112 protein-coding genes and 1 tRNA gene (2 of these 113 only partly in view) are annotated in these 115343 nt (G+C 60.6%); 55 read left to right on the top strand and 58 right to left on the bottom strand.

The window, feature by feature from the left end; translation table 11 throughout:
• Nucleotides 1-1588: the 3' portion of an FUSC family membrane protein gene (locus RC54_RS10360; RefSeq protein ID WP_061788823.1), read on the top strand. The gene continues 644 nt to the left of window position 1, outside the view; the window shows 1588 of its 2232 coding nt (coding positions 645-2232); its start codon lies beyond the left edge, outside the window; the stop codon is at nt 1586-1588.
• Nucleotides 1589-1663: 75 nt separating this feature from the next.
• Here RC54_RS10360 and rraA read toward each other — a convergent pair whose 3' ends face one another.
• From rraA to RC54_RS10335, 5 genes are all read right to left on the bottom strand, one after another.
• Nucleotides 1664-2164 carry a ribonuclease E activity regulator RraA gene (gene rraA / locus RC54_RS10355; RefSeq protein ID WP_061788822.1) on the bottom strand — a complete coding sequence of 167 codons (501 nt, stop codon included), beginning with the start codon at nt 2162-2164 and terminating at the stop codon, nt 1664-1666.
• A gap of 40 nt (nt 2165-2204) precedes the next feature.
• Nucleotides 2205-3926, bottom strand: coding sequence for a diguanylate cyclase (locus RC54_RS10350; RefSeq protein ID WP_058895248.1), 1722 nt, complete (start codon nt 3924-3926; stop codon nt 2205-2207).
• Nucleotides 3927-4381: 455 nt separating this feature from the next.
• Nucleotides 4382-6967: an ATP-dependent chaperone ClpB gene (clpB, locus tag RC54_RS10345; protein WP_058895247.1), complete on the bottom strand. Its 2586-nt coding sequence runs from the start codon at nt 6965-6967 to the stop codon at nt 4382-4384.
• Nucleotides 6968-7071: 104 nt separating this feature from the next.
• Nucleotides 7072-7446: a fluoride efflux transporter CrcB gene (gene crcB / locus RC54_RS10340; RefSeq protein WP_058895246.1), complete on the bottom strand. Its 375-nt coding sequence runs from the start codon at nt 7444-7446 to the stop codon at nt 7072-7074.
• A 27-nt stretch (nt 7447-7473) separates the two neighbouring features.
• Nucleotides 7474-8454 (bottom strand): LysR family transcriptional regulator, encoded by a 981-nt coding sequence (locus tag RC54_RS10335; RefSeq protein ID WP_058895245.1) that lies wholly within the window; start codon nt 8452-8454, stop codon nt 7474-7476.
• A gap of 248 nt (nt 8455-8702) precedes the next feature.
• Here RC54_RS10335 and RC54_RS10330 point away from each other — a divergent pair, with 248 nt between their 5' ends.
• The 4 genes from RC54_RS10330 to RC54_RS10315 all read left to right on the top strand — a co-directional run bounded on the left by RC54_RS10330 (nt 8703) and on the right by RC54_RS10315 (nt 13638).
• Nucleotides 8703-10202: an efflux transporter outer membrane subunit gene (locus RC54_RS10330; RefSeq protein WP_061788821.1), complete on the top strand. Its 1500-nt coding sequence runs from the start codon at nt 8703-8705 to the stop codon at nt 10200-10202.
• Nucleotides 10199-12406 carry an FUSC family protein gene (locus tag RC54_RS10325; protein WP_061788820.1) on the top strand — a complete coding sequence of 736 codons (2208 nt, stop codon included), beginning with the start codon at nt 10199-10201 and terminating at the stop codon, nt 12404-12406. Before RC54_RS10330 ends, RC54_RS10325 begins: the two co-directional genes overlap by 4 nt.
• Nucleotides 12396-12596 carry a DUF1656 domain-containing protein gene (locus tag RC54_RS10320; RefSeq protein WP_017450990.1) on the top strand — a complete coding sequence of 67 codons (201 nt, stop codon included), beginning with the start codon at nt 12396-12398 and terminating at the stop codon, nt 12594-12596. Before RC54_RS10325 ends, RC54_RS10320 begins: the two co-directional genes overlap by 11 nt.
• A gap of 67 nt (nt 12597-12663) precedes the next feature.
• Nucleotides 12664-13638 carry an HlyD family secretion protein gene (locus RC54_RS10315; RefSeq protein WP_058895242.1) on the top strand — a complete coding sequence of 325 codons (975 nt, stop codon included), beginning with the start codon at nt 12664-12666 and terminating at the stop codon, nt 13636-13638.
• A gap of 55 nt (nt 13639-13693) precedes the next feature.
• Here the strand turns inward: RC54_RS10315 and RC54_RS10310 are convergent, their stop codons facing one another.
• The 9 genes from RC54_RS10310 to thrC form a co-directional block, all read right to left on the bottom strand.
• Nucleotides 13694-13981 (bottom strand): helix-turn-helix transcriptional regulator, encoded by a 288-nt coding sequence (locus RC54_RS10310; protein WP_017450988.1) that lies wholly within the window; start codon nt 13979-13981, stop codon nt 13694-13696.
• Entirely contained in the window at nt 13982-15271 is a 1290-nt protein-coding gene (locus RC54_RS10305) for a type II toxin-antitoxin system HipA family toxin (protein WP_061788819.1), read from the bottom strand.
• 75 nt (nt 15272-15346) lie between these two features.
• A complete protein-coding gene (locus tag RC54_RS10300; protein ID WP_058895240.1) occupies nt 15347-16693 on the bottom strand; it encodes an Nramp family divalent metal transporter in 1347 nt (448 codons plus the stop codon).
• A gap of 71 nt (nt 16694-16764) precedes the next feature.
• Nucleotides 16765-17220: a molybdopterin synthase catalytic subunit MoaE gene (gene moaE, locus RC54_RS10295; protein ID WP_058895239.1), complete on the bottom strand. Its 456-nt coding sequence runs from the start codon at nt 17218-17220 to the stop codon at nt 16765-16767.
• Between the two features lie 66 nt (nt 17221-17286).
• Nucleotides 17287-18657 (bottom strand): GntT/GntP/DsdX family permease, encoded by a 1371-nt coding sequence (locus tag RC54_RS10290; protein ID WP_034357856.1) that lies wholly within the window; start codon nt 18655-18657, stop codon nt 17287-17289.
• A 144-nt stretch (nt 18658-18801) separates the two neighbouring features.
• Nucleotides 18802-19446 carry a class I SAM-dependent methyltransferase gene (locus RC54_RS10285; protein WP_061788818.1) on the bottom strand — a complete coding sequence of 215 codons (645 nt, stop codon included), beginning with the start codon at nt 19444-19446 and terminating at the stop codon, nt 18802-18804.
• A gap of 1 nt (nt 19447) precedes the next feature.
• A complete protein-coding gene (gene moaD, locus RC54_RS10280) occupies nt 19448-19705 on the bottom strand; it encodes a molybdopterin converting factor subunit 1 (protein ID WP_017450982.1) in 258 nt (85 codons plus the stop codon).
• A gap of 181 nt (nt 19706-19886) precedes the next feature.
• Nucleotides 19887-21116 carry a molybdopterin molybdotransferase MoeA gene (locus tag RC54_RS10270; RefSeq protein WP_373281432.1) on the bottom strand — a complete coding sequence of 410 codons (1230 nt, stop codon included), beginning with the start codon at nt 21114-21116 and terminating at the stop codon, nt 19887-19889.
• Between the two features lie 221 nt (nt 21117-21337).
• Nucleotides 21338-22798: a threonine synthase gene (gene thrC, locus RC54_RS10265; protein WP_061788816.1), complete on the bottom strand. Its 1461-nt coding sequence runs from the start codon at nt 22796-22798 to the stop codon at nt 21338-21340.
• A gap of 303 nt (nt 22799-23101) precedes the next feature.
• On the opposite strand from thrC, the gene RC54_RS10260 reads away from it, so the two are divergent.
• Nucleotides 23102-23539, top strand: a complete 438-nt coding sequence (locus RC54_RS10260) for a surface-adhesin E family protein (RefSeq protein ID WP_058895235.1) — start codon at nt 23102-23104, stop codon at nt 23537-23539.
• A gap of 90 nt (nt 23540-23629) precedes the next feature.
• Here RC54_RS10260 and RC54_RS10255 read toward each other — a convergent pair whose 3' ends face one another.
• Both RC54_RS10255 and RC54_RS10250 read right to left on the bottom strand, forming a co-directional pair.
• Nucleotides 23630-24940: a homoserine dehydrogenase gene (locus RC54_RS10255; RefSeq protein WP_058897537.1), complete on the bottom strand. Its 1311-nt coding sequence runs from the start codon at nt 24938-24940 to the stop codon at nt 23630-23632.
• A gap of 71 nt (nt 24941-25011) precedes the next feature.
• Nucleotides 25012-26241: a pyridoxal phosphate-dependent aminotransferase gene (locus RC54_RS10250; protein ID WP_017450977.1), complete on the bottom strand. Its 1230-nt coding sequence runs from the start codon at nt 26239-26241 to the stop codon at nt 25012-25014.
• Nucleotides 26242-26653: 412 nt separating this feature from the next.
• On the opposite strand from RC54_RS10250, the gene RC54_RS10245 reads away from it, so the two are divergent.
• From RC54_RS10245 to RC54_RS10205, 9 genes are all read left to right on the top strand, one after another.
• Entirely contained in the window at nt 26654-27034 is a 381-nt protein-coding gene (locus RC54_RS10245; RefSeq protein WP_058895234.1) for an Mth938-like domain-containing protein, read from the top strand.
• 56 nt (nt 27035-27090) lie between these two features.
• Entirely contained in the window at nt 27091-28818 is a 1728-nt protein-coding gene (locus tag RC54_RS10240) for a glycosyltransferase family 39 protein (RefSeq protein ID WP_061788815.1), read from the top strand.
• Entirely contained in the window at nt 28815-29186 is a 372-nt protein-coding gene (locus tag RC54_RS10235) for an EamA family transporter (protein ID WP_058895232.1), read from the top strand. Before RC54_RS10240 ends, RC54_RS10235 begins: the two co-directional genes overlap by 4 nt.
• Before the next feature lie 101 nt (nt 29187-29287).
• A complete protein-coding gene (locus RC54_RS10230; protein WP_061788814.1) occupies nt 29288-30409 on the top strand; it encodes a DegT/DnrJ/EryC1/StrS family aminotransferase in 1122 nt (373 codons plus the stop codon).
• A gap of 184 nt (nt 30410-30593) precedes the next feature.
• Nucleotides 30594-31550: a glycosyltransferase gene (locus RC54_RS10225; protein ID WP_058895230.1), complete on the top strand. Its 957-nt coding sequence runs from the start codon at nt 30594-30596 to the stop codon at nt 31548-31550.
• The gene (locus RC54_RS10220; protein ID WP_058895229.1) at nt 31547-32464 is read left to right on the top strand and encodes a formyltransferase; all 918 of its coding nucleotides are present in this window, start codon (nt 31547-31549) and stop codon (nt 32462-32464) included. Before RC54_RS10225 ends, RC54_RS10220 begins: the two co-directional genes overlap by 4 nt.
• 29 nt (nt 32465-32493) lie before the next feature.
• Nucleotides 32494-33549 (top strand): bifunctional UDP-4-keto-pentose/UDP-xylose synthase, encoded by a 1056-nt coding sequence (locus RC54_RS10215; RefSeq protein ID WP_017450970.1) that lies wholly within the window; start codon nt 32494-32496, stop codon nt 33547-33549.
• Nucleotides 33550-33845: 296 nt separating this feature from the next.
• Nucleotides 33846-34787, top strand: coding sequence for a polysaccharide deacetylase family protein (locus RC54_RS10210; protein WP_061788813.1), 942 nt, complete (start codon nt 33846-33848; stop codon nt 34785-34787).
• A 50-nt stretch (nt 34788-34837) separates the two neighbouring features.
• Nucleotides 34838-35314: a peroxiredoxin gene (locus tag RC54_RS10205; protein ID WP_082803062.1), complete on the top strand. Its 477-nt coding sequence runs from the start codon at nt 34838-34840 to the stop codon at nt 35312-35314.
• Between the two features lie 170 nt (nt 35315-35484).
• Here RC54_RS10205 and RC54_RS25105 read toward each other — a convergent pair whose 3' ends face one another.
• The gene (locus RC54_RS25105; RefSeq protein ID WP_164471198.1) at nt 35485-35781 is read right to left on the bottom strand and encodes a hypothetical protein; all 297 of its coding nucleotides are present in this window, start codon (nt 35779-35781) and stop codon (nt 35485-35487) included.
• 53 nt (nt 35782-35834) lie between these two features.
• Between RC54_RS25105 and RC54_RS10200 the strand changes: the two genes are divergently transcribed.
• Nucleotides 35835-37502: a PhoH family protein gene (locus tag RC54_RS10200; RefSeq protein WP_058895227.1), complete on the top strand. Its 1668-nt coding sequence runs from the start codon at nt 35835-35837 to the stop codon at nt 37500-37502.
• 101 nt (nt 37503-37603) lie between these two features.
• Here the strand turns inward: RC54_RS10200 and RC54_RS10195 are convergent, their stop codons facing one another.
• The 7 genes from RC54_RS10195 to rpsF all read right to left on the bottom strand — a co-directional run bounded on the left by RC54_RS10195 (nt 37604) and on the right by rpsF (nt 42670).
• On the bottom strand, nt 37604-38611 hold the full coding sequence (locus RC54_RS10195) for an inorganic phosphate transporter (RefSeq protein WP_017450966.1): 1008 nt from the start codon (nt 38609-38611) through the stop codon (nt 37604-37606).
• Nucleotides 38612-38672: 61 nt separating this feature from the next.
• Nucleotides 38673-39299, bottom strand: coding sequence for a DUF47 domain-containing protein (locus tag RC54_RS10190; protein ID WP_017450965.1), 627 nt, complete (start codon nt 39297-39299; stop codon nt 38673-38675).
• 208 nt (nt 39300-39507) lie between these two features.
• Nucleotides 39508-40953, bottom strand: a complete 1446-nt coding sequence (locus RC54_RS10185) for a replicative DNA helicase (protein WP_008328230.1) — start codon at nt 40951-40953, stop codon at nt 39508-39510.
• Between the two features lie 212 nt (nt 40954-41165).
• Nucleotides 41166-41618: a 50S ribosomal protein L9 gene (gene rplI / locus RC54_RS10180; RefSeq protein WP_017450963.1), complete on the bottom strand. Its 453-nt coding sequence runs from the start codon at nt 41616-41618 to the stop codon at nt 41166-41168.
• A 26-nt stretch (nt 41619-41644) separates the two neighbouring features.
• Nucleotides 41645-41929 carry a 30S ribosomal protein S18 gene (rpsR, locus tag RC54_RS10175; RefSeq protein ID WP_006462643.1) on the bottom strand — a complete coding sequence of 95 codons (285 nt, stop codon included), beginning with the start codon at nt 41927-41929 and terminating at the stop codon, nt 41645-41647.
• A 54-nt stretch (nt 41930-41983) separates the two neighbouring features.
• The gene (gene priB, locus RC54_RS10170) at nt 41984-42283 is read right to left on the bottom strand and encodes a primosomal replication protein N (protein ID WP_044531201.1); all 300 of its coding nucleotides are present in this window, start codon (nt 42281-42283) and stop codon (nt 41984-41986) included.
• A gap of 21 nt (nt 42284-42304) precedes the next feature.
• A complete protein-coding gene (rpsF, locus tag RC54_RS10165; protein ID WP_006462645.1) occupies nt 42305-42670 on the bottom strand; it encodes a 30S ribosomal protein S6 in 366 nt (121 codons plus the stop codon).
• A 340-nt stretch (nt 42671-43010) separates the two neighbouring features.
• Here rpsF and lexA point away from each other — a divergent pair, with 340 nt between their 5' ends.
• From lexA to RC54_RS10115, 10 genes are all read left to right on the top strand, one after another.
• A complete protein-coding gene (gene lexA / locus RC54_RS10160; protein WP_058895226.1) occupies nt 43011-43670 on the top strand; it encodes a transcriptional repressor LexA in 660 nt (219 codons plus the stop codon).
• A gap of 189 nt (nt 43671-43859) precedes the next feature.
• A complete protein-coding gene (locus RC54_RS10155) occupies nt 43860-45848 on the top strand; it encodes a tetratricopeptide repeat protein (RefSeq protein WP_058895225.1) in 1989 nt (662 codons plus the stop codon).
• 319 nt (nt 45849-46167) lie between these two features.
• On the top strand, nt 46168-47256 hold the full coding sequence (locus RC54_RS10150; RefSeq protein WP_044531198.1) for a flagellin N-terminal helical domain-containing protein: 1089 nt from the start codon (nt 46168-46170) through the stop codon (nt 47254-47256).
• 78 nt (nt 47257-47334) lie between these two features.
• Complete coding sequence (locus tag RC54_RS10145) at nt 47335-47694, top strand: flagellar protein FlaG (protein ID WP_044531197.1); 360 nt, start codon at nt 47335-47337, stop codon at nt 47692-47694.
• 238 nt (nt 47695-47932) lie between these two features.
• Nucleotides 47933-50002: a flagellar filament capping protein FliD gene (fliD, locus tag RC54_RS10140; RefSeq protein ID WP_058895224.1), complete on the top strand. Its 2070-nt coding sequence runs from the start codon at nt 47933-47935 to the stop codon at nt 50000-50002.
• Between the two features lie 28 nt (nt 50003-50030).
• Nucleotides 50031-50489 carry a flagellar export chaperone FliS gene (gene fliS, locus RC54_RS10135; protein ID WP_017450956.1) on the top strand — a complete coding sequence of 153 codons (459 nt, stop codon included), beginning with the start codon at nt 50031-50033 and terminating at the stop codon, nt 50487-50489.
• 5 nt (nt 50490-50494) lie between these two features.
• Nucleotides 50495-50824 (top strand): flagellar protein FliT, encoded by a 330-nt coding sequence (locus tag RC54_RS10130; RefSeq protein WP_058895223.1) that lies wholly within the window; start codon nt 50495-50497, stop codon nt 50822-50824.
• A 2-nt stretch (nt 50825-50826) separates the two neighbouring features.
• Entirely contained in the window at nt 50827-52017 is a 1191-nt protein-coding gene (gene fliK / locus RC54_RS10125; RefSeq protein ID WP_061788812.1) for a flagellar hook-length control protein FliK, read from the top strand.
• The gene (locus RC54_RS10120) at nt 52004-52348 is read left to right on the top strand and encodes an EscU/YscU/HrcU family type III secretion system export apparatus switch protein (RefSeq protein ID WP_017450953.1); all 345 of its coding nucleotides are present in this window, start codon (nt 52004-52006) and stop codon (nt 52346-52348) included. Before fliK ends, RC54_RS10120 begins: the two co-directional genes overlap by 14 nt.
• A gap of 23 nt (nt 52349-52371) precedes the next feature.
• A complete protein-coding gene (locus tag RC54_RS10115) occupies nt 52372-53127 on the top strand; it encodes a flagellar brake protein (RefSeq protein ID WP_058895221.1) in 756 nt (251 codons plus the stop codon).
• Between the two features lie 139 nt (nt 53128-53266).
• Here RC54_RS10115 and fliE read toward each other — a convergent pair whose 3' ends face one another.
• Nucleotides 53267-53623, bottom strand: a complete 357-nt coding sequence (gene fliE, locus RC54_RS10110) for a flagellar hook-basal body complex protein FliE (protein WP_058895220.1) — start codon at nt 53621-53623, stop codon at nt 53267-53269.
• Nucleotides 53624-53872: 249 nt separating this feature from the next.
• On the opposite strand from fliE, the gene fliF reads away from it, so the two are divergent.
• From fliF to fliR, 13 genes are all read left to right on the top strand, one after another.
• Nucleotides 53873-55654 carry a flagellar basal-body MS-ring/collar protein FliF gene (gene fliF / locus RC54_RS10105; protein ID WP_061788811.1) on the top strand — a complete coding sequence of 594 codons (1782 nt, stop codon included), beginning with the start codon at nt 53873-53875 and terminating at the stop codon, nt 55652-55654.
• A complete protein-coding gene (fliG, locus tag RC54_RS10100; protein WP_006462657.1) occupies nt 55647-56642 on the top strand; it encodes a flagellar motor switch protein FliG in 996 nt (331 codons plus the stop codon). Before fliF ends, fliG begins: the two co-directional genes overlap by 8 nt.
• 61 nt (nt 56643-56703) lie before the next feature.
• Nucleotides 56704-57405 (top strand): flagellar assembly protein FliH, encoded by a 702-nt coding sequence (gene fliH / locus RC54_RS10095; RefSeq protein ID WP_044530489.1) that lies wholly within the window; start codon nt 56704-56706, stop codon nt 57403-57405.
• A gap of 38 nt (nt 57406-57443) precedes the next feature.
• A complete protein-coding gene (gene fliI, locus RC54_RS10090; protein WP_017450948.1) occupies nt 57444-58850 on the top strand; it encodes a flagellar protein export ATPase FliI in 1407 nt (468 codons plus the stop codon).
• 37 nt (nt 58851-58887) lie between these two features.
• Complete coding sequence (gene fliJ, locus RC54_RS10085; RefSeq protein ID WP_026051956.1) at nt 58888-59331, top strand: flagellar export protein FliJ; 444 nt, start codon at nt 58888-58890, stop codon at nt 59329-59331.
• 76 nt (nt 59332-59407) lie between these two features.
• Nucleotides 59408-60694: a flagellar hook-length control protein FliK gene (locus RC54_RS10080; protein ID WP_061788810.1), complete on the top strand. Its 1287-nt coding sequence runs from the start codon at nt 59408-59410 to the stop codon at nt 60692-60694.
• Between the two features lie 126 nt (nt 60695-60820).
• Entirely contained in the window at nt 60821-61336 is a 516-nt protein-coding gene (gene fliL, locus RC54_RS10075) for a flagellar basal body-associated protein FliL (RefSeq protein ID WP_058895217.1), read from the top strand.
• A 29-nt stretch (nt 61337-61365) separates the two neighbouring features.
• Entirely contained in the window at nt 61366-62370 is a 1005-nt protein-coding gene (gene fliM / locus RC54_RS10070) for a flagellar motor switch protein FliM (RefSeq protein ID WP_017450944.1), read from the top strand.
• Between the two features lie 2 nt (nt 62371-62372).
• Nucleotides 62373-62828 carry a flagellar motor switch protein FliN gene (gene fliN, locus RC54_RS10065; protein WP_017450943.1) on the top strand — a complete coding sequence of 152 codons (456 nt, stop codon included), beginning with the start codon at nt 62373-62375 and terminating at the stop codon, nt 62826-62828.
• A gap of 20 nt (nt 62829-62848) precedes the next feature.
• Complete coding sequence (fliO, locus tag RC54_RS10060) at nt 62849-63382, top strand: flagellar biosynthetic protein FliO (protein WP_373281431.1); 534 nt, start codon at nt 62849-62851, stop codon at nt 63380-63382.
• A complete protein-coding gene (gene fliP / locus RC54_RS10055) occupies nt 63366-64163 on the top strand; it encodes a flagellar type III secretion system pore protein FliP (protein ID WP_373281433.1) in 798 nt (265 codons plus the stop codon). Before fliO ends, fliP begins: the two co-directional genes overlap by 17 nt.
• Before the next feature lie 19 nt (nt 64164-64182).
• On the top strand, nt 64183-64452 hold the full coding sequence (gene fliQ, locus RC54_RS10050) for a flagellar biosynthesis protein FliQ (RefSeq protein WP_017450940.1): 270 nt from the start codon (nt 64183-64185) through the stop codon (nt 64450-64452).
• Between the two features lie 39 nt (nt 64453-64491).
• A complete protein-coding gene (gene fliR / locus RC54_RS10045) occupies nt 64492-65295 on the top strand; it encodes a flagellar biosynthetic protein FliR (protein WP_061788808.1) in 804 nt (267 codons plus the stop codon).
• 119 nt (nt 65296-65414) lie between these two features.
• On the opposite strand, the gene flgL is transcribed toward fliR, so the two are convergent.
• The 11 genes from flgL to flgB form a co-directional block, all read right to left on the bottom strand.
• Nucleotides 65415-66548 carry a flagellar hook-associated protein FlgL gene (flgL, locus tag RC54_RS10040; protein WP_017450938.1) on the bottom strand — a complete coding sequence of 378 codons (1134 nt, stop codon included), beginning with the start codon at nt 66546-66548 and terminating at the stop codon, nt 65415-65417.
• 20 nt (nt 66549-66568) lie between these two features.
• Nucleotides 66569-68902 (bottom strand): flagellar hook-associated protein FlgK, encoded by a 2334-nt coding sequence (gene flgK / locus RC54_RS10035; RefSeq protein ID WP_058895215.1) that lies wholly within the window; start codon nt 68900-68902, stop codon nt 66569-66571.
• Between the two features lie 171 nt (nt 68903-69073).
• Complete coding sequence (flgJ, locus tag RC54_RS10030; RefSeq protein WP_058895214.1) at nt 69074-70048, bottom strand: flagellar assembly peptidoglycan hydrolase FlgJ; 975 nt, start codon at nt 70046-70048, stop codon at nt 69074-69076.
• 87 nt (nt 70049-70135) lie between these two features.
• A complete protein-coding gene (locus tag RC54_RS10025) occupies nt 70136-71266 on the bottom strand; it encodes a flagellar basal body P-ring protein FlgI (RefSeq protein WP_058895213.1) in 1131 nt (376 codons plus the stop codon).
• Nucleotides 71267-71304: 38 nt separating this feature from the next.
• Entirely contained in the window at nt 71305-71964 is a 660-nt protein-coding gene (locus RC54_RS10020) for a flagellar basal body L-ring protein FlgH (RefSeq protein WP_017450934.1), read from the bottom strand.
• Nucleotides 71965-72062: 98 nt separating this feature from the next.
• Complete coding sequence (gene flgG / locus RC54_RS10015) at nt 72063-72845, bottom strand: flagellar basal-body rod protein FlgG (protein WP_058895212.1); 783 nt, start codon at nt 72843-72845, stop codon at nt 72063-72065.
• 76 nt (nt 72846-72921) lie between these two features.
• Entirely contained in the window at nt 72922-73659 is a 738-nt protein-coding gene (gene flgF, locus RC54_RS10010) for a flagellar basal-body rod protein FlgF (protein WP_044529245.1), read from the bottom strand.
• A gap of 90 nt (nt 73660-73749) precedes the next feature.
• Nucleotides 73750-75039, bottom strand: a complete 1290-nt coding sequence (gene flgE / locus RC54_RS10005; protein ID WP_058895211.1) for a flagellar hook protein FlgE — start codon at nt 75037-75039, stop codon at nt 73750-73752.
• Between the two features lie 39 nt (nt 75040-75078).
• Entirely contained in the window at nt 75079-75801 is a 723-nt protein-coding gene (locus RC54_RS10000) for a flagellar hook assembly protein FlgD (RefSeq protein WP_058895210.1), read from the bottom strand.
• A gap of 14 nt (nt 75802-75815) precedes the next feature.
• On the bottom strand, nt 75816-76220 hold the full coding sequence (flgC, locus tag RC54_RS09995) for a flagellar basal body rod protein FlgC (protein WP_017450929.1): 405 nt from the start codon (nt 76218-76220) through the stop codon (nt 75816-75818).
• A gap of 6 nt (nt 76221-76226) precedes the next feature.
• Nucleotides 76227-76655, bottom strand: a complete 429-nt coding sequence (gene flgB / locus RC54_RS09990) for a flagellar basal body rod protein FlgB (protein WP_058895209.1) — start codon at nt 76653-76655, stop codon at nt 76227-76229.
• A gap of 218 nt (nt 76656-76873) precedes the next feature.
• Between flgB and flgA the strand changes: the two genes are divergently transcribed.
• The 3 genes from flgA (at nt 76874) to RC54_RS09975 (ending at nt 78634) form a co-directional block, all read left to right on the top strand.
• A complete protein-coding gene (gene flgA, locus RC54_RS09985) occupies nt 76874-77611 on the top strand; it encodes a flagellar basal body P-ring formation chaperone FlgA (RefSeq protein ID WP_058895208.1) in 738 nt (245 codons plus the stop codon).
• A 212-nt stretch (nt 77612-77823) separates the two neighbouring features.
• On the top strand, nt 77824-78144 hold the full coding sequence (gene flgM / locus RC54_RS09980) for a flagellar biosynthesis anti-sigma factor FlgM (RefSeq protein WP_017450926.1): 321 nt from the start codon (nt 77824-77826) through the stop codon (nt 78142-78144).
• A 31-nt stretch (nt 78145-78175) separates the two neighbouring features.
• Nucleotides 78176-78634: a flagella synthesis protein FlgN gene (locus RC54_RS09975; protein WP_058895207.1), complete on the top strand. Its 459-nt coding sequence runs from the start codon at nt 78176-78178 to the stop codon at nt 78632-78634.
• A 94-nt stretch (nt 78635-78728) separates the two neighbouring features.
• On the opposite strand, the gene RC54_RS09970 is transcribed toward RC54_RS09975, so the two are convergent.
• The 11 genes from RC54_RS09970 to RC54_RS09920 all read right to left on the bottom strand — a co-directional run bounded on the left by RC54_RS09970 (nt 78729) and on the right by RC54_RS09920 (nt 91154).
• Nucleotides 78729-79466 (bottom strand): RNA polymerase sigma factor FliA, encoded by a 738-nt coding sequence (locus RC54_RS09970; protein WP_058895206.1) that lies wholly within the window; start codon nt 79464-79466, stop codon nt 78729-78731.
• Between the two features lie 5 nt (nt 79467-79471).
• Nucleotides 79472-80275, bottom strand: coding sequence for a MinD/ParA family ATP-binding protein (locus RC54_RS09965; RefSeq protein ID WP_061788807.1), 804 nt, complete (start codon nt 80273-80275; stop codon nt 79472-79474).
• A 34-nt stretch (nt 80276-80309) separates the two neighbouring features.
• Nucleotides 80310-81791 carry a flagellar biosynthesis GTPase FlhF gene (gene flhF / locus RC54_RS09960; protein ID WP_061788806.1) on the bottom strand — a complete coding sequence of 494 codons (1482 nt, stop codon included), beginning with the start codon at nt 81789-81791 and terminating at the stop codon, nt 80310-80312.
• Nucleotides 81788-83896, bottom strand: coding sequence for a flagellar biosynthesis protein FlhA (flhA, locus tag RC54_RS09955; protein WP_058895203.1), 2109 nt, complete (start codon nt 83894-83896; stop codon nt 81788-81790). The genes flhF and flhA overlap by 4 nt, the downstream gene beginning before the upstream one ends.
• Nucleotides 83897-83898: 2 nt before the next feature.
• Nucleotides 83899-85074 carry a flagellar biosynthesis protein FlhB gene (gene flhB / locus RC54_RS09950; RefSeq protein WP_058895202.1) on the bottom strand — a complete coding sequence of 392 codons (1176 nt, stop codon included), beginning with the start codon at nt 85072-85074 and terminating at the stop codon, nt 83899-83901.
• A gap of 350 nt (nt 85075-85424) precedes the next feature.
• Nucleotides 85425-86084 (bottom strand): protein phosphatase CheZ, encoded by a 660-nt coding sequence (gene cheZ / locus RC54_RS09945; protein ID WP_061788805.1) that lies wholly within the window; start codon nt 86082-86084, stop codon nt 85425-85427.
• On the bottom strand, nt 86077-86472 hold the full coding sequence (gene cheY, locus RC54_RS09940) for a chemotaxis response regulator CheY (protein ID WP_006712751.1): 396 nt from the start codon (nt 86470-86472) through the stop codon (nt 86077-86079). The genes cheZ and cheY overlap by 8 nt, the downstream gene beginning before the upstream one ends.
• A 178-nt stretch (nt 86473-86650) precedes the next feature.
• Nucleotides 86651-87727 (bottom strand): protein-glutamate methylesterase/protein-glutamine glutaminase, encoded by a 1077-nt coding sequence (locus RC54_RS09935; protein ID WP_058895200.1) that lies wholly within the window; start codon nt 87725-87727, stop codon nt 86651-86653.
• 59 nt (nt 87728-87786) lie between these two features.
• Nucleotides 87787-88392, bottom strand: coding sequence for a chemoreceptor glutamine deamidase CheD (cheD, locus tag RC54_RS09930; RefSeq protein ID WP_017450917.1), 606 nt, complete (start codon nt 88390-88392; stop codon nt 87787-87789).
• The gene (locus tag RC54_RS09925) at nt 88389-89261 is read right to left on the bottom strand and encodes a CheR family methyltransferase (RefSeq protein WP_017450916.1); all 873 of its coding nucleotides are present in this window, start codon (nt 89259-89261) and stop codon (nt 88389-88391) included. Before RC54_RS09925 ends, cheD begins: the two co-directional genes overlap by 4 nt.
• Nucleotides 89262-89456: 195 nt before the next feature.
• Entirely contained in the window at nt 89457-91154 is a 1698-nt protein-coding gene (locus RC54_RS09920) for a methyl-accepting chemotaxis protein (RefSeq protein WP_244216467.1), read from the bottom strand.
• A gap of 250 nt (nt 91155-91404) precedes the next feature.
• On the opposite strand from RC54_RS09920, the gene RC54_RS09915 reads away from it, so the two are divergent.
• Nucleotides 91405-91680, top strand: a complete 276-nt coding sequence (locus tag RC54_RS09915; protein WP_017450914.1) for a metal/formaldehyde-sensitive transcriptional repressor — start codon at nt 91405-91407, stop codon at nt 91678-91680.
• Nucleotides 91681-91697: 17 nt separating this feature from the next.
• Nucleotides 91698-92642: a CDF family Co(II)/Ni(II) efflux transporter DmeF gene (dmeF, locus tag RC54_RS09910; RefSeq protein WP_058895198.1), complete on the top strand. Its 945-nt coding sequence runs from the start codon at nt 91698-91700 to the stop codon at nt 92640-92642.
• 105 nt (nt 92643-92747) lie between these two features.
• Here dmeF and RC54_RS09905 read toward each other — a convergent pair whose 3' ends face one another.
• Nucleotides 92748-92990 (bottom strand): hypothetical protein, encoded by a 243-nt coding sequence (locus RC54_RS09905; protein WP_058895197.1) that lies wholly within the window; start codon nt 92988-92990, stop codon nt 92748-92750.
• A gap of 282 nt (nt 92991-93272) precedes the next feature.
• Here RC54_RS09905 and RC54_RS09900 point away from each other — a divergent pair, with 282 nt between their 5' ends.
• Entirely contained in the window at nt 93273-94355 is a 1083-nt protein-coding gene (locus RC54_RS09900; protein ID WP_082803061.1) for an acyltransferase family protein, read from the top strand.
• A gap of 18 nt (nt 94356-94373) precedes the next feature.
• On the opposite strand, the gene RC54_RS09895 is transcribed toward RC54_RS09900, so the two are convergent.
• The 5 genes from RC54_RS09895 to RC54_RS09880 all read right to left on the bottom strand — a co-directional run bounded on the left by RC54_RS09895 (nt 94374) and on the right by RC54_RS09880 (nt 97232).
• Nucleotides 94374-95339 (bottom strand): acyltransferase family protein, encoded by a 966-nt coding sequence (locus tag RC54_RS09895; RefSeq protein WP_244216466.1) that lies wholly within the window; start codon nt 95337-95339, stop codon nt 94374-94376.
• Between the two features lie 129 nt (nt 95340-95468).
• Nucleotides 95469-95711 (bottom strand): hypothetical protein, encoded by a 243-nt coding sequence (locus RC54_RS25100; RefSeq protein ID WP_156481263.1) that lies wholly within the window; start codon nt 95709-95711, stop codon nt 95469-95471.
• Between the two features lie 14 nt (nt 95712-95725).
• Nucleotides 95726-95802 (bottom strand) — tRNA-Pro (locus RC54_RS09890).
• A gap of 127 nt (nt 95803-95929) precedes the next feature.
• Nucleotides 95930-96709, bottom strand: a complete 780-nt coding sequence (locus tag RC54_RS09885; protein ID WP_058895195.1) for a hypothetical protein — start codon at nt 96707-96709, stop codon at nt 95930-95932.
• Nucleotides 96710-96974: 265 nt separating this feature from the next.
• Nucleotides 96975-97232: a hypothetical protein gene (locus tag RC54_RS09880; protein WP_039788621.1), complete on the bottom strand. Its 258-nt coding sequence runs from the start codon at nt 97230-97232 to the stop codon at nt 96975-96977.
• 316 nt (nt 97233-97548) lie between these two features.
• Here RC54_RS09880 and RC54_RS09875 point away from each other — a divergent pair, with 316 nt between their 5' ends.
• The 3 genes from RC54_RS09875 (at nt 97549) to RC54_RS09865 (ending at nt 101166) form a co-directional block, all read left to right on the top strand.
• The gene (locus RC54_RS09875) at nt 97549-98709 is read left to right on the top strand and encodes a glycerate kinase (RefSeq protein WP_061788802.1); all 1161 of its coding nucleotides are present in this window, start codon (nt 97549-97551) and stop codon (nt 98707-98709) included.
• Between the two features lie 756 nt (nt 98710-99465).
• Nucleotides 99466-100023: an FxDxF family PEP-CTERM protein gene (locus RC54_RS09870; protein ID WP_058895193.1), complete on the top strand. Its 558-nt coding sequence runs from the start codon at nt 99466-99468 to the stop codon at nt 100021-100023.
• A gap of 117 nt (nt 100024-100140) precedes the next feature.
• A complete protein-coding gene (locus RC54_RS09865) occupies nt 100141-101166 on the top strand; it encodes an IS110 family RNA-guided transposase (RefSeq protein WP_061788801.1) in 1026 nt (341 codons plus the stop codon).
• A 332-nt stretch (nt 101167-101498) separates the two neighbouring features.
• On the opposite strand, the gene RC54_RS09860 is transcribed toward RC54_RS09865, so the two are convergent.
• The gene (locus RC54_RS09860) at nt 101499-102026 is read right to left on the bottom strand and encodes a serine O-acetyltransferase (protein ID WP_058895192.1); all 528 of its coding nucleotides are present in this window, start codon (nt 102024-102026) and stop codon (nt 101499-101501) included.
• Nucleotides 102027-102669: 643 nt separating this feature from the next.
• Between RC54_RS09860 and kdsB the strand changes: the two genes are divergently transcribed.
• The 6 genes from kdsB to RC54_RS09830 all read left to right on the top strand — a co-directional run bounded on the left by kdsB (nt 102670) and on the right by RC54_RS09830 (nt 109557).
• Nucleotides 102670-103950, top strand: coding sequence for a 3-deoxy-manno-octulosonate cytidylyltransferase (gene kdsB / locus RC54_RS09855; RefSeq protein ID WP_082686015.1), 1281 nt, complete (start codon nt 102670-102672; stop codon nt 103948-103950).
• 38 nt (nt 103951-103988) lie between these two features.
• Entirely contained in the window at nt 103989-104936 is a 948-nt protein-coding gene (locus RC54_RS09850; protein WP_174526057.1) for a KpsF/GutQ family sugar-phosphate isomerase, read from the top strand.
• 102 nt (nt 104937-105038) lie between these two features.
• Nucleotides 105039-105878: a 3-deoxy-8-phosphooctulonate synthase gene (gene kdsA, locus RC54_RS09845; protein WP_061788800.1), complete on the top strand. Its 840-nt coding sequence runs from the start codon at nt 105039-105041 to the stop codon at nt 105876-105878.
• A 49-nt stretch (nt 105879-105927) separates the two neighbouring features.
• Nucleotides 105928-107361, top strand: a complete 1434-nt coding sequence (locus RC54_RS09840) for a lipopolysaccharide biosynthesis protein (protein WP_058895190.1) — start codon at nt 105928-105930, stop codon at nt 107359-107361.
• Nucleotides 107362-107383: 22 nt separating this feature from the next.
• Nucleotides 107384-108178, top strand: a complete 795-nt coding sequence (locus RC54_RS09835) for a glycosyltransferase family 2 protein (protein ID WP_061788799.1) — start codon at nt 107384-107386, stop codon at nt 108176-108178.
• Nucleotides 108179-108189: 11 nt separating this feature from the next.
• The gene (locus RC54_RS09830; protein WP_061788798.1) at nt 108190-109557 is read left to right on the top strand and encodes a capsular polysaccharide export protein, LipB/KpsS family; all 1368 of its coding nucleotides are present in this window, start codon (nt 108190-108192) and stop codon (nt 109555-109557) included.
• 66 nt (nt 109558-109623) lie between these two features.
• On the opposite strand, the gene RC54_RS09825 is transcribed toward RC54_RS09830, so the two are convergent.
• The 4 genes from RC54_RS09825 to RC54_RS09810 form a co-directional block, all read right to left on the bottom strand.
• Nucleotides 109624-111051, bottom strand: a complete 1428-nt coding sequence (locus RC54_RS09825; protein ID WP_058895187.1) for a mannose-1-phosphate guanylyltransferase/mannose-6-phosphate isomerase — start codon at nt 111049-111051, stop codon at nt 109624-109626.
• Nucleotides 111051-112187: a nucleotidyltransferase family protein gene (locus RC54_RS09820; RefSeq protein WP_017450896.1), complete on the bottom strand. Its 1137-nt coding sequence runs from the start codon at nt 112185-112187 to the stop codon at nt 111051-111053. Before RC54_RS09820 ends, RC54_RS09825 begins: the two co-directional genes overlap by 1 nt.
• A 68-nt stretch (nt 112188-112255) precedes the next feature.
• Nucleotides 112256-113404: a WecB/TagA/CpsF family glycosyltransferase gene (locus RC54_RS09815; RefSeq protein ID WP_058897535.1), complete on the bottom strand. Its 1149-nt coding sequence runs from the start codon at nt 113402-113404 to the stop codon at nt 112256-112258.
• Between the two features lie 34 nt (nt 113405-113438).
• A complete protein-coding gene (locus RC54_RS09810; protein ID WP_058895186.1) occupies nt 113439-114629 on the bottom strand; it encodes a glycosyltransferase family 2 protein in 1191 nt (396 codons plus the stop codon).
• Nucleotides 114630-115110: 481 nt separating this feature from the next.
• On the opposite strand from RC54_RS09810, the gene RC54_RS09805 reads away from it, so the two are divergent.
• Nucleotides 115111-115343 carry the beginning of a hypothetical protein gene (locus RC54_RS09805; RefSeq protein ID WP_061788797.1) on the top strand. The gene runs 1123 nt beyond the window's last position, so 233 of the gene's 1356 nt are visible here — the first part of the coding sequence; it begins with the start codon at nt 115111-115113; its stop codon lies off the right edge, out of view.

The following is a 115343-nucleotide window of genomic DNA, read 5'->3' as shown; positions in this document are numbered from 1 at the left end:
CTCGCGCGACTTGATCCTGCGCGACCTGCACACCAAGCAGGATGGTTTGCTGGTGCAGGTGCATCTGTCGATGCTTGAGCTCTATGAACAGGTGCTCTCCACCCATGCTGACTACGCCTTCCTGCGGCAGCACTTCGGCGGCACCGATGTCATGATCTTCCTGCGCGACTTGGCCACCAAGGCGGCCCAGGACATCGAATCGATCGCCTATGCCGTCACCCGCAACAAGGCCTCCGAGCCCAGCGTAAACTACAAGGCCGAGCTGCGCGCGGTGCAGTTCGAGATCCGCGAACTGGCCCAGCCAGGCCCGCGACAAGCCTCCGAAGAAGCGCTCACCCTGCTGCGCGTGACCTACAACAAGATCCGCGACATCATCGAACTGATCGGCCAGGTGCACCAGGCCACACAAAATCCTGTGGACCCGCTGCCCATCCTGCCGGGCTCGGACATGACACCGTTCCTGACCCAGCAGAAGTTCAAGTTCAACATGCTGCTGGTGAACCTGCGCTGGCAGTCGCCGATCTTCCGCTTTGCCATCCGGGTGGCGCTGGCGGTGACGACCGGCCTGTGGATCGCCGGACACCTGCCCTACATGTCGCACGGCTATTGGATCGTGCTGACCATCGTCATCATCCTCAAGCCCAATTTCAGCGCCACCAAGCAGCGCATGGCCGACCGCCTCATCGGCACCCTCATCGGCTGCCTGATTACCTTGCTGATCCTGCGCTTCGTGCACAATCCACTGGGCCAGTTGGCGGTGCTGTTTGCCGCCAGCGTGGCCGCACCGGCCTTCACCTACATCAAGTACCGCTATACCGCCATCGCCGCCTCGGTGCAGATCCTGATGCTGTTGAACCTGCTGATGCCGGCCGGTCACCAGACCGTGATCGGCGAGCGGCTGATCGATACCATCATTGGCGTATTGATCGCCACTGTCTTCAGCTATGTGCTGCCAGCCTGGGAATACCGCGACCTGCCCAAGCTGCTGCGCAACGTACTCAAGGCCAGCCAGCGCTACCTGACCGCCAGCCGCGACATGCTGGAAGGCAAGGTCAAGGATGACTTCTTCTACCGGGTCTGCCGCAAGGGTTTCATGGACAGCCTGGCCGCACTGATCTCGGCGCTGGTGCGCATGATGGATGAACCAGCCACCAAGCAGCGCGCCGTGCGCGAACTGAATCGCTTCATCGTCCAGAACTATCTGGTGGCGGCCCACATTGCCGCCCTGCGCCTGATGCTGCGGCGCCATCAGGACAACATGCCCGAGGCTGCGGTGGCCAGACTGATCGAGGAAACCTACCTGGAAGCCAGCCAGCACCTGGCCGAAGCCCAGCGCCTGCTGACACCCCAGCCGAAAAAGCGCAGCGGCGCCGTCACGGTGTCACCCACCGCACCAGAAGACAAAGCCATCTCGGGCAAGATCGAACTGATCGGCCCGGTCGCACCCGAGCCGATGGCGGCCGAAGCCAGCGCCTGGTCAGGCTGGGACAACCTGCGCCGCCGCACCAGCCTGCTGAACCAGGATCTGAAGGAAATTGTCATCCAGACCGCGGCCATCGACCAGGTGCTGCGCAAAGCGCCGGATTGAGCGGCCTGCAGCCGCCCAAACAAAAGCCCGCTCGCGGCGGGCTGGAAAGATGAGGCTGAAGGTGAAGCAAAACGCTCAAAGCGGCGTGCGCGAGACCAGCACTCCATCCACATCGGCATAGATCCAGTCACCTGGATGCACCGCCACCCCGGCAATACCGACCTTGATATCGGCATCGCCCGCGCCCTTGCGGAAGCTGCGCTGCGGATGGGTGGCCAGCGCCCGGATACCGACCTCGCAGGCATTCAATTCGGCCGCATCGCGCACACAACCATTGACCAGGATGCCGGCCCAGCCATTGTCCTGCGCCAGTTGCGCCAGATTGCCCCCCACCAGCGCGCAGCGCAGGCTGCCGCCGCCATCGACCACCAGCACCTGGCCATGGCCGGGCGTCTCCAGGGTGGCGCGCACCATCACGTTATCCTCGAATACCTTCAAGGTCTTGGCCGGGCCGGCGAAGGCCTGCTTGCGGCCGAAGCTGGCGAAGATGGGCGGCAGGACGTGCAGCGTGCCCGCGGCCAGCTTGTCTTCGTTGGTGTCGCACAGGTCACAAGTGGCAAAGGATGCAGGGGTCATGATGGCTCCGAATAGGCTTGAGGGGATGATCTGCAACGCCTCACACCGACAGGATGCGGTGCAGGCGCTTCTGGTCGAACATGCGTGAGTCGGCTACCCGCAGCAGGGTTTCCACATCCAGCCCGTCATCCGGGTAGAGCGACACACCTACCGAGGCATCGACCGTGTATTGCTGACCATCGCGGCCTGCGATGGGCTTGTTGACGGCGTGGCGGATCTTGTCGCCGATGCTGCGCGCCACCTCCACCTCGGTCACGCCATGCAGGTAGACCACGAATTCATCACCGCCGAAACGCGCCACGGAATCGTCGTGCCGCAGGCTGTGCTGCAAACGTTCGGCGATGGTGATCAAAACCTTGTCGCCTTCATCGTGACCGTATTCATCATTGACCGCCTTGAAGCGGTCGAGGTCGATGAAGAGCAAGGCAAAGTGCAGCGGCACGGCCTGCGAACTGTTGCGGCGGCGGAAATCGATCTGCGCGATCAAGGAATCGCGGTTGAGCACATTGGTCAGGCGATCAGTGCGCAGGTTGCGTTCCATCTCCACAAAGCTTTGTGCCAACTGGCCGATTTCATCGTTACGGTCAATGTTAAGCGTGGGGAAGGGACTGCCGTTGCCGATGCTCTTGGCCGCCAGCGTAAGCTTGCGGATGTCGCGCAGCACCCAGCGCAGCAGCAGCAAGCCGATCACGAAGCTCAGGCCCACGGCCAGCAAGCCCAGTATCAGGGTCTGGTAGACGCCACTGGTGACCGAGCCCAGGAAGTCAGAACGTGGTGCTGCGCTGATGGCCAGCCACTCCAGTCCGGCCGGATCGCGATGCAGGCGGAAGGCCACCTCGATCTTGCTGCCCTGGCTGCGCGCGCCCAGCAGCACGAGCCTGTCCGGCACGGCCTGGTGCGTGGCCAGGTAACTTTGTACTTCCTCGAAGGCTTGCTGCACCAAGGGCGAGGTGCTACGGCCAGCATTGAGGCGCATGGGTTCACTACCCTGCTCGCCGGCCTGGTAAATGGGCTCATTGAGGGAGGTGGCGATCATGTCGCCCTGTAGTTCGGTGACGAAGGCCACGCCATGCGTGCTCTGCGGCACCTGGCGCAACAGTGCGCCCAGTTGCTGCAAGCCGATGCTGCTATTGGCTACGCCCAGCAGCGTGCCATCGGCATCGAAAATGGGCTTGGAGAGATTGATGCCGACGATGTTCTTGACGCGGTAATCGATGTAGACCGGCGACCAGGTTTCGTGACCTTGCTTGACCGCCTGCTCGTACCAGGGACGCTTGCGCGGTTCGTAGTCCTGCACGGCGACCAGCTTCATCTCGGTGCCGGGGCCGCGCAGGTAATAGACGTAGTTCTTTTGCCCCGGCTCGCGCACGCTATACATGAAGACATTGGGCTGTTCCTGCTTGATGCCCAGGAAGCTGCCGTCGACGCCACCGAAATAGACATAGCTGGGTTCATCGAAGAGCGAGTTGGCCAGCCACAGGCGATCTTCGAGCTCCTTGCGGCTCTTGGGGAAAGGCAGCAGGGCGGGGGCCTGGCCGACCTCCACCGGCGGCACCGGCCGCGGCGCGATCACGTTGAGGGTTTCCCGCGCGCCTTGGGTCTGGCGGTCGATGGCCTGGCTCACGCGCCCCATCACCTCGGTCAAGGCATTGCGCGCCAAGACCTCGGTGGCATCGTCACCGGCGCGATAGAGGAACCAGCCGATGGTCAACACCAGGCAGACCATGAGGAAGATGAACGGCAGGATGAATAGCCGCTGCAAGGACGATTGCTTCAGAATCGCCCCCTTCTGCTCTTGCTGACACGTTGACCGCACATTGCGAATATGACCATGTATTCCTTGCTGCCAGGCAATCTTGCCCAGTTCCGGCAATTTGCCGCACAGGCCGTAGCCCTGGATCAATGGCGCACCGACGTTATTGGTTCTGGCGCGTCCCCCTTGGATGATGTAAATATCACATTCGCCCTGTCTTGGGGAGCGTTTTTTGCAACGCGGCGGAGGATAGACCGACAGAGCAGCAGTTCAAGAGCCGCGCCGAGCTTGGACTAGTGAAAATCCGATCATCACTTTGATTGTATTGCAACTTTTCTGAACCAAGGTTCAGGAGTGCTGACGAAAACTGGATCGTGTTGCCACAAAAGACATAAAAAAGCGGCGACGCATGAACACATGCGCCGCCGCCCTACCACGCCATTGACTGGCTGGTGTTGCTGGTATTACTTGCTGAAAGCCAACTGCCCGTTCTGCACATCCACCTGCACCACATCCTTGGGCCCGAACTTGCCGGCCAGGATTTGCTTGGACAGCGGATTCTCGATCTCCTGCTGGATGGCGCGCTTGAGCGGACGGGCCCCATAGACCGGATCGAACCCGGCCTCGGCGATCTTCTGCAGACCTGCTTCGCTGATCTGCAAGCCGATTTCCAGTTTGGCCAGGCGTTGCTCCAGGATGCGTAACTGGATCTTGGCGATGGCGCCGATGTTCTTGGCATCCAACGCGTGGAACACCACGATTTCATCGACCCGGTTGATGAATTCCGGGCGGAAGTGGGTGCGCACCTCGGCCATGACTGCCAGCTTCACCAGCGCCGGATCGCTGTCTTCCATGCTCTGGATCTTGTGCGAACCCAGGTTGGAGGTCATCACGATCACCGTATTCTTGAAGTCCACGGTGCGGCCCTGGCCATCGGTCATACGGCCATCGTCCAGCACTTGCAGCAGTACGTTGAAGACATCCGGGTGCGCCTTCTCGATTTCATCGAGCAGGATCACGCTGTAGGGCTTGCGCCGCACCGCTTCGGTCAGGTAACCACCCTCTTCATAACCGACATAACCCGGGGGCGCCCCGATCAGACGGGCCACCGAATGCTTTTCCATGAATTCGCTCATGTCGATGCGGATCATGGCTTCTTCGGTATCGAAGAGATAGGAGGCCAGCGCCTTGCACAGCTCGGTCTTGCCCACGCCGGTGGGGCCCAGGAACATGAAAGAGCCATACGGCTTGCTGGGGTCGCCCAGACCCGCGCGGGAGCGACGGATGGCGTCGGAAACCGCCACGATGGCTTCGTCCTGGCCGACCACACGTTCATGCAGCACATCTTCCATATGAAGCAGTTTTTCACGCTCGCCCTGCATCATGCGCGATACGGGAATGCCGGTGGCGCGCGCCACGATCTCGGCGATCTCCTCGGCGCCCACCTGGGTGCGCACCAGCTTGGGCTTTTCGCTGACCACGCCGGCCGCATCCTTCTTGTTCTGCACCTCCAGCGCAGCTTCCAGCTCGGCCAGCTTGCCGTACTTCAGTTCCGAGACCTTCTGCCAGTCGCTCTTGCGGGTGGCCTCTTCCATCTGCAGGCGCACCTTCTCGATTTCTTCCTTCAATTGCTGGCCGCCCTGGGCAGTCGATTTCTCGGCCTTCCAGATTTCTTCCAGGTCGGCATATTCGCGCTCCAGTTTTTCAATCTCTTCCTCGATCAATTGCAGGCGCTTCTGCGAGGCTTCGTCCTTCTCGCGCTTGACGGCTTCGCGCTCGATCTTCAGCTGGATCAGGCGACGGTCGAGCTTGTCCATCACTTCCGGCTTGGAGTCGATCTCGATCTTGATCTTCGAAGCAGCTTCGTCGATCAGGTCGATGGCCTTGTCCGGCAGGAAGCGGTCGGTAATGTAACGATGCGACAGCTCGGCGGCGGCCACGATGGCCGGGTCGGTGATGTCCACACCGTGGTGCACTTCATACTTTTCCTGCAGGCCGCGCAGGATGGCGATGGTCGCTTCCACGCTGGGCTCATCGACCAGAATCTTCTGGAAGCGGCGTTCCAGGGCAGCATCCTTTTCGATGTACTGACGGTATTCGTCCAGGGTGGTGGCGCCCACGCAATGCAGTTCGCCGCGTGCCAAGGCTGGCTTCAACATGTTGCCTGCATCCATGGCGCCTTCGGCCTTGCCGGCACCGACCATGGTGTGCAGCTCATCGATGAAGACGATGGTCTGGCCTTCGTCCTGGGCGATTTCCTTCAAGACCGCCTTGAGGCGTTCCTCGAATTCACCGCGATACTTGGCACCGGCCAAGAGCGCTGCCATGTCCAGCGACAGTACGCGCTTGGACTTGAGGCTGTCCGGCACTTCGCCATTGACGATGCGCTGGGCCAGGCCTTCGACGATGGCAGTCTTGCCCACGCCGGGTTCTCCGATCAAGACCGGATTGTTCTTGCTGCGCCGTTGCAGCACCTGGATGGCGCGGCGGATTTCATCGTCACGGCCGATCACCGGATCGAGCTTGCCGGCACGGGCGCGCTCGGTCAGGTCCAGGGTGTATTTCTTCAAGGCTTCACGCTGGCCTTCATCTTGCTGCGAAGAGACCGAGGCGCCACCGCGCACGGCGGTGATGGCCGCTTCCAGCGACTTGCGGGTCAGCCCATTCTCGCGGGCGGCACGGCCGGCGTCGGACTTGTCGTCCACCAGGCCCAGCAGCACCATTTCGCTGGCCACGAACTGGTCGCCATGCTTTTGCGCTTCCTTGTCGGCCAGGTTGAGCAAGGCCACCAGCTCCCGGCCGACCTGCACTTCGCCGCCATTGCCGGAGACTTGCGGCAGTCGCTTCAGCGCGGCCTGCAAGGCGCTGATGAGACCGTTCACATTCACGCCGGCGCGCTGCAACAGCGAGCGTGCGCCGCCATCGTCTTGGTTCAGCAGCGCCAGGATCAGGTGAACCGGTTCAATGTATTGATTGTCGTGGCCGACCGCCTGGGATTGCGCGTCGGCCAGCGCTTCCTGCAATTTGGTAGTGAGTTTGTCGAGACGCATGATGGACTCCAATTATTCAATGCTATGAAAATTGGGACTGCCCTTTGATTTTCAAGCAATGATCATGCCGTCTGTTTTGATCTGCATCAGGTCGCTGGCAATGGTCATGCGACCAAGGCGCGATAACAGGCAAAGCCGGTCACGCACAGCACGATGGAGCCCAGCAGGTGCAAGCCGGAGTGGCCGATGGCCCACAGGTAGTCCCCCCGTTGCAGCAGGATCATGGCCTCGGCCGAGAAGGTCGAGAAGGTGGTCAGCCCGCCCAGGAAACCGGTGACAGCAAAGAGTCGCCATTCCGGCGGCAAGCCGGGATGTTCCTCGAAATAGGCCACCAGGAACCCGATCACGAAAGCACCGATCCAGTTGGCCGCCAGCGTGCCCAGCGGCACAAAGTGCCCGGCCACGTTCCACACCACCGAGATACGCCAGCGCAACCAGGCACCCAGCGTTGCTCCCATCCCTACGGCCAGCCATCCCATTGCGGTCTCCTTGATTGCCTTGATTGATTAGACCAGCGTCGCGCCGCGTGCAGCCAGTCCCTGCATTTCCTCGCGCAGGCTGCCCAGGCGTTCCAGCGCCTGATGGTCTTCCTGCAAGGTCTTGTCCACTGTTTCGTGCATCCAGTCTACCCAGGTGCTGATCTTGGCGTCCAGATACTGACGTGAAGGATACAGCGCATACACGCCCATGTTCTGCAAGCGATGCTGCGGCAACACCCGCACGATGGTCCCCGCGCGCAAAGCATCCACGGCCGAATAGATCGGCAGCACGCCGATCCCCATGCCTTCGCGCACGGCGGTGAGCATGGCTTCGGCCACGTTGACCTGGAAATAGCTCTTCACGGCGATTACCGACGCCCCCTCCGGCCCCTCCAGCGCCCATTCGTCCAACGGGGAAATAGGGCTCACCAACTGCAGGCAGGAATGATGGAGCAGATCGGCCGGCTGCTGCGGTACCCCGTATTTATCCAGGTAGGCCGGGGCCGCACACAACATGCTGAAGGTGGTACCGAGCTGGCGGTAGATCAGGCCGGAATCGGGCAATTCACGCGCCAGCACCAGCGAGACGTCGTAGCCCTCTTCCAGCATGTCGGGAATGCGCTGGGCCAACGTCAACTCCACCGCCACATCCGGGTAACGTTTGTGATAGCCCGAAATGGAGGGAATCACGTAGCGCTGGCCGAAGCTGGTCATGGCATGGATGCGCAGGCGCCCGGACGGCTTGACGTAGGCCGCACTGGCCTCGGCCTCGGCCTCATCAACATAGGACATGATCTGCTGGCAACGCAGCAAATAACGTTCGCCCGCCTCGGTCAGGGCAATGCGGCGCGTGGTACGGTTCATCAGGCGGGTCCGCAGGTGGCGCTCCAGATCAGCCACCGCGCGCGAGACATGGGCCGTAGTCAAGCCCATCTGCTGGGCCGCCTGGGTAAAACTGCCAGCCTCGACCACACGCGTGAAGACGCGCATGTTTTGCAGGGTATCCATTGGTTTCCTATGACTAATACAACCAAGAATTACAACTAAAAAGTACAACTCAATGCGAAGGCCTGGATCAGACATTGAGCTATTGCAAGCGTCCAGGCGCAATGCCCGATGAGAGCATTGTTACCCAGATTGGTGCAATCATTATTGCTTATATAGAGATAAATAATTGCGAAATACCGGATTTTTTCGAAAATAATTACAAAATAGAATACATCCCTTCTGATATTTGCATATTTGGGGGTAATTCCATGAAACGTATTGCCTTCTCCACGTTACCGGCGCTGACCGTCATTGCGCTTTCGCTGACAATGGCTGGCTGCGCCGACCAGGGTGGTATAAAGCCGCAAGCCCAGGTGCGCGACGTTGCCGTGCTCGACGCCGGCCAGGCCATCCGCCAGACTGCCAGCGAAGCCGGCTGGCCGCAACGCACCTGGTGGCAGGTGTATGGCGATACGCAACTGGATCAACTGGTCAAGCGCGCCGTGGCCGGCAACCCCAGCATGGCAGTGGCCGCAGCCCGTGTGCGCCAGGCCCAGTCCATGGCGGTGGTGGCCCATGCCGGCGAATTGCCCAATGCCCAGCTGGATGTGGCGGTAGGCCGCAAGGACTGGTCCGACAACGTCTATTACGGCGCCGCCTTCCGCGACAAACTGACCTGGAACAACACCGCCACGCTGGGCCTGTCCTATAACGTCGACCTGTGGGACCGCAACAAGAACACCACCCTGCGCGCCCAGGATGAAATGCACGCGGTCGCCGCCGACGCCCGTGCCGCGCAGCTCGACCTGGAAGGCAACGTGGTGCGCACCTATGTGCAGTTGGCCCTGCAATACGGCTTGCTGGACAACACCGAAGCCATGCTCAAGGAAGAGCAGAAGATTCTCGACCTGGCCCGCCGCCGCTTCAATGGTGGCCTCGGCACCCAATTGGACATTACCCAGGCCGAAGCCCCTTTGCCGGAAACCCGGCGCCAGATCGAAGCCCTGCAGGAAAACATCGCGTTGATCCGCAACCAGTTGGCGGCCCTGCTGGGTGAAGGCCCGGGCGCGGCCGACGGCGTCACGCGCCCCGGCATGGCCCTGCATACCGCCATCGGCCTGCCCAGCGCCCTGCCGGCCGACCTGGTGGGCCGCCGCCCCGATATCAGCGCCGCACGCTGGCGCGTGGAAGCCGCCGCCAAGGGCATTTCGGTGGCCAAGGCGGCCTTCTACCCCAACCTCAACTTGCTGGCCGGCATCGGCCCGGCCGCCGCTGGTGGTGGCTTGTTCTCCTTCCTCTCGGCGCCCAACCTGCAGACCACTTACGGCCCGGCCATCTCGCTGCCGATCTTCGAAGGTGGCCGCCTGCGTGGCCAACTGGGTGCGGCCAGCGCCGGCTACGACATCGAGGTGGAGCACTACAATGCCTTGCTGTCGCAAGCCTTGAAGGGCATCTCCGACCAGGTTGTCACGCTGCAATCGGTGGCGCGCCAGCAACAGCAGGCGCAAGAATCGGTGCGCGCCGCGCAAAAGAGCGTGGACATCGCCACCCGCGCCTACCAGCGAGGCCTAACCGACTACCTCAATGTCTTGCACGCGCAGACCCAATGGCTGCGCCAGCAACAGATCGTGCAGCAATTGCAGGCCCAGCGCCTGGCGGCCTATGCGGCCTTGCAAACGGCACTGGGGGGTGGCATGGACAATGGCCCTGAGACGCCCAGCGCTGCCGCAACCACGGCAGCCGAGCCGGCCAAGGTAGCGGCGCGATGACTACCCCTACCCTGCCCCTCAAGGCCCAGCTACGCGAAGCCGCCAGCGACTGGTGGCGCAGCGAAGCACCGACCTGGGTATATGTCTTCAAGATGGTCTTCGCCGGTCTGCTGGCGCTGGGCATCGGCTACGGACTGGACCTGGAGTCGCCGCGCTCGGCGCTCATCACGGTGTTCATCGTCATGCAGCCGCAAAGCGGCATGATCCTGGCCAAGAGCTTCTACCGGGTCATCGGCACCCTGGTCGGCTCGGCGGCCATCGTGCTCTTCGTCGACCTGTTTGCACAGACGCCCGAACTGTTCCTGCTGGCCTCGGCCTTGTGGATCGGCCTGTGTACGGTGGGCTCGGCGCACTACCGTAACTTCCGCTCGTATGGCTTCGTGCTGTCGGGCTACACGGTGGCACTGATCGGCCTGCCAGCCGCCCTGCATCCGGCCACCACCTTCGACTCGGTGATGACACGGGTCACCGAGATCATGGTCGGCATCGTCTGCGTGGGTCTGGTCAGTGCGCTGGTGTTCCCGCAGGCCAGCGCGCCCAGCCTGGTGCGCATCATCCGCGGCCGCTTCACGGCCTTCGTCGACCTGGTCAGCGCCACTCTGGGCGGCACTGCCGACCGCCAGCAACTGGAAGCCACCAATGCTCGCTTCGTGGGCGACATCATCGGTCTGGAAGCCCTGCGCAGCGCAGCCATCTTCGAAGACCCGGAAGTGCGCGTGCGCAGTGGTCGCCTGACCCGCATGAATAGCGAATTCATGGCCTTGTCCACGCGCGTGCACGCCTTGCACCAATTGATGAACCGCCTGCACGCCAACCCGGCCCCCAGTGCACAGGTAGTGATCGCAGCGATCTCGCCCTACTTCCGCCAAGTGCAGCCGCTGCTCACCCGCGCCAGCGGCGAGCCGGTCATGAGTGCAGTCGATGCCGCCGACGCCGCCTTGAAGCTGGACGCCTTCAAGCACGAACTGCCGCGCCGGGTGCGCGCCACCCGTGGCACGCTGGCCGACCAGTGCCAGAGCGACAGCGCCCTGCTGGACTTCGATACCGCCTCCGAGCTGCTCTACCGCGTCATCGAGGAACTGCACGCCTACACCCTGACCTATGCCTCGTTGAACCAGCGCCACCACGAGCGCGAGCAATGGGAACACTCCTACGCTCCCAAGACCAGCATGACCACCGCGCTCATCGCCGGTGCCCGTGCCGCCCTCGTCATGTTGGGCCTGTCGGCGTTCTGGATCGCCAGCGGCTGGCCCAGCGGCGACGTGGCCGTGCTCAACGCCGCGGCCTTCTGCGCCATCACCTCGGCCGCCCCCGACCCGGCCAAGGCCACGCGCACGGTCGTCATCGGCGTACTCTTTGCGGCGGTGGCGGGCTACATCTATACCTTCCACATCCTGCCGCGCCTGGATGGCTATTGGATGCTGGCCAGCGCCTTGACGCCGGTGCTGATGCTGGCGGTGTTGCTGACCACCAAACCCAAATGGGCCGGTCATGGCCTGGGGATATGCATTTTCTTCCCCTTCCTGGCGGTGCCGGACAACTTTGCCCATTTCAATGCTGCCGGCTACATCAATGAATCAGTAGCCCTGGTGGTGTCACTGCTGGTCACGGCCGTGGCCTTCATGGTGCTGTTGCCGCCCACCACCGACTGGACCGTGCGGGTGCTGGAGAAGCAGTTGCGCAAGCAGGTAGTGGATGCCTGCTTCGGCAAGCTAGGCCATCTGGCCCTGAAGTTCGAAAGCGGCACGCGCGACCTGATGCACCAGATCACGCTCTTTACCGGCAGCCGCCCGCTGCTGCGGCAGAAGGCGCTGGGCTGGATGTTTGCCACGCTGGAAGTGGGACACGCCATCATCGAACTGCGCACCGAACTGCATGGCATTCGTACTGAAACCCCGGATTTGTTGCCAGCCTCCGCCTATGCCGCCCTGAACCGTCTGCGCCAGACCATTCCGGCGCTCTTTGCCGAGCCCTCGGTGGCGACGCTGGAGGCAGCCCTGGCAGCCAACGACGCCACTATCGTCGAAGTCCAGACCACCATCGGCCCGCACTACCGCGAACGCAGCGAACGCCATCGCCTGCAACGCACCTTGAGTTACCTGCATTTCATCCGTACCGCCCTGCTCGATGAACAATCGCCGCTGCATACCATGCGCGCGGGCGGGGCCAAGACCAACACAACGGGAGCGCACCATGCCACGTGAGATTTCCTTCTTCGACGCCTACATCCCGACGGTGCTGCTGCTGGCCATCGGCGCGGCTGTCATCGCCATGCTGGCCGACCGCGTGCTGGTACGGCTGGGCTTCTACGAACTGACCTGGCACCCGGCACTGTTCAGGGTCAGCCTGTTCGTCTGCCTGGCGGCCTTGCTGGGGCTGGCGGTCTATCGCTGAAGCGGCGCCTGCCTGCCCCACCCAATCGCTTACGAAAAGATAAAGAAACATTCAGGAGTAGTTCATCATGCCGGTCAAATCGATTTTCCGTGTCCTCATCACCTTGGTGATTTTCCTTGTGGCCATCCTGCTGGCCTGGAGCCTGTGGCAGCACTACATGCATTCGCCCTGGACCCGTGACGGCCGCGTGCGTGCCGACGTGGTCAACATCGCGCCCGATGTCTCGGGCCAGGTGGTGGCCCTGCCGGTGCGCGACAACCAGTTGGTCAAGAAAGGCGATCTGCTGATGGAAATCGACCCGGCCCGCTATACGCTGGCGCTGCAGCAGGCTGAAGCCGCCGTGACCGCCCGCAAGGCCGATCTGGAGGTACGCAAGGCCGAAGTGGAAGCCCGTCGCGCCGACCTGAACATGCGCCGCGCCCAGGCACGCCGCCGTGCCGACGTCGATGCGCTGGTGGTCTCGCGCGAAGCGCGGGAAGACGCCGGCAGTCAGGTCACCGCCTCGCAAGCCCAGCTGGAAGCCGCCCAGGCCCAACTGCAAGGCGCCCAGGCGCAATATCAGGCCGCCCTGTCGCAACGCGATACGGCCAAGCTGAACCTGGAACGCACCAAGGTGTTTTCACCGGTGGATGGCTACATCACCAACCTGAACGTGCGCCGTGGCGACTATGCGACCGCAGGCGCGGCCAAGATCGCGGTGATCGACAGCCACTCCTTCTGGGTCTATGCCTATTTCGAGGAAACCAAGCTGCCGCTCTTGTCCATCGGCGACCATGCCAAGATCCAGTTGATCAACGGCGCCACCATGGAAGGACATGTCGACAGCATCGCTCGCGGCATCTACGACCGCGACAACCCGCAAAGCCGCGAACTGACCGCCGATGTGAATCCGACCTTCAACTGGGTGCGACTGGCCCAGCGCATCCCGGTGCGCATCCACCTGGACAAGGTGCCTGAGAACGTGCTGTTGGCTTCTGGTCTGACTTGTACGGTGGTGTTGGAGCCGGGCAGTGGCAAGCAGCAGGCTGTGGCCAAGAACTGATGGCCTGAAGAAACGAGATGGCAGAATGAGGCGACCTGGCAGCAGGTCGCCTTTTTCATGGGCGCTTGCGTGCAACTGCACCCACGCTCATGCCGACCGGCTTGAGCAGCTTCTCGGCGGTCGCCAGCGTGGGGCTGGATTCGCCCCGCTCGATGTCTTGCAGCGTGCGGGCGGAGACGCCGCACAGCTTGGCGTATTCGGCGATGGTCAGGCGCAAGGTGGTGCGAATCTTGCGGACCACGGCCGGGACCGGCAAGGTCGGATTGGCCGCCAGTTCATCGAAGAGTGCACGCCGCTCTTCCATTTGCTCAATGGCGCTCAGGGGCTTGAAACGTTTATCCATTCAGAGCGCCTCCAGCTGTGCCCGTACCTGCGCCACCGTAGTGGCAAGCGGGTCCAGGAAGGTCGGCTCGATCCCCAGGCTGCGACCGTAGTCCAACAGGTCAGTCAGTGGCCAAGCCATCTCACGCACGGCCGACTTCACCGGTCCCTGGTCGATCTGCGCAGCCTCGCACGCCTGCTCGATGGCGCTGGCCCATTGCGGGGAACCGCCGTCATCGCGCTCCCAGCGCATGCGGCGTGCAATGCCGTCAGGATGCAGCCACATCGGGGCAAAGTCGAACAGCGGCGTCAAGCCGATCTGTCCCTGCGCATCGCGCCGGATGGCGGTATTGCGGGCGTGATTGTCCTTGTTGCGCAGGACGATGTTGGCGATGTCGCGCTTCAGATATTCGATGATCTCGGTCACCGGATCGGTGGCAACCTCCCCTAGCCGGGCACAGGCGGCATTGTGCGTGGGCGTGGCCGCAAAGCCGGTGACGCCGCACAGGGAGGCGATGCTTTCCTGGGCATGGCGTAGCACCTGTGCACCCCGCACTTCGCGGTCGAACCGGGGAATGAACAAGGCCTTGCCGTGCAGTTCCAGCACAGCATGGACGTTCAGGCCCAGGTGAGCGGCCAGTTTCATATAGGGAGCCTCCAGCCGCAGAATATCGGCCAGGTCGGGATCGGGCCCACGCCCGAACTTGACGATGTAATGGCGTTCGGCCAGTTCATCGGGCAGGGCGTGATCCAGGTAGAACAAGCCATCACGGGCGCGGGTCAGCAGGATCTTGGGCCACTCGCCCTGTACCCCCGATGAGCCCGCCAGAAACAGGCCGTGCTGCGCCAGGTATTCGTTGAAGTCTTCCGAACGCGCAGCGATTTCTTCCACGGCGAAGCCACGCAACTGCGGCGCACTGCGCGCCTGCGCCCATTCCCAGGCTTCCAGCACGCGAATATTGCCGATGGGGTTGCCCGTGCCTGCACACAACAGTGGCCAATCCGCGCTGGCTTCGGTCCGTTCATCCAGACCCAGTTGCCGCAACAGCTCGCCACGGCCGTAACCTTGCGGCAGCAGGTCGATCAGGCAAGCCGGCCAGCGCGCTTCACTCAGGCTCTCAAAACTCACCGGCAGGTTCACCGACAAGGCGGCGGCATCGCGCCTGCCCATGTAATCGATGGAGTGCACGGCGTCATAGATGAAGTAAGTCGAGGCCGCCATGCCCAGCTCGACCGGCGCAGTCAACGACAACGCACCGGCCTGCCGCCAGGCCCCGTCGATATAAACTTGAAGTGTGCAAGAGGTCTTCATATACACATCATACTATCATTATTAGGCCGCAAATCCAGATCAATCATGATAGTTTAATGCGCAAGTAATTCCACACTAGTCCGCAAACACCTGCCACACCAACCACACGTTGGCCGCTGAAATGGCTACGAACAAACCCCAGGCCACGGCACTGACCCACCAGCGATTGACCAGATCGCCCATCAGATCGCGGCGGCTGGTAAGCCGAATCAGGGGATACATGGCAAAGGGCAATTGCAGCGACAGCACTACCTGGCTTGCCACCAGCAGCTTGCCCACGGAGTGCGGGCCCAGCGTCAAGACCCCGATCAACGCCGGCACCAGTGCCAGGGCGCGGGTGATGATGCGGCGCTGCCAGCAGGGAATCTTCAGCTTCAGGAAACCTTCCATGATGACCTGGCCGGCAATGGTGCCGGTGAAGGTCGAACTCTGGCCCGAGGCGAACAGCCCCACCCCAAACAGGATCGCCGCCAGCGCCGAGCCGGTGATCGGGTCCAGCAGGTGGTAGGCCTGGTCCAGCTCGGCCACCTGGGTATTGCCACTCTTGTGGAAGGCTGCCGCCGCCAGGATCAGGATGGTGGCGTTGATGACCATGGCGATGAGCAAGGAGACGGTGGTATCGACGCGGGTATAGCGCACCGCCTCCAGCAGCGAAGCCGGATCGCGCCGCACGCTGCGGGTCTGGACGATGGACGAATGCAGGTAGAGATTGTGCGGCATCACGGTGGCGCCGATGATGCCGATGGCCAGGTACAGCGGCTCGCGGCTGGAGATGGCCTGCAGCGAAGGCACGAAGCCCTGCATGACCTCCTGCCAGTCGGCCTTGACGAAGGCCAGTTGCGCCAGCAGGCAAGCGGCAATGGTGAGCACCAGCCCGAGGATGATGGCCTCTACCTGACGAAATCCCCTGCCCTTCAAACCCAGCACGATCAAGGTATCCAGCGCGGTCAGCAAGACCCCTACCGGCAAGGACACGCCCAGCAGCAGATTGAAGGCCAGTGCGCAGCCCAGCACCTCGGCCAGGTCGCAGGCGATGATGGACAGTTCAGCCAGCACCCACATGCCCTTGCCCACTGCCGGGGGATAGTGTTGGCGCGAATGCACCGCCAGATCCTTGCCAGTCGCAATACCCAGCCGGGCGCACAGGCATTGCAGCACGATGGCCGCCAGGCTGGAGAGCATCACCACGAACAGCAACTGGTAGCCGAACTGCGAACCGGCCTGGATGGACGTAGCCCAGTTGCCGGGGTCCATGTAGCCGATCGAGACCAGCAGCCCCGGGCCGACATAGATGCGCAACTTCTGCCAGACCGAGGCAGTGGGTGGGACCGGGACCGAGCCCGAGACTTCGGAGGGACAGAACGGCGCGGTGGCCGTGGTGGGCAAACCCGGAATGCGCGGGAAGCGGAAGGTGAATGGCAAGACGGTTTCCCCTGTATAGGCTAGGCCGGTAATGGCGCGCTACCGGAATGGGCGTGCCGGCCAGGCGCGCCTTATTGTTGTGTCCATTTGGCGAGCGCGGTGTCGTCGCTCTCGCGAGCATCGACCCAGCGCGCGCCTTGCGGCGTCTGTTCCTTTTTCCAGAACGGCGCCTGGGTCTTGAGGTAATCCATGATGAACTCGCAAGCGGCGAAGGCTTCGCCGCGATGGGGCGAGGTCACCGCCACCAGCACGATCTGTTCGCACGGCTGCAAGGGACCGACGCGGTGGATCACCAGCGCCTCGCAGATGGGCCAGCGCACCTTGGCCTGCTGCACGATCTGCTCCAGGGCGCGCTCGGTCATGACCGGGTAGTGTTCCAGCTCCATGGCCGAAACGGCGGCGCCCTCATTGAGGTCGCGCACCGTGCCCACGAAGCTGACCACGGCACCCACGCGAGGATTGGAAAGACGCAATTGCGCCACTTCGGTGGAGAGGTCGAAATCGGCAGTCTGGACACGAACGGGCATGGCGGCTAGAAAAATGAAAAGCAAGCTGCGATTCTACCAGCGCCCTGCCCGCCCGATCAGACGAGATCAGACCAAGAGCCCCCACAGCAGCAAGGTCATGCCCAGCCCGATCACCGACACCAGGGTCTGGATTACCGACCAGGTGGCCAAGGTCTGCTTCAGGTTCAGGCCGAAGTATTCCTTGACCATCCAGAAGCCGGCGTCATTGACGTGGCAGAAGAACACCGAGCCGGCGCCGATGGCCAGCGCCATCAAGGAATTGTGGGTCGCCGACAGACCCGCTACCAGCGGCGCAACGATGCCAGCGGTGGCGGTGGTGGCGACAGTGGCCGAGCCGGTGGCCTGGCGCAGCGCCACCGCGATGATCCAAGCCAGCAGGATCAGCGGCATGTGGGTGCCGGCGGCGATCTTGGTGATGGTGTCGCTGATGCCGGCCGACAACAGGGTCTGCTTCAAGCCGCCACCGGCACCGATGGTCAGCAACAGGCCGGCAATGGGCGGCAAGGCGCGGCGCAGCGTGGCACCGACTTCAAAGCGGCTGCTGCCCTGGCCCCAGCCCAGCACCACCACGGCAAAGAGCACAGTGACGGTGAGCGCGATGATGGGTTCGCCAAAGAAATTGAGCATCTCGAACAGCTCGGTCTTGGGTGTGACCCAGATGCGCGCCACCGTGCGCCCCAGCATCAGCGCCACCGGCAGCAGGATGGTCACCAGTGCGGCCACGAAGCCGGGTTGCGATTGGCCTTCACGGGCCGTGAAGAGCTTGCCGATCTGGTCCGGCTCGGACAGCTTCAGGCGTGGCGCCAGGAAGTTGCCATACAGGGGGCCGGCGATGATGACCGCCGGAATGGCCACGATGAAGCCCAGCAGCATGGTCGTGCCCAGGTCCGCGTGCAGCGCCGAGACGGCAATGAGCGGGCCCGGATGCGGCGGCAGCAGCGCGTGCAGCGTGGTCATGCCAGCCAGCGCAGGAATGGCCACGCGCATGATGGGCAAATCGGAGCGACGGGCCATGACGAAGATGATCGGCGCCATCATCACCAAGCCCACCTCGAAGAACAACGGCAGGCCCACCACCAGGGCCACCAGCGCCATCATCCAGGGGATGATGCTGCCGCGCGCATAGCGCAGCAGCGTGTTGACGATGCGGTCAGCCGCGCCGGACTCGGCCATGAGGGCACCCAGCATGGCACCCAAGGCGATAATGATGCCGGCTTCGCCCAACAGGCTGCCGGCGCCCTTGCTGAAGGCCTTGGCGATGTCTTCCAGCGGCAGGCCGGCACCGATGCCGGCCACGAAGGTGCCGATGAGGATGGACAGGAAGGGCGCGATGGACAGGAAGCTGATCAGCACCACGATGGTCACCAGCGCGGCTAGTGTGACCAGCAGCAACTGCGTGTCCTGGGCCGCCCAGGCGGCCAGTTGAGTCGAAATCAAGATGGGTTCCTTCTTCAGGTGTGGATGAATGCGCATCGCTTCATTGATGAGCGATGTCTTTGGCACCCCCTCCGCAGGCCCGTTTGGCGCAGGCCCGGTCTCCTCCCAAAGAATCCAGATGTGCGAATCTAAGATGAGCTTGGTTCAGTTCGCATCTTCTGTTTTCTGCCAGATGCTGGCCAACCACGGCTGCTGCTCGCGCGGCAAGCCGTCAGGGCGGTAATAATGCCGCAATTCAATGAATCCTGCTGGCTCCAGGTAGCCGCGCCAGCCCTCCAGGCTATGCCAGACGCCATAGCGCGGCCCGCTCCAGCCTTCCAGGTCGGCCCCGCGCGGATTGGAACTGAACAGGATGCCACCCGGCTTGAGGCTGGCACGCAACTGGCCCAATACGCGCGGCAACTCGGCCGAGGGCACATGGAATAGCGACGCATTGGCGAAGATGCCGTCAAAGCGCTGCAGTGGCAGGTCCAGTTGCAGGAAGTCTTGGTGCAGGACTTCGCAGCCCGAGGCCGCACGCGCCATCTCGACAAATTCGGCAGTGCCGTCCAGCCCCACGGCCACATGGCCGCGGCGGGTGAATTCAAGCAGATCGCGCCCCGGACCGCAGCCCAAATCGAGCACCGTGAACGGTCCCTGCCCGGCCTGGCCCGCCCTGGCGCTCAAGGACTCCAGCAGCGCCGCCATGTTCTGGCTGACGTCATGCTCCCAGGTGCCTTGGCGAAAGCTCTCGGCATGGCTGCCGTAATGCGCAATCGTGTCGGCGACGGGATCGCGGCGCACGCTCACCTCAGCCTCCGGTGACCGGCGGGAAGAAGGCGACTTCGCCGCCATCGGCAATGGCGGTATCGGCCTCGGTCATCTCATGGTCGTAGGCCATGCGCAGGTTTTTTTCCGGGCTCAGTACCTCGGCCCAGATGCCACCGCGGCCGATCAGGAAGGCGCGCACGTCGCCCACGGTCTTGACGCTGTCCGGTAGTTCGATCACTTCCTGCGAAGTCTGGAGGGCTTCGCGCACGCTGGCGAAGAAACGCAATTCGATTTTCATGAAATTTCCTTCAGGGGGTGAGCCAGCCTTCAAGGCGCCTTCAATAGGCGATATGAATCTTGCTTCGAATATGCTTGAGGTGGACCACGATGGTAAAGGTCATCATCACCAGCAGCGACCACGCGCTCCATACACAGATACTGATCGATGTCGGCCAGTCTCATGGCGGCTCCCCTGGCGCTCAGTACAACAGGTGATCGAAGGCCAGGAACTGCACCATGTCGCCAGCAGCGATGGTCTGTCCAGGCGGATTGTCGACCAAACCATCGGCCCAGGCGGTCGAGGTCAGCACCGCCGATCCCTGGCTGGGGAAAAGATCCAGGCCGCCTTGGGCATTGCGGCGCACGCGCAGGAATTCCTGGCGACGGTCGGCACGGGGCCAGTCGAAATCGGCGCGCATGGCCACCGGCTGCGGCAACACCGCCTCGCGCGGCAAGCCTTGCAGGCGCAGCAGGAAGGGCCGCACGAACAGCAGGAAAGTGACGAAGGAAGCCACCGGATTGCCCGGCAGCCCAAGGAAGAAAGCTTCACTTCCCCCCTCTTCCACTCCTTGTCCGCGTCGCACCTGGCCGAAGGCCAAGGGCTTGCCAGGCTTCATGGCGATCTGCCACAGCTTGATACGCCCTTCGGCTTGGACAGCAGGCTTCACATGGTCTTCTTCCCCCACCGAGACGCCGCCGCTGGTGATGATGAGATCATGCTCGCGCGCAGCCTCGCGCAGGGTCTGGCGGGTAGCCTCCAAACTGTCGGGGACGATGCCGTAATCGCTGACCTGGCAACCCAGTTGTTGCAGCAGACCGCGCAGCAAAAAACGGTTGGAATTGTAGATGCCCCCCGGTTTCAGGGGCTGGCCTGGCATGGTCAATTCATCGCCGGTGAAGAAGACCGCCACCCGTACCGGGCGCACCACCTGCAGCTGCGCCTGCCCGATGGAAGCCGCCAGGCCCAGCTCCTGCGCGCGCAAGCGAGTCCCGGCGGCGAGGATGATGCTGCCCTGGCGGATGTCTTCGCCGATGGTCCGTACCCATTCCCCTGCCTTGGGCACATGGCGGATCACCACGTGCTCGCCATCGGCCTCGCAGGCTTCCTGCATGACCACCGCATCCGCTCCCTCAGGCATCATGGCGCCGGTAAAGATGCGGGCTGCCGTGCCGGGCTCCAGCGCTTGGCCGACGTGGCCGGCCGGGATGCGCTGGGAAACCCGTAGCCGCGTGTCACCCGAGACGCAATCGGCAGCGCGCACGGCGTAACCATCCATCTGCGAATTGTCCATGCCCGGCACGTTGATGTGCGCCTGCACCGGCGCAGCCAGCACGCGCCCACAGGCGCCCAGAGTATCGATGGTCTCGCTCTGCTCGACCGGTACGGCGGCGGCCAGCAAGATATCGAGTGCCTGGCTGACGCTTTGCATAGGAGCACGAGCTGGTTGTTCCGGGGCGTTTGCGGGGGTGGAGTGGGAGGACATGGCAGGCAGGACGGGAGGAAATTCGGTGAATGCGTTGTTTTCTGGTCGATACAGCGACCCGCCATTCTAATGCAATCGGCGTCGACCGTCGGTGCATGAAAAACGCCGTCCGCGCACGTGGCGCGGACGGCGTTGCCTGACGCTTGAGTGCTTGGGCTCTTGGATGCTTACAGGCCGGTATGCTCGGCCACGTAGGCCTTCACCCGCGCGGCGTCAGCAGGCATCACCTCGAAGCGCTGCGGCAGCGCCTCGATGTTCTCGAAACCGGCGGGCCGGTCGGCATCGCGGCCCAGGGCTTCGCGGATGGTTTCGTTGAACTTGGCCGGCAAAGCGGTCTCCAGCACGATCATGGTCACGCCCGGTGCCAGGTGTTCGCGCGCCACCTTGATGCCATCGGCGGTATGGGTATCGACCGTGATGCCATAGGTCTTTTCGGCAAAGCGGATAGTCTCCAGGCGGTCAGCATGGGTGGACTTGCCGGAGGCAAAGCCATACTGGATCACACTGGCGAATTCATTGCCATCGCTGCCGGCCTGACCGCTCAGGTCGAATCCACCCTCGGTCTCGACCTTGTGGAACAGGGCTTTGACGCGGGTGCTGTCACGGCCCAGCAGGTCATAGACAAAACGCTCAAAGTTGGAGGCCTTGCTGATGTCCATGCTGGGGCTGCTGGTGTGGTAGGTCTCGGCTGACTTGCGCACGCGGTAGATGCCGGTACGGAAGAATTCGTCGAGCACATCGTTTTCGTTGGTGGCCACCACCAGCTTGTCGATGGGCAGGCCCATCATGCGCGCGATATGGCCGGCGCAGATGTTGCCGAAGTTGCCCGAGGGGACGGTGAAGGACACCTTCTGCTCATTGCTGGTGGTGGCGGCCAGATAGCCACGGAAGTAGTACACCACCTGCGCCACCACGCGCGCCCAGTTGATCGAGTTGACGGTGCCGATCTTCTTGGCGGCCTTGTATTCCAGGTCGTTGGAGATGGCCTTGACGATATCCTGGCAGTCGTCAAAGACGCCTTCTACGGCCAGGTTGAAGATGTTGGGGTCTTGCAGGCTGAACATCTGGGCAGTCTGGAAGGCGCTCATCTTCTTGTGCGGCGACAGCATGAAGACACGGATGCCCTGCTTGCCGCGCATGGCATATTCGGCGGCGCTGCCGGTGTCGCCGGAGGTGGCACCGACGATGTTCAATTCAGCGCCCTTCTTGGCCAGCGCATATTCGAACAGGTTGCCCAGCAATTGCATGGCCATGTCCTTGAAGGCCAGCGTAGGACCGTTGGACAGGCTTTGCAGCACCAGCTTCTTGCCATCCTGCTCCTGCAGGGTGCGCAGCGGCGTGATCTGAGCGGCGTCTTCGCCGGCGCGGGTGTTGCGATAGATGTCGGCGGTATAGGTCTTGTGCGCCAGCGCCTTCAGGTCGGCGTCAGGGATGTCGGTGGCGAATTTCTTCAACACCTCGAAGGCCAGGTCGGCATACGACAGCTTGCGCCATTGGTCCAGCTCGGCGCCACTGACCTGGGGGTACTGGGCCGGCAGGTACAGACCGCCGTCCGGGGCCAGGCCGCCCAGCAGGATGTCGGAAAAGGAAGGAGTGGCAGCGTGACCGCGGGTGGAAACGTAGTGCATGTCGATAGGATTCGCCGGCAGACGGCGGGAGCGTGGAGTCAGAGGAAAGTCCTCGATTATACGGCCAGCGGGCGCTGCACAAAAGCGCAGCATGGAAGTTTGCCCTGCGGTTCATGCGCGCCGGATATTACCCTGGATCATCAGGACGGCAAGCGAAGCTGAAATAAAACGTTACCACCCTTGAAAGCCGCGCATGACCGGGCTATGCTGCGCCACTTCGTGCAGCGCCGCCCGAGGGCGGGAATGTTTGCACGCTGGCCACATCAAAGACGCTATTTACACTCAATAAGGATGGAAAACGGCATGAACCACAAGATCAAGACCCTGCTGGCCACGGCCGGCCTGTTTGGCGCGACGCTGGCAAGCCTGCCGGCACACGCCGAGAACTGGCAATCCCTGGGCGGCTCGGATACCGCCGAATTGCTGGTCGATACCGATTCCATCGTCGAATCCGGTGGCATCCGCGAAGCCTGGTCGATGTGGAACTTCAAGCAAGCGCGCCCCAATGGCGGCGACAAGGATTTCCCGTCGCTGAAGTCCTACAAGGACCTGCACCAATACAACTGCAAGGCTGGCAGCATGAAGCTGGTACGCGAGATCATCTTTGCCGAGAACGATGGCAAGGGCGACAAGCGTGACCACAGCGATGCCTTGAAGGGACAAGAGTTCATCAAGCCCAAGCCGATGTCGGTGGGCGACGCCATGCTGCAGGCAGTCTGCAATTTCGAAGTGAAGAAATGATCATAGGCGGCTCAAACCGCCCCCTGATACGAAAAACGGAGCCCGCGGGCTCCGTTTTTTGTTTTCAGCATGACAACCTGAAACTGATCCTCAACCCAGTTCTTCCAGACGGATCTTGGTGACCTGACCGACGACCGTGGACAGCGCCTCGATCTTGGCGATGGCCGCCTCGATATTCTTTTCCTGGGTCTGGTGAGTCAGCATGATGATGTCGGTCTGCTGCTCGCCTTGGGCCGGTTCCTTCTGCAGCATGGCATCAATCGAGATGGTCGAATCGGCCAGGATGCGCGTCACATCAGCCAGCACGCCGGCCTGGTCGGCCACGCGGATGCGCAGGTAGTAGCTGGTCACCACCTCGCTCATGGGCAGCACCGGCGTATCGGCCATGGCGTTGAGCTGGAAGGCCAGCGATGGCACGTGGTGTTCCGGGTCGGCCGTGGCCAGGCGGGTGATATCGACCAGGTCGGCGATCACGGCCGAGGCGGTCGGCTCGGAGCCGGCACCCTTGCCGTAGTACAGCGCTTCGCCCACGGCGTCTCCGCGCACCACCACCGCGTTCATCGCGCCTTCGACATTGGCGATCAGGCGCGAGGCCGGGATCAGCGTCGGGTGTACGCGCAGTTCGATGCCCTTGGCCGTCTGGCGGGTGATGCCCAGCAGCTTGATGCGATAGCCCAGTTGCTCGGCATAGGTGATGTCGCTGGCCTGCAGCTTGGTGATGCCTTCCACGTAGGCCTTGTCGAACTGCACCGGAATGCCGAAGGCGATAGAAGCCATGATGGTCAGCTTGTGGGCTGCGTCCACGCCTTCGATGTCGAAGGTCGGATCGGCTTCGGCATAGCCCAGGCGTTGTGCTTCCTTCAGCACCACGTCAAAGTCCAGGCCCTTGTCGCGCATCTCGGAGAGGATGAAGTTGGTGGTGCCGTTGATGATGCCGGCCACCCACTGGATACGGTTGGCAGTCAAGCCTTCGCGCAGCGCCTTGATGATGGGGATGCCCCCGGCCACGGCCGCCTCGAAGGCCACGATGACGCCCTTTTCGCGCGCCGCCTTGAAGATTTCGTTGCCGTGCGTGGCGATCAGAGCCTTGTTGGCCGTGACCACGTGCTTGCCGTTGGCGATGGCCTTCATCACCAGGTCGCGGGCGGTGTCATAGCCGCCAATCAGTTCCACGACGATATCGATCTCGGGATCGTTCACCACCAGATTGCCGTCGTTGACGACCTTGACTTTTCCCTGGGTCAGTTCGGTCGCGCGGGCAGTATTGCGAGCGGCGACCATGGTAATTTCAATGCCCCGGCCTGCACGGCGCGCAATCTCTTCCTGGTTGCGCTGGAGAACATTGAAAGTACCGGAACCCACGGTGCCGATGCCGAGCAAACCTACTTTGATGGATTTCATATTGTCTTCGTGGTTGGTGAAAAAGACCGCCACGCCGCTACGAGCGCGCGTGACGGGGACTGCAAAACGGATCAGGCGGTGCCGTGACGGCGACGATAGCCTTCCAGGAAGTGGGCGATACGGCCCATGGATTCGCTCAGGTCGTCGGTATTGGGCAGGAACACCACGCGGAAGTGGTCGGGCGTCGGGCAATTGAAGCCGGTGCCCTGCACGATCAGCACCTTTTCCTCGGCCAGCAGTTCGTAGGCGAATTCCTGGTCGTCCTTGATCGGGTAGATCTCCGGGTCCAGGCGCGGGAACATGTACAGCGCCGACTTGGGCTTGACGCAGGTCACGCCGGGGATGTCAGTCAGAAGCTTGTGCGCCAGGTCGCGCTGCTTGGTCAGGCGGCCATTAGGAGCGACCAGGTCGTTGATGCTCTGGTAGCCACCCAGCGCGGTCTGGATCGCGAACTGGCCCGGCGCATTGGCGCACAGGCGCATGGAGGCCAGCATGTTCAAGCCTTCGATGTAGTCGCGGGCATGTTTCTTCTCGCCCGAGACCACCATCCAGCCGGCCCGGTAGCCGCAGGAACGATAGTTCTTGGACAAGCCATTGAAGGTGATGAACAGCACATCATCGGCCAGCGAAGCCAGCGAGGTATGGGTGTTGCCGTCGTAGAGCACCTTGTCGTAGATCTCGTCGGCCAGGATGATCAACTGGTGCTGACGTGCCAGTTCGATGATTTCCTTCAACACCTCCACCGAATACAGCGCGCCAGTGGGGTTGTTGGGGTTGATGACGACGATGGCCTTGGTATTGGGGGTGATCTTCTTCTTGATGTCGGCGATGTCGGGCTGCCAGCCTTGCTGCTCGTCGCAGACGTAGTGTACCGGGGTGCCGCCGGACAGGCTCACGGCGGCGGTCCACAGGGGATAGTCGGGCGACGGCACCAGCACTTCGTCGCCGGTATTGAGCAGTGCGTTCACACTCATGACGATCAGTTCGGAAGCGCCATTGCCCAGGTAGACGTCATCGATGGTGACGCCTTCGATCTTCTTTTGCTGGGTATAGTGCATGACCGACTTGCGCGGCGCGAACAAGCCCTTGGAATCGGTATAGCCGGAAGCATTGCCCATGTTGCGGATCATGTCCTGCACGATCTCATCGGGCGCATCGAAGCCGAAGGCGGCCAGGTTGCCGATGTTGAGCTTGATGATCTTGTGCCCCTCTTCTTCCATCTGACGCGCTTTTTCCAGCACGGGACCACGAATGTCGTAACACACATCTGCCAGCTTCTTGGATTTCTGAATCGGTCGCACAGCTCTTCCTCTATTCGTTTCGAAGTGGGCCGTCCGGGTCCGCATTGCGCCGGCCACCCCACTTTCGCTCATCGGTCGCGTGGACTGTGGCCTTGGAACCTTTGCCGCCCCGTCCCATCCCATCACCACGCTGGCCCTCATTTCCCTGCATCTCCATGCCTGCTGCAGTGCATTATCAAACCACTGTAAAGCACTTGCAAAGAGGCCGGCGACGCTGCCGCCAAGGCTTGCCGGGAACCGGCCATTTTGCCCAAAGCTAAGCATTTTATCAATCAAATAGGCGTGCGCCGGGGTCGGAAACGGCTACAATGGCGCACTTTACGACCGCGTTGCTGCAATGCATGTCGACTTGACATCATGGCCCGGTCGTCTGCCCCGCGGGGCTGCCTGCAACCCATCTGCCCATCCTGCGATGAAGCTCCATTCGACCGAAACCAAGCAATACCAGACCGTCACCGCCTATGATGAGGACGGTGTCGAGCTCAATGCCATCCGCTTCACCCATAGTCTGCTGGTGTTACCGGAAAGTGAACCGGTACGTTGGCCCGTGGACAGTTTCGAGGCACTCACCACCGAGCATTTCGCCCAGATCGACGCCACCTTGCCGGACGTGGTGATCCTGGGCACCGGCGAGCGCCAGCGCTTCGTCCACCCCAAGCTGACCATGGTACTGACCACGCGTCGCATCGGGGTGGAATGTATGGACAACCAGGCCGCTTGCCGGACCTACAACATCCTCATGGCCGAGGGGCGCAAGGTGGCACTGGCGCTGATCATCCCTCCCCAGGCCTGACGCCGGCACTTGCCGCGACAATAAACCCAAGAACACGCAACAAGGAACCGCTGTCAATGCGCGAACTGTATAAATCCAAGGCGTTCGTCTGGACGCTGCTCATTCTCTTCCTGCTGGTCTGGTTCTGGATGCTGGGCGCGCGCGTACTGGTGCCCACCGACGAAGGCCGCTACGCCGAAATGGCTCGCGAGATGGTGGCCACCCAGGACTGGATCACCACCCGCTTAAACGGCATCAAGTACTTCGAGAAGCCGCCCCTGCAAACCTGGATGAATGCCATCACCTTCGAGCTGTTCGGCCTGGGTGAATGGCAGGCGCGCCTGTGGACGGGCCTGTGCGGCCTGCTGGGCATCGGCCTGGCGGCCTATACCGGCAGCCGCGTCTTCAATGGCCGCGTCGGCTTTTATGCCGCGCTGGTGCTGGCCTCCAGCTTCTTCTGGGCCGGCATGGGCCACATCAATACGCTGGACATGGGCCTGTCGGGCATGATGACCATCGCCCTGTGCGCGCTCTTGATGGCGCAGCGCGATGGCGTCTCGCGTGAAGGCCAGCGCAACTGGATGCTGTTGTGCTGGGCCGGCATGGCGCTGGCGGTACTGTCCAAGGGCTTGATCGGCATCGTCCTGCCGGGCGCGGTACTGGTGCTCTATACACTCTTTGCGCGCGACTGGGCGATCTGGAAGCGACTGCACCTGGTCAAGGGCCTGCTGCTGTTCTTTGCCATCTGCACCCCGTGGTTCGTGGCGGTGTCGCTGCGCAACCCGGAATTCCCGCAATTCTTCTTCATCCACGAGCATTTCCAGCGCTTCACCACCAAGATCCATAGCCGCACCGGCCCGTGGTACTACTTCATTCCCATCCTGGTGCTGGGCATCATTCCCTGGCTGGGCGTGTTCTTCCAGAGCCTGTGGAAAGGCACTCGCGAACAGCGCGACACGGCCGGCTACAACAGCTTGAACGGTGGCCGCTTCCAGCCCAAGCGGCTGCTGCTGGTGTGGGCAGTGTTCATCTTCGTGTTCTTCAGCATCTCGGACTCCAAGCTGCCCTCCTATATCCTGCCGATCTTCCCGGCGCTGGCGTTGCTCATTGCCTGCTACCTGGAAGAAGCCGACTACAAGGCGCTGGCCTGGGCCGGTTCGCTGGTGGCGCTGCCCTCGGCGGTGGCGCTGGCCTTCATTCCGCGCGTGCCCGAGCTGGCCAAGGATGCCTATTCGCTGCCGCTGATCCAGGCCCACATCCCCTACCTGTATGCCGGGGCGCTGATCTTCTTCATCGGTGGCATCGCCGCCATCCGCCTGGCGCGCCAGCACAAGGACTGGGCCGTGACGGCACTGGCCACCACCGCCTTCGTGGCCGGCCAGTTGCTGATGCTGGGCCATGATCCGCAAGGCCGCTATTCCGCTGGCGTGGACTACGTGCCGGCTTTGCAGGCCGAATTGAAGCCGGAGACCCCGATCTACCTGGTCGGCCGCTACGAACAGGCGCTGCCCTTCTACCTGCGCCGCACCATGATCCTGGTCGAGCACGCCGATGAAATGGAATTCGGCCTCAAGCAAGAGCCACAGTTGTGGCTGCCGACCATCGATGCCTTCGTGGCACAGTGGGTGGCCGACCATGCGGCTGGCAAGAAGGATATCGCCATCATCGATCCCACCATCTATCAGCAACTGGTACAGCGCAAGCTGCCCATGCGCCTGATCGGCCAGGACCCGCGCCGCGTGATCGTGGCCAATGATCCGCTGCCGGCCACGCCGACCGCTGGCGAAAAGAAGGCGGCCCAATGAACCTGACCACCTTCGGTTTCATCTTCATCGGCATTTGCCTGAACGCTGTGGCCCAGTTGCTGCTCAAGGCCGGCACCAATGCGGTGGGCGCTATCCACCTCACGACCGAGAACTGGTTTTCCACCGGCATCAAGCTGGCCACCCAGCTGCCCATCATCGGCGGCCTGTCCTGCTACGTGATCTCGGTGGGAGTGTGGATCATCGGCCTGTCGCGGGTCGACGTCACCATCGCCTACCCGTTGCTATCGCTGGGCTACATCATCAACGCCATCGGCGCCTGGTACTTCCTGGGCGAGGCGATCTCCCTGCAGCGCCTGGTGGCCATTGGCGTGATCATCGTCGGCGTGGTCTTGCTGACCAGAAGCTGATTTACAATAACGAGTTGCCCGTGCGCCCGGCGCACTGGCGACGGCCGCGCTGCCTGCTGCGCCGCCCCTCCTCCTTCAATACCGTTTGACCGGATGCCACCATGAGCCTGCCTTTCCTGCCGTTTGCCAAACCCACCATCGATGAAGCCACCATCACCGCCGTCGGCGAGGTGCTGCGCTCAGGCTGGATCACCAGTGGGCCCAAGGTGCAGGCCTTCGAAAAGGCCTTGTCGGACTACCTCGGTGGGCGCATCGTGCGCACCTTCAATTCCGGCACCTGCACCATGGAAATCGCCTTGCGCATCGCCGGCATCGGCCCGGGCGATGAAGTCATCACCACCCCGATCTCGTGGGTGGCCACCGCCAACGTGATCCTGGAAACCGGCGCCACCCCGGTCTTTGCCGACATCGATCCGGTGACCCGCAACATCGACCTGGACCAGCTCGAAGCTGCCATTACCCCGCGTACCAAGGCCGTGATCCCGGTCTACCTGTCAGGCCTGCCGGTAGACATGGATCGCCTCTACGCCATCGCCGCCAAGCACCAACTGCGCGTGGTGGAAGACGCAGCCCAGGCGTTGGGTTCGACCTGGAACGGCAAGCGCATCGGCGCCTTCGGCGACTTCGTCTCCTTCAGCCTGCAGGCCAACAAGAACATCACCAGCTCCGAAGGCGGCTTCCTGGTGCTCAACAATGCTGAAGAAGCCCGTCTGGCCGAGAAATACCGCCTGCAAGGCGTCACCCGCAGCGGCTTCGATGGGCTGGAAGTGGACCTGCTGGGCGGCAAGTTCAACATGACCGACGTGGCCGCCGCCATCGGCCTGGGCCAGTTCGCCCATGTGGATGCGATCACGGCCCATCGCAAGGAGCTGGCGCGCCACTACTTCGCCTGCTTCGGCAGCGATTTCGAAGCCAACTACGGCGCCCAGCTGCCGGTGGCCGACTTCGAGAACTCCAACTGGCACATGTTCCAGCTGGTGCTGCCGGAGCGCATCACCCGCGCGGCCTTCATGGAAAAGATGATGGAAAAGCAGATCGGCATTGGCTATCACTACCCGGCTATTCACTTGCTGAAGCTCTATCGTGAACGAGGCTTCAAGGAAGGCATGTTCCCGGTAGCCGAGCGCGTGGGCCAGCGCATCGTTTCCTTACCCATGTTCAATGCCATGCGTAAAGAAGACGTCGAACGCTCGGTTGAAACGGTAAAATCGGTGCTCGGCTGATTTTTGTCGCTTAGACAAATAAATTCGGCATAATTCGTTTTATTTGCCGTTTTGCAATTTCGCCGTACTGTGTGCCTTGGCCTGAGCGCCGCGACAGACCTTGATCTGTGGCGCGTCGGGCCTTTGATTTATTGCACCAGAGGCTTGGACTCAGTAATTCCAGCATTTCCTATTTCGATATTTGATGAAACCAGAACTGTCCGTCGTCATCCCGGTCTACAACGAGGAATCCGGGCTCTCCAAACTGTTCGAGCGCCTCTACCCGGCGCTGGACGCCTTGGGCTACAGCTATGAAGTCATCTTCGTCAACGATGGCAGCCGTGACCGCTCCGCCGGCATCCTGGCCGAGCAATATCGCCTGCGCCCGGATGTGACGCGGGTGGTGCTGTTCAATGGCAACTACGGCCAGCACATGGCCATCATGGCCGGCTTCGAAGCCACCCGTGGCGACGTCGTGGTGACCCTGGACGCCGACCTGCAAAACCCGCCTGAAGAAATCGGCAACCTGGTGGCCAAGATGCGCGAAGGCTACGACTATGTCGGCTCGATTCGCCGCAAGCGCCAGGATTCGGCCTGGCGCACCTATGCCTCCAAGGCCATGAACCGCCTGCGCGAGAAGATCACCCGCATCAAGATGACCGACCAGGGCAACATGCTGCGCGCCTATGGTCGCAACGTCATCGATCTGGTCAACAAATGCCGCGAAGTGAACACTTTCGTACCGGCCCTGGCCTATACCTTCTCACGCAATCCCACCGAGATCGTGGTGGAGCACGAGGAGCGCTCGGCCGGGGAATCGAAATACTCCTTCTATAGCCTCATCCGCCTGAACTTCGATCTGGTGACCGGTTTCTCGCTGGTGCCGCTGCAATTCTTTTCGCTGCTGGGCATCGGCCTGTCCTTCGCCTCTGCCGCCCTGTTCATCCTGATCGTACTGCGCCGCCTGTTGATCGGCGCCGAAGTGGGCGGGGTCTTCACCCTCTTTGCGATCAGCTTCTTCCTGATGGGCGTGATCCTGTTCTCGATCGGCCTCCTGGGTGAATACATCGGCCGTATCTACATGCAGGTGCGTTCACGCCCGCGCTACGTGGTGCAGGCTATCCTTGAGCAATCCACTTCAGAAGACAAGCAAGCATTATGAACGCCGTCGTATTCGCCTACCATGACGTGGGTGTGCGCTGCCTGAAGGTCTTGCTCGCCCGCGGCGTGCAAGTCTCGCTGGTGGTCACCCACGAAGACAGCGCCACCGAAAACATCTGGTTCGGTTCGGTCGCTGGTGTGTGCCGTGAACATGGCATCCCCTGCATCACCCCAACCGACCCCAAGTCGCAGCAATTGCTGGCCCAGGTGCAGGCGATGCAGCCGGACTTCATCTTCAGCTTCTACTACCGTCATATGTTGCCGGTGGAGGTGCTGGCTGCCGCCAAGCGCGGTGCCTACAACATGCACGGCTCGCTCTTGCCCAAGTACCGCGGCCGCGTGCCCATCAACTGGGCGGTGCTGCGCGGCGAGACCGAAACCGGCGCCACCCTGCACGAAATGACCGCCAAGCCCGACGCCGGCGCCATCGTGGCGCAGACCGCCGTGCCCATCCTGCCCGACGACACCGCCCATGAAGTCTTCGGCAAGGTGGTGGTGGCTGCCGAAATGACGCTCTGGAAGGTATTGCCGGCCATGCTGGCAGGCAATACCCCCAAGTTGCCCAATGATCTGACCCAGGGCAGCTACTTCAGCGGCCGCAAGCCCGAAGATGGCCGCATCGACTGGCGCCGCACCGCCGGCGAGGTCCATAATCTGGTGCGCGCCGTCGCGCCCCCCTATCCCGGCGCCTTCGAGGAAATCGCGGGTGATAAAATTACGGTCACGAGAACCCGGCTGGTTCCGCCAGCAGCCCATCCTGCGTTGCAGCGGGCCCATGGTATGCAAGACAAGTTCTTCGAAGGCGGCAAGTTGTACGCCCGTTGTGGCGATGGCAACTTCCTCCAGATCCTGGGCATCCAGATCAATGATCAGGATGCTTCACTCAACAATTACCTGAAATACATGGCCTCCTGAAGTCCGGCCATTCACTAGCTCTCAACATTATGAAAAAAGTCCTCATTCTCGGCGTCAACGGCTTCATCGGCCACCACCTGTCCAAGCGCATCCTGGAAACCACGGACTGGCACGTCTATGGCATGGACATGATGACCGACCGCATCACCGACATCCTGGAAAACGAGGCCTACAAGTCGCGTATGCACTTCTTCGAGGGCGACATCACCATCAATCAGGAATGGGTGGAATACCACGTCAAGAAGTGCGACGTGATCCTGCCGCTGGTGGCCATCGCCACCCCGTCGACCTACGTGAACGCCCCGCTGCGCGTGTTCGAGCTGGACTTCGAAGCCAACCTGCCGATCGTGCGTTCGGCCGCCAAGTACAAGAAGCATCTGGTCTTCCCCTCGACCTCGGAAGTCTACGGTATGTGCCATGACGAAGAATTCGACCCGGAACAGTCCGAACTGATCTGCGGCCCCATCAACAAGCCGCGTTGGATCTACTCCTGTGCCAAGCAGTTGATGGACCGCGTGATCTGGGGTTATGGCATGGAAGCCGGCCTGAACTTCACCCTGTTCCGTCCCTTCAACTGGATCGGCGCTGGCCTGGATTCGATCCACACCCCCAAGGAAGGCTCTTCCCGCGTGGTGACCCAGTTCTTCGGCCACATCGTGCGTGGCGAGAACATCTCGCTGGTCGATGGCGGCCTGCAAAAGCGTGCCTTCACCTATATCGACGATGGTATCGACGCCCTGATGAAGATCATCGCCAACGAAGGTGGCGTGGCTTCCGGCAAGATCTACAACATCGGCAACCCGGTCAACAACTACTCCATCAAGGATCTGGCCGACATGATGTTGAAGCTGGCCGCCGAATACCCGGAGTACGCCGACACCGCCAAGCAAGTCAAACTGGTGGAAACCACCTCGGCCGCCTACTACGGCAAGGGTTACCAGGACGTGCAGAACCGCGTGCCCAAGATCACCAATACCTGCGAAGAACTGAACTGGTCGCCCAAGACCACCATGGCCGACACCCTGCGCAATATCTTCGATGCCTACCGCAGCCAGGTGGCCGAAGCCCGTGCATTGATGGATTGATGGATTGGTGAACTGATCTTCACCTTCATCGCATCACAGCAAACCGCGCTTGAAGCGCGGTTTTGCTTTTGTGGCCTAACCGCGTGTACGCCGGGACAGTTGCTCTTTCATCAAGTAATAGATGCGCAGTTGTCACTGTATTGCGGTCTCATGGTGCGCCGCTGCATATTGTTCTCTCCGGCGCACAATGCTAGTCTCGCAATTTGTCACCAGCGGCAGCACTCTCCGTCTTGACGTAGCACAAGCAGCCACGCCATGCGGATCGCCGCCGCTCACCCTCTTTCCGGTTCAGCGAATTGCCCAAACTCACTCTCAAGATCGACGCCGACACCTACCGCGGCACCCGCGTGGGCGTCCCCAACCTGATCCAGCAATTGCGCCGTCACCATGCCGGCGCTACCTTCCTGTTTTCGCTTGGTCCCGACCATACCGGCTGGGCCTTGAAACAGATATTGCGTCCCGGCTTTTTCAGCAAGGTCTCACGCACCTCGGTGGTGGAGCACTATGGCTTGAAAACCCTGATGTACGGCACCCTGCTGCCAGCCCCGGATATCGGCAAGACCTGCGCTGACTTCATGCGCCAGGCGCAGCAGGCCGGCTTTGAATGCGGCATCCACACCTGGGACCACCGGGTCTGGCAGGATGACGTACGCACGGCCGACGCCCGCTGGACGGTGGAAACCATGCACCAGTCCCACCGCCGCTACCGCGAGATCTTCGGCGAAGTACCGCGCACCCATGGCGCGGCAGGCTGGCAGATGAACGACCACGCCTTCGTCCAGCTGGACCAGTTCGGCATGGCTTACTCTTCCGATGGTCGCTCCCAACTGCGCGAAGACGGCCGCCTGGCTGACCCGGATGCCGGTCCGCACCGGCTGTCGGCCTTCGGCAAGCCTCTATCCTGCGTGCAACTGCCCACCACGCTGCCGACCCTGGATGAAATCCTGGGCCGAGAGATCGGCGGCAAGCTGATCGATGCCGATAATGCCGCTGAATTTTTGCTTCAGTTGACCAAAGAACCGCGTGACCATGTCTTCACCTTGCACGCGGAGCTTGAAGGCCAGAAACTCGGCCCCATTTTCGAACGATTGCTGGCCGGCTGGCGCACCCAAGGCTATGAACTAGTCTCCATGGGTGACTACTACGACAGCATCAAGAATGACGTCCTGCCCATCCTGCCGATCGCCTGGGGCGAATTGCCTGGCCGTTCGGGCGAGATGATCGTGCAGGCCATGTAAGACCGCCAGTATCACTTCCACCAACAAGACTTCACCTACGGGGCGCCACTTTGACAGACCGACCATCCCTCCTGAACAAGACCGTGCCGGAATTCTCGGCCGCCATGACCAGTGGCAAGACCTTCAAGCTGGCCGAATACCGCGGCAAGAACCTGGTGCTGTATTTCTATCCCAAGGACAACACCCCCGGCTGTACCACCGAGGGCATCCAGTTCCGCGACCTGCATCCGCAGTTCCAGGCGGCCAATACCGAGATCTTCGGTATCAGCCGCGACAGCCTGAAGTCGCATGAGAACTTCAAGGGCAAACTGGAGATGCCCTTCGAACTGATCTCCGACCCCGATGAAACGCTGTGCACCATGTTCGATGTCATGAAGATGAAAAACATGTATGGCAAGCAGGTGCGGGGCGTGGAGCGCAGCACGTTTGTGATTGACGCCGCAGGCAAAGTGGTGAAAGAATGGCGTGGAGTGAAGGTTCCTGCACACGTGGATGAGGTGCTTTCCTTCATCAAAACCTTGGCCTGAATGAAGTTCGGTACCTGAAATAGACTGTCCGGTTGCTGCAGCGCAAGAGCCTACCTGGGTTGCGCCCTGAGATCCTGGCAGCAGGTAGCGATTCAGGCCGCGGCGCAGGTGCCTGGCAAGCGCCCACGACGCGTTCCAAACATGCGGTCAAACGATACAAGCCATTGAATTCAAATAGAAAAACGTTTGCTGGGAGCCGTTTCAGGTTGAGGCCTAAGGCCTGCCGAAACGGCTTTTTTACTTTTTACTTTGCCACCCCCGCTGCTTGCGCTGCTGTTTCCCTGGCCGTCCAGGCCAATCAAGCCCTCGCCCATCCCCTGTTGGACCGCATCCCGGCACCGTCCGGTGCGCGGTACGGCAGGCGCAAGGATTTCATTGGCATGACCGGTCCGGCAGCCCTGCGGCTCCCTTTGCTGTCTGATGTACTGCTTCACCTGTTCGCTCTGACAAAGCGGTGTTTTCTCCATCCACTTCCGAGGTCCTGATGCCCCTGCCCAAAATGCCGAGCAAACCAGCTTCGATGCTGTCTCCCGAGGACTACCCCAAGGCTGATCGCAACAAACCTGTCAAACCGAACATCACTCTCGTTGAAACCTCCGCTCCCGTAGTTGCACCACAAGAAGTTGCAGTTGCCGTTGTCGACGTCTCCGATACCAAGGTCGCCGCGCCACGTGCGCGCATCACCGGCAAGACTGCCGCCGTGACCGAAAAGCCGAAAACCGCGCCCAAGAGCGTAGAAACACGTTCCAAGTCGACCACCAGCCGGGTGGCCGACAAGCTTGGCAAGTCCAAGCTGTTCGTGCTGGATACCAACGTGCTGATGCATGATCCGACCTCGCTGTTCCGCTTCGAGGAGCATGACATCTACCTACCCATGGTCACGCTGGAAGAGTTGGACAACCACAAGAAGGGTATGTCCGAAGTGGCCCGCAATGCGCGCCAGATCTCGCGCTCGCTGGATGCGCTGGTGTCGGACATCGCCGAAGATGCGATTGACCTGGGCATTCCGCTGTCCAAGCTGGGCAACAAGGATGCCAAGGGCCGCCTGTACTTCCAGACCAAGCTGCAGAACGCTGCCCTGCCCGAAGGCCTGCCCGAGGGCAAGGCCGACAACCAGATCCTGGGCGTGGTGCGGGCGCTGGACCAGCAGTATCCAGAGCGTCCGGTGGTGCTGGTGTCCAAGGACATCAACATGCGCCTCAAGGCGCGCGCCATCGGCCTGCCTGCTGAAGATTACTTCAACGACCATGTGCTGGAAGATACCGATCTGCTGTATTCGGGCATCCAGCAACTGCCGGACGACTTCTGGACCAAGCACGGCAAGGGCATGGAATCCTGGCAGGAAAGCCGCCATGGCAGCAGCTATACCTACTACCGTGTCACCGGCCCCTACGTGCCGTCGCTACTGGTCAACCAGTTTGTCTTCATCGAGCCCAAGAATGGCGAGCCGGCCTTCTACGGCCAGGTCAGCCAGATCAACGGCAAAACTGCCGTGCTGCAGACGCTGCGCGACTTCGGCCATGCCAAGAACAGCGTCTGGGGCATCACTGCGCGCAACCGCGAGCAGAACTTCGCGCTGAACCTGCTGATGAACCCGGAGTGTGATTTCGTCACTCTGCTGGGCCAGGCCGGTACCGGCAAGACCCTGCTCGCGCTGGCCTCGGGCCTGGCCCAGGTGCTGGAAACCAAGCTCTACAACGAAATCATCGTCACCCGCGTGACGGTGCCGGTCGGTGAAGACATCGGTTTCCTGCCCGGTACCGAAGAAGAGAAGATGGGCCCCTGGATGGGCGCCTTCGATGACAACCTAGAAGTGCTCAACAAGTCCGATGGCGACGCCGGCGAATGGGGCCGCGCGGCGACCCAGGACCTGATCCGCTCGCGCATCAAGATCAAGTCGCTCAACTTCATGCGTGGCCGTACTTTCGTGAACAAGTTCTTGATCATCGACGAGGCCCAGAACCTCACGCCCAAGCAGATGAAGACCTTGGTCACGCGCGCCGGTCCCGGTACCAAGATCGTCTGCCTGGGCAACATCGCCCAGATTGACACGCCCTACCTGACCGAAGGCTCCAGCGGCCTGACCTATGTGGTCGACCGCTTCAAGGGCTGGGCGCACAGCGGGCATGTCACCCTGGCGCGCGGCGAACGCTCGCGCCTGGCCGATCATGCCAGCGACGTGTTGTAAGTACTTTTAAGTACTTTTAATTACTTTTAAGCACTTTCTTCAGCATCAAAACAAAAAGCCACGTGAAAACGTGGCTTTTTGTTTTTGGGACAGCGCTTGGCTTACAGCACGTGCACCCCGACCCACCAGGCAATGGCCGCCACGAAGGCCGACGCCGGGATGGTGAAGATCCAGGCCCAGACGATGTTGCTGGCCACGCCCCAGCGCACCGCCGACATCTTCTGCGCCGCACCCACGCCGACGATGGCGCCGGTGATGGTGTGCGTGGTCGAGACCGGAATACCCAATGCAGTGGCGATGAACAAGGTGATCGCACCACCGGTTTCGGCACAGAAACCACCGACAGGCTTCAACTTGGTGATCTTTTGCCCCATGGTCTTGACGATGCGCCAGCCGCCAAAGAGCGTGCCCAGGCTGATGGCGCAGTAGCAGCAGATGATGACCCACATGGGCGGCGCTTCCGGCGAGGAATAGCCGGAAGCGATCAGCAGCATCCAGATGATGCCGATGGTCTTTTGCGCATCGTTGCCGCCGTGGCCCAGGCTATACATGGAAGCCGACAGCAATTGCAGGCGACGGAACCAGCCGTCGATCTTGCGGGGCGTGGAGCGATAGAAGATCCACGATACGGCGAGCATCATCAGCGAACCGAACACCAGGCCCAGCAAGGGAGAAAGCACGATGAAGAGAATCGTCTTCAACAGACCTGCCGAGATCAGCGCGCCGGTGCCAGCCTTGGCTACGGCCGAACCGACCAGGCCGCCGATGAGGGCGTGCGAGGAAGAAGACGGAATGCCGTAATACCAGGTCACCAGGTTCCAGAAGATAGCGCCGATCAAGGCCCCGAAGATCACGTACTGGTCGACGATGGCAGGGTCGATGGTGCCCTTGCCTACCGAGGCTGCGACGTGCAGCTGGTGGAATACGAACACCGCCGCCAGGTTGAAGAAGGCGGCCATGGCCACCGCGGTCTGCGGGCGCAGCACACCGGTGGAAACCACGGTGGCAATCGCGTTGGCGGCATCGTGGAAGCCATTCATGAAGTCGAACAGCAGTGCCAGGACGATCAACAACGCGAGGATATGTAAGCTGATTTGGATTGTTTGCATGGGGAAACCGTTGTGTGAAGCCAGCGGCGCCCCTTTTTGGAATCGCCGCTACGCCAGGGGATCAGGCGTTTTCGACGATGATGCCTTCGATGATATTGGCCACGTCTTCGCAGCGGTCGGTCACGGTTTCCAAGATTTCATAGATGGCCTTGAGCTTGATGAGCGTGCGCACATCCGGTTCATCGCGGAACAGCTTGGACATGGCCGCACGCATGACGTGGTCGGCATCGGATTCCAGGCGGTCGATTTCCTGGCAGATCGACAGGATCTGGCGCGAATTGTCCATGTTCGACAGCAGACCAACGGCAGCCTGCACCTTTTCCGCGCACGACAGGCACAGCTCGGCCAGACGCTTGGCTTCAGGAGTGATGGACTTGATGTCGTACAGGGAAATGGTCTGGGCAGCGTCTTCCAGCAGGTCCAGGATGTCGTCCATGCGGGTGATCAACTGGTGGATGTCGTCGCGGTCCAGCGGCGTGATGAAGGTCTTGTGCAGCAATTCGATGGCATTGTGCGTCACCTTGTCGGCTTCCTTCTCGACGGCTTCAATGGCGTGCACGCGAATTTCAAGGTCATCGAAATTGGTCATCAGCGCTACCATTTCCTTCGCGCACTTGACCGCCAATTCGGCGTGCTGATTGAAAAGGTCAAAGAATTTGCCTTCAGTGGGCATCAATCGTCCAAACATTTTTCTCTCTCATCAATGGTGAGCGCTCGTATGAAGCGCCGTTTCGAACCGGCCTGCGGCTGCCTCCCCCACGGGAGCCCTCATTCCGCCCTGCCGGTCCAGCACGAATGGCCTCGGGAGCCAATCGTCCTACATGACACGAGCGGCACTGCGCCGCCCGTGATCCTGGTGCAGCGGCGCGCTGTACTGCCGCGCCACCCGACACCCTTCAGTCGCCGCCGTAAGGCTGCGCCAGGTTACCGATATAGTTGTCGTACTTGGTATACATCCCCAGGAAGGACAGGCGAATGCTGCCGATGGGGCCATTACGCTGCTTGCCGATGATGATTTCCGCAGTTCCCTTGTCGGGCGAGTCGGGATTGTAAACTTCATCACGGTAAATGAACAAAATAACGTCAGCATCCTGCTCGATGGCGCCCGATTCGCGCAAGTCGGACATCACCGGGCGTTTGTTGGGGCGTTGTTCCAGCGAGCGGTTCAGCTGCGACAGTGCAATGACCGGGCAATTGAGTTCCTTGGCCAGCCCCTTCAGGCTACGCGAGATTTCCGAGATTTCGGAGGCGCGGTTTTCGGACGAGCTGCCACCATTGCCCGACATCAGTTGCAGGTAGTCGATGATGATCAGGCCCAGCTTGCCGCATTGGCGAGCCAGGCGGCGCGAACGGGCGCGCAATTCAATCGGGGACAGGGCCGGGGTTTCGTCGATGTAGAACTGGGCATCGTTCATCTTCTGGATGGCGTGCGTCAGGCGCGGCCAGTCCTCGTCCAGCAGGCGACCGGTACGCAGGCGGTGCTGGTCCAGGCGCCCCACCGAACCCAGCATACGCATGGCCAACTGGGCGCCGCCCATTTCCATGGAGAACACGGCCACCGGCAAGCCCGATTCGATAGCGACATGCTCGCCGATGTTGATCGAGAAAGCGGTTTTACCCATGGACGGACGACCGGCAACAATGATCAGGTCACCCGGCTGCAGGCCGGAGGTCATCTTGTCCAGGTCCATGAAGCCGGTGGGCACGCCGGTAATGTCGCTGGAGCTGTCGCGGTTGTACAGCTCATCGATGCGCTCGACCACCTGGGTCAACAGCGGCTGGATTTCCATGAAGCCCTGCGAGCCGCGCGAGCCTTCTTCAGCGATGGCGAAGATCTTCGATTCGGCCTCATCCAGCATGGACTTCACGTCCTTGCCCTGGGGATTGAAGGCATTGCCGGAGATTTCATCGGCCACCGTGATCAACTTGCGCAGGATGCCGCGATCACGCACGATCTCGGCATAACGGCGGATGTTGGCCGCAGAAGGCGTGTTTTGCGCCAACGCGTTCAGGTACACCAAGCCGCCCACCTCTTCGGCCTTGCCGCTGGTGGACATGGCCTCATAGACGGTGATCACGTCAGCCGGCTTGGTGCTATTGATGAGCTTGACGATGTGCTCGAAGATGATGCGGTGGTCGTAGCGGTAGAAATCGTCGGCGCTGACGAAATCGGCGATACGGTCCCAGGCTGCGTTATCCAGCAGCAGGCCGCCCAGTACCGATTGCTCGGCCTCGATGGAGTGTGGCGGCACACGGAGGGCATCGATCTGGGGATCGGAAGACTCCTTCTGGCCACGGAAAAATTCTGGATTGCCGCGTGACGATTCTTTCATGGCGCGCATTATAACCTGCTGATGTAAAGCCGTTGGGCTGCCCGGACGTTTTTGCACATCTGCTCTCAAGAGGCGAACAGATGCGACAGACCAGGCATTTCTCTCACCTCATATGGCGAGAAAGTGAAGCAGAAAACATAGACGGATAAACGATGGGCAACAAAAAAGCCAGGCGAACCCGGCTTTTTTTATTGCAACACAAATTGCAGCAAACAGGCGTATTACGCTTGCTCGCCCTTCACGGCGATGATCACGTCGACCACCACGTCGGTGTGCAGAGCAACCGACACCGGGTGTTCGCCAACGGTCTTCAGGGGGCCGTTGGGCAGGCGCACTTGCGCCTTTTCCACGGGGAAGCCCTTCTTGCCCAGCGCTTCAGCGATGTCGAAGTTGGTCACGGAACCGAACAGACGGCCGTCAACGCCGGCCTTCTGCGACACTTCCACGGTAGCGCCAGCCAGCTTTTCGCCTTGGGCTTGAGCAGCAGCCAGCTTCTCGGCAGCGGCCTTTTCCAGCTCGGCGCGCTTGGCTTCGAATTCAGCGATGGCAGCATCGGTAGCACGGCGGGCCTTGCGTTGCGGGATCAGGAAGTTGCGTGCGAAACCGTCCTTGACGCGCACGACATCACCCAGACCGCCGAGATTCACGATTTTTTCCAACAGAATGACTTGCATGTTTTTCTCCTATTTCTCGACGCTGATTACGCGTTGTGCAGATCGGTGTACGGCAGCAGGGCCAGGTAACGCGCGCGCTTGATGGCGGTGTCAACTTGACGCTGGTAGTGGGCCTTGGTACCGGTCAGGCGTGCCGGCATGATCTTGCCGTTTTCCTGGACGAAGTCCTTCAGGGTGTCCACGTCCTTGTAATCGACCTGTTCAACGCCAGCGGCGGTGAAACGGCAGAATTTCTTGCGCTTGAACAGCGGGTTTTGCTGTTGACGCTTGTTTTTCAGCTTGCTTTTATCGAACTTTTTACCGAATGCCATGGTTGGCTCCTGTATCTAAAAATTGGGTAAGGTCTGTTTGGCTACCTTGCGTCTTCAATCCGACGCGACCGGGCCAAAATCAACGATATGAAACACGACGCTCTTGCTGTTGCGATTCCTGCGGGCCAAAAAGCCGGTGAACCGGAAGACTTCACCCAGTGCCGCCCTGTTGAGCGCACCGGAGATTTCCCCTGCTGCCAACGCCGCGATCTCGAATTCGACCTGGCGCTTCATGCCAGCTTCCATCTGTTCCGATTGATGCTGCAACCTGGCAGTGACAATCGGGATACCGGCCGGCGTATAACGCAATACATCACGTTCTGCCAGGCTGGCGATAACTTGAAGCTGGTTCACTCTCCGCGATGTTCGCAGCGCTTAAGCTGCCGGAGCTTCGGTACGGCTCTTGGCCGCATCTTCCTTCTGCACTGCCTTCAGGATGGGGGAAGGACCGGTTTCGGCCTTCTTCATCTTGACGGTCAGGTGGCGCAGAACGGCGTCGTTGAACTTGAAGCCGGTTTCGATTTCAGCCAGCGTTTCGCTGTCGACTTCGATGTTCAGGCAGACGTAGTGAGCCTTGGCCAGCTTCTGGATCTGGTAAGCCAGTTGACGACGGCCCCAATCTTCGACACGGTGGACCTTGCCGCCGCGGGTGGTGACGATGCCCTTGTAACGCTCGATCATCGCCGGCACTTGCTCGCTTTGGTCCGGGTGGACGATAAATACGATTTCATAATGACGCATGAAGACTCCTTATGGACTTATTGAAGACGCCCACCCCGGCGTCAAGACGGGTGTGGGAAGAGGAAAACCAGCGATCATACTAGGTTTTTAGTACAACAGCAATCTTGGCAGCCGACAAACGAGGTCGAATGGAGACAATCGAGCGGGCACCGAGGACACAAAACCACCCTCGCCCTGCACATCCGACCAACGACTTCACTTCCATAACTATATATAAGTATCTAAAAGCTTGTCTTTTTCCCTGCCACAAGTGCATGTTGCCGTTGACACAAGGATTGTACCTGTATAAAAATACAGACTGTTCATACAAACAGCCTTCTCCCCGGGAAAGGCCCACCCCATGCTCAAACTGACCGCGCGCCAGGAACAGATCCTGAACCTGATCAAGAACGCCATCGAAAACACCGGCTTCCCTCCTACGCGCGCAGAAATCGCCGCCGAGCTCGGCTTCCGCTCCGCCAATGCCGCCGAGGAACACCTGCAGGCCTTGGCGCGCAAGGGCGCCATCGAGATTTCCCCCGGCACCTCGCGCGGCATCCGCCTGCGCGAATCGGCCACTCTCCCCACCAACGGCAGCGCTCGCCAGATGGCACTGCCCCATCCCGCCCTGATGCAGTTGAGCCTGCCACTGATCGGCCGAGTGGCAGCAGGTTCGCCCATCCTGGCCCAGGAGCACGTGGAAAAGACCTATCAGGTCGACCCGGCCATGTTCCCGGCCAAACCGGATTACCTGCTCAAGGTGCGCGGCATGTCCATGCGCGACGCCGGCATCCTCGATGGCGACCTGCTGGCCGTGCGCCGCGCCGACCAGGCTCGCAATGGCCAGATCGTGGTCGCGCGTCTGGCCGATGAAGTCACGGTCAAGCGTTACCAGAAGAACGGCAGCGTCATCACCCTCTTCCCGGAGAACCCCGAGTTCGAGCCCATCATCGTCAAGCCCGAGGAAGACCAGTTCGCCTTGGAAGGCTTGGCCGTTGGGCTGCTGCGTAGCTGGAACTGAGCCTGCTCCACGCTCAGCCCTCAGGATTCCAGGTCAAACCCAACCAGCCACACCATAGAAACCTTCGCTTAAAACGGAGGTTTTTTGCTTTCTATTCACCTCTTCGCGCAGAGGCAGTTGCGCATATCATCCTTGCTGGATAGCCATGTCCGGCGCACAGGATGCGCCCAACCAAGAGGACTTTTTTCGATGTCGACGCGCAAGAGCAGCAAGAAGCACGGCAAACCTACTCCAATCCCGGCTCCCGCAGCCGCCAAATCCAACCTGCAGGATCTGCTGGATGTCCGCAAATGCCTGGATCTGCTGGACAACCGCAAGACAGATGAAGCCAAGGCCTTGTGTACGGCAGTACTTGCCCGCGTCCCCAAGCTGGTCTTTGCCAATCATGCGCGCGGACTGATCGCCATGCAGGAAGGCAAGTTTGCCGAAGCCGAACAATATCTGCGCCTAGCCATCGAGGCCGACCCGAACAATGCCGAATACATCGGCAACCTGGCCAGCAGCATCCTCAGCCAGGACCGCATCGATGAAGCCATTGCCCTCTACGAACAGGCCATCTCGATTGACAAGGAAAATCGTGCTGCCCGCATCGGCTTGGCCAATGCCTTGCATGAAAAAAACGACCCGGATGCGTCGATCGCCTACTTCGAGGATGCGGTCAAGCGCGAACCGAACGCACCCGGCCCCCTGTCCCACCTGGGGCGCGCCCTGGTCGAGGCACGCCGCTTCGAGGAAGCCGTGGCGACCATCCTCAAGTCTCTTGAACTGCAAATCAATTTCGCGCCATCCCACACGGCATTGGGCGAAGCCTTCCACGCCATGGAAATGTACAAGGAAGCGGTGGAGTCACATAAGACCGCCGTCCTGCTCGATCCGCAGGATACCTATGCCCATAACAAGATCGCCGATAGCTACCTGAAACTCAACAAGATCGAGCAAGCCCACGAGCATATGCTGCGCGTGATCGAAATCGCTCCCAAGGACCCCAACAGCTACGTCAAGCTGGGGTCGAGCTATTTCAGCACCGGTGATCGCTTCGACGACGCCATGCGCATGTTCAACAAGGCATTGGAACTGGACCCCAAGTATGCCCTGACCTACAACAACATTGGCGCCATCCAGCATGACCACGGTGACACCGACGATGCCATCGCCAATTTCCGCAAGGCACTCGAACTGCGCCCCAACTACCCCACCGCCAAGCACAACCTGGCGTTGAGCCTGTTGCTGCAGGGCCAATTCAAGGAAGGCTGGGAATACCACGAAATGCGCTTGGTCACCAAGGAGCGCGCGCACGTCTATCGGCTGATCCACAAACTGTTCGACATCATCCCGAAATGGGATGGCAAGTCTTCGCTGGCCGGTAAGTACATCCTGCTGATGCATGAACAGGGCTTTGGCGACAGCATCCAGTTCCTGCGCTATGTCCGACTGGTGATCGAACAAGGAGCAAGAGTCGCCGTCCACGTGAAGAATCCCTTGTATCGCCTGTTCCAGTCCTTCACCCCGGAAGTGACTCTGGTCCGGGAAAGCGATCCGCTGCCCCCCTGTGATTGCGCCTACGTGCTCATGAGCCTACCCCACGCCATGCGCACTCATACGATTGATGACATCCCGCGCTATCCGAAAGGCTACCTGGCAGCCGACCCCATCCTGGCGTCGACCTGGCGAGAAAAGATTTCCAGACTGACAAAATCGAGCGAACACCTGCGCGTCGGCGTGGTGTGGGGCGGCAACCCGGAGCATGGAAACGACCGTCATCGCTCCATCCCCCTGGACAAATTCAAGCAGTTGTTCGACCTCCCCAAGGTAGAGTTCTATTCATTGCAAAAAGGCAAGCCACTGGAAGACCTCAAGGCATTGCCACCCGGCCTACCAGTCTTCAACCTGGGCGATGAATGCGAAGACTTTGCCGACACTGCCGCCGCCATCAGCAATCTCGATCTGGTCATCAGTGTGGACACCTCGGTAGTGCACCTGGCCGGCGCCATGAGCCACCCCACCTGGGTGCTGCTGCCACACATTCCAGACTGGCGCTGGCTTACCGAGCGCGAGGACTCGCCGTGGTATCCCTCGATGCACCTGTTCCGCCAACCAGCGCTGAACGATTGGAATTCGGTACTCAAGACAGTGGGCGAGAAATTGATTGTTTTGCAACAAAAAAAGGCCCAAGGCTAAGCTGTTCGTCACCTGTTCGCCACGAGTAGACCGCCCAACCGGGCGGTCTTTGCTTTTCAGAACATTTTTCTTGGTCGCAACAGCAAATTTGCTAAAGTTTTCCTGATTGCCGTCGAAAAAGGATTTGCTTGGAGTTTCAAAGCACGCAGTTTTAGTTCGGAAAGCCTTGAAAAAGATTTTTTGCAAAAGCCCTAAACTTTTTCCAAGACTGCCCGATAAAGCAATCAACAGAGGTTGAAACGCCTGGGACTCATGGGTAGAAGACCAACGTTAGGCACTGAAACTCGGATCATCGGTCTCAAATCTTAGGAGAATTAACATGGCAGCAGTCATTAATACCAATATCCCGTCGCTCAACACGCAACGGAACCTGAATGCGTCGCAGTCGTCGCTGAATACCTCGATCCAACGTCTGTCTTCCGGCCTGCGCGTCAACAGCGCCAAGGACGACGCCGCCGGCCTGGCCATCGCCGACCGCATGAACTCCCAGATCAAGGGTCTGGCAGTTGCACAACGTAACGCCAACGACGGTATCTCGATGGCACAAACCGCTGAAGGCGCTCTGTCGACCGTCGGCGACAACCTGCAACGTATGCGTGAACTGGCTGTGCAGGCCGCCAACGGCACCAACAGCGCACAAGACCGCAAGACCCTCAACGACGAATACACCCAGCTGTCCCAGGAAGTGTTCCGTGTTCTGAACGGCACCAGCTTCAACGGCCAGAACCTGTTCACCGGCACCGGCCAAGGCGCTTCGGCCGGCACCGGCTCCGATGCTGCCAACGTTTCGGCTTCCCTGACCCTGTCCTTCCAGGTCGGCGCCAACGTTCAAGACAACAAGTTGAACGACCAGATCACCATCACCCTGGACGACCTGTCGAACAACTCCACCATCGCTACCGTGATCGGTACCAGCGCCAAGGGCCTGATCGGTCTGGGCGACACCACCGGCGTGAGCTCGGCACAAGCGACCTACACCTCGGCCAAGGCTGCCCTGGACAACCTGTTCGCTACCGGTTCGTCCATGTCGTCTTCCGCCCTGGCTTCGTCGGCTGTGACCCTGCAAGCTGCCGTTGACAGCGCCAAGCTGTCGCTGGACAAGGCTGTCGCTGCCCCGTCAGCACAAAGCGACGCACAAAAGGCGATCCAGAACTTGGACAAGGCGATCAGCATGATCTCCTCCAAGCGTGCAGAGTTCGGTGCTGTGCAAAACCGCTTCAGCGCGGTCATCAGCAACCTGCAAGTGTCGAGCGAGAACATCACCGCGTCGCGCAGCCGTATCATGGACACCGACTACGCGCAGGAAACCGCGAACCTGACCCGTGCGCAGATCCTGCAACAAGCTGGTACCGCCATGCTGTCGCAAGCGAACTCGGCGCCGCAGCAAGTCCTGTCGCTGTTGAAATAAGCCTGATAGCTAGGTAGGATGACGTGCGGGGGATAGACCATATTCTCCGCACGTTCCTTTAAGGAAGGGAGTAGTACCATGTCGATTGCCCCACTTAATATCACTGCTGCTGGCGACTCCGGCACCTCCTATGCGCTGCCGAAGACTGCCGACAAGCCCGATCCCGTGGTATCGACCGTCGCGCCGGCCGCCAATCCGGAAGCACGCCGCGCAACCGAAAGCGAAGTCAATGACGCCGTCGGCAAGTTGAATGATTTTGCAGCCGCCAACGCTGCCGCACTGAACTTCTCCAAGGATCAGGATACCGGCAAGACCATCATCAAGGTCGTCGATACCGCGACCGACAAGGTGATCCGCCAGATCCCCAGCGAAGAAGCGATCGCCATCGCCAAGTCCATCGACAAGATGCAAGGCCTGTTGATCAAGGAAAAGGCTTGAGTATCATTACTTGAGTCTGGTATGAACTGCAGTGGCTCGAACAACCTCATGCGTCAATGTTGGATCATTGCGCATGAAGGATTCGGCTACCCCAGTTCATAACGGATTCTCACAGATTCACACAGATCACCCGCACAGCGTCCTTCCTGCACAGACGCCGTACTTGAGAGCCGTTCTCCTCTTGACCGCGCTTGCAGCAGCATAGCGCTGTGCCTCACGCAAAGATTGAGGAGTAACCATGGCGACTTCCACCGGCACCATCTCCACATCGGCGGGTCCGCTAGATGTCTCTACGCTGGTCAGCCAGTTGATCTCGGCCGAGAGCCAGACGCAGCTGACCCCGCTGACCACCCAGGCCAGCAGCTACAACACCCTCATTTCCGCCTATGGCAGCCTGAAAAGCACGCTGTCGACCTACCAAAGTGCCATCGCCGGCATGACGGCCGCCACCTTCAGTTCGCAGAAAAGTTCAGTCAGCAATGCCGGCACCGGCAGCAACCTGACCACCGACCCCTTCACCGCCGATGTCAACGCCGATGACTCGACCAAGATACTGGCGCAGAAGATCCAGTCAGCCGGCATCAGCAGTGGCACCACCTACAAGTCGGGCGACTCCATCGCCATCAAGGTCGGCACCAACTCGCCCACCTTCATCACCTTGCAGGCCGACGCCACCCTGGCCGGCGTGCGCGACGCGATCAACGCCGCCAAGACCGGCGTGACTGCCTCCATCACCACCGATGGCAACGGCGACCATCTGGTGCTGGAATCCAATACCGGCGGCACCGCCAATACCATCAAGGTCACGGCCAACAACAGCCTGTCCGGCTTTTTCTACGATCCGTCCAGCTCGACCTCGAGCACCATGACCCAGATCCAGGCCCCGCGCGATGCTACCAAGGCGGCTTCGGGCACCTACGCGGTGGCCGTGTCGCAACTGGCGCAGACCGAAAAACTGAGCTCGGCCAGCATCGCCCCCGGATCCACCTTCGACAACGGCATCCTGGCCATCAAGACCGGCACCGGCTCGACCGTCATGATCCAGCCGGCCACCGACAGCCTGGCCGGGGTGCGCGACGCCATCAACGCTGCCAGTGCCGGCGTGAACGCCACCATCGTCAGCGATGGCACCAATGACCACCTGGTCATCACCGCCCAGAACAGTGGCGCGGCCAACACCATCAAGATCACTGGCACCGGTAATTTCTCCGTCTTCAGTTCCGACCCCAGCGGCGCGATCACCTCGCAAAACGTCAGCACCAACCAGACCTACAGTTCCGGCACGCTGAACCTGAAGGTAGGCGACACCTCAGTGGCCATCAACCCGAGCGCCAACAGCGGCGGCAATATCGACCTCAAGCAGGTCATGAGCGCCATCAACAATGCCAACGCCGGAGTATCGGCCTCCATCAGCAACGATGGCAGCAACGACCACCTTGTGCTCACCCCCACCGGCAGCAGCGCCACGGCCGCCGTGACCCTGACCGGTACGGGTGACTATGCCGGCCTGACCATGAGCGGCATGGGCCAGTTGCTCAAGGCGCAGGATGCCAAGCTGTCCATCGATGGCGTCTCAGTCACCAGCCCCAGCAACAAGGTCCAGAACGCGATTTCGGGCGTGACCCTGAACCTGGCCAAGGTCACCACCTCGGCCGACAATTTCACGCTCAACATCAGCAACGACACCTCCGGCATCACCACCGCCGCCAACAGCTTTGTATCGGCCTACAACACCCTGGCCAAGGCGATCGCCGGGATGACCGCGCAGACGCCCTCCACCACCCTGGGACAAGCCAACACCTCCGCCCCGCTGGCCAGTGAATCATCGGTGCAGACCATCATGAGCCAACTGCGCAATACGCTGTTTGCCACGGTGGATGGCGGCAATGGCATCAGTAGCCTGGCCGATATCGGCATCGCCTTCCAGAAGGACGGCACCCTGGCACTGGACGCCACCAAGCTGTCGACGGCTACCACCAACAATTTCGCCGGCATTTCCAATCTGTTCACGGGCACCGATCCAGATCCGACCAACACCACTTCGTCCAAAAATGGTATCGTCACCAGATTGCAGACCCTGATGACGAATATCTTGAGTGATAGCGGCATCATTGCCACCAAGACCAACGGCCTGCAGGCCAGCCTGAAGATCAACCAGGATCGCCAGACGGCCGTGCAAACCCGGCTGTCCAATCTCAAGGATAACTACACCAACCAGTTCAACCAGCTCAACACGACCCTGGCCAGTATGCAATCCACGCAAAGCTATCTGACCCAGCAGTTGGCTGGTCTGGCCAAGAGCAGTTGAAGCGTTACCGCGAACATAGGAGAAAGTCATGTTCGGAAGCATGAAACGCGGGGCCAATGCCTACGCCAACATCGGGGTGGAAACCGGCGTGATCGCCGCCAGCCCGCACAAGCTCATCACCATGCTCTTCGATGGTGCCCTGGTGGCCATAGCCTTGGGCAAGAAGTCCATGGGCGAAGGCAACATCAAGGACAAGGGCGAGTCCATCACCAAGGCCATCCTGATCATCGACAATGGCCTGCGCGCCAGCCTGAACAAGGAAGTCGGCGGTGAACTGGCGTTGAATCTGGACTCTCTGTACGAATACATGAGCCGCCGCCTGTTCGAGGCCAACGCCACCAACAATCCGGCCATCCTGGATGAAATCCATGGCCTGCTGGAAGACATCCGCTCGGCCTGGGAACAGATCGGCCCCAACGCCGCCCAGGCCTCACCACAGATGTCCATGATGCAGGATCTGTCCCAACCCAGCTACGCAAAGGCTTGACTGACATGAACGGTGATGACGTCATCGCCCTCTACGAGTCGATTTCGCAATTGACCGACGAGATGCTATCGGCCGCCCGTGCCGGCGACTGGGACCGGCTTGCCACACTGGAAGCACAGTGCGGCAAGCACATCGCCAGCCTGCGCGACAGCGAAGAAAACGTTTCGCTGTCGGAGCCGCTGCGTCATCGCAAGGTCGACATCATCAGGAAGATCCTGGAAGACGACCGCGACATCCGCAACCTCACCGAACCCGGATTGCGCAAGCTCTCGGCGCTGATCCAAAGCAACCAGACCGAACAGAAGCTGCTCAATACCTACGGCATGGGTAGTTGAGCATGTTGCCGCGGGCCGATATCGCCAGCGCCGTCCAGCCTGTCAATCCAGTCGAAGCGGCGACCGCTGTCGTCTCGGTCGCCGATGCCAGGCAGGAAGCCTTCAGCCGGCTGGCCCAGATCGCCCTCGGCCAGCAGATGTCGGGCCGCATCCTCTCCAATTTCAATGACGGCACCTTCCTGGTGCGCATCGCCAATACGGCTGCGCGCATGGTGCTTCCCAACAGCGCCAAGGTCGGTGACACCCTGACCCTGACCCTGGTCTCCAAGGATCCCCGCCCCACTTTCTCGGTCAACGAAGGCAGCATCCGCAGCGATGAAGAAAGCGCCTCGGTAGCATTGAGCAGCGCGGGACGCGCCATGCAGAAGGACTTGAAGTCCCTGCAGTTCGTCACCCGCGATGAGAGCGGCGCCGGCCAGATCGCCCAGAACGAGGATGTCGCCGCCGATGCCCAGGCCAAGGGCGCACGCCAGGGCCAGGCTGGGGGACCTGCCAGCACCACCACCACGCTCAGCAATGCCGGTCGCCTGATCGACACACTGCTGCAAGCCTCGCAGCATGGTGACGTGAGCGACCATGTCAATGCCACCGCCCCCCTGTTGCCCAAGGCCAACCTGCCGCCCGAACAGGTGGCGTCGGCCTTGAAGGACGCCATCGCCTACAGTGGCGTGTTCTACGAATCGCACGTCTCGGCCTGGGCTGCCGGGCAGCGCTCGGCAGAAGACCTGATGAAAGAACCACAGGCCCAGGTAGCCTCCCGCAATGGCGGCGACATCAACCTGCTCAACGACAACAATCCGGCCCAGAACCAATTGGGCCAGCTCATCAACCTGCAACTCAACGCGCTGGAACAACAACGCGTGGTCTGGCATGGCGAAGTCTGGCCCGACCAGAAGATGGAATGGGAAATCAACCAGGAACATGACCAGGATCCCAGCCAGAACAGCCAGCACAATGGCGAAGAATCCGCCCCCACCTGGCACAGCGTGGTGCGTTTCAACTTCGCCCATCTCGGTAGCGTTTCCGCCTCAATCCGCCTGATCGGCCAGCAGATCCACGTGCAGGTCAAGGCCGACAATGAAGCAGCCACCGCCGCCCTGCGCGGCAATAGCGGCCTGTTTGCCAATGCCATGGCGGCAGCCGGCACCTCTCTCGACTCCCTGATCGTCAAGCAAGCAGATGGAGAAACCTAATATCCCTCTGCAAAACGCCGTGGCACTGGCCTACAACGCCAGCCAGGCAGCCCCCCAGGTAGTGGCCAAGGGCCGTGGCCTGGTGGCCGAAGCCATCATCGCCCGAGCGCGCGAAGCCGGCGTCTACGTGCATGAATCCAAGGAACTGGTCTCACTGTTGATGCAGGTCGAGCTGGACCAGCAGATCCCGCCTGCGCTGTACCGAACCGTCGCCGAATTGCTGGCCTGGCTATATCGTATTGAAAATATGCAATTAACCGAGACGGTGATGTATGATACGAGGTTAAACAATTCCAACAATTCCTCCGGGGAAAGCGATCCCACTCGCTGAATTCAGACGTACAAGACGCACAGATGGCTAATCACGACGAGATCGACGACGACAGCCCATACCGGGTTCATTCACGGCGGGAGATCATTGCCCTGCTGACCAGCATGATGGAGAAAAACCAACTCCTGAGCCTGCTGATCAAGGGCGGATCCGAATCCGTGATCACTTCCATTCTGGAAGTGGATACCGATGACGACTCGCTCATCATCGACGCTGCGCCCAGCGCCATGCTCAATGACAGCATCGTCTCCAGCAAACACATCCATTTCGAAGCCCTCTACAACAGCATCCGCATCACCTTTGCAGCAGATGGCGCGCGCCAGGTCGAATACCAGAACCGTCCGGCGCTGAAAGTAGAAATCCCGGCCAGCCTGGTCCGCCTGCAACGCCGTGAATTCTTCCGCATCCCGACGCCGATCGCCAAGCCGCTGCGCTGCACCTTCCGCATCACCCAGCCAGACGGCTCCTTCATCACCGTCGTCACCCTGCTCAACAACATCAGCGCCGGTGGCGTGGGCATCACCGACGAAAAGAAGCTCCTGGCCACCACCCCCGGCATAGTCTACGAGGATTGCCAACTGGAACTGGGCGACAACACCCTGGTATCGGTCAAGCTGCAGGTGCGGGATTGCAAGGAATTCAAGATGACCAATGGCAAGGTGGTCAACCGCTTCGGCTGCCAGTTTGTCGACATCCCGCGCACCGTACTGGCGGCAATCCAACGCTTCATCACCAAGCTGGAACGCGAGCAGAACGCCAAGGCCTCGGGAATGCTGTAGGACCGACATACCCGCACCAGGTAAGCCCACCAGGTAAGCCCATCAGCAAAACACCCCAGCAACCGGATATCCGGTTGCTGGGGTGTTTTGTTATCCGCTCCAGACCCGGCACAACGGCACCCGCCGGAGGAAAGAAAGTTCACACCTGCATGGTCATGATGTCACGATAAGCCGATACCAGCTTGTTGCGCACCTGAATGCTGGTCTGGAAGGAGATGCTGGCCTTCTGTGAAGCAATCATCACATCCGACAGATTCACGTTATCATCGCCCATGGCAAAGGCCTGCGACATCTTGGCCGCTTTCTGCTGGGAATCATTGACCTGGTCGATCGCACCCTTGAGCACGTCGGCGAAATCCACGCGCTGCGCCGGCTTTTCCGCCTGCACTGCACTCTGGACCGGGTCCACGCCACCCTGGGCGCGGGCTGCCGCCGCCTTGAGCTGAGCCACCATCGCCTCGATCTTGCTGGTATCAATCACGCTTTCGATTGCCATTTCTCGCCTCTTGAGTTCATCTTGCCTATGCTGCGCGCCGGCATCACGCAACTCCGGCATCTACAGCAGCACCTTAACATTCCTGCATTGACAAAACGCACCAATAAGCGGGGAATTTGCCATTCTGTTCGGGCGATCAAATTCGCGCTGCCAAAGGACAATCCAGACTGAGCAAAAAACCTCACAAAGGTAGGCAGTGAACAAAGTCTTTATCAAGCTGGCAATCGAGGGAACGCCACAGGGGAAATCATGGCGGTAGCAGCCGACGGCACGATGACCGGCGAAACCAATACCACGGGCGAATTCAGCAACGCTGATGCAATGCCCCAGGCGCAGCCCGCCCAGGGCGGCGTGCTCGGTTACGCCCGTTCGCCGCAAGGCAAACGAATCCTGCTCATCATTGCCGCTGCCGCCACCCTGGCGCTGATGGCTGGTATCTGGCTGTGGAGCCAAAAGGTCGAGTACCGCGTCTTGTTCTCCAACTTCAATGACCGCGACGGCGGCGCCATCGTGGCCGCGCTGCAGCAGATGAACGTGCCCTACAAGTATTCGGAAAGCGGCATGGCCATCTTGGTCCCCGAAAACATGGTGCATGACGCCCGCCTGAAACTGGCGGCGCAAGGCTTGCCCAAGGGCGGCAACGTCGGCTTCGAGCTGATGGAAAACCAGAAGCTGGGCATTTCTCAGTTCCTTGAGCAGGTCAACTTCCAGCGCGCCCTGGAAGGCGAACTGGCGCGCTCGGTGCAATCGCTGTCGTCGGTGCAGACCGCCCGTGTGCACTTGGCCCTGCCCAAGGCCTCAGTGTTCGTGCGCGACCAGCAAAAACCCACCGCCTCAGTGATCCTGAGCCTCTATCCGGGCCGTTACCTGGACCCGCAGCAAGTCAGCGCCATCGTTCACCTGGTGGCCAGCAGCGTGCCTGAGCTCTCGCCCAAAGCGGTCACCATCGTCGACCAGAACGGCAACCTGCTCTCCGATACCACCAAGCAAGGCCAACCCAATACCCTGGACCCGACTCAGTTGAAGTATGTCCAGGACATGCAGCAGGACATCGTCAAGCGCGTCGAATCCATCATTGCGCCCATCGTGGGCAACGGCAACGTGCGTGCCGAAGCCACGGCAGACGTCGACTTCTCGCGTTCCGAGCAAGCTTCCGAAGCCTACAAGCCCAACCAGACCAAGGATAGCGCCGCCGTTCGCAGCAAGCAGAGCAGCGAGGCCAATAGCGCCACCTCCGGTACCTCGGGCGTACCCGGTGCCCTGACCAACCAGCCCCCTGCCCCGGCCACCGCCCAGATCGTCAATCCGGCTGCCGCCAATGGCGCAGCCAACCAGAACGGTGCAGCCACCCCCAATGGCGCCGCTCCGACGCCTGCAGCCAGCGGCAATTCGCGCAAGGATGAAACCATCAACTACGAGGTCGACAAGACCGTGCGCTACACCCAGCAGCCCATGGGTGGCGTGCGCCGCCTGACGGTGGCCGTGGTGGTGAACTACAAGCGCACGCTGGACAATACCGGCAAGATCGTCATGCGTCCGCTGACGGAGGCCGAGCGCAACCAGATCACCGACCTGGTCAAGGAAGCGATGGGTTACAACAAGGATCGCGGCGACTCGCTCAACGTGGTCAATACCCAGTTCAGCACCGACATGGAACCGGAAGTGCCGCTGTGGAAGCAGCCGGGCATGATCGATCTGGCAAAGGAGATCGGCAAGTACATCCTGGTGGGTGCGGTCCTGCTGTTCCTTTACTTCCGCGTGCTGCGCCCCATCGTCTGGAAGCTGTCCGGCCGCGAAGAGCGCGAGCGCCTGGCCAAGGAAAAGGCCGAGGCCGAAGCCGCAGCCGCTGCCGCGGCAGTGGCCGCCGGCTTCGACCCGGACGACCCGGACGCCATCGTCAACCTCTCCGGCGAACCCGCCGTGGACGAACGTGCCCAATACAAGGCCAACCTCGAAACCGCCAAGCAGTGGGCCAAGAATGATCCGAAGCTGGTGGCAAGCATCATCAAGTCATGGGTGAACAATGAGTAACGACGGCGTTCAGAAAGGTGCCATCCTCATGCTCGCCCTGGGCGAGGATGAGGCCGCCGAAGTCATGAAATACCTGGGTCCCAAAGAGGTCCAGAAGCTGGGCGCGGCCATGTCGGCCCTGCGCAATGTCAGCTTCGAAGAAATCAATGAAGTGTTGGAAGCCTTCGTCGCCGAGACCGGCCAGGCCTCTTCGCTGGGCCTGGATTCGGACGAATACATCCGTAGCGTGCTGACCAAGGCGCTGGGCGACGACAAGGCCACTTCCCTGCTCAACCGCATCCTGGGCGGGCGCGATGCTTCCGGTATCGAAAGCCTCAAGTGGATGGACGCGCAGTCGGTGGCCGAGCTCATCCGCAACGAACACCCGCAGATCATCGCCACTATCCTGGTCCACCTGGAGCGCGACCATGCCTGCGGCATCATCAACAATTTCACGGAACGTTTGCGCAACGATGTCATCCTTCGTATTGCCACCCTGGACGGCGTGCAGCCGGCCGCGTTGCGTGAACTCAATGACGTGTTGACCAAGCTGCTGACCGGCAACGAAAGCCTCAAGAAGCAACAGATGGGCGGTATCCGTACTGCAGCCGAGATCCTCAACTTCATGTCCGGCGAGAACGAGACCTCGGTGATGAACAACCTGCGCTCCTACGACGAAGACATGGCGCAGAAGATCATGGACGAGATGTTCGTCTTCGAGAACATCATCGACATCGATGGCCGCGGCATCCAGTTGCTGCTGCGCGAAGTCCAGTCCGAATCGCTGATCGTGGCCTTGAAGGGAGCCTCGCAAGGCCTGCGCGACAAGATTTTCGCCAACATGTCGCAGCGTGCGGCCGAGATGATGAAGGAAGACCTGGAATCCAAGGGACCGGTGCGCCTGTCGGAAGTCGACGCGCAACAAAAGGCCATCCTGCAAATCGTGCGCCGCCTGGCCGACGAAGGCCAGATCGTGCTGGGCGCCAAGGGCGAGGACGCGTTCATCTGATGCGCCTGTTGCCCACCATGCAGTCTGGCCTGGGCTGCCGGCCTGAGGAGTCAAAGTAGTCATGCGTGCAAAGATCATTCCCAAGGAAGAGATGACGCCCTACCAGCGCTGGGAGCTGGCGTCTTTCAACGAGGAACCCGAGCCCGAACCGGAACCCGAACCGATCGAGGAAGAATTCCTCGAAGAACCGCCGCCGGTACCGCAGCTCACTGCTGAGCAACTCGACGCCATCCGCGAAGCCGCGCGCCAGGAAGGCTTTGCCGAAGGACGCGAACACGGCCAGCAGATCGGTCGCTCCGAAGGTTACATGGCCGGGTTGCAGCAAGGCCAGCAGGAAATCAACGAAGTCATCCAGCACTTCCGCCAGATTGCCGTGAACTTCAGCACCGAAGTGTCCCAGTGCAGTGAAAAGATGGCGCCCGAGCTGCTGGACCTGGCGCTGGATCTGGCCAAATCCATGTTGAAGACGGCCTTGAACGTGCGTCCCGAGCTGATCCTGCCCACGGTCAGCGCCGCCATCCACGCCCTGCCCGTTCTGCAACTGCCAGCCAGCCTGACGCTACACCCGGAAGATGCAGCTCTGGTGCACAAGCATCTGGGCGAGGAACTCGGCAAGCAAGGCTGGAAGATCAATGAAGATGCCCAGCTGGAGCGCGGCGGCTGCCGCGTCGAAACCCGCACCAACCAGATCGACGCCACCACCCAGACCCGCTGGCAGCGCCTGGGCGAGTCGCTGTCCAAGCAGCTCGACTGGCTGGAATGATTCACCTGTTGTGATACCGACCTGAACGGGAGACCCGCATGAACTCCCCGATGCCTTCCCATAGCAGCCTGTGGCAAGCCTATCTGCACAATTGTCGCAGCCTGGTCGCCATGGCCGAGCCTACCCGCACGGCCGGGCGCATCACGCGCGTGGCCGGCTTGGTCATGGAAGCGGTCGGACTGAAGCTTCCTGTGGGCAGCCCCTGCAATGTGCCGCTGCCCAACGGTATGATGATCGAAGCCGAAGTAGTGGGTTTCCAAGATGAACGATTGTTCCTGATGCCGCAAAGCGACGTCGAAGGCATCGTTCCCGGCACCCGCGTCTATCCGGTCGAACCGGTGCGCCCCCCACCCCGCACCGGCCCTATCAGCTTCACCCCGCGCCGCGCCGACGAGCACAGCCGCCGCCTACCGGTGGGCGACGAATTGCTGGGCCGCGTACTCGATGGCGCCGGTCGTCCGCTGGACAATCTGGGCCCGCTGCATACCGAACGCTCGGCCCCGCTGGCCGTGCGTGCCGCCAACCCCCTGGGACGGGCGCCGATTCGCGACATCCTCGACACCGGCATTCGCGCCATCAATTCCATGCTCACCGTCGGCCGTGGCCAACGCATGGGCCTGTTCGCCGGCTCCGGCGTGGGCAAGAGCGTGCTGCTGGGCATGATGGCACGCTATACCAGTGCCGACGTGATCGTGGTCGGCCTGATCGGCGAACGGGGGCGCGAAGTCAAGGAATTCATCGAACAGATCCTGGGTGCCGAAGGCCTGGCGCGCTCGGTGGTAGTGGCCGCTCCCGCCGATACCCCGCCGCTGATGCGCTTGCAGGGTGCGGCCTATTGCACCTCCATTGCCGAGTATTTCCGTGACCAGGGCAAGGATGTGCTGCTGATCATGGATTCACTGACCCGCTACGCCATGGCCCAGCGCGAAATCGCCCTGGCCATCGGTGAGCCCCCTGCCACCAAGGGCTACCCGCCCTCGGTGTTCGCCAAGCTGCCAGCCCTGGTGGAACGCGCTGGCAACGGCGACGAAGGCGGCGGTTCCATTACCGCCTTCTACACCGTGCTCACCGAGGGTGACGACCAGCAGGATCCGATCGCCGACGCCGCGCGCGCCATCCTGGACGGCCACATTGTGCTGAACCGCCAACTGGCCGAGGCCGGTCACTATCCGGCCATCGACATCGAGCAATCCATCAGTCGCGCTATGCACAGCATCACCGACGCCGACCACCAACGTCGCTCGCGCCATCTGAAACAGTTGTACTCACGCTTCCAGCGTAACCGCGACCTCATCAGCGTGGGAGCCTATGCCGCCGGCAGCGACCCCATCCTGGATGAAGCCATTGCCTTATTGCCAAGAATGGAAGCCTTTTTGCAGCAAGGCATCCATGAGCAATCCGATGTATCAGAGAGCTTGGGGCAACTTACCGCTCTATTCGGGTGATTGAGCACAAGCGGCCAAAAATATAATCCCAATGACCATGGCTACTCCCTCCGCACTTGATACGCTGATCGAATTGGCGACCAAAGAAACCGACGAAGCGACCAAACGCCTCGGCCGGGCCATTCGCGTGAGTGAAGAAGCACAGCAGAAACTGGGCATCCTGCAGCAATACCGCGACGATTACGCCGCGCGCTTCCAGGAAACCCTGACCAATGGCTTGACCGCCCTGGCCTATCGCAACTTCCAGTTGTTCCTGGAAAAAATCGATACCGCCATCGATGGCCAGGTCAACGTGGTACAGAGCAGCCAGCAGCGGGTCGCTGAAGCCCGGGCGGCCTGGCAGGCGTGTGAGCGCAAGCGCATGTCCTATGACACCCTGGCCACGCGTGCCCGGGACCAGGAAATGCGCAAGGAAAACAAGCGCGACCAGAAGTCCATGGATGAGCACGCCTCCCGCATCAGCTTCTACAAACAGCGCTGACCGGCAAGCCCGGCTGGCAAAGAACCGCAAGCAGCATCCTAGAGCAGCAAGTAGCATTTACCGACAGGCCACCATCATGAACACTTCCCTGCCGCTGTTGAACGTGATCACCGGCTCGCAAGCCGCCAACGGTGCGCGCTCTGGCAATCCTGCCGACAGCTTCACGGCCGATGTGCCTTTCAACCAAGTACTCAACAGCCAGGTCAGCACCCGCCTGCAGGACAACCAGGCACAGTCGCGCCAGGCCGAGCAAGCCGCCGCCAACCAGGCTGCTGCCAATCAGGCGGCCGCCAACCAGCAAGCGCAGGCCAATGCGAGTGCCAGCAAGAGCAACAAAACCGAAGGAAGTGAACAAAAAGACCAGGTCAGCGACAAGGACAAGGACAGCGACGACGACGCCAGCACCCAGGCCTCGGCCGAGCTGCTGGCGTTGGTGGCCAATATCGCCCAGAACGCCGTCAAGCCGGTCACTGAAGGAAAAAGCCAAAACACCGATGCCGACCTGCTGGCCCAGGCCAAGCGCGGCGGCGCCAAGCTGTCACTGGCCGATGAACACCAGGCCATGCTGGATAAGAAGGATGGCAAGGTCGATCTGGCTGCGCTGCAAAACGCCATGAATGCCGCCAAGGGCAAGCAGGATGCCGAGCTGGCCGGCAAGGGCAATGTCGCCGAAGCCAATGTGCCGGTTCATGCCGGCAAGGATGCCATCGACCTGGGTGCTGCCAAGGCCACCCCCAAGGACGACGCCACCACCCTGGCCGCCCGTGCCCAATTGCACAAGACCACCCCGGAGCTGGCCGTCAACCCTGCCAAGCAAGAGCTGCCGCAGGCCGCCCCCACCCCGGTGGTGCTGCCCGCCATGCAGCAGACGCTGGCCGCCAACCAGCCGCAAGCCGTGTTTGCACCGGCCTACAGCGACAAGATCCAGGCCAACGTCGGCAGTGCCGGCTGGAACCAGGCACTGGGCAGCAAGATCACCTGGATGGCCAGCGCCGGGATGCAAAGCGCCTCGCTGAGCCTGAACCCGCCCGACCTCGGCCCCATGCAAGTGGTGCTGAACGTGCACAACCAGCAAGCTGATGCCACCTTCATTACCGCCCAGCCGGAAGTGAAGCAGGCACTGGAAGCGGCCATGCCCAAGCTGCGCGAAATGATGGACCAGGCCGGCATCCAGTTGGGCCAGGCCAATGTCCAGACCGGTATGCCCAACCAGCAGCAAGGTGCCGGCAATGGTCAGCCACAGGCGCGCAATTCGTCTTCCGGCAACTTCGGCAAGGACCAGGATGGCGATGCCGCGATCACCGGCACCACGAGCGCCAGCGCGAGCACCAGCGGCCTGGGCCTGGTAGACACCTTCGCCTGAGCGCTTCGGGCAAAAGATACTTACAAAATATACAATTTCGTCCGCCCAAGGGCTCAACAATGGGATTTCATTGCCGATAAGCAGATATCCCTGTACTCCGCGCTGACGAACTGAAAGGAATAGTAGATGGCAACAAAAGGTAAAGCCCCGGCTAAGGGAGCTGAAGCAGACGCAGCACCGGCAAAATCGAGCAAGAAGATGCTCTTCATCATCGTCGGTGCCGTGCTGGTACTGGTCATCGGTGGGGCTGCAGCCTTCTTCATGATGGGGGGCAAGGGCAAGAAGGGGGACGATCATGCCGACGATCATGCCGAAGCCAAGGCACCCACCTTCGTGGTGATCGAACCCTTCGTGGTCAACCTGCAGCAAGAAACTGGTGATCAGTACCTGCAAGTAGCCATGACCCTGCAAGTGCCTGACGGCCAAACCGCCGAATTGCTCAAGCTGTACATGCCGCAGGTGCGCAGCCGCCTGCTGATGGTACTGTCCAGCAAGAAGGCCTCGGATCTGCTCACCAGCGACGGCAAGCGCAAGCTCACCGATGAGATCATCGACCAGTTGGGCGAGCCGTTCTCGGGCAAGGGCAAGGGACCGCAGATCACCGACGTGTTCTACACCTCGTTCGTGATCCAACAGCAGTAACACCGCATCGCAGTCAGAGATTTACGACCATGGCCGAGCATTTTCTATCACAGGAAGAAGTCGATGCCCTTCTAAAGGGTGTCACAGGGGATGAAGACGAAGAAAAAATCGTCGAAGAAGCCCCTGGTACGGTACGTACCTACAACCTGGCCACGCAGGAACGCATCGTGCGCGGGCGTATGCCCACGCTGGAAATCATCAACGAACGTTTCGCGCGTCTGTTCCGCATCGGCTTGTTCAACTTCATTCACCGTACCGCCGAGATTTCGGTTGGTCCGGTGAAGGTGTCCAAGTACAGCGAATTCATCCGCAACCTGGTGGTGCCGACCAACCTGAACCTGGTCCACATCAAGCCCTTCCGTGGCATCGGGCTGGTGGTGTTCGACCCGCAGTTCGTGTTCATGCTGGTGGACAACATGTTCGGCGGCGACGGTCGCTTCCATACCCGCATCGAAGGCCGTGAATTCACGCCCACCGAGCAGCGCATCATCATGCGCGTGCTGGAGATCACCTTCGAAACCTACGCCAAGTCGTGGGAACCGATCTATCCGATCGAATTCGAATTCATTCGCTCGGAAATGAATACCCAGTTCGCCAACATCGCCACGCCCAACGAAGTCGTGGTCTCCACCACCTTCACCGTTGAGCTCGGTCCGGTGTCAGGCGAAATCCACATCTGCACGCCCTACTCGATGATCGAGCCGGTGCGTGACCGCCTCACCAGCAGTATGCAAGGCGAGGCACTGGAAGTGGATAAGCGCTGGATCCGCCTGATGAAGCAGCAGATCCAGACCGCCGAGGTCGAACTGATCGTCAATTTCGGCACCGCCCGCGTCAACTTTACCGACCTGCTGCACATGCAGGTCGGCGACGTGATCCCGCTGCAGACCAATACGACCGTCGAAGCACAGGTTGACGGCGTGCCGGTGATGGAATGCAGCTACGGCCAGTCCAATGGCCAATACGCCCTGCGCGTGGAAAAACTGCTGTCCATCACCCATCAAGAAACACCGGAAAGCTTTCAAGGAGATTAGTAATGGCTGATGAGAACGTAGCAGGCGCAGGCGCAGCGGAAGACGATCCGTGGGGCGCGGCCATGGCCGAACAGACCCAGGCCGAAGAAGCGCAGAAGAAGGGCGAGATGGAAGACGAGAAAGGCATCAGCGCGGCTCCCGCGATGGCCACCGTCTTCAAGGACTTGAGTGCCGCCGATATCAAGACCAATACCCCCAACGACATCGACTTCATCCTCGATATCCCGGTGCAGCTGACCGTGGAATTGGGTCGCACCAAGATCGCCATCAAGAACCTGCTGCAACTGGCGCAAGGTTCGGTGGTGGAACTGGATGGCATGGCCGGTGAACCGATGGACGTGCTGGTCAACGGCTGCCTGATCGCCCAGGGCGAAGTGGTGGTGGTCAACGACAAGTTCGGTATCCGCTTGACCGACATCATCACGCCGGCCGAACGCATCCGCAAGCTCAACCGCTGAGCAGGGACGGCTCCAGTTTGATGAAACGTCTTGACGCTGTATCCCGCGCCGTCCCAGCAAGCTTGGCATCGGTTCTACTGCTGGGCGGCAACCTGCTGAGCTGTGCCCAAGCCTGGGCCGAGAACGCTCCCGCCAGCGCGGCAGTCACACCCGCCGCCAGCACGCTCCCCTCTTCTTCCGGCAGTGTCTTCACCATGCTCTTCGGACTGGTGGTCGTACTGGCCGTGATGGCTGGCGTGGCCTGGCTCTTCAAACGCTTCGGCCTGACCCAGAACTTCAACGGCAATGCCGCCGCCAAGGTTGTCGGTGGCGTCTCGGTGGGCACGCGCGAAAGAGTGATGGTCATCGAGGTAGGTGAGCAGTGGATCGTGGTCGGGGTTGCTCCGGGTCGCGTCAACGCACTGGCCACCCTGCCGCGCCAGGAACTAGCCGCGGGACAGTCGGGCCAAGGCAGCGGACCGAGCTTCGCCAACTGGCTCAAGCACACCATGGACAAACGTAATGGCGGCGCCGGCAACGGCGACCGTGCGGGTAATGATGGCAGCACAAGCTAAGCCGCAAGGCACTCTTTCTCTCCTGGCCCAGCAGGCGGCAGCGCTCTTGCGCAGCCGCTACTGGTGGCTGGCACTGCTGTGCCTGCCGCTGGCCGCCTCGGCCCAGCAAGGCCTGCCGGCCTTGAACAGTATGCCCGCGCCAGGGGGTGGCACGAATTATTCGCTGCCGATCCAGACCATGCTGTTCCTCACTTCGCTGTCGTTCATTCCGGCGGCGTTGTTGATGATGACCTGTTTCACCCGCATCGTGATCGTGCTCTCGCTGCTGCGCCAGGCGCTGGGCACGCAGTCCACGCCGCCCACCCAGGTGTTGGTGGGACTGTCGCTGTTCCTGACCTTCTTCGTCATGAGCCCGGTGTTCGATCGCATCTATACCGAGGCTTACCAGCCCTTCGCCGAAAACAAGATCCAGATGATGGAAGCGCTGGACAAGGGCGCAGCCCCCCTCAAGGAATTCATGCTCAAGCAGACGCGCCAGTCCGATCTGGCGCTGTATGTGAAGCTATCTCACGGCCCTGCCCTGCAAGGCCCGGAGGACGTGCCTTTGCGCCTGCTGGTACCGGCCTTCGTCACCAGCGAACTGAAGACTTCTTTCCAGATCGGCTTTGCCATCTTCATCCCCTTCCTCATCATCGACATGGTGGTGGCCAGTATTCTGATGTCCATGGGCATGATGATGATGTCTCCGGCCATTGTCTCGCTCCCCTTCAAGCTGATGCTCTTCGTGCTGGTGGATGGATGGCAGTTGCTCATCGGCTCCCTGGCCCAGAGTTTCTACTAGTCAAAGGCAAGGACCCGCTATGACTCCCGAAAGCGTCATGACCATGGGCCGCCAGGCCATGGAAGTTACCCTCCTGATCGCCGCTCCCATGTTGATCACGGCCCTGCTCATCGGGCTGGTGGTGAGCATCTTCCAGGCCGCGACCCAGATCAATGAACAGACCCTGGCCTTCATCCCCAAGCTGGTGGGCGTGTTCCTGGCCCTGATCATCGCCGGGCCGTGGATGCTGACCATCATCCTCGACTACATGCGTACCATGTTCAGCGGCATCCCCGCCATGGTCCAGTAAGCCGCACGCGGGGCGTTTCGCCCGGCGGCTTTTCGACTCATGCTCACCTTCTCCAGCCAGCAGCTCTACGCCTGGGTCGCCATGTTCATCTGGCCGACCACACGCATTCTCGGGCTGCTGTCCATCGCCCCTCCCTTCGGTAGCGCCAGCGTTCCGATGCTGGTAAAGGTCTTGCTGGGCATTGCCATTGGTGCGGTGCTGGCACCGGACGTGCCGGTGCCACCGGCGATTGATCCGATGTCGATGACGGGCTTGTTGATCCTGCTGCAGCAGTTGTTGATCGGCCTGTCCATGGGCTTTGCCATGCGTGTGGTGTTTGCCGCCGTGGAGGCCGCCGGCGAATTGACCAGTTCCACCATGGGCCTGTCGTTTGCCGCCTTCTTCGACCCCCAGACCCAAGGGCGCACGGCGGCCATCAGCCAGGTCTTTTCGCTGCTGGCCACCATGGTCTTCCTGAGTCTGAACGGCCACCTGATGTTGCTACAGGTGATGGCCGAGAGCTTCCATACCCTGCCCATCACCGGCGTTCCTGTCACCACCGAAGGCTTCCACCAGCTCGGCCTGTGGGGCGCCAAGATCTTCAGCATGGGGGTGCAGTTGTCGCTGCCCTTGCTGATCGCCCTGCTCATCACCAACTTCGCCCTGGGTATCCTCACGCGTGCGGCGCCCCAGTTGAACCTGTTCGGAATCGGTTTTTCGATCACCATGCTGGCTGGCTTCGTCCTGATCGCCTTTACCCTGCCCTATATGCTCACGCCCCTGCAACGCTTCCTGGCCGATGGCATAGAAATGGTCCGACTGCTGGGCAGCGTACCGCCGGTCAATGTCTTGCCCAAGCCTTGAGCAGCAAGCCGCCTTGCGCGCCAGGGCGCTGCTGAACAAAAAGGCGAATCCACGGGTTCGCCTTTTTGTTTCTGCGTCGGATAGCGATGCTGCCGCCAGAGCAGCAGTCATCGACCGGATTACTTCAGATAATTGAGCAGGGTCAGGCCGCTGGTGGTGACGAACACCTTTTGTGCTGCCGACAGATAGGTCTGCTTCAAGGTCAGGTCGCTGATGAGCTCACTGGTATCGGAGAGATTACGGCCCAGCAGGTTGTTGATGGTCTGGGTGTAGTTTTCATTGTTGACCAGACCGGCTGCATCGAGGTTATCCAGCTCGTTCTGGCGTGCACCGATGGAAGCCTTGACCGTAGAGACGCTGCTGGAAATCGAATCGATCTGGGTATTGAACTGGGCCAGGCTGCGCGACAGAGCTGCCTGGCTGCCTACCACCGGGGTACGCGCTGCATCGGCGGCATCGGATTGCAACTTGAGCGCGGCCGTGGCCGTGAACTGGGCCTGGTAGGTCGGATCATCCGGCTTCAAGGCGTCCAGTGCAGCCTGGGCCGTCTTGTAGGCGGCAATCGGGGTCTGGCCGCTGCCTGCGGGATAGACGAAGGCATTGGCTGCGGCAGTATCGGCATTGTTGGCCGCTTCGGTCACCGGCACCGACAGCACGTTGATCAGGTTGGTCATGGTCTTGAAGATATCCTGACCATTGCCCTGGAAGATGGCCTGACCGGAAGCGCTGATATCCATCTGGCGGGTCGAGTCCACCTGCAGCGTCATGGCGCCCTGGTCACCGTTGTAGACCACGCCACCGGTGCCATCCAGCGTAAAGGGCTGGGTAGAGCTCTTGAAACCGGCGAAGATGTAGTTGCCCTGTCCGTCCTGGGCATTGGCATAGCCCATCACTTCATTGAGGTTGCCCTTGATCTCGGCGGCCATGTTGATGCGCTCGGCATTGGAATACGAGGCATTGCCAGCCGTGATCACGTTGGACTTCAGCTTGGTCAGCATGTTGGTCAGGCTGTCCAGGGTCCCCTGCACGGTCGCCAAGGCACTGTTGGCATTCTGGCGATTGGTCTTGTACTGGTCGTTCAGAGCCGAGGTCTGCACCATGTCCAGGGCGCGCGCGGCAGCCACCGGATCGTCCGAGGGCAGCAACACCTTCTGCTGCGCCGTCACCTGCTGGGTCAGCTTGAGGATCTGGCTCTGCATCGAGGTCATGTCATTGTTGCTCGATTGATAGAGCATCTGGGTGCTAATACGCATGGTCGTCTTCCTTTAACTGATTAACTACCCAGGCTGAGCAGCGCATTGATCATGTCGCTGGCGGCCTGGATGATCTTGGCGGCCGCCTGGTATTGCTGCTGGTTGCGGATCATGTGGGCCAGTTCTTCATCCTGGTTGACCCCGGAGTCGGACTGTTGCTGGTTCTGGATCGCCGTCAGCCGCGTCTTCTCGGCTGTGTTGGTGACGTTGATCTCATTGGTCTTGTTACCAATGGTGGCCACCAGTTGCGAGTAAGAACCCTGGAAGCTGGTGCCATTGATGGTATTGGCCGTCTGCAGGTTGGCCATGGCCAACATGTTGCGGTTGTCCGAAGTGGCGTTGGTATTGGCTGCGATGGTGAACTGGTCACCATTGGCGGGCTGGCTGGAGATCTGGAACTTGACGCCACTGATCTCGTAGGTGTCGCCTGCGGTATAGGACAAGGTGCTGGCGCCACCGGCGATGGCGGTGGTGGTGCCATCCTTGTGCGTGATGGTGCCACCACCGGCCGGCACCGCCGGCGAGATGTTGAACACCGGGGGCGAGGCCGTATTGTTGAAGGTCAACGTGGTCGGCTTGGTCAGCGGCGTGGTGGTGGTCAGGTAGGCGGGCGTGACCGAGCCGGCGTTGATGGTGGCCGTCCCCTTGTTGGCGGCCACGGGGGCGAAGTTGAACTTGTCCGGTGCCGTGGTGCCGGGCGTGCCGGTCAGTGTGAAGCTCACGCCGCCACTGCTGATGGTCATGCCCGGGGTGTAATTGAAGGCCGCGCCGCCGGTGGCAGTGCCGGTGGAGCCATCTGGATTGGTATAGGTGACCGTAGGCACCGGCGCAGCCCCGGTCCAGGCCGCCGACAGTTGCACCTGCGATCCGCTTACCGACGCGGTGAAGGACACCGAGGAGCCCTGTTGGAACTTGGTCGAATCCAGCGCCGTATTGGAAATGATGGCGTTGCCGGTATTGGTGGCCGGCATACTGGCATTGACGTTGTTGGTGGCATTGGCCGAGGTGGAGATCGGCGCGGCCGACGCCAGCAACTGAGTATTGTTCAGGGCCAGCGAGAAAGCCGCAGCACCATTGGCGGTCGGCTGGATCTTGTAGATGTTGCCGCTCGGGATGCTGGGTGCGAACGGACCCGGCGCTGCCGCGCCGTTGGAATAGGTCACGCCATCGAGCGTCACCGGGAAGTCGGCGGCCGCCTTGACGGTCTTGGTATTGTCCGACAGGCGCGTGAAGGTGTAGTTGGTGCCGTCGTAGGTCAACGTGTAGTCGCTGGTGGACAGCGAAGACGGATCGGTAATAACGGCCTTCAGATCAGTCGTGCCGGTATTGGTCGGATAGCCGATCAGATTGGGCGAACTGATGTTGAACATGTTGGTGCCGGGATTGCCATTCTGGTCCAGGCCCAGTTGCTGCTGCTGGTTGAAGGCCGTACCCATGGCAATGGTGATGCGTCCCAAGGCATTCTGGGTCGGGTCCAGGGTCTCGGTACGATAGCGCAACAAGCCGCCCAGGCTGCCGCCATCATAGAAGAAGCTATCCGGGATGGTGGCCGTACCGCCACCCGGTAGCACCTGCCCGACCTGTAGGCGCGACACGTCGGTGGGCGAATTGGTCACCGCCAGTTGCGTGACCTGGTCGCCGGCGACCAGCGACTGCCCGGTGCCGATGAACACGCTGACTGCCCCGGTATCCTGTGGCACCGTGGTGATCTTGACATACTTGTTCAGTTCGGAGACCAACTGGTCGCGCTGGTCCAGCAGATCATTGGGCTGCTGGCCGCCACCGGTACCCACGGCATTGACGATGGCCTGGTTCAGCTGGGCGATCTGCTGCGCATAGGAATTGATGGTGGTCACCGTCGAGGTGATCTGGCTGTTGACGCTGGCACTGCTCTGCGACAGCTGGTCATTGATGGCGGAGATGCGCGCCACCAGCGTCGAAGCCTGCGACAGCACCGTCTGGCGTGAAGCCTGGGTATTCGGGTTGGACGCCAGGTTCTGGACCGAGGCGAAGAAATCCTGCAGAGCCGGCGACAACCCGGCCTTGGTGTCGGCCACCATGTTGTTGATCTGCGAGATCTGCGCGTAGTACGAATCCAAGGAACTGGCCGAAGTCTGCGAGGCCAGTGCCTGCTTGGTCAGGAAATCGTTGTAGACGCGCTTGATCTCGGTAACTTGCGTACCCTGACCGACGAAGCCGTAGCCATAGTTGATGCCGCCGGCCGAGCTCTGCACGACTTCCTGACGGTTGTAACCGGGGGTGGTGGCGTTGGAGATGTTGTGGCTGGTGGTGGCCTGCGCCGCCATAGCCGCCTGCAACGCGCTTTGCCCGATACTGAAGATGTTAGTTGCCATGCTAGGTTGTCGTCCCTGAAAGCTTTTAGCGGAATAACCAAGTCAACGGCAGGATTGACCAAAACTTTAGATGGCCCTGATCATTTTTGTTTCCGGCCAGCACCGCTGAGCTTGCTGTACAGACATGCCCTTGGCCATGGGCAATTGCGCCGTCCTCAGGCAATCAGCGCATCAGGCCGACAGCGACTGACGGATGATACGCGAGAGCTTTTCCGCATAATGCGGGTCGGTCGCATAACCGGCGCGCTGCAAGCCGTAGGCGAAGCCATGGGCATCCTGGGCGCTGGCCAGCACCTTCTCGTAGCGCGGGTTACTGCGCAGCAAGTTGGCGTAATCCTTGAAGGCGTCCGCGTAGGAATCGTAGGCGCGGAATTTTTCCACGCGCTTTTGCGGCTTGCCGTTGATGTATTCGATGGTGGTGGCCTCGACCACCTTGCCGGTCCAGTTGCCGGTGGCCTTGATGCCGAACAGGTTGTGCGCCGAGCGGCCGTCGCGGGTGATGATTTCCTTCTTGCCCCAGCCGGTTTCCAGCGCCGCCTGGGCCAGCATGAACTTGGCCGGAATGCCAGTGATCTTGCTGGCGATTTCGGCATCGGCCTGCAGGCGATTCTGGAAGGCTTCCACGTGAGCCGGCTTGTTGGAGTTGCGACGCTGCTTGTTGTTGCGACCATCCTGATTGGTACTGTCAGCCGCCTGCTGGTTGGCAAAACTCTGGATGAACTTGGCGCGGTCGGCTTCGCTCATGTCCTTGACCAGCGGAATGCCCATGGGCACGCCCTCTTCACCTGGCTGCCCAGTACCATCCAGGTCCTGGGCATCAGGCAACTTCTTGGGCAAGGAGGCCGAGAGCTGGCGCGTCAACACATCGGCCAGACCGACCCCGCGCTGGGCCAGGCTCTGGCTCAACTGCTGGTCCAGCATGGAGGTAAACATCTTGGTCTGCTCGTTGTCGAAGGGACCGTTTTGCGGCGTGGCATCACGCATACTCTTCATGACCATGTTCAGGAACAAGGCCTCGAACTGCTTGGCCGCGCCCTTGATGGCCTCCGGCGAGTTCTGCTTGGCCGCCTCGCGCAGGCCATTCAGCCCATTCGCATCGACGGCCAGACTCTCGGTCGGATTGGATGGGTTGATCTTGTTGAGCATGGATTACCTTCGATGAGAGCGTTTGTTATTGGATCGGAGCAGCCATCGCAAACCGCTCCGCCTGGTCCGTCCCGTTACATCAGAGCATCAGATCACTTCCAGTTCGGCGCGCAGCGAACCGGCCGCCTTCATGGCTTGCAGGATCGCCAGCAAATCCTGGGGCGTGGCGCCGATAGCGTTGAGCGCCTTGACCACATCGGCCAGCGAAGCACCGCCCTTCAACAGCATCACCTTGCCCGGCTCCTTGTTGATCGAGACCTGGGCATTCTGTACCCCGGCTGTCTGACCACCCGACAAGGCATTGGGCTGGCTGACCGCGTTGTCGGCCTGGATCACCACCGACAGGTTGCCGTGCGAGACCGCACAAGTCTCCAGCATCACGCTCTGGTTCATCACCACCGAGCCGGTACGGGCATTCAGGATCACCTTGGCGGCCAGCTTGCCGGGGGTGACATCGACGTTTTCCAGTGCCCCCAGGAAGGCCACACGGTCGCCACTGGAAATGGGTGCGCGCACGCGGATCACGCGACCATCCTGAGCCACCGCAGTATCGCTGCCGAAACGCTTGTTCAAGGCATCCACCACCCGGCTGGCAGTAGAGAAATCGTTGTCGTTCAGTTCCAGCACCACCATGTCACCGCCACCCAGCGAACTGGGCACGGCGCGTTCTACCGTGGCGCCCCCAGAGATACGACCGGCCGACAATTGGTTGATGATGGTACTGCTACCGGCGGCCGAACCACCGGCCCCACCGATGACGATGTTGCCCTGGGCAATCGCATAGATCTGGCCGTCAGCACCCTTCAGAGGAGCCATCAACAGAGTGCCGCCGCGAATGCTCTTGGCGTTACCGATGGAAGAAACCGTCACATCGATGAGTTGACCGGGCTGGGCGAAGGCCGGCAGGGTCGCCGTGACCATGGCCGCCGCCACGTTCTTCAACTGCATATTGCTGCTGGTACCGGTGGGCACGTTCACGCCCAACTGCTGCAACATGCTGATGACGCTTTGCACGGTGAAGGGGGTCTGGGTGGTCTGGTCACCACTGCCATCGAGACCCACCACCAGGCCGTAACCGACCAGCTGGTTCTGCCGCACGCCCTGGATGCTGGCCAAGTCCTTGAGCCGCTCGGCGTTGGCCGGCACGGCAGCAGCCAGGCACAAGGCTGCCACGGCAGCCGCCGAGAGCAGCTTGCCGCCCATCCTGATCATATCCATGGCGAAAAATCCTTTCCGGGTCATTGCACTACTCCACATCAGAAAGGAGAAACGCTGAAGAAGAATCGGCCCAGCGAAGACATGAAGTCAGCCATGTCCACCCGGGTGTTGGTACGGTATTCCACCTTGGCGTCTGCCACCAGGGTGGAGGAAACGGTATTGCCGGTCTGGATGTTGTCGGGGCTGACGGTACCGGAGAAGCGTACGTATTCCACGCCCTTGTCCAGCGCCACCTGCTTTTCACCCGAGACCACCAGGTTGCCATTGGGCAGCACTTCCACCACGGTCACGCCAATGGTGCCGGTGAAGGTGTTGCTGGAGGTGGTGGCGCCCTTGTCGTCGAACTTGGCCGAGGAACTGCCATTGGCCGACAGTTCCTTGATCGAGGTACCGAAGATAGTCGGTGCCGGCGAAGCCACGGCACCGGTCTTGCTGGCCGAGCTGGCGGCTGACTTGCCGGCACTGGTCTTCTCGTTGATGACGATGGTCAAGGTGTCGCCCACCAGGCGCGCACGACGGTCTTCCAGCAACGGACGATAGACCGCCGACTGGAAGATCGCACCCGAGGTCGGCGGGGCGTAGGAAGCCGGCTGCGGACGCGCCGTCTTGGGACCGGTCACGATGCTGTCGGGCACGGTGGTGCAACCGGTGACAGCCAATACCCCCGCGATGGTGGCCAATTTCAGCGTGTTCTTCATTTCTGCCTCGTCCTTCTTCTACTACCCACTACCTTGTTCAATGAAACCACATCCCTGCCCTGCTGCCTCTGCTGCTATAGCTGTAATGCGCTACCGCCTCAGAGCTGCGAAATCTTGGCCAGCATCTGGTCGGAAGTGGTGATGGCCTTGCTGTTGATTTCGTAGGCGCGCTGGGTCTGGATCATATTGACCAGTTCTTCCACCACGTTGACGTTGGAGGTTTCCACGTAACCCTGCCACAGCGCGCCGGCACCGTTGGTGCCCGGGGTGTTGGGGTTGGGCGTGCCGGAGGCGGCGGTTTCCACGTACAGGTTTTCACCACGGCTTTCCAGGCCAGCCGGGTTGATGAAGGTGGCGACCTGGATCGTACCGATCTGGGTGGTGGCGGTCGAACCGGCCTGCATGATCGAGACCGTACCATCACGGCCCACGGTCAGCTTGGTGGTATTGAGCGGCACGGTGATCGGTGGCTGCAGGGTGTAGCCGCTGGAGGTCACCAGTTGGCCCTGATTATCGGTCTGGAAGGAACCGTCGCGGGTATAGGCGGTGGTGCCGTCCGGCAGCAGGATCTGGAAGAAACCATTGCCCTGGATCGCCAGATCCTTGTCATTGTTGGTCTGGTTGACGTTGCCTTGGGTGAAGATGCGTTCGGTTGCCACCGGACGCACGCCGGTGCCGATCTGCAGGCCCGAGGGCAATTGCGTCTGCTGCGAGGACTGGGCACCGGGTTGACGCACGGTCTGGTACAGCAGGTCTTCGAAGACGGCGCGCGAACGCTTGAAACCGTTGGTGCTGACGTTGGCCAGGTTGTTGGAGATCACGTCCAGTTGCGTCTGTTGCGCATCCAGGCCAGTCTTGGAAATCCACAGGGAACGAATCATTTGTTTCTCCGGTAATCAGCGCTTGCGCTGCGGGTGCATCGGTTGTTCAGGTGCGTGAGCAAGTGCTTAGGCAGCATCAGGACAGCGACAGGATCGACGTCGCCTTGGACGCATCGCCTTCGGCAGTCTGGATCACCTTCATGTTCATCTCGAACTGGCGCGACAGGTTGATCATGTTGACCATCGCCTCCACCACGTTGACGTTACTGCCTTCCAGCGCTCCGCTGGCCAGGCGAACATTGGCGTCGGGCTGGGCCGCACCGGTGATGGTGCGAAACAGGCCATCGTCACCGCGCTGCAGGTTTTTCTCATCCGGGTTGACCAGCTTGATGCGACCCAGCACGTTGACCGCGTTGGGAATGCCGTTGGTCGGAATCGACGACACCGTGCCATCGGCCGCAATGGCCACCGTGGTGTCGGGCGGAATGGTGATCGGACCACCGTCACCCTGCACGGACTGGCCGTTCTGAGTCTGCAGGATGCCGTTCTCGTTGATCTTGAAGCTGCCGTTGCGGGTGTAGGCTTCGCCGCCATCGGCGGTCTGCACCGCGATCCAGCCACGGCCCTGCACCGCCACGTCCAGTGCGCGCCCGGTATCCTGGATCGGCCCCTGGGAAAAATCGCTACCCGCTGTGGAATCGACCACGAAGGCACGCGTCGGCAAGCCTTCCCCCACTACCGGCGCCGAACGGAAGGTATTCAATTGGGCGCGAAAACCCGTAGTCGTAGCATTAGCCAGGTTGTTGCTGGCGCTGGCTTGTTGCTCAAGCGTGTGCTTGGCGCCCGACATCGCTGTATAGACCAGACGATCCATAAAACCCCTTTGATGTGGCGCCAACCCCCGGCGCCACCGATTGAAACCGGCCACCGGCGACGCCGGCAGCCTTGATACATACGGCTGCTATCAGCGCAGGCTGACCAGAGTCTGCAGCACGGTGTCCTGCACCTTGATGGTCTGCGAGTTGGCTTGGTAGACACGCTGGGCCACGATCATGTTGACCAGCTCGGCAGTCAGGTCGACGTTGGAGTCTTCCACCGCACGCGCCTGCAGGGTACCAAAGGTACCGGTGCTGGGCTTGCCCACCAGCGGACTGCCGGCCGCACCGGTAGCCTGGTACAGGTTGTTGCCAAGTGGCTGCAGGCCGTTGGGATTGGCGAAGTTGACCAGCACCACGTTGCCCAGGTTCTTGGTCTGCTGGTTGCTGTAGGAACCGACGATAGTGCCATCCTTGTCGATCGAGAAGCTCGACAGCGTGCCCGGGGGCATACCGTCCTGGTTCTGTGCCAGGTTCACGAAGGCCGAACCGGTCTGGGTACTACCGGCATAGTTCAGAGCGATGGTACTGGCGAAGTTGCCGCCACCGGCTGCAATGTTGGCATTGGGGCCAGCCGACGTGAGGTCGATGGTCATGGAGCCACCGCTGACCAGCGCACCGGTCGAGTTGAAGGTCATCGAACCCAGCTTCAGCGGCGTGGTGCCGCCCGAGGTAGTCACCAGGGTGTTGCTGCCGACCTTGGCGTACACGTCCCAGGTCGTGGTGGGTGGGGTGACCGCCGTATTGGGCGGGTTCTTGACGTAGTAGGTCTGCACGCTATAGGGATTGCCCAGGCTGTCGTAAATCGTGACGCCGGTCGAATTGGTATAGGTGGTCGGATCGTTGGCGTTGAAGACCGTGGTGGTCGGAATATTGGGCGAGCGCGAATCCAGATTGACCTTGGTATTGATGGTGGTGGTGGTGGTGGCAGGAATCGAGGAGGTATCGATCTGCAGCGCCACCGGGTCACCGCCCGAGGCGCCGGCAGCCCAGCCCATCAGGTAGGCGCCATTCATGCTGGGATTGACGATGTAACCGTTCTTGTCCAGCTGGAACTGGCCATTGCGGCCATACATCGGCGACTGGTTGGTCAGGGAAGACGACACCTGGAAGAAACCGTCACCATTGATGGCGATATCCAGCGGGTTATTGGACGAGGTGATATTGCCTTGAGTGAATTGTTGCGACACGTCGGCCACGGTCACGCCGATGCCCACCGGCGAGTTGCCGGAACGGTTCATGGAATTGGCGTACATGTCGGCAAACTGGGTCTGCGACTGCTTGAAACCCACCGTGCTGGCGTTGGCCACGTTATTACCGATGACGTCCAGGCTCTTGGCTGCGCCGTTGAGCCCGCTCAGGCCTTGTTGAAAACTCATGAGATACCCCCTTGTTGCGACAGATGTCGGTAATAACGATTAAAGAATCTGCACCACGTCGGTCGGCTTGATGGTGCCGACGTTGGTGACATTGAGCTTGACGCCGTCCGCGGCCGTCGAGACGCTGGAGACGGTGCCGAAAGACAGCGCCGTGGCCGCCACTGCGGTGCCATTGTTGGAGGCGCTGACGGTGAAGGTGTACTTGCCATCGGGGGCCTTGCCACCCGAGTCATTGCTGCCATCCCAGATCACCGGGACGGCACCTGCTGCCTGGGTACCGAGATCGGTGGTGTGCACCACGGCGCCGGTGGAGTCCTTGATGGTGACGATCACCGAAGAAGCCGTGCCGGACAGGTTCACGCCCAGCACCGCCTTCTGGCTGGTGACATCGTTGCCGTTGGCATCCTTGCTGGTGTCGCTCATCAACTGGATGCTGTTGCCCGGTGCCAGCACGCTGTGGCCGATCATGTTGGCCGTGGACAGCGCTTGCGAGGAATTGATGCTGCTCATCAGCGTGGACAGCGAGTTGTTCAACTGGCTGATGCCCGAGACCGTCGACAACTGGGCCATCTGGCTGGTCAGCTGCGAGTTGTCCATCGGGTTGCTGGGATCCTGATTCTTCATCTGCGCAATCAGCAGCGTCAGGAAGCGGTTCTGGATCGCATCCGGGCTGTTGTTGTCGAGGCTGGAAGAACTGCTGGTACTGGAAGTGCTGCTCGCACCGTTCATTGCGCCGAGCAGGTCATTGGAGACGATGGCCATGATGGGAGTCCTGTTTATTGTCCGATGGTAAGGGTCTTGACCAGCATGGCCTTGGCCGTATTCATCGTTTCCACGTTGGTCTGGTAGGAACGGGAAGCCGAGATCATGTTGACCATTTCCTCGACCGGATTGACGTTGGGCATGGCCACATAGCCATTGCCATCGGCCAGCGGGTGCTTGGGGTCGTAGACCAGCTTGGGCGGCGCCTGGTCCTCGACCACGGCAGCCACCTTCACGCCGCTATCCTTGACGTCACCCACAGGAATGGCCTGGAACACCACCTGCTTGGCCTTGTAGGGCGTACCGTCGGGGCTGGTGGCGCTGTCGGCGTTGGCGATGTTGCTGGCCGTGGCATTGAGGCGCTGGGCCTGGGCGCTCATGGCCGAACCGGCCACATTGAAGATATTGGAAAGGGACATGGCTTATCAACCCGGTTGGATGGCGTTCATCATGGCCTTGATCTGGCCGTTCACGGCAGTGACGCCGGCTTCATAGCGGATGCCGTTGTCGACGAATTCATTGCGTTCCACATCCAGATCGACCGTATTGCCATCCACACTGCCCTGCGCCGGCGTGCGGTACTGCAAGGCCGTACCGCCGATGCTGCCCGGACCGTTGTCGGGCGCCGTGCCGGCCACGTGGGCCGCCGAGGTGCGCTCCAGTTGCAGCGGCGGCATGGCGGTGGTCTTGTTGTCCAGCGCGTTCTTGAGCGCATCGGCAAAGTTGACGTCACGCGCCTTGTAGTTGGGCGTATCCGCGTTGGCGATGTTGGATGCCAGTACCTGCTGGCGCTGGGCCCGCAGGTTCAGCGCCAACTCGTTGAAACGGAAGTAATCGTCGAGCTTAGAGACCATCAGGTCCTCCGGAAAAACCGGCGCCGCTCCGCACCTGCCTGAGCAGGTCGCGCACTGCGCCGATGATGGAATTACGTAGGCTTGATCATACGTTTGCCCTGAGGAACCTAAGGGGCGATAAAGAGAGAAAAGCCTCCCCTGTTTGCGCTTTTGACCTCACGCGCGCGAAGTAACATGGCTGCCAAGATCCGCTGTACCCTCACCGGCAAGTTGCACAAATGAAACACCTTCTCCGCGCCCTGCGCCCCGCCCTGGCCGCCCTGCTCCTGTTGTGCGGCAGCTTGGGACAGTTCTCGCCTGCCCTGGCGCAAAACGACCCCAACACCCCGCAAAAGCAGGACTTGCAAGTCGTGCAACAGGTTGCCGAGCAATTCCTGAAAAGCCAGACTTCTGGCTTGCCCGGCAGCGTCACCGTCACCATTGATCCAGCCGATCCGCGCCTGACCCTGGCCAGTTGCCTGGAACCACAAGCCTTCATGCCTAATGGCGGGCGCCTGTTCGGTCGCACCACGGTGGGCGTCAAGTGCATCGCCCCCTCGCCCTGGACCATTTACCTGCGCGCCAATGTGCAAGTGATCTCGGACTACCTGGTGGCGGCCGTGCCACTGGCCCAAGGCCAGACCATCAGCGCCAGCGACATCACCCGCATCCGTGGCGACATGTCGGCCTTGCCCAGCGGCGTGCTGACCGAAGAGTCGCAGGCCATCGGGCGCGTGGCCAACATGTCCCTGCGCGCCGGCACCCCGCTGCGCATGGATACCATCCGCAACCAACGGGTGGTGCAGCAAGGCCAGCCGGTACGGGTCGTCTCCAATGGTCCGGGCTTCCAGATTTCTACCGAGGCACGTGCCCTGACCAATGCCAACGAGGGCCAGATGGCCCAGGCCCGCACGGCGGCCGGCCAGGTGGTCAGCGGCATTGCCAAGGCCGGCGGGATCCTGGAAATCAATTATTGAGCCGGCTGATGCCGCTGGGCCATTGATATGAAGTAATTTTCCGGGCCGGGCGGCACGGAGCCACTCCCGAATGGCTTACCGGGGAAGATGTGAAGAAAATTTCCGGCATTTCTTCATTTTGTGGCCCAGGATGTTAAAGTTTGCTCAGAATTGGTCGATAATCCATACGACAGGCGGGTGCAAAGCGCCCCCACCCTACAAGGACTACTGCCGTGAACGTTAACGACGCCCTCAAATCCGCTGCCCTCAACACCGAGCAGACGCAGACCCAGACTCGCAACAACGCCCAGGCCGGCGCTGCCAGCGGCAATGGCGCGCCTGCTGCCGCAGCTGCTTCGGACAGCGTGCGCCTGTCCAGCACCTACCAGGCGCTGGAGACCAAGGTCAACAGCAACAGCAGCAGCTTCGACGCCAAGAAAGTGGCCGAAATCAAGGCCGCCATTGCCAACGGCACCTTCCAGATCGATCCGGAAAAAGTCGCCAATGGCCTCATCGATACCGTCAAGACCCTGATCAGCGCCCGCCAGGCCTGATCGTCCATCGTTCGATCACAGGATCTTTCGCATGAATCCGGCCAGCAAGTTGCAACTGGAACAAGCCGCCCTGTCCCGCCTGGTGGAAAAACTGCGTCAGGAACAGGCCTTGCTGGCCGAAGCCACGGCGGAAGGCTTGACCGACATCATCTCCGAAAAAGCCAGCATTGTTGCCGAAATGTCCACCCTGGCCGGCAACCGTCATCTCCTGCTGGGCCAGCTCGGCTACAGCGAAGACGAAGCCGGGATGCAGAAATGGATGAATGAACAAGGCAACGAGACCGACAAGGATGTCTGGGCCAGCATGTTCGAACTGGCGCAGGACGCCAAGGAGTTGAACCGCGTCAATGGCTTGCTGATCGGCAAGAAGCTCTCCATCAACCAGAGCGCCTTGACCATCCTGCAAGGCAAGACCAGCGCCGGCAACTTCTATGGACCGGATGGACAGAGCAGCATCAAGTCCTCTGGTCGCAGGCTGGGCGTGGTCTGATACCTGTACGCTTCCCTCTCATGCAAAAGCCCGGCAATGCCGGGCTTTATCGTTTCTGCTACCGCACTCTCGCAGTATGAGTGCGTGTTGACCTTCAGGCCACCCCGCTCCAGGAATGCTCGCGCAGATAGGTTCGCATCCGCGAAATCGCCTGGCTATGCAACTGGCATACACGCGACTCAGACACGCCCATGACAGCACCGATTTCCTTGAGGTTCATTTCCTGCTCGTAGTACAAGGCCATCAAAATCTGCTCGCGTTCGGGCAAGGCCTTGATGGAATCGACCACGGCGTCGCGAAAGCCGCCATTGATCAGGCTCTGCAGCGGATCGTCATCGGCTTCGCCAGTCTGGTAACGATCCAGGAAGTGCTCATGACCGCCCTCATCGTCGTGGAAGTCTTCGTAGTAGATCAACTGGTGGCCACCGCATTCGGTCAGCAGCGATTGATACTCGACCAGGCTGATCTTCATGTGCTGCGCCACTTCCGTTTCCTGCGGCTGGCGCCCCAGTTGCTGCAACAGCGCCTGCATGGCTTCTTCCACCTTGCGGGCATTCTGGCGGATACTGCGCGGCAGCCAGTCGCTGCTGCGCAGTTCATCCAGCATGGCGCCCCGGATGCGCTGTACGGCATAGGTCTCGAACTGCGCGCCATGGGTTTCCTCGTAACGGTTGACGGCGTCGAGCAAGCCCATCATGCCGGCCTGGATCAGGTCGTCCACCTCCACGCTAGGGGGCAACTTGGCCTTGAGCTGATGCGCCAATTTCTTGACCAGCGGCGCATGTTGCTCCAGGACGTCGTTCTTGCCCTTCTTTCCCTTGACGTTATACATGCACGTCACACTCCCAGGCTCGCACCGTCGGTAGCCATGCCGTAAGTGCTGCGAGCGCTGTCAGCACCCGCCGTGAATCGCTTGGACAGACGCTGGAAAGCCAGTGCCGCCCCGGCGAAGGGGAACACATCCATCACTGCCCGGCCCTGACCGGTGGCCCGGCGAATATGGTCGTCGGCCGGGATGGACCCGAGGAAATTCAACTGCGCCGCCAGATAGCGGCTGGCCGCCTGAGCCATGTTGGCATAGACGGTACGCGCTTCGGCCTCAGTGGCGTCATTGACGATGAGGCTGAAGGGACGACGGCCGATACGGTCGCTCAAGCTCTTCAACAAGACATAGGCGGCCTTGATCGAGGAGGCCGTAGTCGAGACCTGAATCACGATCTCGCCCATTTCCATGGTCGGTACCGGCAGTGATTCATCGCGCGCCAGCACGCCATTGACCAGCGTGATTTCGGCCTGTTCGATAAGGCTGTCGAAAATCTCGGCCAAGCGCCCGGCATTCGGGTCATTGGCCTGGGGCACGCTGCGCCGGGCGATGCGCGCCATCGAAAAACCTTCCGGCAAGCGCCGCGTGGCTTCGGCCAGGGTACGCTCCATGCGTGCGACTTCCTGCAGCGTGGCCACGTCGTGGCGCAGGCCGATGCGGGTCAAGAGTCCGGTACTGGCAACGTCGCCATCCACCACCAGCACGCTGTGCTTGGCCTGCGCCAGCGAGGCTGCCAGATTGATGAGCATGGCGCTTTTCTCTTCTTCGCCCAGCACCGAGAAGAAGGTGAACAGCCTGGGTACCGGACGCTCCAGCATCCGACGCAGACCTGTTGCCTGATCGATGTCGTAACTAGCCAAAGCTCACCTCACGCAGTCCTTTGTCATTCATGGACATGGCGGTGGGACCAATGACCCCCGGCAACTCCCCCTCCTGGAATTCGAAGGGAGCCGTTTCGCGCTTCTGCTTGAAGGCGCGATCTGCCAGGTAGAGCTTGTTGGCCACATGCAGGTCTTCCGGCACGCGCTGGCCATTGGCCACGTAATGCAAATTGAGCTTGTGACGGATCACCACGTCCAGCACGTTACCGATGGTGGCCGCTTCATCAAGCTTGGTGATGATGCAACCGGCCAGGCCCGAGCTGGAATAGGCGTGCACCACCTCGTTCAAGGTACCGCCGGTGGCGGTAGCGTTCAGACACAAGAGGCGCTTGATGTCCACACCAGCGCCAGCCAGCATGGCATCCTGCTCGGCCACCATCTGGTCGCGCTGGCCCACGCCGGCGGTATCGATCAGGACGGTGTGCTTGCCCTTCAATTCTTCCAGGGCGATACGCAGGTCGGTCTCATCCTTGACCGAATGCACCATCACGCCCAGGATCTTGCCGTAGATGCGCAATTGTTCATATCCACCGATACGGTAGCCGTCGGTGGTGATCAGGGCCAGCTTGCCGGAACCGTGGCGCATCACGCAGCGTGCGGCCAGCTTGGCCGTGGTGGTGGTCTTGCCCACGCCGGTAGGTCCGACCAGGGCGAAGACGCCGCCGTTTTCCAGCAACTCGTTTTCGTTGGCCAAGGTATTGAGGTTGCGCGCCAGCACCGACTTGACCCAGAACATGATGTCCTGCGACTTCGAGTTGGCAGGCAGGTTTTCGGTGATCAGGCGCGACAGGCTGGCCGAGAAACCGGCCGCCAGCATTTCCTTCAGGACGATGCCCTTCAGGGGTTCGCGCTTTTGCGTGCCGCCCCAGGATATCTCGGCCAGTTGGGTTTCCAGCACACCGCGCATGGAGCGGATTTCACTCATGACTTCGGACAGGATTTCGTCATAGTCCTTGCCATCGAATTCGGGCAGGGCCGAACGCGGGCGCTGATCCGCTTGACCCGACTCATGGGCTGCGCCGGAGGCCGGGCGGGCGGCCTGCTCTACGCGGCGGCTGCGCCAGACGCGGGCGTCTCCAGTAGCGGGCGGTTCTGCTGCGCGGGCCGGAGCACGACCTTGGGCCGGCTGATCCAGCAAGGGCGCATTCTCGGCACGCGCTGCACGCACCGGCTGCTGTGCCACTGGCGAGGATAGCAAGGCTGGGCGCTTGGGCTGCTGGGCCGCAGGCTGACCGGACTGCTGCTGCAAGGATGCCGCCGGTGGGCGAGCATTGGGGTCGCGCGCCCCGGTGGGGGCCACCAGGGTGGTCATGTCCTCATTGGCCATGGCCAGGATCTCCACCCCGTCAGGAATATTGCGGTTGGAGAGAATGACGGCATCCGGCCCAAGCGCCTCGCGAACCTGGCGCCAGGCCTCGCGAGAAGAATTGGCGATAAATTTCTTGACGTTCATGCTTGCCCTCCAACTAGGCTGGTAACTTTAATCGTTTTCGACTCGGGTACTTCAGCGTGCGAGAGCACACGCAACTGTGGCAAGGCGCGGCGCAAGAAGCGCGCCAGCAAGGTACGCAGCGGCGCTCCCACCAGCAATACCGGGGCAAAGCCCATCTGCTCCTGGCGCTGCGCCGCCATCTCGGTCTGCTGTACCAGCGAATCGGCCAGGCCCGGCTCGATGCCACCACTGTCGCCGCTGGCTTGCAGGGCCTGCATGAGCAGGCGTTCGAGCTTGGAATCGAGGGCCATGACGGCCAACTCGCTCTCGCCCGGGAAAATCTGTTGCACGATGGCCCGGCCCAGCGCGATGCGCACGATCGCCGTCAGATCGGTCGGGTCCTGGATGCGTGCGGCGTGCTCGGCCAAGGTTTCGATGATAGTGCGCATATCGCGAATATGCACGCCTTCGGCCAAGAGGTTCTGCAATACCTTCTGCAGGGTGCCCAGCGGCAGCATCTTGGGCACCAGGTCTTCCACCAGCTTGGGGGCTTCCTTGCCCAGGTGGTCCAGCAGGCTCTGCACTTCTTGGCGACCCAGCAGCTCGGCGGCATGGGTAGTGATCAAGTGGTTCAGGTGGGTGGCCACCACGGTGCCGGCATCGACCACGGTATAGCCCATGGTGGAGGCTTGTTCGCGCAGGCTGTTGTCGATCCATACCGCCGGCAGGCCAAAGGCCGGGTCGGACGTCATCATGCCCGGCAAGGGACCGGTCACCATACCGGGGTTGATGGCCAGGTATTGGCCGGCATGGGCCTCGCCATTGCCCACCTCCACCCCTTTCAAGGTAATGCGGTAGGCCGAGGGCTTCAATTCCAGGTTGTCGCGGATATGGATGGGCGGCGACAGGAAGCCCACTTCCTGGGCAAACTTCTTGCGGATGCCCTTGATGCGCTTGAGCAGTTCGCCACCCTGCCCCTTGTCCACCAGCGGAATAAGGCGGTAACCCACTTCCAGGCCCAGGGTATCGACCGGCATGACGTCGCTCCAGGTCGCTTCCTCGCCCTCGGCAGGCGCAGCGGCCGAGGCGGTGGCCTGCGGTGCGGCGGCCGCCGCTTCGGCCTTGGTTTTTTCGACCCGCTTGCCGATGGCATAGGCGCCGCCGCCCATGGCCGCAGCCAGCAAGATGAAAGCGATGTGCGGCATTCCCGGGATCAAGCCCATGCCACCGATGATGACAGCGGTAATGTAGAGCACTTCAGGCTTGGCGAAGAGCTGGTTGATCAGTTGTCCGCCCACGTCCTGGTCGTTGGCCACGCGCGAGACCACTACACCGGCGGCCGTCGAGATGATCAGCGAAGGAATCTGCGCCACCAGGCCATCACCGATGGCCAGCAGGGTGTAGTTCTTCAAGGCCGCATCGAAGGCCAGGTCGTGCTGCACCATGCCCACCACCAGGCCGCCGACGATGTTGACCACGGTCACGATGATGCCGGCCACGGCGTCGCCGCGCACGTACTTGGAGGCACCATCCATGGCGCCGTAGAACTCCGACTCCTGCGCCACTTCCTTGCGGCGGGCGCGGGCTTCAGGCTCACCGATCAAGCCGGCGTTGAGGTCGGCATCGATGGCCATCTGCTTACCAGGCATGGCGTCCAGGGTAAAGCGTGCACCCACTTCAGCGATACGACCGGCACCCTTGGTCACCACCATGAAGTTGATGATGGTCAAAATCACGAACACCACGATACCGACGGTGTAGTTGCCACCGATGAGGAAGTGGCCGAAAGCCTCGATCACCTTGCCGGCGGCATCCGGGCCGGTGTGGCCTTCAGTCAGCACGATACGGGTGGAGGCCACGTTGAGCGACAGGCGCAGCATGGTCGACACCAGCAGCACCGCTGGGAAGGCGATGAAGTCCAGCGGCTTGACCGTGTAGAGCGCGGTCATGAGCACAATCACCGAGAGCGAAATGTTGAAGCTGAACAGCAGATCCAGCATGAAGGCCGGCAGCGGCAACACCATCATCGCCAGCATCATGACGATGAGGATCGGGGCCGCCAGTGCCCTGCCGCTCTTGACCGGCACCCAGGCCGGGATTTTCATGGTATTGAGTTTGGTCGCCATCGTTACTGCCTGCTTCTATTCTTGGCCCCGCGGGGTTTCTTGGGCGCGGTGGCCGGATCGAGTTCCTTGGGCACGTTCAGCTCGGTGGGTTCCACCGGACGGTTGCCGCCGAACTTGCCATAGGTGCGCAACTGGAACACATAGGCCAGCACTTCGGCCACCGCGGTGTAGAGCGCCTCGGGGATTTCGTCACCGATTTCGGTATGGGTGTGCAGCGCACGCGCCAGAGGTGGCGCTTCCAGCAGCGGCACCTTATGCTCGCGCGCCAGTTCGCGGATCTTGGCAGCGATGTCGTCGGCTCCCTTGGCCACCACCTTGGGCGCGCCCATCTTACCTTCGGTGTATTTCAATGCCACCGCATAGTGGGTCGGGTTGGTCACCACCACATCGGCGGTGGGCACCTCGGCCATCATGCGACGCCGCGCCATGGCACGCTGCATCGCACGGATCTTGCCCTTGATGTGGGGGTCGCCTTCGGACTCCTTGTGTTCCTGCTTGACCTCTTCGCGCGTCATGCGCAGCTTGCGACCGTAATTCCATATCTGGTAAGGCACGTCCAACGCGGCGATCAACACCAGCGCCGACACGATGGTGATGAAGCTGACCCACAGCAGATAGGCCGAATGCGCCCCCGCAGTCTTGAGCGACTCCACCCCCAACCCCACCACGGCATCAAGCTGGCCGCGAATAGCTACCCAGGCCACAGTCCCCACCAGCACGGTCTTCAATACCGCCTTGCCCAACTCAACCAAGGAATTGATCGAAAACATGTTGGCAAAGCCGCTGATGGGATTGAGTTTGCCGAACTTGGGCGCCAATGACTGCACGTTGAACAGCCAGCCCCCCAGCATCAGCGGCGCAGCCATGGCAGCCAGGGTCATCAGGAAGGCCAAAGGAATGAGGGCGACGGCCACATCGATGAGGTGAGCGCTCAACATGTTGAACATGACCACCGGATCGAAGGCTGCGGCCCGCTCGAAGCTCATCGTGGCTACCAGGATGCGGTCCAGGCTGGTCACCACCGGACCACTGAAGAGCCAGACACAGCTACCACCCACCAACAACATCAAGGTCGTGGCCAATTCACGCGAACGCGGCACATCGCCCTGCTCACGGGCACGCTCAATGCGTTTGCCCGTGGCGGGTTCGGTCCGCTCCATATCGCTGTCTTCGGCCATCCGCCTTATCCCCCTGCTAAACCACTGCCCCTCCTGCGTCGCGTGCGCTGGACGGATTTGTAGAACAATAGGCTAGGATTATTGGCGAGCGGGCGCCTGGATCATCAGGGGAATAACGGTGAAAACGTCCCGCATTTCGGACTAGGCAAAATCGCAAGGCTCTGCCTGTGGCAGCACGATGCGTATCGAATCCGACATAGATGAAGAAAAGTCAAGCGCGATGGCGCAATCCCGCCGATTTCAGGGCGCCATTACCGCCGCTGCGTAGCATTTGAGACACAAAAACAAAACGCCCCGAACTTGCCATCAAGGCAACATTCGAAGCGTTTCCTGTTCGCTGGCCACCCAACTCAGAAGCCCAGGCTCTCCAGCAAATCATCTACCTGACCCTGGTTGGCGATGACATCCTTGCCGGCCGGGTCGATTTGCGGGCCGTTGAGCAAACCGCTATCTTCGCGCTTGGTCTCTGAAGGCGAATAATCGACCAGCAACTGCACCAGTTGCGACTCCAGGTCATGGGCCAGCTTGGTGACGCGCTTGATGACCTGACCGGTCAGGTCCTGGAAGTCCTGGGCCATCATGATGTCCAGCAATTGCTGCTTGGTCACGCTGCTGTCTTCCCCGGCCTGGGCCAAGAAGGCCGAGGTCTTGGCAGCCAGCGCGCGATAGTCGGCTTCGGAGAAGCTACCGGCGCTGGCAGCATCCCACTGCGCCTTGAGTTCGCTGGCGCCGTCATGGATGCGCTCCTGCAGGGGGCTGGCCAGCTCAGTGGCATTGAGCACGCGCTGGGCGGCCTGCTCGGTCATGCGGGCCACGTATTCGAGACGGTCACGAGCGTCCGGCATATCGCTGGCGGCTTTTTCCAGCAAACGATCGAAACCCAGTCCGCGCAAGCTATCGTGCAGGTTGCGCGTCATGTGGCCGATGCGCACCAGCACCTCTTCGCTCACGCCGGAGCCCTCGACCGATGAAGTACGGGCGGGATTGGGGGCGCTATCCACCTCAGCCACCTGCGGCCATCTTTTCGAAGATCTTGCCCAGCTTCTCATCCAGCGTCGCTGCAGTGAAGGGCTTGACGACGTAACCGTTGGCGCCGGCCTGGGCGGCCGCCACGATGTTTTCCTTCTTGGCTTCGGCAGTGACCATCAGCACCGGCAACTTGGACAAGGCAGGATCCTTGCGGATTTCTTGCAGCATGGTCAGACCGTCCATATTGGGCATGTTCCAGTCAGAGACGACAAAGTCGAACTGGTCGCTGCGCAGCTTTTGCAGAGCCTGCACACCATCTTCGGCCTCATCCACGTTGGTGTAGCCCAACTCCTTGAGCAGATTGCGCACAATGCGACGCATGGTCGAGAAATCATCGACAACTAAGAACTTGGTATTGGGACCCGACATGCTAAGACTCCATCTGAACAATTGAATTCTTGGTTATCGGCAAGGGCACTGCGCAACTTGAACCGATAACCTCTACTTACCCCAAGTAAGGGCCAATCAGCCCATACTTCCTCTTATATGCAACGCATTGTAGTGCAGCAAAACAAAACTGGCAGAACAATAAGCGCTCAACGCCACATCAAACGCGCAGGGCACGGCTTCCGTGTTCTGCCAGCCACGCCAGTACCCTGCCCGGCATGGCCTGCAGCGACAGAACCTCATGGGCTGCACCCACGGCGATGGCTTCGCGCGGCATCCCGAAGACCACGCAGGAAGCTTCATCCTGGGCAAAGTTGTAGGCGCCGGCATTGCGCATTTCCAGCATTCCCTGGGCGCCATCCTTGCCCATCCCGGTCAGGATCACGCCCACCGCGTTCTTGCCTGCGCAGGTGGCGGCCGATTGGAACAGCACATCCACCGAGGGACGGTGGCGATTCACCGGCGGCCCCTGGTCAAGCTGGGTCATGTAGTTGGCGCCACTGCGCACCAGTTTCAGGTGCGAGTGGCCGGGAGCGATATAGGCGTGGCCGGGCAATACGCGTTCGTTGCCAGCCGACTCCACTACCGAGATCTTGCACAGGTTGTTGAGACGCTGGGCAAAGGAGCGGGTAAAGCCTTCTGGCATGTGCTGGGTAATCAGGATGCCCGGGCAGTCCGACGGCATACGAATCAGGAATTCCTTGATCGCTTCGGTGCCACCGGTAGAGGCGCCGATGATGATCAGTTTTTCACTACTGGTGAGCGGATTGCGGATCTGCGGCAAAACCTCACCAGAGGTGGTCGCCTGCTCGGCCGAGCGCGACGGACGGGCGCGCACGCGCGCCTTGGCGGCAGCGCGGATCTTGTCGGCGATCATGTCGGCATATTCCTGCATACCGCTCTGTATCGATATCTTGGGCTTGGTCACGAAGTCGATGGCACCCAGTTCCAGGGCGCGCAGTGTGATTTCGGAGCCACGCTCGGTCAGCGAAGACACCATCACCACCGGCATGGGGCGCAGGCGCATGAGCTTTTCCAGGAAATCCAAGCCATCCATGCGCGGCATTTCCACGTCCAGCGTCAGCACGTCCGGATTGGTCTGCTTGATCAGCTCGCGCGCAATGATGGGATCGGGAGCCACACCCACCACTTCCATGTCGGGCTGGCTGCCGATGATTTCACGCATGACGCTCCGGATCAGCGCCGAATCATCCACGATAAGAACTTTAATTTTCATCACTCAATCACTCAAATTTCGGTATTGCCCTGATAAGCCCTTCTGCCCTGCCCCGCAGCTCAGAACAGATCCACCTCGCCACCCACTGGCTTGGTGACCAGCTTGCTGGCGTAGGCTTTTTCGCGATCCACCAGGGTGTTGTTGTGCATTTGTTTCAATTTCTTCACCAGCACCTTGCCGGTGCGTGGGAAAAAGTAGACCTTGCGCGGATAGATGTCGTTGAGGTCTTCGGCCACCACCCGGATGTTTTCTGCCTTCAGGTAGCGTCGTACGAACTCGGCGTTGCGCTCTCCCACGTTGATGGCGGAGAAGCCGCGCAGCACGTTGCCCCCGCCGAATACCTTGGCCTCCAGGTTTTCGCGCCGGGCGCCGGACTTGAGCACGTCGTTGATCAGCACTTCCATGGCATAGGTGCCGTAGCGTGCCGAAGCCGAAATCGGGCTGCCGTCATCACCGCCACCATCAGGCAGCATGAAGTGGTTCATACCGCCGATGCCCGAAACGCGGTCGCGGATGCAGGCCGAGACGCAGGAACCGAGGACCGTGACGATCATCATGTCCTTGGTCGTGAAATAGTATTCACCCGGCAGGATCTTGGCCGCGTCGCAATCGAAGGTGCGGTCGTAATAGAGATTGGTGGCAATCTGCTCCGAGGCCTGACTCATGGCTTGGTCCTCGCACCGCGCTGCGTGGCATTGAGTTCGTAGACCGTCTTGCCCTTGAGTTTGAGGGCGTCGGAGACATACAGGAAGTTCTCCGAGTGGCCGGCGAACAGCAGGGCGTGAGGCTTCATCAGTGGCACGAATCGGGACAGGATCTTGCTCTGGGTAGGCTTATCGAAATAGATCATCACGTTGCGGCAGAAGATCACGTCGAACTGACCGCTGATAGGCCAACTATCGGCCAGCAGGTTCAGTTGCTTGAAGGTGATCAGCTTGCGCAGTTCCGGGCGCACGCGCACGTAGCCTTCATGACTACCCTTGCCGCGCAGGAAGAATTTCTTGACCCGCTCGGGCGACATCTTTTCGATGCGCTCCATGGGATAGACACCATTGGCACCGGTGGAGAGCACATTGGTATCGATGTCGGTGGCCACGATCTGCACCGGCGGATTCATCGAGCCATAGGCCTCGCAAGCGGTCATGGCGATGGTATAGGGCTCTTCCCCGGTGGAGGCGGCCGAGCACCAGATGGTGGCCGGTTCCTTCAGGGTCTTGAGGAAGTCCGCCAGGATAGGGAAATGGTGGGCTTCGCGGAAGAACGAGGTCAGGTTGGTGGTCAGAGCATTGGTGAAAGCTTCCCACTCATCGGCATCGTGGGTGCGCTCCAGCATGTCGAGGTATTGTTGGAAAGAGGTAATGCCGGTGGCCCGCAGACGCCGCGCCAGGCGGCTGTAAACCATTTCCTGTTTGCTGTCGGCCAGCGCGATGCCGGCCCGCTGGTAGATCAGGCCACGCACCCGTTCGAAATCGCGGCTATTGAAATCGAACTCCTTGCCGGATGATTCGCCTTTGCCTGGTACCGTCGGCTTCACTGTCTTTCCTTCCCTGGCGCCGCACGCTTGGAAGCGCGCTGCTTGCTATCTCTTGCCCACCCGGCATGGGCGGACATCCCCTTGCCGCATAATCTATCAGCCGCCTGGCGGGGTCAAGCGAATCAGCCGCGGAAATGAAATGGTTTTACCCCCCTATTGCGACAAGTCAATCGAGCACTGTCATGCATACCCGTCTCAAACCTTGGAAATCCTCACCGGTCGGGCCGCACGCGGCGTGGCAGGCTGGCGTGTGGCCGTGCGCGCCGGGGTAGGAGCCGGCGCGGCTGCTGCCACCGGAGCGGCCGCAGGCACATGACTGGAGCGGTAGCCAACCCGGAAGCCCCCCCAGTGCTTGCCGTTGACGTAGATGGGCACCGACAGGTCGTGCATCACCTCGCCGGTATCACGGCGATAGGTCTGCAACAGGAAGGGCTTGGTATTGGCACCGCAGCGCTTGCCGGTACGGTCACTGAAGATGCGCTTGGTACGGTTGTTGACCAGGTCCACGTCGTAGTCGCCGGTGAGCGGCTGAGAGAACTTCTTATTGTGAGTCGGAAAGTAACCGTTGTTATCAACCGCTCCGGCATAGGCCAGTTGCGGCATACGCTCCAGCAGCCCCTCCTGCAGGGCCGGCAGCACGCGGTCGGTGAACCCGTCGAACTGGCTGGAATGCTTCTGCGGCGAGGTATGGGGAATAGGTGTATAGCTCCGATCGAACAGGGCCGCTTCGGTAATCTGCCCGGCCCGTATCGCTCCCTCGAACAGCTTGCCCACCGCCTGTGCCGCCTCCACCGCCGCCACCCGGATCTCGTCATGCCCACTGTGGGCACCACCGTCGATGATGGCCTCGAACACCACCTCGGCGCGTTCCGAGAGCTCCATGGCCGAAGTCGCCACGCGCGGCAACTCGGCATCGGTATGCAACATGCCGTTACGGATATCGGTGATCGCCTCGGCGATTTCCTGGGTGGTCTGTACGTGCTCGCGCGAGGCCAGCGCGATTTCCTCAATCTGTTCCTGCGACTGGCTGGCCGAGCGCTCGATACTGTTCAAGAGGCCATGCACCTTTTCCACGTTCTGCGCCGCCTCCAGCACCCGGCTGCTCAGTGAATTCATGCCCGAGGCCGCACGCTCGGCTTCTTCAGTGATGGCACGCACCATCACGCCGATGTCATCAGTGGCCTCCTTGGTGCGCTGGGCCAGCTGGCGCACTTCCCCTGCCACCACCGCAAAGCCGCGCCCCTGCTCGCCCGCGCGCGCGGCCTCGATGGCGGCGTTCAGGGCCAGCAGGTTGGTGCGTGCGGCGATCTCGCTGATGACTTCGGTGATGCCATGGATACGACGCGACTTTTCCTGCAGTTGCGCCATCATCGATGAGGCAGACAGCGCATCCGTGCGTGCCTGACCGATCTGCTGCAAGCCGCGATCCACCTCGGCGCGCCCGCTGACGCTCTCGCTGCGGACCTCGGCCGCGATGGAGGAAGCCCGCTCGGCGTTGGCAGCGATCTGCTCGGTGGTGGCCGCATTCTGCTCGGCACTGGTGGCGATGCGCTCGGCTGCGACCACGTCCTTGCCGATCTTGGTCTTGATGGTATCGACAAAGAAAGAAGTTTCAGCCGCACCGATCATGATGTGATCGATCTCGCCACTGATCTTGTCCACCAGCGGCCCTGCCTGCGACTGCTCGCCGCGACGCGCCAACGCAAAACCGATCATGCCCAGCAGCACCGCGACGCAACTGACGCCTGGAGCACCCAGCCACTGCCCGGCTGCCACCATGTCCAGTACCACTGCCGCCCCGCCACCCAGCACCAGCCCAACCACCCAGGGCAAGACGCCCCGCCAAGCCCCCCATGCCGCACCGGTAGCACCGGCCCCTCTGCTCTTTGCCATCACTGTCTCCCTGCGGGTCTCCCGCTCTTCTTGGCCTGCAGCGCAGCAGGCCTGGTTGCGGACGAAACCTGCCGCATTGTCCTGAGGCTATAACCTCTAGCTTACGCATAACTGAACGAAGCTTCACCTGCCCCATGATATTGCCATCCCGCAAGAACACAAGTCTCGCCCAATCAGAAGGATCGACTATCACACCCGCCGTGGAAAAGTCGCTACAATCCTCATTTTATAGGATAGGGGGGTATAGTATATGGCACACCTGACACAGGACACGGACGCCCTGCTCAAGCGCGTGCGCCGCATTGGCGGCCAGGTGCAGGCGCTGGAGCGCGCCCTGGAAGGCCAGGCCGATTGCGGCAAGACGCTGCATCTAGCTGCCGCCATTCGCGGCGCTGTGCATGGGCTGATGGAAGAACTGATCGAAGCCCATGCCCGCGAGCACGTCGCCCGCCCCGGCCTGACCGACGAACAGCGCCGCCAGGGCCTGGAAGAGGTGCTGGAAGCGATTCACCGCTACACCAAATAAGGCAGAAGGAAACCCTCATGCACAGCACTTCCTCATATCGCCACGAGCACATCTACCTGGGCACCAACCATGACCGCAACACCCGCCGCACCTTGTGGGTAGTGGCCTTGACGGCGGTGATGATGGTCGCCGAGATCGCCGCGGGTTACTTCACCGGCTCCATGGCCCTGCTGGCCGATGGCTTCCACATGGCCACCCATACCGGAGCACTGGCCATCGCCGCCGGTGCCTACGTCTTCGCTCGTCGCCACGCCCATGACAGCCGCTTCAGCTTCGGCACCGGCAAGGTGGGCGACCTGGCCGGTTTTGCCTCGGCCCTGGTGCTGGCGGTGATCGCCGTGGGCATCGGCGGCGAATCCCTGTGGCGCCTGGCCAGTCCTGACACGGTCAACTTCGGCGAAGCCATTCCGATTGCCGTGGTCGGATTGATCGTCAACATCGCCAGTGCCTTGCTGCTGATGGAGGGACATCATGACCATCATGCTCATGGGCATCATGCGCATGACGAACACGAACATACCCACCATCAGGATCACCACCATGTGGGCCACGACAACAACCTGCGTTCGGCCTATCTGCACGTGGTCGCCGACGCCCTCACCTCGGTGCTGGCCATCGCCGCCCTGCTGGCCGGGCTCTACCTCGGCTGGACTTGGCTGGACCCCTTGATGGGCGTGGTCGGCGCGGTGGTCATTGCGCGCTGGTCATACAGTTTGCTGCGTACCAGTGCGGGGGTGTTGCTGGATATGACCGATGCCCAGGTCGCAGCCCGCATTGAGCAGGCACTCGCAAGTCAAGAGGTGCAGATCGATGACTTGCACGTCTGGCGCATCGGCCCTTCGGCACGGGCGGCCATCGTCAGCGTGAGTACGTCCACGGCAGTGACCGAAGGACAGTTGCGCCACAAGCTGGCCGGACTGGGTGAGCTGCATCATCTGACGCTGGAACTCAGGCAACGATGAACACCACTGCCGACCTTGGCACAAGAGATAAAACAATAAAACGAAAAACAGCGGCTTGGGCCGCTGTTTTTACATAGGTGAGCTGAAGCTTCAAGTGGCTCAGGCTCAATGCCAGCCACGATGCCAGCCATAGCGGGGATGATGCCAACCCCAACCATAGTAGGAATGGTATTCCCACACCCAGCCGGGACCGGGCGAGGCATAGGTCGGCTGCACGTAGACCACGCCCGGTGGAGCAACATAGGTGGGCTGTGCGACATAGGCCGGCCGCACGGTCGGCGGCGTGACTACGCAGCCGCTCAAGGCGAAGGCTGCGGCCAGCGCCGGCATCAATACGAGGGATTTCATGCTTATGCTCCTGATCTTGTTTGGCGATTTGTCCCGGCGCGGATGAACGTCGGTGACCACATGAGGCGTGGTCATCAGATAACGAACTCAGCCGTACGGCAGCAGACTTCAAATTGTGTTTTTGTGTAACGCCATCGCTGCCACCTCACCCTCTTCTCCAAAAAATACCCAAGCTCAACAGGGAACTACTAGCCTGCTGCCGCTCAAATTGCCAGCAGGTTTGGCCAACGACCAGCCGTCGCACCAATTCAATCACATTGACCAGTCAAAGATGGGCTGAACATGCAGCATAAAGACCATTTCCTCACACTCGACGGCTTTCGCGGGATAGCAGCCATTCTCGTGGTGCTCAGGCATACCACACCCTACTTTGGCGACAATCCATTTTTCTCAAGCTATCTCGCCGTGGACCTGTTCTTCCTGCTGAGTGGCGCTGTGGTAGCACGCTCTTATGAACATCGGCTCCAGCAGGACATGAGCCTGCGGCAGTTCATGTGGATCCGCCTGCTGCGCCTGTATCCGCTCTATTTCCTGGGAATGTGTATCGGCATTTTCGCCGCGCTCGCAGGTCTGTCGGCATTCCAGGGCAAACTGCATGTCGCCGCTGCCGTAGGCTTGCTCATGCTGCCAGGGCTGCACTCTCCCTTGCTGTTCCCATTGAATGGCCCGGCGTGGTCACTCTCCTCTGAAATCATCGCCAATTTCATCTATGGGTGGAAGGTGCGCCAGGCCACCAACAATGTACTCCTGCTGGTGATGCTGTTGTGCCTGGCCGGCATGGTGCTGTTCGTGACCTTCGCCTCGCAGCACAGCCTGGATGCGGGCTTCCAGCGCCGCACTTATTATGTAAGCCTGCTGCGCATCGGCTTCTCGTTTTCCGCCGGGTTGCTGCTCTACCGCTGGTTCGCCCGTCGAGGAATACGCGCCATCATCAGCAATGGCAGGGCCAGTCTGGCCATCGTAGGCGTTGCGCTCATCTTGATGATGGCACCGGCCGCCGCCATCGTTCCTCTTTACGATATTCTGGCGGCGGGGCTGGGCTTTCCGTTGCTGGTCTATGCCGGAATGCGCTTCCAGCCAGCCGGCAAACTGGCTTCCCTTTGCCGCTTCCTGGGCGTGATCTCCTACCCGATCTACATCGTCCACAGTCCGCTGGCTGAACTGTTCAAGCATGGCTTCCCCAGGATCAGCGGCGGGCATGAAATAGCCGAGTTTGTCCCCTGGGCCGGCTTTGGCTTGCTTGCCGCCTTGATTGGATTAGCGTGGCTACTGCATCACTTCTATGACACACCGGTGCGCAAGGCCATCGGCAAGTGGGCGTCGTCCCGACAGGCTGGCGCCGTATCCGCCGCGCAGATCAAGTGAGCGGAATTGCCGCCAGGACTAGATGCGACCATTCAGCGCACGCCCAACCCGGCCGCCTTTGAGTGTCGCAAAAGCGATAGCAACAAGAATCAGCGTTTCCACCAGAAAGAGGCTCGCCCCCGTGAGATAGACATTGAGCCGCTGCTCGATCAGATAGTTGAGACCGACCACCGGCAAACTGACCTGGGCCAGCTTTTGCAGCAAGGCCATGGGAGGCATCATCTGGCACAGCTTGATGATGAAGAAGGTACCAGCCAGTGCGACGAACAAGGAAAGCAATACCCAATATCCTGCCCCCAGGTTCCCACTGTTAAGACCCAACGTAGGACTGTATGAAGCGGGAAAGATCCACACCAAGAAAGAGACCAACAGCCACAGCCCCGTATTACCTTCTTTGGGCGCCACCAGAGCATCCTTGAGCAGCACGCCCAACTGGAAAAAGAGAATGCCCGTCAACGCATATTTGACTTGCACAGGGGCCGATGACTGGTAAGACAGCGGATCAACGCAAAGCAGCACGACAATGGCCGCCGCCAGTCCCATTCTTGCCCGCGCAACCAGGACACTACCCGCAATGGCCTCGAACACATACACCAGGAACATGGCGTACAAAAACCAGAGGGGCGTGCAGTTGAAGGTATCGCTGACCTGTGCAGCCCCGGTAAGGGTTCCGATGAGCCGCGACAAGAATTCGCTGGAATCCATCCCTCCCCGGCTCAATCTGAAGAAAAATGGAATGCCGTTGATGAGGCCGAAAATCCATGCGGGAATGATGAGTCGCTTGAACTTGCTCCAGATCTGAGACCCGATATCCGACTTGCTTGCCCCGTGGGTCATGCCTGAAATGATGAAAAAGGCAGGCATGTGGAAGGAATAGATGAGGTGATACAAGGTTTGATTGATTCCCTTGGTATGACCAGCAATCATCAGGATGAGGCAAAGCCCTTTGGCCATATCGAGATGGATGTTTCTTGTTTTCATCATAAAGATCTCGCTGGGTAAATGGCCCCGAGGAAGGCAAGCACCAGGCCAAGTTGTTTGACGGATTCCCCACTGCAATGGCCGACAGCACAGAAACGAGCCACGCAGGAAGATATCTGCCGGGACCGGAAGTTAGTTTAATGTCAATTTTTTCACTTTTGCGCCTGCACCAATGAAAAATGAAAAAAATACAACTAGAGGAAGAATAAAGTCAGCGACTTGCAACCGGGCAAGCTCATGAATGGAGCCAGTCGGTGCGCTTTTGATGAAAGTTGGAGGTGGAATCTGCTGTTCTGACGCAGAAAGTAAAACAGCACTGGAATCGGACGTATGTCCAATATCCAGTGCTGCCTTTGCATACAGCTTACGCCGCAAGCTTTTGATTCGATTGGTCGGGACGGTGTGATTCGAACACACGACCCCTTGCACCCCATGCAAGTACGCTACCAGGCTGCGCTACGCCCCGACTGAAGAAAAAGATTATAGCAGCGAATATGTTATTAAATCAACTGTTTCTGAAAAACATTTTTCATTATTTCTGGCTTGGCCTTTCATTCACATAGAGCGTCATGTAAATGATGGCAAAGACCGCGTTACTGCCCGCCAAAGAACTCATTGAGCAGGAAGTTCTGCAAGCCCTTGGTATCTTCCAGGCGCGCCGACAAAGTCACCACCCTGCCCAGCCGCTGCGAATCGAAATTGAAATCACCCTGATAGTAGCGGCGGATCAACGCGATCATGCTGTTGACCACCGCCAACTGCACATTGCCGCCGAAGCCGGCATCGACTTCGATCAACTGGTTCTGGCTACGGCGCTGGTCGGTAGTCCAGCCGCGGAAACTGTACTGCGCCACCCGCGGACCCATGCTGATGATCTGGAACACGCCGTTGGTGCCGCGTCCGCGTCTATCCTGGAAGGCGATGTTGGCCCGGGCAATGTCATTGGCCGAAGGGTTTTCTGCTGCACGGGCCGCCGCATTCTCCTGAGCGGCAGCCTGCTCAGCTTCTTCGCGCTTCTGGCGATTGCGGTTGGTGAAGGTCATGAAATCATCCGCAGGTGCCGCCGCAGTCGTAGGCGGGTTGCTGCTGGGAGTCGGGGCGACCGGCAACGGCTGGCGCTGCGGCACAGCCTGACGGGTCGGCGCAGAATGACGGGCAAGCGGCTTGGCCACGGTCTTCTTGCGGGGCGGCTCGACCTTTTTGGGTTCAGGGGCCGGCTTGGGTGGCTCCGGCTGGGCCACCGGTGCCGGGGCTGGCGGACGGATCAGGCTGACCTGGAGCGGCGCATCCGGCCGCCCCGGGGAATCCAGCCGGGGCGGTGCCTCATTGAGCTTGGCTCGGACAAACAGGAATACCGCAGCGTGGACCAGCACGGACGACACGATACCCAGCGCAGTGCGGCGCCGGGAACGGGAGATAACATCTGTTCGGGTCGACGAAACGAAAAAACTCATACCTTGTGACGACAGCTACGGATCGCAGGCCCTGCGGCCATGCCGCTATGTTCGGACCGGGACACCCCAATGCACCCCGGCCTGCATGAAGCTGCCATGCACGCCTATTTTCAATGAAGGCGACATTTTAGCCGGTTTATCAAGACTGTCGCCTCAACCATGCACAGATATCGCCATCCCAGGCTCAACGCCAGCGCCCACGGCCACCCCAACCACTGCTGTAGCCGAAGTAGAAGGAAGAAGACGGGTAGCTGTAGCCAGGATAAGCAGGATAGACCGGATAAGCCGGATAAGCGTAATACGGGGCAGTCGAATACACCGGCGGTGCAGAATAGACCGCAGTACCGCCATAAGAATTGGCAGGCACAGCCACGCAACCGCCCAGCAGCAACGCAGCAGGCAGCACAGCCAGGTAAAAAGCGAAATGTGAACGAGGCTTCATGTGAATTACTCCTCAGGCGCCACCGCGCCAACATGTCACTATCGCCTACGGCCTCGAGGCCAGCCATTGCCTTTACCTTTTGTTACTCGCTTCAGTTTTCGCATTAATCATATAAACAAATCTTCACCTACCTTGGCCCATTGCCTCTACTGTACATACCGACAAGCTCTTAATGGCCCAAAGCCCTACTTATATAATGACGCGGCAATGCCGATACGTAGCGGCACATGCTGCTGTGGCCGCCAGAACAACACGAGACCTCGTCCATCCGCCCTGCGCCTTGAGCGCAGGACTTCAGAACAGAAACTAGCCCACCATGACCCTAGCCAGCTCCACTGCTCACGCCCCCGTCGTCGTTATCGCCCCGGATTCGTACAAAGGCTCCCTGTCGGCTCAAGAAGTCGCCTCGGCCATCGGCGCCGGCATCAAGGCCGCCCTTCCCCATGCCCAAGTCAGGCTTTGCCCCATCGCCGACGGCGGCGAAGGTACGCTTGATGCGCTCATGCACGCCGGGGGCGAACGCCTCACCCTCTCCTGCCGCAATGCCGCGGGCCATCCCATGGAGGCCGCCGCAGGTGTTCTCAAGGATGGCAGTGCGGTGGTGGAATCGGCGGCCATCGTCGGGCTGACCGATGCTGCGGGGACCGCAGTGCCGGTGGAACAACGCACCACGTTGGGCGTGGGCGATGCCATCAAGAGCCTGCTGGATCGAGGAGCGCGCCGCTTTCTGGTGGCGCTGGGCGGCAGCAGCACCAATGACGGCGGGGCCGGATTGCTGGTGGCACTGGGCGTGGTGTTGCGCGACGCCGCCGGTCACATCGTGCCGCCCCAGCCATGCCAGTTGCATCGCGTGGCCAGTATCGATGCGACGGGGCTGGATAGTCGCGTCAAGCAAGCGCATTTCGTGGCGATGTCGGATGTAGACAATCCCCTGTGCGGAGAAGAAGGCGCAACGGCCGTGTTCGGCCCACAAAAAGGTGTTCAGGCTGAACAGGTGGAACACCTGGACCAAGCCCTGGCGCATTTCGCCAGTGTGCTGGAACCGGCCCTGGGTCATCGGGCTGCCGACAAACCCGGCGCCGGTGCGGCCGGCGGCCTGGGCTACGCCCTGCTGATGCTGGGCGCGCAATTGCGCTCTGGAGCCGAGACCGTGGCCGACCACATCGGTCTGGACCATGCGCTGGCTGGCGCCGACTGGCTGATCACCGGTGAAGGCCGCAGTGACGCCCAGACCTTGCACGGCAAGGCCCCCTTCATCGCCAGCCAGCGGGCACGCCGCGCGGGCGTGCCCACCACACTGCTTTCGGGCGGAATAGATCGCAAGGCACTGGAGCAGCTGCATACCAGCTTCTCCGGTTGTTTCTCCATCACTTTCGGGCCAATGAACCTGCAGGAAGCCATCGCCCAGGCACCCGGGCTGCTCAAAGACAGTGGCGAGCAGTTGGCGCGGTTGTGGCAAGCAGGCCGCGCCTACTGAACAATACTGCCGCGCCACCGTGCGAGGCAGTCACTCCCTTCTGGCAGGCACTCGCCGCCCCGTCACTTTTCCCTACCTGTCGTGCACGCCAATGTTCAGGAGACGCCGTTTTTCACGGCACTCTTGAGCAAAAAGAATTCTGCCACTTATCCACTGACCGTCCTTTCTCGCAGCTCAGTGCACAGAAGGCAATCGTGCCGCTTGTGTGAACGCCATAAATTTGCATAAAAAACAACACTTCTCAGCATGTGAACCCTCTTTCCGAATTTTCCCGCTCCAAAAACCGGCGAACTAGGCCGCAGAAAATGTTTTTAAATTTACAATGTTATTTGCGTAATTTTAAATTCAATTATTGCAATTTTCTGTAGGCATTTGATTGTTAATACATCAATATTATTGCCTCATGGATTCGTTCGTTTCCGCACTGCACTACTGATCGGTAGTGCTCTACAGAAATCCCTGAAATCCTTTACTGGCGCGACTTTCCGGTCGACCAAAAAATACGGAAAAAGTGGATTTTTAAGCTGTTTTTTATTGCTCATCCTTAGATCAAATGTTATAGTTTCGACATCAACGCATTTTCTGTTACACACGTCGGAATTTGTCAGAATTTCATGTTCTTTCTGGCAATAAAAAGATTGACTGCGACGCAGTTGTCTCAGGGCAATCCAGCATCAAAAGTGAGTTGATCTACTTTTGGAAAGCGCCACGCGCAGTCCTCTTTATCGATGGTCTAAAACTTATAGGATTGATCCCATGAAAAAACTCCTCGCCACTGCTGCCGTTGCACTGTCGCTGTCCATGGCTGGCACCGCCGCTTACGCTAGCGTGACCACCCTGACCCTGACCGACAACACTGCCGGTTTCAGCTCTTCGCAATCCGGCGCATTCAACGACACCTACAACTTCACTATCAGCAGCCTGTCGGACCTGTCCTCTTCGGTCACCGCTTCCATCGTCACCCGTTCGACTACCGCGCCAACCACGCTGACCAGCTTCCTGCTGACCAACATCGCCAGCGGCGCGACCTATGCCAGCGTTTCCAACACCAGCGTCACCAATCTCGCCGGCGTGAAGACCTATGTCACGACCTACGCCATTGCGGCCTCTTCACTGGCTGCTGGTATGTACAAGCTCACCGTCACCGGTCGTGGCTCCTACGGCGGCAACCTGACCCTGACTTCGGCCGTACCGGAAGCCTCGACCACGTCGATGATGCTGGGCGGCCTGGCTTTCGTCGGTCTGATGGCGGCACGTCGTCGTCGCAAGGATGCGCAACAACCGACCAGCATTGCCGGTCTGGCCGCTGCCTAAGAAGCACAGAAGCACGCAAGCCCAACAAAAACGCCCGAGAAATCGGGCGTTAATGAGATGGTCACCCCCACCCTACAGGCGGTTACGCTGTAGGGTGTTTTCATTTAGGAGGCCATCATGCAAAGCACAGCACTGGTAGGGATCGATCTGGGCAAGCAGTCTTTCCACCTGCACGGTCAGGATGCACGAGGCAAGGCGCTTTGGCGCAAGAAGCTCAACCGCAAGCAACTCACGGAGTTTTTTGCCACGCTTGAGCCTTGCGCTGTCGTCATGGAAGCCTGTGCCGGTGCGCATTGGATGGCACGCAAGCTGACTGGTTTTGGTCATGAGGCCAAGCTGATTTCTCCGCAATTTGTCCGTCCTTTCGTCAAGGGTAACAAGAACGACTTCGTGGACGCTGAAGCGATCTGCGAAGCTGCTTCGCGCCCTTCCATGCGCTTCGTCTCGCCCAAGACCGAGACTCAACAAACCTTGTCCGCACTGCATCGAGTCCGTGAGTCGTTCATCCGTGACCGGACTCGCGCGGTCAATCAGATACACGGTTTCCTGCTGGAATTCGGCATTAGCTTGCCCACCGGCATGGCCGTCATCAAACGCTTGCCAGTGGTGCTCTGCGAGCACACCCTGCCCCCTCGCATGGTGGCGATCCTGGAAGGTCTGCACAGTCACGTCGGCTACTTGAGCGAGCGCATCGCAGAGATCGACAAGGAGATGTCCCGGCAACTTGCCGAAGATGACTTGGGGCAACGGCTGTTGACGATGCCTGGTGTAGGGCCGGTGACGGCCAGCATATTGGCTGCCGAGATGGGCGACGGTAAACAATATGGATGTGGCCGCGACTTTGCAGCCTCATTGGGATTGGTCCCACGACAGTACAGCACCGGTGGCAAGGCTAACCTGCTGGGCATCAGCAAACGCGGCGACAAGAACATTCGTCGCCTGCTGGTGCAGTGCGCGCGAAGTTACATGCAGCGCCTTGACCGCCAGACGGGACAGCTCGCGCACTGGGTGCGATCCATGTTGTTACGCCGACATTCCAACGTCGTGGCCTGCGCGCTGGCCAACAAATTGGCGCGTATCGCCTGGGCCTTGGCGACCCGGCACACCGAATTCAATCCGGGACCAGACCTCAAGACAGCCTGATCCCTCTACTGCATTGCGTGTTTTACCGGTAGGACACCCACCTGGTTTTGCGATCGCTGACATTGGATGACGTGAACGGCATAACGGCCTGACGGATAACCTGACCAAAAAATCGGCCATCAAGGCCGAGGCGTTTTTTAGGACCGTCTGGCGCGACTCTCATCGTGGCGCGGGGATTTCGTTCCCAATAACGACGCCGGATAGATTTAGGCAAGCCAAACACTTCTTCAAAATCAGCCTTGCAAAAAAGGGGGGGACCATAGATTTTTTGTTGCGAAATAGGTGGTCATGCTTTCAGGCCGCCCCCACCACCTCCGCCTCCCGGTCAAAAGTCACGGCACAACTGCTCCAACCGTGGACACTACCCGCGCCGGCGCCCCCACCACCGTCGCCCCAGGGGGAACATCGTGCAACACCACCGACATTGCCCCGATCTTGCAGCCATCCCCTAGATGAATACCACCCAGCACTTGGGCATACGCACCCAACTCCACATCATTGCCGATTACCGGTGAAGGACCATCGGCATGGCGATTGCCGATAGTCACACCTTGTCGCAAGGTGCAGCGCGCGCCAATGACCGCCTGTTCGTTGACGAAGATATTGCCGAAGTGCCAGATCCGCAGCCCCGGCCCTATCCTGGCACCGCGTGGCAGGCTGATGCCGAAAGCGGTTTCGGTCAGGCGAAACAGCGGCCAGTACAAGGTGTTCTGCAGTTTGCGCATCAGGCCGGCAGGGCGCGCTTCGATACGACGCCCCCAGCGATAGACCCAGATGGCCCAAATGGATTGTTCTTTCAAAAAAGGACGAGGCAGATTGTAGCGCGCCAGATCAGCCTGCCAGTCAGGGTCCTGCGGCATCGGTTTTCCTTTCAAAATACGTTATTCATGGACATTCTGTCAGCATCAGCGGACATCTTAACGTCTTGTCATCTTTAAAGAAAAAATGTTCACTCTCTGACAATAAAAATGGCGCATCAATTCAGCAAGGGAATTCCGCTAAAAAGGCGACTGTGCAGCGCAACAATATGATAAATTTATCGAACAAGCCAGCAACTGCGATTAAATGCAGTGAAAAATTTCCAGTCAGCAAAAAAGATAATGGAACTTTTTGTTCAGCCTTGCCTCCGTTCACCTGGCCTCGACAAATATCACAATTCCTCACGCAGTGGCCTGGCCAGCCACAATGAGGGGCAGGATGCCGACTTCGATTCATGACAAGAGCCAACGCCGCCATGCCGAACCTGCAGAACCCATATGCACCGGGGTTGCCCACCCGCCCATTGTTCAAAGTTCACTGGAACTTGGACGGGATTTGAACAATTGAACCAAGATTCTGCTCATGCCACCCCAGAGACCCATTCTGGGAGAGAGCATGAGCACGCATCGAGCGCACTCAACCTCTCCTCTGAAAGCACTGCCATGACCCTCACTACCGTATCGAACTGGCTCAAGACTGCGCCCGCAGCGGCAATGTACGCCGTGGCCTGCGCCTGAGGACGTCATGCACTGTATCGCTGTCATTCCGGCCCGCTTCGGCTCCAGTCGCCTGCCCGGCAAGCCTCTCGCCGACATTCTGGGCAAGCCCATGATCCAGCACGTCTATGAACGTGTGAGAAGTCTCGATGAACTGGCCGACGTGGTGGTAGCCACAGACGATGAACGCATCGTTGCCGCCGTGAACGCCTTCGGAGGCAAGGCCCTGTTGACCTCGCCTCACCATCCCTCCGGCACCGACCGCCTACGCGAGGTGATGCAACACCATCCGGCCGATCTCTACCTCAACGTGCAGGGTGACGAGCCTCTGGTCAATCCGACGCACCTGCGCAGCCTGCTGCAAGCCATGCTGGCGGCCCCCCAGGTGCAGGCCGGCACGCTGTGCCATGCCATTACCGCAGGCGAGGCCGAGAACCCCAATACCGTCAAGGTAGTGCGCAACCGGGCCGGGGATGCGCTGTATTTCAGCCGCGCACGCATCCCCTTCGAACGCGAGTCCAGCGGCAAGGCCCGTTACTTCAAACATATTGGCGTGTATGCGTATCGCGCCGAACTGCTGGCCGCTTTCCCGGGATTGCCCCCCAGTGAACTGGAAGGCGCAGAAATGCTGGAACAACTGCGCATCATGGATGCCGGTTGGCAGATCCGCGTGATCGAAGTCGACCATGCGGCACCCGGCGTAGATACGCCGGCTTGCCTGGAGCGCGTGCGCGCACTCATGTCCGGTCTGCCGGACCCGGCGCTGAAGACCGGCAGCCTGGCCGACGTGAAGCTGGTCATCACCGATATCGACGGCGTACTCACCGATGGCGGCATCTGGTACGACGACAGTGGCGAATGCCTCAAGCGCTTCCACGTGCGCGATGGCATGGGCATCAAGATGCTGCAGGAAGCCGGCGTCAACGTGGCCGTGATCTCCGGTCGCGATTCGGCCACCCTGCGCCGCCGCCTGGCTGACCTGGGCATCACCGTGTTCCAACTCGGTGCCAAGGACAAGGCCGGCGCCTGCCGGGCCATCATGGAGCAATTCCAGGTCGGCCCCGAAGCCACCGCCATGATCGGTGACGACAGCATCGACCTGCCCGGCTTTGCCGCCTGCGCCTGGCCGGTGGCCGTCGATGACGCGCCGGACTACGTCAAACGTCATGCCCGCGTGGTGCTGACCAAGGCGGGCGGGCAAGGGGCCTTCCGTGAATTTTCCGATAGCGTATTGAACGCACAGAACCGTTCAGCCATCTATGACAGCGTTGCTGGATATGCCCAGGCCATGAGCCGCATGGCGCAGTAAGCCGCCCCGACATCAAACAAGTGAGAAATGAGTACAGCATGAGAACAACCGGAATCCGGGTCTTCCAGGAACAGGCGCAGGCCCTGAACATGATCGCCGAGCGCCTGGCCGATGAATTCGAGCAGGCCGTCGAATTGATGTATGCCACCCGTGGTCGGGTGATCGTCTCGGGCATGGGCAAGTCCGGCATCATCGGCAGCAAGATCGCCGCCACCCTCGCCTCCACCGGCACCTCTTCCTTCTTCGTGCACCCCGGCGAGGCCTATCACGGCGATCTTGGCATGTTCACCGAAGCCGATACCGCCATCCTGATTTCCTACAGCGGCGAAACCGAAGAAGTGATCCGCCTGATCCCCTCACTGCGCCACTTCGGGCTGCGCATCATCGCCATCGTGGGAAAACGCAACTCCACCCTGGGCAAGAACGCCGACGTGGTGCTGGATGTCTCGGTGCCACGTGAAGCCTGCCCCAACAACCTGGCGCCGACGACCTCGACCACCGCCACCCTGGTGATGGGCGATGCCCTGGCCGTGGCCTTGATCGAAAAACGCGACTTCAAACCCAATGACTTCGCCCGCTTCCATCCTGGCGGCAGCCTGGGCAAGCGCCTGCTCACGCGCGTCAAGGATGTGATGCATACCCAGGTTCCATGGGTGATGCGCGAGACACCGATCATCGACGTGATCGGCCAAATGACCGAAGGCGGCCTGGGTATGGCCCTGGTCAGTGCCGACGACAGCCGTCAAACACTGTGTGGGGTGATCACCGACGGCGACTTGCGGCGCGCCCTGGCCGCACGCAAGGACATCTATCACATCACCGCAGCCGACCTGATGAATACCTCGCCCAAGACGGTGCCGGAAAATGAGATGTTCGTCGATGCCGAGACTAAGATGCTGGAACTGAACATCACCGCCCTGGTGGCGCTCAACGAAGCGCAACATGTGGTGGGCGTACTCAAGCTGCTGGACGCCAAACGTCTGTAATTGTCTGCAATCACGGTACAAACCACAGTATCCTCCCCCTCCAGGCGCGAATCGATCGACGCCGGAATTTGAAAATCACCCTCCTGCATGAGGAAAGAGAACATGATCAAGATCAACGATATCGAGGTTGGAAACGAACTGCCCTTCGTTCTTTTCGGTGGCATCAACGTGTTGGAATCGGAACAGTTCGCCGTCGATGTCTGCGGTGAATACGTACGCATCACCAAGGAACTGGGCATTCCCTACGTTTTCAAGGCTTCCTTCGACAAGGCTAACCGTTCCTCCATCAAGAGCTATCGTGGTCCTGGCCTGGAGGCGGGCCTGAAGATCTTCGAAGCAGTCAAGAAGGTGCATGGCGTGCCGGTGCTCACCGACGTCCACGAGCCCTACCAGGCCGCCGAAGTGGCCAGCGTGTGCGACGTGCTGCAACTGCCCGCCTTCCTGGCGCGCCAGACCGACCTGGTGATCGCCTTGGCCAAGACCGGCAAGGTCATCAACATCAAGAAGCCGCAATTCGTCAGCCCGCCGCAGATGAAGAACATCGTGGAGAAATTCGAAGAAGGCGGCAATACCAACGTCATGCTGTGCGACCGCGGCGCGCAGTTCGGCTATGACAACCTGGTGGTGGACATGCTGGGCTTTGGCGTGATGAAGCAGGTCAGCGGCAACAAGCCGGTGATCTTCGACGTCACCCACGCACTGCAGCAGCGCGAATCCGGTGCGGCTGCCTCCGGCGGTCGTCGTGGCCAAGTGACCGAACTGGCACGCGCCGGCATGGCCCTGGGCCTGGCTGGCCTGTTCCTGGAAGCCCACCCCGACCCGTCCAAGGCGCTGTGTGACGGCCCCAGCGCACTGCGCCTGTCGCAGCTCAAGCCTTTCCTGGAACAGGTCAAGGCAGTCGATGAGCTGGTCAAGAACCTGCCCGAGCTGGATACCCACTGAGCATGGGGGCTGCCATTGAGGCGGGTCTGCCCGCACTGCGAGGAGCTGCATGAGCGCCGCTGCCAACGCCCGCTGGATCGCGCTGACGCAGGTCGTCAAGATCCTCTCGCAACTGGTCAACATGTTCGTGTTGACCCGCCTGATCGCCCCCTCGGAATACGGATTGATGGCCATGGCCGGGGTGGCCACCAACCTGGCCTTCGTACTGCGAGACATGGGCACGGCCGCGGCCATCATCCAGAAGGCCGAGATCAGCCAAGCCGATACCTCCTCGGTGTTCTGGCTGAACATGGCCGGCGGCACGCTGCTGATGGTCTTGCTGTTCGGCACCGCGCCCTTGCTGTCTGCCACTTTCCACGAACCGCGGCTCACCGAGGTGCTGTGGATCCTGTCGCTATCCTTCCCCATCGCAGCCAGCTCCACCGTGCACCAGGCCTTGCTGGAGCGGGTATCGCGCTTTCGCCTGGTCGCCGGGATCGAATCGACCTCTTCGCTGCTGGCGCTGCTGATAGCGCTGCTGCTGGCCTATCGCGGCCTGGGTGTGTGGAGCCTGATCGCGCAAGCCCTGCTGATGGCTGCCTGCACCACGCTCTTGATGTGGTGGTTTTCGCCGTTCCGGCCCAAGGCGATATTTGATCGCGAGGCCTTGCGCGGGGTCTTCAAGTTCAGCGGCTCGATGGCAGGACACCAGTTGGCCAGCTACCTGTTTCGCAATGCCGACAGCTTCATCGTCGGCAAAATGCTCGGCGTCACGGTGCTGGGCAATTATTCGCTGGCCTACAAACTGATGCTGTTTCCGGTCCAGAACATTTCCTGGGTGGCAGTGCGTTCACTGTTCCCAGTCATGAGCCGGCGTCAGGATGACAAGCCCTACATGGCGGCACTGACCTTACGTTCCCTCAAGCTGGTCTCCTTCATCTCCGCCCCGCTCATGTTCGGTGTGGCCGGCGTCTCCGATCTGTTCGTCGATGCTTTCCTCGGTCCCAAATGGGGCCTGGTCGGCGGCATCCTGACCTTCCTGGCGATGGTCGGTTACGTGCAGGTCATCTCCAGCATCGCCAGTCCTGTGCTCATGGCATTGGGCAAGTCGGACTGGCTGTTTCGCATGTCGATGGTGGGCACGCCCTTGCACATCGCCGCCTACATCATCGGAGCCCTGCTCGATGGCGCGCGCGGGCTGTCGATTGCCTATCTGGTGGCCGCCATCCTGATGGCCATTCCGGGCTTCTACCTGTCGGGCAAGGTGTTGTCGATCAAGCTGAGCGACGTCATCGTCAGCCTGCTGCCCTCGGCACTCAGCGGCCTTGCCATGGCGGTATTGCTGCACTATGCGCGGCATTACCTGCCGCATTATTCGGGTCACCTGCTCTTCGCCATGCTGGTGGGGATGGGTATCCTGTTCTGGGCAATCACGGTCGTCCTGTTCCAACGGCGCGAAGCTGGCGAATTCATCCAGCTGGCTTTCCGCCGACTCAAGAAATGAATCCGACTAGCGACAGAAAATCATGGAATATCTTGCCCTGATCCGCACGTTCAACAGCCTGCCGCTGGCACAGGAAGTCATCCAGTCGCTGCGCAGCCAGAGTTGCCCGCCCACGGCCATCATGGCCGTGGACAGCGGCTCCGATGCCGACCAGGCCGCAGCCCTGCGGGGCATGGTGGATGTCTGGCTCGACGTATCCGGTCAGCCTTTCAACTATTCACGTTCGATCAATCTCGGTGTGCAGGCGGCCACTCTGCCCAATGTGTTGATCATTTCTTCTCATGTGGTGCTGCGCCAGACCGATGTGATGGAACGCTTCTTCCAGGAGCTCGCCAGCAAGGGAGACCAAGTCGGCTCGCTCATTTCCAACAAATCGCAAGCCTGGCTGGTGAGGCAGGTAGGGCCTGCCAGCTTTACCGGCGTCAACGGCCTGACCAACTCCTGCAGCTTCGCACCGACTGCGCTACTGCGTGAGCTACCCTTCCGCGAAGAAGTCTTCGCCTCGGAAGACCAGGAGTGGACCAAGCGCTTCCTGGCCGTCAAGGCCGGCGGACTCACCATTGTCGAGACGGCCCTGATCGACTACCTGAACAAGAACTTCAGCTACAAGAAAAAATACAATGAAGAAATGGCCCTGGCTACCTTCGTCGATGCCCGTCGCATGGGCCTGGCGAGTATCCTGACCTGGTTGCTGAAATCGGTCTGGTCAATCGGTGTCAAGGGCGACATCGCCAAGGCCAGCCACAGATTCAAGGTAGCACTGGGACTGTTCAAGGCGCGCTTCAAGAAGCCCGACATCCATTCCAAGTATTACTAAGCGAGCTCCCCATGAAAATTGCCATCTTCGTCCTGGCCGACATGTTCGTGCCGCTCATGCTCAGCACCGGCAAGAGCCTGGAGCGCCAAGGCCATCAGGTGCGCTACCTGAACTTCCTGCCCCACGATCACAAGCTGCTGGGCAAGAACACCGACCAGCTCTATCCGCGCAACCTGGAAACCCTGGATGGGGCTGCCCAGGCGCAGGAGATCCTGTTCCCGCAGGATACCGTGCAAGAGATGGTCAACTTCATGCAAATGAAGCATGGCGGCAGCCTGACCGAGTGGCATGACCGCGTCAATACGGTGGCGCGCTATGTACAGCGCTTCCTGGAAGAGCAACAGCCCGCACTGTTCGTCGTCTGGAATGGCCAGGACCACATCGGCCAAGTCATCCGCGTGCTGTGCCAGCGCCAGAACATTCCAGTGGTCTACCTGGAAAACGGCTACTTCGCCAACACCTTGCAAGCTGACCTGGCCGGAGTCAATGCCTCGGCCACCCTGGCAGACCTGGATTACGATGCCGTGCTCGCCCTGGCCCAGGCACAGCTGTCGACAACGACGGCCGAGATAGCCGCACCAACCTGCGAAATCCGTGCGCTCACCCGCACGCAATTGGCGGCCATCGCACTGGCTCATCGCACCAACCTGGCCTATTACACTCAATATCCCGAGCAACGTGGATCCAGCCGCATCAAGACCTGGAAGATCAAGCGCGAACGGGCCGCCATTGCCAACGACCAGCTCACGCTGCCAGAACAGTTTGCCTTCGTACCGCTGCAGGTGCATGACGATACCCAGGTGCTGCTCAATTCCAGGCTGGTGCATTCGGTGGAAGAATTCTTCGAGACGGTACACGCCGCCATCCGCCGCAACTGCGGACCGGACTACCCCATCATCGTCAAGGAACATCCGGAAGACCTGGGGCGCTATGACTACAGCCAGTTGCGTCAGAAGTATCCCGATGTGATCTGGCTGCGCAAGTTCGACATCGAGCTTTTGCTGGACCGCGCCACCATGGTCTTCGTGATCAACTCTTCGGTCGGCCTGCAAGCAGTGCGTCGCAAGAAGCCCACCGTAGTATTGGGTGAATCCTTCTATTCCAAGCCGGAGATCGCCTTCGTGGTCAAGGATCTGGCACAGCTCGATAGCACCGTACAGCAGGCAGCCGCGGGCGTGGATGAGATGATGTCGGCGCGTATCGATCGCTTCCTGGCAGCGCTGGATTTGACGCTCTTCGTCAAGGGCACGTGGAAATACCCGGCGTGTGTCCAAGCCGGACCGGCGCTGGCCGAGCGTTTGCTGGCCCTGTATGCGCGCAGCCCGCAAGCCATCGGCAGCGATGGCGGTACATCGCGCGAGGTACTCGCCAACGGCTGAAGTAACCAGAGCTGGGCAACAAAAAAGGAGAGCGAGCTGCTCTCCTTTTTCATTGGCTCTGCTGCTTCAGGCGCGCTTGTAGACGTCCTCGAAGCGCACGATGTCATCCTCGCCCAGATAGCTGCCCGATTGCACCTCGATGAGGTGCAGCGGCAACTTGCCCGGATTTTCCAGGCGATGGGTCACGCCGATGGGCAGGTAGATCGATTCGTTTTCGCTCAGCAGGGTCACTTCCTCGCCGCGCGTGACCAGGGCCGATCCGCTGACCACCACCCAGTGCTCGGCACGGTGGTAATGCATCTGCAGCGACAGCTTCTCACCCGGCTTGACGATGATGCGCTTGACCTGGAAGCGCTCGCCCGCATCCACGCTTTCGTAGCTACCCCAGGGACGGAAGACGCGCTTGTGATGCACGTGTTCGGTACGCTGGGTATTCTTGAGCTTGTCGACGAAGGCTTTCACTTCCTGCACCTTGTCGCGGTGAGCCACCAGCACGACGTCATCGGTTTCCACCACCACCAGGTCTTCCACGCCCAACACGGCGACCATGCGGCTTTCGGCGCGGACCAGGGTATTTTTGACCTGGTTCAGATGAACGTCACCGCGCACCACGTTGCCCTCGGCATCGGCCGGCAGCACTTCATGCAAGGCGCTCCAGGAACCGACATCGCTCCAGCCGATGCTGGCCGGCACCACTACGGCACGCGCGGTATTTTCCATGACGGCGTAGTCGATGGATTCAGACGGTGAAGCCACAAATGAGGTTTCATCCAGACGGCAGAAATCCAGGTCGTTATAGGCCTTGGCCACGGCTTCCTTGACGGCAGCGCCGATGAGCGGGCGATGCACTTCCAGCTCGGCCAGATAGTCTCTTGCCTTGAAGAGGAACATGCCGCTGTTCCAATAATAACCGCCCTGTTGCAGGAAGCCGGTAGCGGTAGCCAGATCCGGCTTCTCGACGAAGCGCTCAACCAGGAAGTTGCCGCTGTCGGTGCCATGGGCGGCGCCGCGCAGAATGTAGCCATAACCGGTTTCAGGCTGGGTCGGTTCGATGCCGAAGGTCGCCAGTGCCCCTTGCTGCACCGACACCAGGGCGCGACGCACGGCTTCATGGAAGGCCAGCACGTCGGTGATGACGTGGTCGGCCGGCAGCACCAGCATGAGCGCTTCCGGGTCCAGACGTTGCAGGTGCAAGGCGGCAGCAGCCACGGCCGGGGCCGTGTTGCGGCCCTGTGGTTCAAGCATGATCCCCAATGGGCGCACGCCGATCTCGCGCAGTTGCTCGGCAATCATGAAGCGATGCTCATTGCCACACACGATCAGCGGCGCCTGCACTTCGGGCCAAGAACCGACGCGGGCCACGGTTTCCTGCAGCATGGTCTGTTCGCTCACCAGCGGCAGGAATTGCTTGGGATAGGCGGCGCGCGACAGCGGCCAGAGGCGGGTGCCCGAACCACCGGACAAGATGACGGGATAGATTTTGGTATTAGACATTAAGCACTCCTGGTTTCCTGAATTGCACTGCGCGGTTTTAAACGACGGTCCCGTGCATCATTCCATTGCTCGTCCGGTTGATCGGACGTATGTTTCATTGCGCCATCGTGGGTGACGCTGTAGGCCCCATAGACCACGCTATTTTCAAAGACGGTCCCGGAAGCCACGCGAGTATACTCGAACAAGACACTGCGGATCACTTTTGCGCCACTGCAGATGTGGCTGCCATGCCCGATCCAGGCCGGGCCGATGATGGTGGAGCCAGCTTCCACATGAGAACCGGCACCGATGTAGACAGGTCCCTCAATGGTAGTCCCTTCCCATTCGATACGGGTATTCAAGCCCACCCACACGCCCTCCTGGACCTGGGTGCCTGGCACATACATCTGCGCCACTTCGCCCTTCAATACGCTTTGCAGCACCGACCAGAAGTCGGTCACGTTGCCGATATCGATCCAGTTGAAGAAGCGCTTCTGGGCATAGAACGGCAATTGTTTTTCCACCAACAGCGGGAACAGGTCCGCACCGATGTCGAAGAACTTGTCCTTGGGGATCAGTTCCAGTGCGGCCGGCTCCATGATGTAGATCCCGGTGCTGGCCAAGTTGGACAGGGCCTCTTCCTGCTTGGGTTTTTCCTGGAAGGACTTGACCTTGCCATCCGGCTCGGCCACCACGATACCGTAGCTGGAGACCTGTTCCATCGGCACTTCCTTGGTGATCACGCTTACCAGCGCGCCCTTGCGGCGGTGTTCGAACAGTGCCGAATGGAGGTCCAGGTCGATCAGGGCATCGCCACAGATGACCAGCGTGGTTTCATCAAAGAAGCCGCCGAATTCCTGAATCTTCTTCATGCCGCCAGCCGAACCGATGGGGTTGGGGAAGACCTGGCCATCGTCATCCACATAACCTTCGAAGGAGTACCCAATGCGCGCACCGAAACGCTGGCCTTCGCCGAAGTAGTTTTCGATGCGGTCATGCAGATAGCTGACGTTGACCATGATGTCCTGGATGCCGAACTTCACCAGGTGTTCGATGAGGTATTCCATCACCGGCTTGCCCAGGATCGGAATCATCGGCTTGGGCAGCGCATAGGTCAGGGGACGAACGCGGGTTCCCTTGCCCGCTGCCAGAATCATTGCTTTCATGAACGCCTCTTCTATCGTCGGATGTGATTCAAAATTGCTCGTTGTGTGGACTATCCTGCTCAGGTCGAGGACGCAAGCAAATACTGTGCGCAATGCGACTCCAGCTGGTGACGCAACGATTGCGAAACACCTCGCATGGTCCACGATCGCCCAGAGGCATGGCAGGCCCCATACAACAGCATCAGCGACGCCAGGGCGGCACTATCGAGATACTCCAGTCCAGTGCAATCCAATACCAGTGGATGCGCCGCGCTTGCTGCTGCTGGCAACAGCGTGCGCAAACGCTGGATATTGGGCTGCCCCAGCGCTCCCGAGAGCTTCAGTATGCAATTTCCGTCCTCCTCCTGCAGTTGCAGGAGCGCACCATCGAACTGCGCTGGCCCAGGGGCCGAGCGGCGCGCGGCCAGCGCCAGGGGAATGACACGCTGCAACAGCAAGCTGAGCAGGCCGATGCCATCATCCCAATAGCGACGCCATAACTTGGGCTCTTCCTTGATCCGCCACAGCCATTCCAAGCCGCTCTTCTGCGCCCATGTCGGTGCGCGCGACACAGTACCGGCCACGAAGTTGACCACAGCGCCCAGGTGACTGATGAGCGGCACCCGCAAGCGCGACAGATTGTGCTGGATCCAGGCCTGTCCCTTCTTGGCACCCAGCGCGACCACCAGGAAATCGGCGCCGCTGGCATTGATGCGTTCGATGCTGGCGGCGTCGCTCATTTGTTCGATGCTGCCAAAGCCGGGGCTATCGAAGCCTACCGCCGTCATCCCCGAGGCACTGGCATTGAGCTTCTCACTGGCGGCTTGCGCCACACCGGGAGGGCCGCCGAAAAAATACACCCGCATCGGCTTCGCACCGGCCGGCAGCGTGGCCAGTCGCAAGGCCTGGAACAGCGAAGAACCAGCCACGCGCTCATTGATGGGCAAGCCAATGGCGCGTGCAATCCAGATCAGCGGCATCCCATCGGCGATGGACAGGTCACTCTGGATCACGGAGAGCCTGAACTGCGGATCCTCCAGGCAGGCAATGGCGAAATTCAGGTTGGGGGTGGAGAGAAAGCAGCGCTGCCGCCGCTCCACTGCGGTGCCGGTGATGCGCACGGCATCCTGCAGACTCACCCGATCAAACGGCAAGCCGAGAATAGCGAAGACCTCGCGATTGAAGTCAGGTATCGGCACGGCCGCGACAGGCGAAGAGATGTCTTGCACCTGTGCCACAACCTCCGATGGGATCTGGTAAGCGTTATTCCGAATCACGTTTTGACCTCACCCACGCCACTTGGCGATTGAACAGGAATTTGAAATACAAGGGCAGCTTGCGTGCCATATAACCGAACGCGCCGAGCAGCTCAGCCAGACTGATGACCTTGCGACCATAGCCGCCCCATGCCAGCAGTACCGACGCACCGATGGCGAGCAGCAGCAAGCTTGACACCAGCAAGGGCCAGCTCAATCCCAGCACCAGCCAGATGAGAAGGTTGCCGCACCAGGCAGCCACCACCAGCATGACCAGCAAGGCCAGAGGCGGCACGCTCAGATCCAAGGCCAGTGCCGCCAGGGCACCATTGCCGCGCTTAAACGCCCCTCCCAGCAGGCGCGGCACATAGGTCTGGATGACGCTGAGATGACCATGCTCCCAGCGGGTACGCTGGGTGCTCACGCCACTGTCGCTGGAGGGGAAATAGCTGTAGACCACCGCCTCTGGGCAGAACAATGGGGGCTGGCCGGCCTCGGCCAGATCCACACCCAGTTTCATGTCTTCCACGATGTGTCCGGTGGCCAGGTCGGCCTGGCTGATCTGGGGCCAGGTAAAGGCCATGCCGGTGCCCATCAATTGACAAGGCTGACCCAGCTTCTGGAACCCCAACGGGCGCACCAGGTTTTTCACCAGCCAGGCGAACTCAGCGATCTTGCGCATCGGGCCACCACCTTCGGGAGCGTGCATCAAGTACAGCGCCTGCACCGGTCGGCCGCTTTGAACGCAAGCGCGCGCCAGCTTTTCCAGGGCCTGCTCGGCGAGATAGCAGTCGGCATCGACGATGATGACCACCTCGGGGGCATCTGCCGCCAGGTGCTTGATCCCGTGATCCAGCGCGTAACCCTTGCCACGCAACTCCGCATGGGAACGTTCGGTCACTTCTGCGCCAGCGGCCCGCGCAATGGGCGCCGTCTCATCGCCGCAATTGTCGGCCACCACCAATACCCGGTCGGCCTGGCCCAACTGGGCCACGATGCCGGCCACGACCTCGCCAATGCCCCCAGCTTCATTGTGCGCCGGCACCAGGACCGCAATACGCGGGCGCGCCGCGCTCATCGCCACAGCACATGGCGCGACCCAGCGGGCAGACAGCACCTGCACCAGCAGTACCAGCACGGGCACGGCCAGCAAAGCTAAGATCAGCAACAACATCGTCTGCAGCAGTACCATGATCATCGAGGTTCCAATCCATGTAAGCATCGAGCACGCTGAAATTCAAAGTACTCGCATTTATAATTGCCTTGATGCAATCTGAACGCATGGCCCATCTTGCTTTCCAGCACAACATGCCAGTGATAGGCCGTCTTTTTATTCATTGTTCTTCCTGCCCCGCCTATTACCAAAAGTTCGGGTGCGGCCACTCTATTATGCGGCAGTCGCAGGCAGATTTGCTGCATTGCGTCAGTAATATTCTCGTCAGGAGAATGAATGATGATTCATCTTTTGCGACAGAAAAAACATCTCACTTTGTATCTTTTAACAATGCTGAGTTGCAATGCTGGATATACTTTTCGGGTGCTCAAAGAAATTACTTACATTTTTGGCGATCCATCGAACTTAATCCAACTGCCCAGATCATCGCTAATCCACACACACACAGGAGCTGCCCATGCATCGGCCACGCACAACACTACGACGACTTCATTTGGCTCTGGGATTGACCGCCCTCATCTCGACCGCGCCGGTCTGGGCGCAGGAATGGGGAACCTACCTCAAGCCCTTCGCCGCTGACTCGCTCTGGAACAGCCGTCCCGTCAATCCGGTCTTCGATACCTTCGTGATTCCGACCGACGCCTACTTCCCGACGGTGACCACCAATACCTATTCCACCGGTATCTTCCTGGCCTCGCCGAATGATCCGCCCGTCACCGTGACTGGTCTGACCGGCAG

Source organism: Herbaspirillum rubrisubalbicans (assembly GCF_003719195.1).
Taxonomy (GTDB): domain Bacteria; phylum Pseudomonadota; class Gammaproteobacteria; order Burkholderiales; family Burkholderiaceae_D; genus Herbaspirillum; species Herbaspirillum rubrisubalbicans.
Note: the sequence above shows the minus strand (reverse complement) of the source record. Positions and strands in the feature narration are given on the sequence as shown.

Bases quoted from the DNA above. Each gene is read 5' to 3' on its own strand.
- moaD (WP_017450982.1), bottom strand. From the start codon at position 19,705: ATGAAAATCGAATTGCGTTTCTTCGCCAGCGTGCGCGAAGCCCTCCAG.
- flgB (WP_058895209.1), bottom strand. From the start codon at position 76,655: ATGGTCTCTAAGCTCGACGATTACTTCCGTTTCAACGAGTTGGCGCTG.
- RC54_RS10325 (WP_061788820.1), top strand. From the start codon at position 10,199: ATGACTACCCCTACCCTGCCCCTCAAGGCCCAGCTACGCGAAGCCGCC.
- RC54_RS10000 (WP_058895210.1), bottom strand. From the start codon at position 75,801: ATGGCCATCGTCTCCAATGACCTGCTCGGCGCAATGAACGGTGCGAGC.
- RC54_RS10200 (WP_058895227.1), top strand. From the start codon at position 35,835: ATGCTGTCTCCCGAGGACTACCCCAAGGCTGATCGCAACAAACCTGTC.
- cheY (WP_006712751.1), bottom strand. From the start codon at position 86,472: ATGTCGGGTCCCAATACCAAGTTCTTAGTTGTCGATGATTTCTCGACC.
- RC54_RS10240 (WP_061788815.1), top strand. From the start codon at position 27,091: ATGCGCGAACTGTATAAATCCAAGGCGTTCGTCTGGACGCTGCTCATT.
- flgG (WP_058895212.1), bottom strand. From the start codon at position 72,845: ATGATTCGTTCCCTGTGGATTTCCAAGACTGGCCTGGATGCGCAACAG.
- fliM (WP_017450944.1), top strand. From the start codon at position 61,366: ATGGCCGAGCATTTTCTATCACAGGAAGAAGTCGATGCCCTTCTAAAG.
- RC54_RS10150 (WP_044531198.1), top strand. From the start codon at position 46,168: ATGGCAGCAGTCATTAATACCAATATCCCGTCGCTCAACACGCAACGG.
- fliJ (WP_026051956.1), top strand. From the start codon at position 58,888: ATGGCTACTCCCTCCGCACTTGATACGCTGATCGAATTGGCGACCAAA.
- RC54_RS10190 (WP_017450965.1), bottom strand. From the start codon at position 39,299: ATGTTTGGACGATTGATGCCCACTGAAGGCAAATTCTTTGACCTTTTC.
- flgA (WP_058895208.1), top strand. From the start codon at position 76,874: ATGAAACACCTTCTCCGCGCCCTGCGCCCCGCCCTGGCCGCCCTGCTC.
- RC54_RS10245 (WP_058895234.1), top strand. From the start codon at position 26,654: ATGAAGCTCCATTCGACCGAAACCAAGCAATACCAGACCGTCACCGCC.
- RC54_RS10185 (WP_008328230.1), bottom strand. From the start codon at position 40,953: ATGCGCGCCATGAAAGAATCGTCACGCGGCAATCCAGAATTTTTCCGT.
- RC54_RS10315 (WP_058895242.1), top strand. From the start codon at position 12,664: ATGCCGGTCAAATCGATTTTCCGTGTCCTCATCACCTTGGTGATTTTC.
- RC54_RS09865 (WP_061788801.1), top strand. From the start codon at position 100,141: ATGCAAAGCACAGCACTGGTAGGGATCGATCTGGGCAAGCAGTCTTTC.
- fliE (WP_058895220.1), bottom strand. From the start codon at position 53,623: ATGGCAATCGAAAGCGTGATTGATACCAGCAAGATCGAGGCGATGGTG.
- fliF (WP_061788811.1), top strand. From the start codon at position 53,873: ATGGCGGTAGCAGCCGACGGCACGATGACCGGCGAAACCAATACCACG.
- fliH (WP_044530489.1), top strand. From the start codon at position 56,704: ATGCGTGCAAAGATCATTCCCAAGGAAGAGATGACGCCCTACCAGCGC.
- RC54_RS09880 (WP_039788621.1), bottom strand. From the start codon at position 97,232: ATGAAGCCTCGTTCACATTTCGCTTTTTACCTGGCTGTGCTGCCTGCT.
- RC54_RS10145 (WP_044531197.1), top strand. From the start codon at position 47,335: ATGTCGATTGCCCCACTTAATATCACTGCTGCTGGCGACTCCGGCACC.
- RC54_RS10025 (WP_058895213.1), bottom strand. From the start codon at position 71,266: ATGGATATGATCAGGATGGGCGGCAAGCTGCTCTCGGCGGCTGCCGTG.
- RC54_RS09915 (WP_017450914.1), top strand. From the start codon at position 91,405: ATGGCACACCTGACACAGGACACGGACGCCCTGCTCAAGCGCGTGCGC.
- RC54_RS10225 (WP_058895230.1), top strand. From the start codon at position 30,594: ATGAAACCAGAACTGTCCGTCGTCATCCCGGTCTACAACGAGGAATCC.
- RC54_RS09840 (WP_058895190.1), top strand. From the start codon at position 105,928: ATGAGCGCCGCTGCCAACGCCCGCTGGATCGCGCTGACGCAGGTCGTC.
- RC54_RS10335 (WP_058895245.1), bottom strand. From the start codon at position 8,454: ATGGATACCCTGCAAAACATGCGCGTCTTCACGCGTGTGGTCGAGGCT.
- lexA (WP_058895226.1), top strand. From the start codon at position 43,011: ATGCTCAAACTGACCGCGCGCCAGGAACAGATCCTGAACCTGATCAAG.
- kdsB (WP_082686015.1), top strand. From the start codon at position 102,670: ATGCACTGTATCGCTGTCATTCCGGCCCGCTTCGGCTCCAGTCGCCTG.
- fliL (WP_058895217.1), top strand. From the start codon at position 60,821: ATGGCAACAAAAGGTAAAGCCCCGGCTAAGGGAGCTGAAGCAGACGCA.
- RC54_RS10220 (WP_058895229.1), top strand. From the start codon at position 31,547: ATGAACGCCGTCGTATTCGCCTACCATGACGTGGGTGTGCGCTGCCTG.
- RC54_RS09965 (WP_061788807.1), bottom strand. From the start codon at position 80,275: ATGCTGGAGCGTCCGGTACCCAGGCTGTTCACCTTCTTCTCGGTGCTG.
- flgE (WP_058895211.1), bottom strand. From the start codon at position 75,039: ATGAGTTTTCAACAAGGCCTGAGCGGGCTCAACGGCGCAGCCAAGAGC.
- RC54_RS10130 (WP_058895223.1), top strand. From the start codon at position 50,495: ATGAACGGTGATGACGTCATCGCCCTCTACGAGTCGATTTCGCAATTG.
- thrC (WP_061788816.1), bottom strand. From the start codon at position 22,798: ATGCACTACGTTTCCACCCGCGGTCACGCTGCCACTCCTTCCTTTTCC.
- RC54_RS09810 (WP_058895186.1), bottom strand. From the start codon at position 114,629: ATGATCATGGTACTGCTGCAGACGATGTTGTTGCTGATCTTAGCTTTG.
- RC54_RS09895 (WP_244216466.1), bottom strand. From the start codon at position 95,339: ATGATGAAAACAAGAAACATCCATCTCGATATGGCCAAAGGGCTTTGC.
- flgC (WP_017450929.1), bottom strand. From the start codon at position 76,220: ATGTCCCTTTCCAATATCTTCAATGTGGCCGGTTCGGCCATGAGCGCC.
- RC54_RS10255 (WP_058897537.1), bottom strand. From the start codon at position 24,940: ATGAAATCCATCAAAGTAGGTTTGCTCGGCATCGGCACCGTGGGTTCC.
- fliD (WP_058895224.1), top strand. From the start codon at position 47,933: ATGGCGACTTCCACCGGCACCATCTCCACATCGGCGGGTCCGCTAGAT.
- flhA (WP_058895203.1), bottom strand. From the start codon at position 83,896: ATGGCGACCAAACTCAATACCATGAAAATCCCGGCCTGGGTGCCGGTC.
- RC54_RS09935 (WP_058895200.1), bottom strand. From the start codon at position 87,727: ATGAAAATTAAAGTTCTTATCGTGGATGATTCGGCGCTGATCCGGAGC.
- crcB (WP_058895246.1), bottom strand. From the start codon at position 7,446: ATGGGATGGCTGGCCGTAGGGATGGGAGCAACGCTGGGTGCCTGGTTG.
- RC54_RS10310 (WP_017450988.1), bottom strand. From the start codon at position 13,981: ATGGATAAACGTTTCAAGCCCCTGAGCGCCATTGAGCAAATGGAAGAG.
- RC54_RS25105 (WP_164471198.1), bottom strand. From the start codon at position 35,781: ATGGAGAAAACACCGCTTTGTCAGAGCGAACAGGTGAAGCAGTACATC.
- RC54_RS09835 (WP_061788799.1), top strand. From the start codon at position 107,384: ATGGAATATCTTGCCCTGATCCGCACGTTCAACAGCCTGCCGCTGGCA.
- flgF (WP_044529245.1), bottom strand. From the start codon at position 73,659: ATGGATCGTCTGGTCTATACAGCGATGTCGGGCGCCAAGCACACGCTT.
- fliR (WP_061788808.1), top strand. From the start codon at position 64,492: ATGCTCACCTTCTCCAGCCAGCAGCTCTACGCCTGGGTCGCCATGTTC.
- RC54_RS10260 (WP_058895235.1), top strand. From the start codon at position 23,102: ATGAACCACAAGATCAAGACCCTGCTGGCCACGGCCGGCCTGTTTGGC.
- moaE (WP_058895239.1), bottom strand. From the start codon at position 17,220: ATGCCCGTTCGTGTCCAGACTGCCGATTTCGACCTCTCCACCGAAGTG.
- RC54_RS09820 (WP_017450896.1), bottom strand. From the start codon at position 112,187: ATGATTCTGGCAGCGGGCAAGGGAACCCGCGTTCGTCCCCTGACCTAT.
- RC54_RS10155 (WP_058895225.1), top strand. From the start codon at position 43,860: ATGTCGACGCGCAAGAGCAGCAAGAAGCACGGCAAACCTACTCCAATC.
- fliI (WP_017450948.1), top strand. From the start codon at position 57,444: ATGAACTCCCCGATGCCTTCCCATAGCAGCCTGTGGCAAGCCTATCTG.
- fliN (WP_017450943.1), top strand. From the start codon at position 62,373: ATGGCTGATGAGAACGTAGCAGGCGCAGGCGCAGCGGAAGACGATCCG.
- RC54_RS10080 (WP_061788810.1), top strand. From the start codon at position 59,408: ATGAACACTTCCCTGCCGCTGTTGAACGTGATCACCGGCTCGCAAGCC.
- RC54_RS09905 (WP_058895197.1), bottom strand. From the start codon at position 92,990: ATGAAATCCCTCGTATTGATGCCGGCGCTGGCCGCAGCCTTCGCCTTG.
- RC54_RS09860 (WP_058895192.1), bottom strand. From the start codon at position 102,026: ATGCCGCAGGACCCTGACTGGCAGGCTGATCTGGCGCGCTACAATCTG.
- fliO (WP_373281431.1), top strand. From the start codon at position 62,849: ATGAAACGTCTTGACGCTGTATCCCGCGCCGTCCCAGCAAGCTTGGCA.
- RC54_RS10270 (WP_373281432.1), bottom strand. From the start codon at position 21,116: ATGCAAAGCGTCAGCCAGGCACTCGATATCTTGCTGGCCGCCGCCGTA.
- flgL (WP_017450938.1), bottom strand. From the start codon at position 66,548: ATGCGTATTAGCACCCAGATGCTCTATCAATCGAGCAACAATGACATG.
- fliG (WP_006462657.1), top strand. From the start codon at position 55,647: ATGAGTAACGACGGCGTTCAGAAAGGTGCCATCCTCATGCTCGCCCTG.
- kdsA (WP_061788800.1), top strand. From the start codon at position 105,039: ATGATCAAGATCAACGATATCGAGGTTGGAAACGAACTGCCCTTCGTT.
- fliS (WP_017450956.1), top strand. From the start codon at position 50,031: ATGTTCGGAAGCATGAAACGCGGGGCCAATGCCTACGCCAACATCGGG.
- flhB (WP_058895202.1), bottom strand. From the start codon at position 85,074: ATGGCCGAAGACAGCGATATGGAGCGGACCGAACCCGCCACGGGCAAA.
- RC54_RS10115 (WP_058895221.1), top strand. From the start codon at position 52,372: ATGGCTAATCACGACGAGATCGACGACGACAGCCCATACCGGGTTCAT.
- RC54_RS09850 (WP_174526057.1), top strand. From the start codon at position 103,989: ATGAGAACAACCGGAATCCGGGTCTTCCAGGAACAGGCGCAGGCCCTG.
- RC54_RS09875 (WP_061788802.1), top strand. From the start codon at position 97,549: ATGACCCTAGCCAGCTCCACTGCTCACGCCCCCGTCGTCGTTATCGCC.
- RC54_RS10320 (WP_017450990.1), top strand. From the start codon at position 12,396: ATGCCACGTGAGATTTCCTTCTTCGACGCCTACATCCCGACGGTGCTG.
- flgJ (WP_058895214.1), bottom strand. From the start codon at position 70,048: ATGCTCAACAAGATCAACCCATCCAATCCGACCGAGAGTCTGGCCGTC.
- RC54_RS09920 (WP_244216467.1), bottom strand. From the start codon at position 91,154: ATGGCAAAGAGCAGAGGGGCCGGTGCTACCGGTGCGGCATGGGGGGCT.
- RC54_RS09975 (WP_058895207.1), top strand. From the start codon at position 78,176: ATGAATCCGGCCAGCAAGTTGCAACTGGAACAAGCCGCCCTGTCCCGC.
- RC54_RS09830 (WP_061788798.1), top strand. From the start codon at position 108,190: ATGAAAATTGCCATCTTCGTCCTGGCCGACATGTTCGTGCCGCTCATG.
- clpB (WP_058895247.1), bottom strand. From the start codon at position 6,967: ATGCGTCTCGACAAACTCACTACCAAATTGCAGGAAGCGCTGGCCGAC.
- RC54_RS10330 (WP_061788821.1), top strand. From the start codon at position 8,703: ATGAAACGTATTGCCTTCTCCACGTTACCGGCGCTGACCGTCATTGCG.
- RC54_RS09900 (WP_082803061.1), top strand. From the start codon at position 93,273: ATGCAGCATAAAGACCATTTCCTCACACTCGACGGCTTTCGCGGGATA.
- RC54_RS09825 (WP_058895187.1), bottom strand. From the start codon at position 111,051: ATGTCTAATACCAAAATCTATCCCGTCATCTTGTCCGGTGGTTCGGGC.
- fliK (WP_061788812.1), top strand. From the start codon at position 50,827: ATGTTGCCGCGGGCCGATATCGCCAGCGCCGTCCAGCCTGTCAATCCA.
- RC54_RS10305 (WP_061788819.1), bottom strand. From the start codon at position 15,271: ATGAAGACCTCTTGCACACTTCAAGTTTATATCGACGGGGCCTGGCGG.
- RC54_RS10120 (WP_017450953.1), top strand. From the start codon at position 52,004: ATGGAGAAACCTAATATCCCTCTGCAAAACGCCGTGGCACTGGCCTAC.
- RC54_RS10020 (WP_017450934.1), bottom strand. From the start codon at position 71,964: ATGAAGAACACGCTGAAATTGGCCACCATCGCGGGGGTATTGGCTGTC.
- RC54_RS10215 (WP_017450970.1), top strand. From the start codon at position 32,494: ATGAAAAAAGTCCTCATTCTCGGCGTCAACGGCTTCATCGGCCACCAC.
- RC54_RS10235 (WP_058895232.1), top strand. From the start codon at position 28,815: ATGAACCTGACCACCTTCGGTTTCATCTTCATCGGCATTTGCCTGAAC.
- dmeF (WP_058895198.1), top strand. From the start codon at position 91,698: ATGCACAGCACTTCCTCATATCGCCACGAGCACATCTACCTGGGCACC.
- fliP (WP_373281433.1), top strand. From the start codon at position 63,366: ATGGCAGCACAAGCTAAGCCGCAAGGCACTCTTTCTCTCCTGGCCCAG.
- rpsR (WP_006462643.1), bottom strand. From the start codon at position 41,929: ATGGCATTCGGTAAAAAGTTCGATAAAAGCAAGCTGAAAAACAAGCGT.
- flgK (WP_058895215.1), bottom strand. From the start codon at position 68,902: ATGGCAACTAACATCTTCAGTATCGGGCAAAGCGCGTTGCAGGCGGCT.
- RC54_RS09870 (WP_058895193.1), top strand. From the start codon at position 99,466: ATGAAAAAACTCCTCGCCACTGCTGCCGTTGCACTGTCGCTGTCCATG.
- RC54_RS10195 (WP_017450966.1), bottom strand. From the start codon at position 38,611: ATGCAAACAATCCAAATCAGCTTACATATCCTCGCGTTGTTGATCGTC.
- RC54_RS10230 (WP_061788814.1), top strand. From the start codon at position 29,288: ATGAGCCTGCCTTTCCTGCCGTTTGCCAAACCCACCATCGATGAAGCC.
- RC54_RS09970 (WP_058895206.1), bottom strand. From the start codon at position 79,466: ATGTATAACGTCAAGGGAAAGAAGGGCAAGAACGACGTCCTGGAGCAA.
- rraA (WP_061788822.1), bottom strand. From the start codon at position 2,164: ATGACCCCTGCATCCTTTGCCACTTGTGACCTGTGCGACACCAACGAA.
- cheD (WP_017450917.1), bottom strand. From the start codon at position 88,392: ATGAGTCAGGCCTCGGAGCAGATTGCCACCAATCTCTATTACGACCGC.
- flhF (WP_061788806.1), bottom strand. From the start codon at position 81,791: ATGAACGTCAAGAAATTTATCGCCAATTCTTCTCGCGAGGCCTGGCGC.
- rpsF (WP_006462645.1), bottom strand. From the start codon at position 42,670: ATGCGTCATTATGAAATCGTATTTATCGTCCACCCGGACCAAAGCGAG.
- fliQ (WP_017450940.1), top strand. From the start codon at position 64,183: ATGACTCCCGAAAGCGTCATGACCATGGGCCGCCAGGCCATGGAAGTT.
- rplI (WP_017450963.1), bottom strand. From the start codon at position 41,618: ATGCAAGTCATTCTGTTGGAAAAAATCGTGAATCTCGGCGGTCTGGGT.